General features: G+C 70.2%; 80 protein-coding genes, 1 tRNA gene, 1 rRNA gene and 1 pseudogene (1 of these 83 running past the window's edge). 53 read left to right on the top strand and 30 right to left on the bottom strand.

Features of this window, described 5'->3' with window-relative positions; all coding sequences use genetic code 11:
• The 5 genes from NOSIN_RS22235 to rpmH form a co-directional block, all read right to left on the bottom strand.
• Positions 1-418, bottom strand: the 5' portion of a protein-coding gene (locus NOSIN_RS22235; protein ID WP_077692599.1) for a Jag family protein. 71 nt of this gene lie to the left of the window's left edge; the window shows 418 of its 489 coding nt (coding positions 1-418); it begins with the start codon at positions 416-418; its stop codon lies beyond the left edge, outside the window.
• A 146-nt stretch (positions 419-564) separates the two neighbouring features.
• Complete coding sequence (gene yidC / locus NOSIN_RS22230) at positions 565-1,509, bottom strand: membrane protein insertase YidC (protein WP_077692598.1); 945 nt, start codon at positions 1,507-1,509, stop codon at positions 565-567.
• 28 nt (positions 1,510-1,537) lie between these two features.
• Positions 1,538-1,852 carry a membrane protein insertion efficiency factor YidD gene (gene yidD, locus NOSIN_RS22225; protein WP_077693717.1) on the bottom strand — a complete coding sequence of 105 codons (315 nt, stop codon included), beginning with the start codon at positions 1,850-1,852 and terminating at the stop codon, positions 1,538-1,540.
• Complete coding sequence (gene rnpA, locus NOSIN_RS22220) at positions 1,849-2,319, bottom strand: ribonuclease P protein component (protein ID WP_077692597.1); 471 nt, start codon at positions 2,317-2,319, stop codon at positions 1,849-1,851. The genes yidD and rnpA overlap by 4 nt, the downstream gene beginning before the upstream one ends.
• Before the next feature lie 95 nt (positions 2,320-2,414).
• Complete coding sequence (gene rpmH / locus NOSIN_RS22215) at positions 2,415-2,558, bottom strand: 50S ribosomal protein L34 (RefSeq protein WP_077692596.1); 144 nt, start codon at positions 2,556-2,558, stop codon at positions 2,415-2,417.
• Between the two features lie 886 nt (positions 2,559-3,444).
• On the opposite strand from rpmH, the gene dnaA reads away from it, so the two are divergent.
• The 9 genes from dnaA to NOSIN_RS22170 all read left to right on the top strand — a co-directional run bounded on the left by dnaA (position 3,445) and on the right by NOSIN_RS22170 (position 16,889).
• Complete coding sequence (dnaA, locus tag NOSIN_RS22210) at positions 3,445-5,325, top strand: chromosomal replication initiator protein DnaA (protein ID WP_236743488.1); 1,881 nt, start codon at positions 3,445-3,447, stop codon at positions 5,323-5,325.
• Positions 5,326-6,481: 1,156 nt separating this feature from the next.
• On the top strand, positions 6,482-7,621 hold the full coding sequence (gene dnaN, locus NOSIN_RS22205; RefSeq protein ID WP_077692594.1) for a DNA polymerase III subunit beta: 1,140 nt from the start codon (positions 6,482-6,484) through the stop codon (positions 7,619-7,621).
• A gap of 92 nt (positions 7,622-7,713) precedes the next feature.
• A complete protein-coding gene (gene gnd / locus NOSIN_RS22200) occupies positions 7,714-8,607 on the top strand; it encodes a phosphogluconate dehydrogenase (NAD(+)-dependent, decarboxylating) (RefSeq protein ID WP_077692593.1) in 894 nt (297 codons plus the stop codon).
• Between the two features lie 106 nt (positions 8,608-8,713).
• The gene (gene recF, locus NOSIN_RS22195) at positions 8,714-9,847 is read left to right on the top strand and encodes a DNA replication/repair protein RecF (protein WP_077692592.1); all 1,134 of its coding nucleotides are present in this window, start codon (positions 8,714-8,716) and stop codon (positions 9,845-9,847) included.
• Positions 9,848-9,920: 73 nt separating this feature from the next.
• Positions 9,921-10,412, top strand: coding sequence for a DUF721 domain-containing protein (locus NOSIN_RS27345; RefSeq protein WP_171986624.1), 492 nt, complete (start codon positions 9,921-9,923; stop codon positions 10,410-10,412).
• Between the two features lie 477 nt (positions 10,413-10,889).
• A complete protein-coding gene (gene gyrB / locus NOSIN_RS22185; protein ID WP_077692591.1) occupies positions 10,890-12,827 on the top strand; it encodes a DNA topoisomerase (ATP-hydrolyzing) subunit B in 1,938 nt (645 codons plus the stop codon).
• A 77-nt stretch (positions 12,828-12,904) separates the two neighbouring features.
• The gene (gene gyrA / locus NOSIN_RS22180; protein ID WP_077692590.1) at positions 12,905-15,499 is read left to right on the top strand and encodes a DNA gyrase subunit A; all 2,595 of its coding nucleotides are present in this window, start codon (positions 12,905-12,907) and stop codon (positions 15,497-15,499) included.
• 108 nt (positions 15,500-15,607) lie between these two features.
• Positions 15,608-16,618, top strand: coding sequence for a DUF3566 domain-containing protein (locus NOSIN_RS27900; protein ID WP_236743413.1), 1,011 nt, complete (start codon positions 15,608-15,610; stop codon positions 16,616-16,618).
• A gap of 197 nt (positions 16,619-16,815) precedes the next feature.
• Positions 16,816-16,889: transfer RNA gene (locus tag NOSIN_RS22170), tRNA-Ile, on the top strand.
• Positions 16,890-17,157: 268 nt separating this feature from the next.
• On the opposite strand, the gene NOSIN_RS22160 is transcribed toward NOSIN_RS22170, so the two are convergent.
• A complete protein-coding gene (locus NOSIN_RS22160) occupies positions 17,158-18,111 on the bottom strand; it encodes a DMT family transporter (RefSeq protein ID WP_227015131.1) in 954 nt (317 codons plus the stop codon).
• Positions 18,112-18,183: 72 nt separating this feature from the next.
• Between NOSIN_RS22160 and NOSIN_RS22155 the strand changes: the two genes are divergently transcribed.
• The 4 genes from NOSIN_RS22155 to NOSIN_RS22140 all read left to right on the top strand — a co-directional run bounded on the left by NOSIN_RS22155 (position 18,184) and on the right by NOSIN_RS22140 (position 23,636).
• Complete coding sequence (locus NOSIN_RS22155) at positions 18,184-19,062, top strand: LysR family transcriptional regulator (RefSeq protein ID WP_077692589.1); 879 nt, start codon at positions 18,184-18,186, stop codon at positions 19,060-19,062.
• A 1,626-nt stretch (positions 19,063-20,688) separates the two neighbouring features.
• Positions 20,689-21,387: a response regulator transcription factor gene (locus NOSIN_RS22150; RefSeq protein WP_077692588.1), complete on the top strand. Its 699-nt coding sequence runs from the start codon at positions 20,689-20,691 to the stop codon at positions 21,385-21,387.
• 580 nt (positions 21,388-21,967) lie between these two features.
• Positions 21,968-22,894, top strand: coding sequence for an ABC transporter ATP-binding protein (locus NOSIN_RS22145; protein ID WP_206057639.1), 927 nt, complete (start codon positions 21,968-21,970; stop codon positions 22,892-22,894).
• A 4-nt stretch (positions 22,895-22,898) separates the two neighbouring features.
• The gene (locus tag NOSIN_RS22140) at positions 22,899-23,636 is read left to right on the top strand and encodes an ABC transporter permease (RefSeq protein WP_077692586.1); all 738 of its coding nucleotides are present in this window, start codon (positions 22,899-22,901) and stop codon (positions 23,634-23,636) included.
• A 142-nt stretch (positions 23,637-23,778) separates the two neighbouring features.
• Here NOSIN_RS22140 and NOSIN_RS27895 read toward each other — a convergent pair whose 3' ends face one another.
• On the bottom strand, positions 23,779-25,014 hold the full coding sequence (locus NOSIN_RS27895; RefSeq protein WP_227015129.1) for a M23 family metallopeptidase: 1,236 nt from the start codon (positions 25,012-25,014) through the stop codon (positions 23,779-23,781).
• 550 nt (positions 25,015-25,564) lie between these two features.
• Here NOSIN_RS27895 and NOSIN_RS28270 point away from each other — a divergent pair.
• From NOSIN_RS28270 to NOSIN_RS22085, 11 genes and pseudogenes are all read left to right on the top strand, one after another.
• Positions 25,565-26,950: pseudogene (locus tag NOSIN_RS28270) on the top strand (condensation domain-containing protein); the annotation flags it as partial.
• 72 nt (positions 26,951-27,022) lie between these two features.
• Positions 27,023-41,179 carry an amino acid adenylation domain-containing protein gene (locus tag NOSIN_RS22130; protein ID WP_455430054.1) on the top strand — a complete coding sequence of 4,719 codons (14,157 nt, stop codon included), beginning with the start codon at positions 27,023-27,025 and terminating at the stop codon, positions 41,177-41,179.
• A gap of 61 nt (positions 41,180-41,240) precedes the next feature.
• Positions 41,241-42,518, top strand: a complete 1,278-nt coding sequence (fes, locus tag NOSIN_RS22125; protein ID WP_170293746.1) for an enterochelin esterase — start codon at positions 41,241-41,243, stop codon at positions 42,516-42,518.
• A gap of 315 nt (positions 42,519-42,833) precedes the next feature.
• Positions 42,834-43,955: a 3-isopropylmalate dehydrogenase gene (leuB, locus tag NOSIN_RS22120; protein ID WP_077692583.1), complete on the top strand. Its 1,122-nt coding sequence runs from the start codon at positions 42,834-42,836 to the stop codon at positions 43,953-43,955.
• 57 nt (positions 43,956-44,012) lie between these two features.
• Complete coding sequence (locus tag NOSIN_RS22115) at positions 44,013-45,458, top strand: pyridoxal phosphate-dependent aminotransferase (protein WP_077692582.1); 1,446 nt, start codon at positions 44,013-44,015, stop codon at positions 45,456-45,458.
• A 46-nt stretch (positions 45,459-45,504) separates the two neighbouring features.
• Complete coding sequence (locus NOSIN_RS22110; protein WP_077692581.1) at positions 45,505-46,896, top strand: hypothetical protein; 1,392 nt, start codon at positions 45,505-45,507, stop codon at positions 46,894-46,896.
• A gap of 44 nt (positions 46,897-46,940) precedes the next feature.
• Positions 46,941-48,344, top strand: a complete 1,404-nt coding sequence (leuC, locus tag NOSIN_RS22105) for a 3-isopropylmalate dehydratase large subunit (protein ID WP_077692580.1) — start codon at positions 46,941-46,943, stop codon at positions 48,342-48,344.
• 13 nt (positions 48,345-48,357) lie between these two features.
• Complete coding sequence (gene leuD, locus NOSIN_RS22100; RefSeq protein ID WP_077692579.1) at positions 48,358-48,969, top strand: 3-isopropylmalate dehydratase small subunit; 612 nt, start codon at positions 48,358-48,360, stop codon at positions 48,967-48,969.
• Positions 48,970-49,067: 98 nt separating this feature from the next.
• A complete protein-coding gene (locus tag NOSIN_RS22095) occupies positions 49,068-49,283 on the top strand; it encodes an MbtH family protein (protein WP_077692578.1) in 216 nt (71 codons plus the stop codon).
• Positions 49,284-49,351: 68 nt separating this feature from the next.
• A complete protein-coding gene (locus NOSIN_RS22090) occupies positions 49,352-49,690 on the top strand; it encodes a hypothetical protein (protein ID WP_077692577.1) in 339 nt (112 codons plus the stop codon).
• A gap of 262 nt (positions 49,691-49,952) precedes the next feature.
• Entirely contained in the window at positions 49,953-51,095 is a 1,143-nt protein-coding gene (locus NOSIN_RS22085; RefSeq protein WP_170293747.1) for a S8 family peptidase, read from the top strand.
• Positions 51,096-51,350: 255 nt separating this feature from the next.
• Here the strand turns inward: NOSIN_RS22085 and NOSIN_RS22080 are convergent, their stop codons facing one another.
• Positions 51,351-51,938: a DUF4232 domain-containing protein gene (locus NOSIN_RS22080; protein ID WP_143832975.1), complete on the bottom strand. Its 588-nt coding sequence runs from the start codon at positions 51,936-51,938 to the stop codon at positions 51,351-51,353.
• 381 nt (positions 51,939-52,319) lie between these two features.
• Between NOSIN_RS22080 and NOSIN_RS22075 the strand changes: the two genes are divergently transcribed.
• Together NOSIN_RS22075 and NOSIN_RS22070 are read left to right on the top strand one after the other, a co-directional pair.
• Positions 52,320-52,523 carry a cold-shock protein gene (locus tag NOSIN_RS22075; protein ID WP_077692575.1) on the top strand — a complete coding sequence of 68 codons (204 nt, stop codon included), beginning with the start codon at positions 52,320-52,322 and terminating at the stop codon, positions 52,521-52,523.
• Between the two features lie 249 nt (positions 52,524-52,772).
• Complete coding sequence (locus tag NOSIN_RS22070) at positions 52,773-54,191, top strand: DEAD/DEAH box helicase (RefSeq protein ID WP_077692574.1); 1,419 nt, start codon at positions 52,773-52,775, stop codon at positions 54,189-54,191.
• Between the two features lie 259 nt (positions 54,192-54,450).
• Here the strand turns inward: NOSIN_RS22070 and NOSIN_RS22065 are convergent, their stop codons facing one another.
• From NOSIN_RS22065 to NOSIN_RS22055, 3 genes are read right to left on the bottom strand one after another with little or no spacing between them, the layout of a single operon-like run.
• Entirely contained in the window at positions 54,451-55,863 is a 1,413-nt protein-coding gene (locus NOSIN_RS22065) for an extracellular solute-binding protein (RefSeq protein WP_077692573.1), read from the bottom strand.
• Complete coding sequence (locus tag NOSIN_RS22060) at positions 55,860-58,451, bottom strand: trypsin-like peptidase domain-containing protein (protein ID WP_077692572.1); 2,592 nt, start codon at positions 58,449-58,451, stop codon at positions 55,860-55,862. The genes NOSIN_RS22065 and NOSIN_RS22060 overlap by 4 nt, the downstream gene beginning before the upstream one ends.
• Positions 58,452-58,778 carry a trypco2 family protein gene (locus NOSIN_RS22055; protein ID WP_077692571.1) on the bottom strand — a complete coding sequence of 109 codons (327 nt, stop codon included), beginning with the start codon at positions 58,776-58,778 and terminating at the stop codon, positions 58,452-58,454. It lies immediately after the preceding gene.
• 539 nt (positions 58,779-59,317) lie between these two features.
• Here NOSIN_RS22055 and NOSIN_RS22050 point away from each other — a divergent pair.
• Positions 59,318-60,685, top strand: a complete 1,368-nt coding sequence (locus NOSIN_RS22050) for an MFS transporter (RefSeq protein ID WP_077692570.1) — start codon at positions 59,318-59,320, stop codon at positions 60,683-60,685.
• Between the two features lie 98 nt (positions 60,686-60,783).
• Here the strand turns inward: NOSIN_RS22050 and NOSIN_RS22045 are convergent, their stop codons facing one another.
• Complete coding sequence (locus tag NOSIN_RS22045; protein WP_077692569.1) at positions 60,784-62,598, bottom strand: glycoside hydrolase family 15 protein; 1,815 nt, start codon at positions 62,596-62,598, stop codon at positions 60,784-60,786.
• Between the two features lie 120 nt (positions 62,599-62,718).
• On the bottom strand, positions 62,719-64,506 hold the full coding sequence (locus NOSIN_RS22040) for a thiamine pyrophosphate-requiring protein (protein ID WP_077692568.1): 1,788 nt from the start codon (positions 64,504-64,506) through the stop codon (positions 62,719-62,721).
• Positions 64,507-64,857: 351 nt separating this feature from the next.
• Here NOSIN_RS22040 and NOSIN_RS22035 point away from each other — a divergent pair, with 351 nt between their 5' ends.
• The 5 genes from NOSIN_RS22035 (at position 64,858) to NOSIN_RS22015 (ending at position 71,074) form a co-directional block, all read left to right on the top strand.
• A complete protein-coding gene (locus NOSIN_RS22035; RefSeq protein ID WP_077692567.1) occupies positions 64,858-67,953 on the top strand; it encodes an FAD-binding and (Fe-S)-binding domain-containing protein in 3,096 nt (1,031 codons plus the stop codon).
• Positions 67,950-69,071, top strand: a complete 1,122-nt coding sequence (locus tag NOSIN_RS22030; RefSeq protein WP_077692566.1) for an enolase C-terminal domain-like protein — start codon at positions 67,950-67,952, stop codon at positions 69,069-69,071. The genes NOSIN_RS22035 and NOSIN_RS22030 overlap by 4 nt, the downstream gene beginning before the upstream one ends.
• A gap of 113 nt (positions 69,072-69,184) precedes the next feature.
• Complete coding sequence (locus NOSIN_RS22025) at positions 69,185-69,643, top strand: DUF4383 domain-containing protein (RefSeq protein ID WP_077692565.1); 459 nt, start codon at positions 69,185-69,187, stop codon at positions 69,641-69,643.
• A gap of 98 nt (positions 69,644-69,741) precedes the next feature.
• The gene (locus NOSIN_RS22020) at positions 69,742-70,278 is read left to right on the top strand and encodes a VOC family protein (protein WP_077692564.1); all 537 of its coding nucleotides are present in this window, start codon (positions 69,742-69,744) and stop codon (positions 70,276-70,278) included.
• A complete protein-coding gene (locus NOSIN_RS22015; protein ID WP_143832974.1) occupies positions 70,271-71,074 on the top strand; it encodes a MerR family transcriptional regulator in 804 nt (267 codons plus the stop codon). Before NOSIN_RS22020 ends, NOSIN_RS22015 begins: the two co-directional genes overlap by 8 nt.
• Before the next feature lie 79 nt (positions 71,075-71,153).
• On the opposite strand, the gene NOSIN_RS22010 is transcribed toward NOSIN_RS22015, so the two are convergent.
• Positions 71,154-72,812: a catalase gene (locus tag NOSIN_RS22010; RefSeq protein WP_077692562.1), complete on the bottom strand. Its 1,659-nt coding sequence runs from the start codon at positions 72,810-72,812 to the stop codon at positions 71,154-71,156.
• 355 nt (positions 72,813-73,167) lie between these two features.
• Here NOSIN_RS22010 and fdh point away from each other — a divergent pair, with 355 nt between their 5' ends.
• Genes fdh through nrfD form a run of 3 tightly spaced genes read left to right on the top strand, consistent with a single transcriptional unit; the run spans position 73,168 to position 78,397 of the window.
• Complete coding sequence (gene fdh / locus NOSIN_RS22005; protein ID WP_077692561.1) at positions 73,168-76,422, top strand: formate dehydrogenase; 3,255 nt, start codon at positions 73,168-73,170, stop codon at positions 76,420-76,422.
• Positions 76,423-76,424: 2 nt separating this feature from the next.
• Positions 76,425-77,318, top strand: a complete 894-nt coding sequence (locus tag NOSIN_RS22000) for a 4Fe-4S dicluster domain-containing protein (RefSeq protein ID WP_143832973.1) — start codon at positions 76,425-76,427, stop codon at positions 77,316-77,318.
• Positions 77,318-78,397 (top strand): NrfD/PsrC family molybdoenzyme membrane anchor subunit, encoded by a 1,080-nt coding sequence (gene nrfD, locus NOSIN_RS21995; protein ID WP_077692559.1) that lies wholly within the window; start codon positions 77,318-77,320, stop codon positions 78,395-78,397. The genes NOSIN_RS22000 and nrfD overlap by 1 nt, the downstream gene beginning before the upstream one ends.
• 4 nt (positions 78,398-78,401) lie before the next feature.
• On the opposite strand, the gene NOSIN_RS21990 is transcribed toward nrfD, so the two are convergent.
• Complete coding sequence (locus NOSIN_RS21990; protein WP_077692558.1) at positions 78,402-78,899, bottom strand: phosphoribosyltransferase; 498 nt, start codon at positions 78,897-78,899, stop codon at positions 78,402-78,404.
• Positions 78,900-79,219: 320 nt separating this feature from the next.
• Between NOSIN_RS21990 and pdhA the strand changes: the two genes are divergently transcribed.
• From pdhA to NOSIN_RS21970, 4 genes are all read left to right on the top strand, one after another.
• Complete coding sequence (gene pdhA / locus NOSIN_RS21985; RefSeq protein WP_077692557.1) at positions 79,220-80,305, top strand: pyruvate dehydrogenase (acetyl-transferring) E1 component subunit alpha; 1,086 nt, start codon at positions 79,220-79,222, stop codon at positions 80,303-80,305.
• Between the two features lies 1 nt (position 80,306).
• On the top strand, positions 80,307-81,299 hold the full coding sequence (locus NOSIN_RS21980; RefSeq protein ID WP_077692556.1) for an alpha-ketoacid dehydrogenase subunit beta: 993 nt from the start codon (positions 80,307-80,309) through the stop codon (positions 81,297-81,299).
• Complete coding sequence (locus NOSIN_RS21975) at positions 81,296-82,783, top strand: dihydrolipoamide acetyltransferase family protein (protein WP_077692555.1); 1,488 nt, start codon at positions 81,296-81,298, stop codon at positions 82,781-82,783. Before NOSIN_RS21980 ends, NOSIN_RS21975 begins: the two co-directional genes overlap by 4 nt.
• Positions 82,784-82,871: 88 nt before the next feature.
• On the top strand, positions 82,872-83,231 hold the full coding sequence (locus NOSIN_RS21970) for a VOC family protein (RefSeq protein WP_077692554.1): 360 nt from the start codon (positions 82,872-82,874) through the stop codon (positions 83,229-83,231).
• Between the two features lie 15 nt (positions 83,232-83,246).
• Here the strand turns inward: NOSIN_RS21970 and NOSIN_RS21965 are convergent, their stop codons facing one another.
• Both NOSIN_RS21965 and paaZ read right to left on the bottom strand, forming a co-directional pair.
• Positions 83,247-84,236, bottom strand: a complete 990-nt coding sequence (locus tag NOSIN_RS21965; protein WP_077692553.1) for an MBL fold metallo-hydrolase — start codon at positions 84,234-84,236, stop codon at positions 83,247-83,249.
• Between the two features lie 231 nt (positions 84,237-84,467).
• Positions 84,468-86,501: a phenylacetic acid degradation bifunctional protein PaaZ gene (paaZ, locus tag NOSIN_RS21960; protein WP_077692552.1), complete on the bottom strand. Its 2,034-nt coding sequence runs from the start codon at positions 86,499-86,501 to the stop codon at positions 84,468-84,470.
• 267 nt (positions 86,502-86,768) lie between these two features.
• On the opposite strand from paaZ, the gene NOSIN_RS21955 reads away from it, so the two are divergent.
• Both NOSIN_RS21955 and NOSIN_RS21950 read left to right on the top strand, forming a co-directional pair.
• Positions 86,769-87,386: an RNA polymerase sigma factor gene (locus NOSIN_RS21955; RefSeq protein WP_077692551.1), complete on the top strand. Its 618-nt coding sequence runs from the start codon at positions 86,769-86,771 to the stop codon at positions 87,384-87,386.
• Complete coding sequence (locus NOSIN_RS21950) at positions 87,383-88,489, top strand: CU044_5270 family protein (protein ID WP_077692550.1); 1,107 nt, start codon at positions 87,383-87,385, stop codon at positions 88,487-88,489. The genes NOSIN_RS21955 and NOSIN_RS21950 overlap by 4 nt, the downstream gene beginning before the upstream one ends.
• 114 nt (positions 88,490-88,603) lie before the next feature.
• Here the strand turns inward: NOSIN_RS21950 and NOSIN_RS21945 are convergent, their stop codons facing one another.
• Positions 88,604-89,122 carry a YbaK/EbsC family protein gene (locus NOSIN_RS21945; protein ID WP_077692549.1) on the bottom strand — a complete coding sequence of 173 codons (519 nt, stop codon included), beginning with the start codon at positions 89,120-89,122 and terminating at the stop codon, positions 88,604-88,606.
• An 87-nt stretch (positions 89,123-89,209) separates the two neighbouring features.
• On the bottom strand, positions 89,210-90,178 hold the full coding sequence (locus tag NOSIN_RS21940) for an ADP-ribosylglycohydrolase family protein (RefSeq protein ID WP_077692548.1): 969 nt from the start codon (positions 90,176-90,178) through the stop codon (positions 89,210-89,212).
• Between the two features lie 121 nt (positions 90,179-90,299).
• On the opposite strand from NOSIN_RS21940, the gene NOSIN_RS21935 reads away from it, so the two are divergent.
• Positions 90,300-92,123 carry a PASTA domain-containing protein gene (locus NOSIN_RS21935; protein ID WP_077692547.1) on the top strand — a complete coding sequence of 608 codons (1,824 nt, stop codon included), beginning with the start codon at positions 90,300-90,302 and terminating at the stop codon, positions 92,121-92,123.
• A 196-nt stretch (positions 92,124-92,319) separates the two neighbouring features.
• Here NOSIN_RS21935 and NOSIN_RS21930 read toward each other — a convergent pair whose 3' ends face one another.
• Positions 92,320-92,511 carry a hypothetical protein gene (locus NOSIN_RS21930; protein WP_077692546.1) on the bottom strand — a complete coding sequence of 64 codons (192 nt, stop codon included), beginning with the start codon at positions 92,509-92,511 and terminating at the stop codon, positions 92,320-92,322.
• A gap of 215 nt (positions 92,512-92,726) precedes the next feature.
• On the opposite strand from NOSIN_RS21930, the gene NOSIN_RS21925 reads away from it, so the two are divergent.
• The 7 genes from NOSIN_RS21925 to NOSIN_RS21895 all read left to right on the top strand — a co-directional run bounded on the left by NOSIN_RS21925 (position 92,727) and on the right by NOSIN_RS21895 (position 99,076).
• Positions 92,727-93,137, top strand: coding sequence for a YkvA family protein (locus NOSIN_RS21925; protein ID WP_077692545.1), 411 nt, complete (start codon positions 92,727-92,729; stop codon positions 93,135-93,137).
• Positions 93,138-93,333: 196 nt separating this feature from the next.
• Complete coding sequence (locus NOSIN_RS21920; protein WP_077692544.1) at positions 93,334-94,509, top strand: substrate-binding domain-containing protein; 1,176 nt, start codon at positions 93,334-93,336, stop codon at positions 94,507-94,509.
• A gap of 2 nt (positions 94,510-94,511) precedes the next feature.
• On the top strand, positions 94,512-95,342 hold the full coding sequence (locus tag NOSIN_RS21915; protein WP_227015266.1) for an ABC transporter ATP-binding protein: 831 nt from the start codon (positions 94,512-94,514) through the stop codon (positions 95,340-95,342).
• Complete coding sequence (locus NOSIN_RS21910) at positions 95,339-96,124, top strand: ABC transporter ATP-binding protein (protein ID WP_077692543.1); 786 nt, start codon at positions 95,339-95,341, stop codon at positions 96,122-96,124. Before NOSIN_RS21915 ends, NOSIN_RS21910 begins: the two co-directional genes overlap by 4 nt.
• Positions 96,121-97,020 carry a branched-chain amino acid ABC transporter permease gene (locus tag NOSIN_RS21905; protein WP_077692542.1) on the top strand — a complete coding sequence of 300 codons (900 nt, stop codon included), beginning with the start codon at positions 96,121-96,123 and terminating at the stop codon, positions 97,018-97,020. The genes NOSIN_RS21910 and NOSIN_RS21905 overlap by 4 nt, the downstream gene beginning before the upstream one ends.
• Complete coding sequence (locus NOSIN_RS21900; protein WP_143833070.1) at positions 97,020-98,156, top strand: branched-chain amino acid ABC transporter permease; 1,137 nt, start codon at positions 97,020-97,022, stop codon at positions 98,154-98,156. Before NOSIN_RS21905 ends, NOSIN_RS21900 begins: the two co-directional genes overlap by 1 nt.
• Positions 98,153-99,076: an alpha/beta fold hydrolase gene (locus NOSIN_RS21895; RefSeq protein ID WP_077692540.1), complete on the top strand. Its 924-nt coding sequence runs from the start codon at positions 98,153-98,155 to the stop codon at positions 99,074-99,076. Before NOSIN_RS21900 ends, NOSIN_RS21895 begins: the two co-directional genes overlap by 4 nt.
• Here the strand turns inward: NOSIN_RS21895 and NOSIN_RS21890 are convergent.
• Both NOSIN_RS21890 and NOSIN_RS21885 read right to left on the bottom strand, forming a co-directional pair.
• A complete protein-coding gene (locus tag NOSIN_RS21890; protein WP_077692539.1) occupies positions 99,002-101,062 on the bottom strand; it encodes a helix-turn-helix domain-containing protein in 2,061 nt (686 codons plus the stop codon). The two genes, NOSIN_RS21895 and NOSIN_RS21890, sit on opposite strands and share 75 nt — an antisense overlap.
• Complete coding sequence (locus tag NOSIN_RS21885; RefSeq protein ID WP_077692538.1) at positions 101,047-101,880, bottom strand: 3-hydroxybutyrate dehydrogenase; 834 nt, start codon at positions 101,878-101,880, stop codon at positions 101,047-101,049. The genes NOSIN_RS21890 and NOSIN_RS21885 overlap by 16 nt, the downstream gene beginning before the upstream one ends.
• A 236-nt stretch (positions 101,881-102,116) precedes the next feature.
• On the opposite strand from NOSIN_RS21885, the gene NOSIN_RS21880 reads away from it, so the two are divergent.
• Entirely contained in the window at positions 102,117-103,427 is a 1,311-nt protein-coding gene (locus NOSIN_RS21880) for an extracellular catalytic domain type 1 short-chain-length polyhydroxyalkanoate depolymerase (protein WP_077692537.1), read from the top strand.
• A 174-nt stretch (positions 103,428-103,601) separates the two neighbouring features.
• Here the strand turns inward: NOSIN_RS21880 and NOSIN_RS21875 are convergent, their stop codons facing one another.
• The 5 genes from NOSIN_RS21875 to sigK form a co-directional block, all read right to left on the bottom strand.
• Complete coding sequence (locus tag NOSIN_RS21875; RefSeq protein ID WP_077692536.1) at positions 103,602-103,850, bottom strand: hypothetical protein; 249 nt, start codon at positions 103,848-103,850, stop codon at positions 103,602-103,604.
• Between the two features lie 214 nt (positions 103,851-104,064).
• Positions 104,065-104,559 carry a MarR family winged helix-turn-helix transcriptional regulator gene (locus NOSIN_RS21870; RefSeq protein WP_179809993.1) on the bottom strand — a complete coding sequence of 165 codons (495 nt, stop codon included), beginning with the start codon at positions 104,557-104,559 and terminating at the stop codon, positions 104,065-104,067.
• A 227-nt stretch (positions 104,560-104,786) separates the two neighbouring features.
• The gene (locus NOSIN_RS21865) at positions 104,787-106,427 is read right to left on the bottom strand and encodes an AMP-binding protein (protein ID WP_077692535.1); all 1,641 of its coding nucleotides are present in this window, start codon (positions 106,425-106,427) and stop codon (positions 104,787-104,789) included.
• Between the two features lie 297 nt (positions 106,428-106,724).
• A complete protein-coding gene (locus NOSIN_RS21860; RefSeq protein ID WP_077692534.1) occupies positions 106,725-107,465 on the bottom strand; it encodes an anti-sigma factor in 741 nt (246 codons plus the stop codon).
• Entirely contained in the window at positions 107,462-108,073 is a 612-nt protein-coding gene (gene sigK / locus NOSIN_RS21855; RefSeq protein ID WP_077692533.1) for an ECF RNA polymerase sigma factor SigK, read from the bottom strand. Before sigK ends, NOSIN_RS21860 begins: the two co-directional genes overlap by 4 nt.
• A gap of 133 nt (positions 108,074-108,206) precedes the next feature.
• Here sigK and NOSIN_RS21850 point away from each other — a divergent pair, with 133 nt between their 5' ends.
• Both NOSIN_RS21850 and NOSIN_RS21845 read left to right on the top strand, forming a co-directional pair.
• Positions 108,207-109,826 carry a molybdopterin-dependent oxidoreductase gene (locus NOSIN_RS21850; protein WP_077692532.1) on the top strand — a complete coding sequence of 540 codons (1,620 nt, stop codon included), beginning with the start codon at positions 108,207-108,209 and terminating at the stop codon, positions 109,824-109,826.
• An 80-nt stretch (positions 109,827-109,906) separates the two neighbouring features.
• On the top strand, positions 109,907-110,233 hold the full coding sequence (locus NOSIN_RS21845; protein WP_077692531.1) for a hypothetical protein: 327 nt from the start codon (positions 109,907-109,909) through the stop codon (positions 110,231-110,233).
• Positions 110,234-110,363: 130 nt separating this feature from the next.
• Here NOSIN_RS21845 and NOSIN_RS21840 read toward each other — a convergent pair whose 3' ends face one another.
• The 3 genes from NOSIN_RS21840 to NOSIN_RS21830 form a co-directional block, all read right to left on the bottom strand.
• Positions 110,364-111,035: a hypothetical protein gene (locus tag NOSIN_RS21840; RefSeq protein ID WP_077692530.1), complete on the bottom strand. Its 672-nt coding sequence runs from the start codon at positions 111,033-111,035 to the stop codon at positions 110,364-110,366.
• Between the two features lie 191 nt (positions 111,036-111,226).
• Positions 111,227-111,715 (bottom strand): DUF6114 domain-containing protein, encoded by a 489-nt coding sequence (locus NOSIN_RS21835; protein WP_170293748.1) that lies wholly within the window; start codon positions 111,713-111,715, stop codon positions 111,227-111,229.
• 14 nt (positions 111,716-111,729) lie between these two features.
• On the bottom strand, positions 111,730-112,380 hold the full coding sequence (locus NOSIN_RS21830) for a DUF6230 family protein (protein WP_077692528.1): 651 nt from the start codon (positions 112,378-112,380) through the stop codon (positions 111,730-111,732).
• Positions 112,381-113,722: 1,342 nt separating this feature from the next.
• Between NOSIN_RS21830 and NOSIN_RS21825 the strand changes: the two genes are divergently transcribed.
• Positions 113,723-115,254: ribosomal RNA gene (locus NOSIN_RS21825) — 16S ribosomal RNA — on the top strand.
• Positions 115,255-115,343: the final 89 nt, after the last annotated feature.

The following is a 115,343-nucleotide window of genomic DNA, read 5'->3' as shown; positions in this document are numbered from 1 at the left end:
CGGCCACCGCGTCGTGCACGACCTTGCGCTCGAACGGGGTCATCGGCTCCAGCGGGTGGATCTCGCCGGTCTCCTTGACCTTGTTGGCGGCCTCGGTCCCGATCTGGAAGAGCACCTTGCGGCGTCCCTCGCGGTAGCCGCCGATGTCCAGCATCAGGCGGCTGCGCTCACCGGTCGCCCGGTGCACGGCCAGGCGGGTCAGCTCCTGGAGCGCCTCCAGGACCTCGCCCTGTTCGCCGATCAGCTCGTCGAGGGTGGCGCCGACGACGGAGACCAGCGCACGGTCGCCCTCGACGTCCATGTCGATGTCACCGTCGAAGTCCGCGATGTCGAGGAGTCCCTCGATGTAGTCCGCGGCGATGTCGCCCTCGTTCTCCAGGGCCTCGATGTCGACTCCGGCCTCAGGCGCCTCAGCCACCGCTACTCCACCGCTTTCTTCCTCGCTACTTGCCACAGCGATCCCGTCTCCTCATCCTTCACGCCCTGGCCGTTCGTACGCCTCAGGGGCATTGTCGCCTGCGCACTCGAACATCTCCGCAGCCGGGGTCAAGCGGGGGGCGGGGCCTACTGGGAACCGCCACCGGTGCGCTTGGAACGCGGCTGCTTCTTCGGCTGCTTGCGTTCGATCTTAGGCTGTTCCTTCGGCTCGGGCGTGGATTCCGCCGCCTTCTTTCGGCTGAGCATGCCCTTGGCGGAACCGTTGGAGGAGCCGTTGCCCGCGGCCTTGTCGCCCTCCTGGCCGGGGGCCGGCTGCCTCCGGTAGAGGAAGTGCTGCTGCCCCATGGTCCAGACGTTGGAGGTGACCCAGTAGAGCAGCACACCGACCGGCATCATGAGACCGAAGAGCCCGAAGAGGGGCGCCATGTACATCATGATCTTCTGGGTCTGCATCATGGGGTTGTCGGGCATCTGCGAGACGCTGCGCTTCATGCTCTGGCGCATGGTGAGGAACGTCGTCGTACCCATGACCACACAGGCGAAGGCGATGATGACCTTGGCCATGATCGGGTCGTTGGAACCGAGCGCGGCGAGCTCCTCGGGGGAGCTGTTGAACTGGGCCGCGATGGGCGCCGCGAAGATCAGCGCCGCACGCGCGCTCTCCACCAGTTCCTCGGTGAAGCCGTAGCGCGCGTTGCCCTCGGCCACGCTGCGCAGCACGCTGAAGAGCGCGAAGAAGACCGGCATCTGCAGGAGGAGCGGAAGACAACCCATGATCGGGTTGGTGCCGCTCTCCTGGTAGAGCTTCATGGACTCCCGCTGCAAGCGCTCCTTGTCGTGCTTGTAGCGCTCCCGGAGCTTCGCGATCTTGGGCTGGATGTCCTGCATCTTGCGCTGCGTGTTCATCTGTTTGACGAACAGCGGCACCAGCAGGAGCCGCATCAGCACGGTGAGCAGGACGATCGACAGGCCCCAGGCCCAGCCGCTGTCGGTGTCAAGGCCGATGAAGGTCAGACCCGCGTGGATCTGGACCAAGATCCAGCCGACGATGTTGTAAAGCCAGTCCAGCACCGGCCAACTCCTATTTGCTTCGGTTCAGCTACTGGTCCCCGGGAGTGGTTCCGGTGTGCCCGGCTCCGCCCGCAGACTCCTCGGACTCCTCGTTCCGGTTCCCCCTGCGCGGCGGAACCGGATCAAGCCCTCCAGGATTGAAGGGATGGCAACGGGCGATGCGGCGGATACCCAGCCACAGCCCGTACAGGGCCCCGTGCACGCGTAGCGCCTCCACGGCGTACGCACTGCACGAGGGATAGAAACGGCAGACCGGGGGGAAGAGCGGGCTGATGAGGCGTTGGTAGCCGCGGATCGGCAGGATCAACACGCGCGCGAGAACCGTCGGTCTGTGCTCGGTCATCGGCCCCACCGTTCTCCGCCCTCGTCCGGGCGGCGGTTCCCTGCTGCTTCGCTCCTCGCCGGGTCCGCCGGAGGCCGTGGTCGACCACGGCCGGGCCGACGGCGCGACGATGTCCCACGGGGTCGCATCGCTGCGGCGATCGCGCTGTCGAGTTGAGCCGCCAGCTCCTCGTACCGCGCGTCGGCGGCGGAGGGTCTGGCGCGCACTACCAGCAGGCTACCGTTTGGCAGAACGGCCAACCGGGGCCGCATCAGGTGGCGCAGCCTGCGCTGCACGCGCTTGCGCACCACCGCTCCCCCGACCGCCTTGCTCACCACGAAACCGACCCGGGGCGGGTCGGCGTCCACGGCGGTGGAGCGCGGCGCGAGGTAGACGACGCCCAGGGCGTCCCGGGACGAACGCCGCCCCGAGCGCATGACGGAGCCGAACTCGGCGCTGTGGCGCATCCGGTTTCTCGGCGACAGCATCGGCTCTTCCTCCGGACGTCGGTGCTTCTTCCCACGAAAAAGGGACCGGCCGGCGATAGGCCGGACCGGTCCGAAGAACTTGGGCTGAGCGTGACCTAGTGGTTCACGGTCAGCACCGCGCGCCCCTTGCGGCGCCGCGAGGCGATGATGGCGCGACCGGCGCGCGTACGCATGCGCAGCCGGAAGCCGTGGACCTTCGCGCGACGCCGGTTGTTCGGCTGGTACGTACGCTTGCTCACTACTGGCTCCAGGGGCGTGTCAGGAAAGTACTACGACAGACCCCCAGGATATGCGGGGCCTCAAGGTGCATGAGCCGTGGCCGCGTCACCGTGGCATACGGACGCAGGCAGATCATTCGGCATAAGCATAAAGAAGATACGGGCTGGCCTGGTCGGGGTCAAATCGGGCCTGTGTACGGCTGTGTCCGACCCGGTCCGTGCCCGGTTCCCCGCCGAAGGCGCACCGCCTCCCGGCCGAGGCCGGACGCGCTCCCGACCCCTGGCCCGCTCCTGGCCCCGCTCCTGTCCGGACCGGGGCGGGCGGCCCCGGTCCGGACCGCGGCGGGCCACCCGAAGCATCCGCCCGGTGGTGGAGTCCTGTGGACAACGCGCTGTCCACAGGTGTGCGAGATTTCCCCATCCCCCGGTGTCTGTGGATAACCTCAGCCTGTGGATAACTTGTCCCTCGCGCCTCCCACCACACCCACGATTCCGTAGGCAGACTCCGTACACACCTTCTGAACTGCACATTGTGGATAACTCTGCGCTGTGCCCGGAGATCTGCCATCCTGTGGACAACCCTGTGGAAAACCTGTGGACAACCTCCGGAAGCTGTGGATACCGGGAGGTAGTCAAAGGCTTGGCGTCTTCCATCGCAGTGAAGTTATCCACAGGTCCACAGCACCCGGCAACGCCTGCTCCGCCCCGGTTCACCGCCTCGGCACCACCGTGGGGGGAGGACAATGGGAAGTCGCCCTCCGCGGTCCCCGCGAGCGCGCGAACGACCACACGCCCCGGGCTCCGCCGCAGCCCCACACCGCCCGCCCACTCCGCACTCCGCAGATCCGCACCGAAGGGACAGCACCCATGGCAGGTCACCTTGGCTGATGCACAGGTCAACCTCGCAATGGTCTGGTCCAGCGTGCTGGACGGGATCGACAACGACTCCCTCCCCGCACACCAGCGCGCGTGGCTGCCGCAGACCCGTCCGCTGGGCCTGATCGAGGACACCGCGCTGATCGCGGCGCCCAACGAGTTCACCAAGAAGGTGCTGGAGACACGCCTGTACCCGGCGATCAGCAAGGCGCTGTCCGCGCACCTGGGCCGGGACATCCGGGTCGCGGTGACGGTCGACCCCACCGCCGTGCCGACCCCGCCGCCCACCCCCGCGCCCCCCTCCGCCTACGGGCACCAGGCCCCGCGCGGAGTGGAGGACCACGCGTCGTCCGCCTTCTCCCCCGCCACACCGGGCACCACCCCCCCGCCCGCGAGGTCCTCCGGGACGCCTCGGGGACGGTCCGGGGCCCGGGGCCAGCACGCGCGCCCGGCCGACCAGCCCGTGGCGGAGGACAGCGCCCCGGAGGGCCAGGCCGACCTGCTCGGCCCCCACCCCCCGGAGGCCCCCTCCGGCACCGAGGAGGAGCCGCACACGGTCCGCGACGCGCCCGCCCCGTGGGTCCAGCAGACCTTCGCCTCTCCCCAGGAGACCCCCACCTCACCGCCGCTGTGGGAGCAGCCCGGGGAACCGGCCTCCTGGCAGCAGCGGGCCCGGACCGCCCCGGAGTGGGACCGGCCCAACCGCTGGGAGACCCCTCGGGAGACGGCGTCCGAGCCGGCCGCCGGACCGGACGAGCCGTCGGAGGAGGCCGCGCCCGCGGAGTCCTCCGAGCCCGACGAGCCGCGCGGGAGGAGCCAGACCGCCTCGGACTCCCCCTCCGTGCCACCCGGGCGCTCGCGGGAGGCCCCTCCCGGTGAGCACGCGCGCCTGAACCCGAAGTACACCTTCGACACCTTCGTCATAGGCTCCAGCAACCGGTTCGCGCACGCGGCGTCGGTGGCGGCGGCCGAGGCCCCGGCCAAGGCCTACAACCCGCTGTTCATCCACGGCGGCTCCGGGCTGGGGAAGACCCACCTGCTGCACGCCATCGGGCACTACACGCACCGCCTCTACGAGGGGTCGCGGGTGCGGTACGTCAGCTCCGAGGAGTTCACCAACGAGTTCATCAACTCGATCCGGGACGGCAAGGCGGACGGGTTCCGCCGCCGCTACCGGGACGTCGACGTGCTCCTGGTGGACGACATCCAGTTCCTGGAGAACAAGGAGCAGACGCAGGAGGAGTTCTTCCACACCTTCAACACGCTGCACAACTCCGACAAGCAGATCGTCATCTCCAGCGACCGGCCTCCCCGGCAGCTGACCACGCTGGAGGACAGGATGCGCAGCCGGTTCGAGTGGGGCCTGCTCACCGACGTGCAGCCGCCCGAGCTGGAGACCCGGATCGCCATCCTGCGCAAGAAGGCGGCGCAGGAGGGCCTGGCGGCCCCGCCGGAGGTCCTGGAGTTCATAGCGAGCAGGATCTCCACCAACATCCGGGAGCTGGAGGGCGCGCTGATCCGCGTGACCGCGTTCGCCAGCCTGAACCGGCAGTCGGTGGACCTGGACCTGGCCAACCAGGTGCTGCGGGACCTGGTGCCCAGCGCCGAGGTACCCGAGGTCACGGCGGGGTCGATCATGTCCCAGACCGCCGCCTACTTCGGCCTGACGGTCGAGGACCTGTGCGGGACCTCCCGCTCCCGGGTGCTGGTGACCGCCCGTCAGATCGCCATGTACCTGTGCCGCGAGCTGACCGAGCTGTCCCTGCCCAAGATCGGGCAGCAGTTCGGCCGCGACCACACCACGGTGATGCACGCCGACCGCAAGGTCCGCGCGCTGATGGCCGAGCGCCGGTCCATCTACAACCAGGTCCACGAGCTCACCAGCCGGATCAAGGACCAGCCGATGGCCTGATCCTCAGGTCGCGCACGGGCCGGGGCGGCCTCCCACCACGGGGAGGCCGCCCCTTCCTTCCCTTCCCTCCGGCCGCCGCCGGGTCCCCGCCGGCGGCCGGGCCCGCGTGTCTCCGTGGCGACGTGTGGACGTGTCGACAGGCGGACACGTCCACAGGACGACACGCCCGTTGTCCACAGGAGATCCCGGCCCCGAACCGGGTTATCCACAGGCTTGTGTGCATGAACGTCCGCACCCGGAGGGGTTCGCCGCCCTTGTGGCCGTCCGGGGCCGTTCGTGCCCGGCACGCCCCGAATCCCCTGGTTTCCCAGGGTTCCGGAGCCGTGTTGCCCTTCCCACATCCTCTGCCCTGACCAGGCCCGCGAGACCGTGTCAACGATCGGTGCACAGAACTCGGGAGGTGCCTGTGGACAAACCTGTGCACAGTTCTTTTGCCCGGGTTCGGGCGGTCTGGGGAGGCACCCCGAAAAAAATTTGGCGTCTTCTCGCCAAAGTTATCCACAGGAGAGGGGTCAAATCTGTGGACGACTCTGTGGACAACCTGTGGATAAGTGCCTCAAGGCTGTGGGTAACTTACCCCGGGCCTGTGGACGGGACACCCCGTCATCCGATGACCAAACCACGGTCTGCTGTGGACAACCTGGGGAAAACCTGTGGATGAAGCTGTGGACGGCGTGTGGACAACCTGAGGGCGCCTTCGTCCGTCCACAGACAGGCCAAGTTACGCACAGGGTTACGCACAGGGCCTGTGGACAAAAATTCGCGGTCTGACCTGCGGGAACGGTAGTTATCCACATTATCCACAGGCCCTACTACTACGGCGCACCTTCATTAACCAAGATGTGGCTTCACAACAGCTCCGCGGAAAACCTGTGGATAAAGCTCCGAGTCCGGTGCGACGACAGCCCGGTGCTGAGCTGTCAGCGGCAGCGGGGGAATCCGGGTAACGTGTGGTCTCGCCCCTGTTCTCCGCCGTCCGGATCCGGACGGCGACCCCTGCGGGATCCGAGACGGCTCCTGTGGCACCGTCGGTGCCGGAGCGACGATGCTTCGTCCACAGCCCTGTTGAGGGAGCCCTCGGCAGGCCCACAGATCCACGAGCTGCAACGTTGAGGCTTCGACCGGCATCCCGGTCGTGCGGAAAGTGAGTCGGAAAGTGAAGTTCCGGGTCGAACGCGACGTACTGGCCGAGGCGGTCGCCTGGACCGCTCGCACACTCCCGACACGCCCCTCGGTTCCGGTGCTCGTCGGCATCCTGCTGGAGGCCGGGGAGTTCGACGGCCGGCAGCAGCTGCGCCTGTCCGGCTTCGACTACGAGGTCTCCGCCCAGGCCGCGGTGGACGTCGACGTCGAGGAGCCGGGCAAGGTCCTGGTCACCGGCAAGCTCCTGGCCGAGATCACCCGCAACCTCCCCGCACAGCCTGTGGAGATCTCCACCGAGGGCCCCAAGGTCGTCGTCACCGGCGGCAGCGCGAAGTTCACCCTGACCACCATGCCGGTGGAGGACTACCCCACGCTCCCGGAGATGCCCGGTGTGAGCGGGACCGTCGGCAGCGACGCCTTCGCCGCCGCGGTCAGCCAGGTGGCCGTGGCCGCCGGCCGCGACGACACCCTGCCGATGCTCACCGGCGTGCGCGTCGAGATCGAGGGTGAGACGATCACGCTCGCCTCCACCGACCGCTACCGCCTGGCCGTGCGCGAGCTCACCTGGAAGCCGGAGAACCCCGACCTGTCCGCGGTCGCGCTGGTCCCGGCCAAGACCCTCCACGACACCGCCAAGTCGCTCACCTCGGGCGCCGAGGTCTCGATCGCCCTCTCCACCGGCGACACCGGTGAGGGCATGATCGGCTTCGAGGGCGGAGGCCGCCGCACCACCACCCGCCTGCTGGACGGCGAGTTCCCCAAGTACCGGACGCTGCTTCCGGACACCTTCAACTCCGTCGCCGAGGTCAGCCGCAGCGAGTTCGTCGAGGCCGTCAAGCGCGTCTCGCTGGTCGCCGAGCGCAACACCCCGCTGCGCCTGTCCTTCGGCCAGGGCCAGCTGGTCCTGGAGGCCGGTACCGGCGAGGAGGCCCAGGCGGTCGAGGCCCTGGAGGCCGACCTGGACGGCGACGACATCCAGATCGCCTTCAACTCCGGTTTCCTGCTGGACGGGCTCGGAGCCATCGGCACCGACGTGGCCCGGATGAACTTCACCAGCTCGACCAGGCCGTCGATCCTCACCGGCAAGCCCGCGGAGGAGGGCTCCTCCCCCGAGTACCGCTACCTGATCATGCCGGTGCGTCAGCCGGGCTGATCGGCCTCCGGTTCGATTGACTGGCACCTGCCGGTTCCGGTCCGCGACCCGGGCCGACCGGCGTCCATCCACAGGCGGCGAAGGGGAGCATCATGCAGCTCGGAATGATCGGACTCGGCAAGATGGGCGGCAACATGGCCGCCCGCCTGAGGGACAAGGGCCACGAGGTCGTCGGCTACGACGCCTTCTCCGAGGAGCGCGACGTCGACACCCTGGCCGCACTGGTCGACCGCCTGGCCGCGCCCAGGGTGGTCTGGGTCATGGTCCCCGCGGGTGACCCCACGGCCTCGACCATCGCGGAGCTGGGCGACCTGCTGGCGGAGGGCGACCTCGTCATCGAGGGCGGCAACTCCCACTACGCGGACGACCGCGCCCGCGCCGAGGAGCTGTCGGCCAAGGGGATCGGCTACGTCGACGCCGGTGTCAGCGGCGGCGTCTGGGGCCGCTCGAACGGCTACGGCATCATGGTCGGGGGCTCGGCCGAGGACGTCGAGCGCGCCCGTCCCGTCTTCGACTCCCTGGTCCCCGACGAGGGCGGCGGCTTCGTCCACGCCGGCCGGGTCGGTGCGGGGCACTTCGTCAAGATGGTCCACAACGGCATCGAGTACGGCATGATGCAGGCCTTCGGCGAGGGCTACGAGCTCATGGTCGCCTCCGGCCTGGTGGACAACGTCCCCGGCACGTTCGAGAGCTGGCGCGAGGGCACCGTGGTGCGCTCCTGGCTGCTCGACCTGCTCTCGCGGGCCCTGGAGGAGGACCCGGAGCTGTCCCGGCTGCGCGGCTACGCCGAGGACTCCGGCGAGGGCCGCTGGACCGTCCAGGCCGCCGTGGACCACGCGGTCCCGGCGCCGGCGATCACCGCCTCGCTCTACGCCCGGTTCGCCTCCCGCCAGGACGACAGCCCGGCCATGAAGGTCGTGGCGGCCCTGCGCAACCAGTTCGGCGGACACGCCGTGACCAAGGCCGAGGACTCCGGCGACGCCTGAGGCGCGTCCTCCGCACCCGACCCCCTCGGGGACGAGACTGGACGGTCCGTCCCCGGGACCCCCTTCCCCCGCCCGTTTCCGCGCCACCGCCCAGGAGGAAGGCCGGATGTACGTATCCCACCTGCAACTGGCCGACTTCCGGTCCTACGGCGAGGTCCTGCTGGAGCTGGCCCCCGGAGTGAGCGTGTTCGTCGGCGCCAACGGCCAGGGCAAGACCAACCTGGTCGAGGCGATCGGCTACGTGGCCACCCTCGGCAGCCACCGGGTCTCCTCCGACACCCCGCTGGTCCGGCAGGGCGCGCCGCGCGCGATCGTCCGTGCCAAGGTGGTGCGCGACGAGCGGTCCATGGTGGTGGACCTGGAGCTCAACCCCGGCCGCGCCAACCGCGCCCGGATCAACCAGGCGCCCGCCGGGCGTCCGCGCGAGGTCCTGGGGATCCTGCGCACCGTGCTGTTCGCACCGGAGGACCTCTCCCTGGTCAAGGGCGACCCCGGTGAGCGGCGCCGCTTCCTGGACGACCTGCTGGTGGCGCGCGCCCCCCGGATGGCGGGCGTGCGGTCGGACTACGACCGGGTGCTCAAGCAGCGCAACGCCCTGCTCAAGTCGGCCTCCGCCCAGATGTTCAAACAGCGTTCGGCGCCCGACCTGAGCACGCTGGAGGTGTGGGGCGACCACCTGGCCGAGACGGGCGCCGAGCTGCTGGCCGCGCGGCTGGAGCTGGTGGAGGCGCTGCGCCCGAGGATCGCCGAGGCCTACGCGGGACTGACCGACTCCGGCGGCCCGGCCGTCCCCCACTACCGGAGCGGGGCGGTACCGGAGGGGGAGCGGCTGCCGGCCGGCCGGCCACAGCTCGTGGAGACCCTGCGCACCGCCATGGCCGAGGCGCGGGACCGCGAGCTCCAGCGCGGGATCAGCCTGGTGGGGCCGCACCGCGACGACCTGCACCTGCAGTTGGGCGACCTGCCCGCCAGGGGCTACGCGAGCCAGGGCGAGTCCTGGTCGTACGCGCTCTCGCTCAAGCTGGCCGCCTTCGACCTGCTGCGGTCCGACGGCGACGACCCGGTGCTGATCCTGGACGACGTGTTCGCCGAACTCGACAGCGAGCGCCGCCGGAGGCTGGCCGAACGGGTGCGCGACGCCGAGCAGGTCCTGGTGACCGCCGCCGTCCCCGAGGACATCCCCAAGGAGCTCGCCGGTGCGCGGTTCGACGTGCACGAGGGGGGCGTCGAGGGTGAGTGAGCGCCATCCACACCCTGTGGACCGCGGCCTGGCTCCCGGCTCCGCGAGCCCCGGCGGATTTCCTCCACAGCCTGTGGACGGAGGGCGCCGCTCCCCCGCCCCCGAACCCCCGGCCCCGTCCGTCCCCCCGGCTCCCTCTCCACCGGCCGGGGCGGACCTCGCCCGCCAGGCGCTGGCGCGCGCCCGGGCCGAGGCCAAGGACCGGGGCGCGGTGCCGCGCGGCGCGCCCCGGGCACGGCGGCGCGGCCGGCTGCGGTCGCGCAACGAGCCCCAGATGTTCGGCGACGCCGTGCGTACGTGGCTGATCGAGCACGGCTGGCAGGAGCAGGTGGCCGTCGGCGGCGTGTTCGGCCGCTGGGCCGACATCGTGGGCGAGTTCAACGCCGAGCACCTCCGTCCGGAGAGTTACTCGGAGGGCGAACTGGTCGTGGTGGCCGACTCACCGACGATGGCGGCCCACGCGCGAGCGATGATGCGGGACCTGATACGCCGTCTGAACGAGGAGCTGGGCGACGGAACGGTGGTCGCCATCAAGGTCCGCGGGCCCGGTTTCCGGCGCCGCTGAGGCCCTCCCGGCCGGATGAGGGCGCCGGGCCGCCCCGTGCCCTCCCTCCACAGCCTGTGGATATCCCCAGGTGAGCCCCCGTTCCCCCCGGCGGGAGGCGCTTCGCGGTGCGGATGCCGGCCGCCGCGGGAGCGCGTTCGACCCGCTGGTCGCCACAACGCCACTCAACCGGCCCGGGACTTGCGCGGAGGGCGTCCCGCGTGTAGGGATTCGTCTCCCGCCCTGAACGTTCGTTGTGATGCGGCACAGGGCCGCCAATGCCACTTTGTCGTATGGCGCGGGGTATCATGGAGGCGGTTCTTCAGACGCCTGTAGCCGGTGCCACGCCCCCAGAAGAGGGTGGGCGGACGGCCCCTGCGGCGAAGGTGATCCCCCAGGTGTCGTGGTACGACGACCAGCCTGGTCACCGGGCCGTGGACCGACCGTCGTTCGTTCGGCCGCGGACGGCAGGCGTCCCCAGCAGGAGGGTGTACCCACTTGGCCTACGACGCTCGATCAATCACGGTTCTGGAGGGGCTTGAAGCAGTCCGCAAGCGCCCAGGAATGTATATCGGTTCCACCGGGGAGCGCGGCCTGCACCACCTGGTCTACGAGGTGGTCGACAACTCGGTCGACGAGGCGCTCGCGGGTCACGCGAGCGCCATCGAGGTGACGCTGTTGGCCGACGGCGGTGTGCGCGTGGCCGACAACGGCCGTGGCATCCCCATCGACATGCACCCCGTCGAGAAACGCCCCGCCGTCGAGGTCGTCCTCACCACGCTGCACGCGGGCGGCAAGTTCGACGGCAAGTCCTACGCGGTCTCGGGCGGTCTGCACGGCGTCGGCGTCTCCGTCGTCAACGCGCTGTCCAAGTCCCTGGACGTGGAGATCCGCCTCAACGGCTACGTGTGGCGCCAGCACTACGAGATGACCCGGCCCACCGGCGACCTGGTCAGGGGTGAGGAGACCGACGAGACCGGTACCCAGCTCACCTTCTGGCCGGACGGGGACATCTTCGAGACGACGACGTTCACGTTCGAGACGCTCGCCCGCCGCATGCAGGAGATGGCCTTCCTCAACAAGGGGCTGTCCATCACCATCCGCGACGAACGGCCCGACCACACCGACGGCGGGCCGACGGTCAACACCTTCCACTACGAGGACGGGCTGTCCGACTTCGTCAAGCACATCAACGCCAAGAAGGAGCCGGCGCACGCGTCGATCATCTCCTTCGAGGAGGACGGCGAAGGCATCTCGCTCGAGGTCGCGATGCAGTGGAACCAGTCCTACACCTCGTCCGTGCACACCTTCGCCAACACCATCAACACGGCTGAGGGCGGCACCCACGAGGAGGGCTTCCGCTCCGCGCTGACCACCCTGGTCAACCGGTACGCGCGCGACCAGAGGCTGTTGCGGGAGAAGGAGGACAACCTCACCGGCGACGACATCCGTGAGGGCCTGACCGCGATCATCTCGGTCAAGCTGGCCGACCCCCAGTTCGAGGGCCAGACCAAGGCCAAGCTGGGCAACACCGAGGCCAAGTCCTTCGTCCAGAAGATCACCAACGAGCACCTGCGCGACTGGTTCGAGCGCAACCCCGGCGAGGCCAAGGACATCGTGTCCAAGGCCAGCCAGGCGGCGCGTGCCCGCATGGCGGCCCGCCAGGCGCGCGACCTCACCCGGCGCAAGACCCTGCTGGAGTCCACCTCACTCCCCGGCAAGCTGTCCGACTGCCAGTCGACCAACCCGGAGGAGAGCGAGGTCTACATCGTCGAGGGCGACTCGGCGGGTGGCTCGGCCAAGGGTGGTCGCAATCCGCACAACCAGGCCATCCTGCCCATCCGGGGCAAGATCCTGAACGTCGAGAAGTCCCGGATCGACCGCATCCTCAAGAACGCGGAGGTCCAGGCGATCATCACCGCCCTGGGCACCGGGATCCACGAGGACTTCGACATCGACAAGCTGCGGTACCACAAGATCATCCTGATGGCCGACGCCGACGTCGACGGCCAGCACATCTGCACCCTGCTGCTCACCCTGCTGTTCCGCTTCATGAAGCCGCTGGTCGAGGCGGGCAACGTGTACCTGGCCCAGCCGCCGCTGTACAAGATCAAGTGGGACCAGCGCGGCGGCGACGCGGACTACGCCTTCTCCGACCCCGAGCGCGACCGCATCATCGAGGCCGGGGTCGCCGCGGGCAAGAGGGACCCGCGCCCGCGCGACATGGTGCAGCGGTTCAAGGGTCTGGGTGAGATGAACGCCAACGAACTGTGGGACACCACGATGGACCCCGACCGGCGGGTGCTCCTCCAGGTCAGCCTGGAGGACGCGGCCCAGGCCGACGAGATGTTCAGCGTGCTCATGGGCGAGGACGTCGAGTCCCGGCGCTCCTTCATCCAGCGCAACGCCAAGGACGTCCGCTTCCTGGACATCTAGCGGGACCCCGCGTCCGGGGAGGGATCCCCGGACGGTGAACCACGTTCAAACAAGCTTCGTAGAAGGGATCGACATCCGTGACGGATGCGAACAACCCGGACGTCCCTGAGGGACCTGAAGGACCTGAGGGAACGGACTCCGCCGTGGAGGCCCCCGTGCGGACGACCGACCGGGTCGAGCGGGTCGACATCCAGGTCGAGATGCAGCGCAGCTATCTCGACTACGCGATGTCGGTCATCGTCGGACGTGCCCTGCCCGACGTGCGCGACGGCCTCAAGCCGGTCCACCAGCGTGTGCTGTACGCGATGTACGACGGCGGGTACCGGCCCGACCGCGGACACTTCAAGTGCGCCCGCGTCGTCGGCGACGTGATGGGCAACTACCACCCGCACGGCGACAGCGCCATCTACGACACCCTGGTGCGCCTCGCCCAGTGGTGGTCCATGCGGATGCCCCTGGTCGACCCCAACGGCAACTTCGGCTCCCCGGGCAACGACCCGGCCGCCGCCATGCGGTACACCGAGTGCAAGCTCGCGCCGCTGGCCATGGAGATGCTCCGGGACATCGACAAGGAGACCGTCGACTTCCGGCCCAACTACGACGGCCGCTCCTCCGAGCCCGTCGTGCTGCCCGCCCGCTTCCCGAACCTGCTGGTCAACGGCTCCTCGGGCATCGCGGTCGGCATGGCCACGAACATCCCGCCGCACAACCTGCGCGAGGTCGCCGACGGGGTCAACTGGTTCCTGGACCACCCCGAGACCGAGGACGACGAGCTGCTGGACCAGCTCATCGCCCGGGTCAAGGGCCCGGACTTCCCGACCCGCGGGCTCATCGTCGGCAAGACGGGCATCGAGGAGGCGTACCGGACCGGGCGCGGCTCCATCACCATGCGCGCCGTGGTCGAGGTCGAGGAGGACAGCCGGGGCCGCCAGATCCTGGTCATCACCGAGCTGCCCTACCAGGTCAACCCGGACAACCTCGCGCTCAAGATCGCCGACCTGGTCAAGGACGGCAAGATCACCGGCATCGCCGACGTGCGCGACGAGAGCAGCGGCCGTACCGGCCAGCGGCTGGTCATCGTGCTCAAGCGCGACGCCGTCGCCAAGGTCGTGCTGAACAACCTCTACAAGCACACCCAGCTCCAGGAGACCTTCGGCGCGAACATGCTCGCGCTGGTCGACGGTGTGCCGCGCACCCTGCGCCTGGACCAGATGATCCGGTACTGGGTCAAGCACCAGATCGAGGTCATCGTCCGCCGGACGCGCTACCTGCTGCGCAAGGCCGAGGAGCGGGCGCACATCCTGAGCGCCCTGCTCCGCGCGATGGACCGCATCGACGAGGTCATCAGCCTCATCCGGTCCAGCGCCTCGGCCGACGCGGCGCGCACCGGCCTGATGGGCCTGCTGGAGATCGACGACATCCAGGCCCGCGCCATCCTCGACATGCAGCTGCGCAAGCTCGCCGCGCTGGAGCGCAACGCCCTGACCGGCGAGTACGACGAGCTCATGGCCCAGATCGAGGACTACAACGACATCCTCGCCTCGGAGGTCCGCCAGCGGGACATCATCCGCCACGAGCTCGGCGAGATCGTGGAGAAGTACGGCGACGAGCGGCGCACGCACATCATCCCCTTCGAGGGCGACATGCGCATGGAGGACTTCATCGCCGAGGAGGACGTGGTCGTCACGATCTCCCGCGGTGGATACGCCAAGCGCACGCGCATCGACAACTACCGCGCCCAGAAGCGCGGGGGCAAGGGCGTGCGCGGTGCCCAGCTCAAGCAGGACGACATCATCCAGCACTTCTTCGTGACCACCACCCACAACTGGATCCTGTGCTTCACCAACCAGGGCCGGGTGTACCGCACGAAGGCGTACGAGCTGCCGGAGGCCGCCCGCGACGCACGCGGACAGCACGTGGCGAACCTGCTCCCGTTCCAGCCGGGCGAGGAGATCGCGCAGATCATGGCGCTGCGCGACTACGAGGCCGCCCCGTACCTGGTGCTCGCCACCCGTGAGGGCCTGGTCAAGAAGTCCCGCCTGGAGGACTTCGACTCCGCGCGGGCGGCGGGCATCATCGCGATCAACCTGCGCGAGGACGACGAACTGATCGCCGCCCGGCTGGTCTTCCCCGACGACGACCTGCTGCTGATCTCCAGCGACGCCCAGGCGATCCGGTTCCCCGCCTCCGACGAGTCGCTGCGTCCCATGGGCCGTGCCACCAGCGGTGTGATCGGCATGCGGTTCCTGGAGGGCGACTACCTCCTGAGCATGGACGTCATCCGGCCCGGAGACGGGTCCACGGACGTCCTGGTCGCCACGGAGAACGGCTACGCCAAGCGCACCCCCTCCGAGCAGTACCCGGTGCAGAACCGGGGCGGCAAGGGCGTGCTGACGGCCAAGGTGGTGGAGGCCCGGGGCAAGCTGGTCGGTGCCATGATGGTCGACCCCGAGGTGGACGAGATCTTCGCGATCACCTCCGCGGGCGGGGTCATCCGCACCGGCGCCTCCGAGGTCAAGCAGTCCGGCCGCACCACCATGGGCGTGCGACTGATGAACCTGGACAAGGGCAACAAGATCGTCGCCGTGGCGCGCAACGCCGAGGCCGCCGAGGAGGAGGCCGTCGAGACGGCCGACGTCCCGGTCGCCGGGGAAGGCAACCCGCAGGCCTAGACTTCGCGTTAGGCCCCATAAGGTCCGCGGGGTTCGCTACTGGTGAACCCCGCGGACCCGGTAGTGCCAATCACCCGTTCTCAACGAAAGCCCAGCGGTAACGTTTCTATGTCTGACAACCAGCGGAACACCACCACGAACGAATCCGACCCGGACACGGCGGGGGCCGTCGGGAGCGGGGACGTGGAGACGGCCGAGAAGGACACGGTAGAGGCGGGGGCCACCGTGACCACCGAGGTCGACGATGCGTCCGACCAGAAGGGCACCACCGAGGCCGAGAAGGCCTCCACCGAGTCCGAGAAGGACTCCGGTGGGGCCGGGCAGGCCTCCGGCGAGGAGAGCACCACCGAGTCCGCGAAGGCTTCCACGGAGTCCGGCAGGGCCGCTACCGGGTCTGAGAAGGACCTCGGCGGGGTCGAGAAGGACTCCACCGGATCCGGGAAGGACTCCGACGAGGCCGGGAAGGCCGCTACCGGGTCTGAGAAGGGCTCCGGTAAGGCCGCGAAGGCCTCCAGCGGGTCCGGGAAGGGCTTCGGCAAGGTCGTGAAGGCCTTCGGCGGGTCCGGGAAGGACTCCGGTGGGGAGAGCGTCGCCGGCGAGGCGGACAAGAAGTCCTCGGTGCCCGTCGGATCGGCCGTGGCGGAGGACCGCGCCGAAGCGGGGGGAACGCCAGTGTCCGAATCGAAGTCCGCGGTGCCTGAGAGCTCGAGCGGCCCGAGCGCTGTGAAAGCGAGTCTGTCCAGCCGGAAGGCGCACCTGACGGTCTCCCGGGTGGAGCCCTGGTCGGTGATGAAGTTCAGCTTCGTCGTCTCCCTGGTGTGCTTCATCATCCTGTTCGTGGCGGTCGCGGTGATCTACGCGACGCTGTCGATGCTGGGCGTGTTCGACCAGCTGACCAGCATGATGAACGCGCTCCTGGAGGGCGACGGCTCCGAGGACGAACTGGGCCTCAACCCGGCCGCCTGGTTCTCTCCGGGGCGCGTGCTGGGCTACACCGGTGTGGTCGGCGCGCTGAACATCGTGCTGATCACCGCGCTGTCCACGGTGGGGGCGATGCTGTACAACCTGGTCGCCGACCTGGTCGGCGGTGTCGACGTGACGCTGTCCGAGGCCGAGTAGGACCCGTCGTGGGGCCCGGTCCGGAGACACCCTCCGGGCCGGGCCCCACGTGTTGGCGATCCCGTCCCGAGCACTGCCGCACAGAGGTAAAATGGGAGGTGAAGAGGGACGCGTCGACCGCGTCCCGCCTCGTGTCCGCATCCGGATGACCGGTTCGCCCCGGTCCTGCGAATGCGGTAGAGTTCCACTCGGAACGAGGGCGTATAGCTCAGTCGGTTAGAGCGCATCCCTGATAAGGATGAGGCCCCAGGTTCAAGTCCTGGTACGCCCACACAGTTTGTGCAGTCCAGAGCCTTGTTCTCCACCGGAGAGCAGGGTTTTTTCTGTGCCCGCGCCCCGGCCGCGTCGATCTGGCGCCGAGTCGACAACAGGCCGAGTCGACAACAGATCGAATCGCTATGTCGACTCGACTCCAGCCGATGCTCCCCAGCCGGAAGAGGCACACCCAGAAGTTCCAGGAGCTCCGCGGTGACCACCCGGTAGGTCCCGCCATACGGAGCAGCCGACAGGGGGGACTCACCGCGCCCGGCAAGCTCGTACTAGCACTTACGCTTTCGAAGAAGCAGGCCGTTTGCTGTGGCGACACCGGCGACCACGACCGCTGCCCCCACCGACTGCAGGACCGTGGGATGCTCACCCAGGATCAGCGCGGACAGGCCGAGCGCGAGGATCGGCTGGATCAACAGCAACCCGCCGGTCGTCGTCAACGGCAACAGGACGCTGCCGTGGTGGATGAACAGCCAGGCGGCCACCTGGCCTAGTACTGCCAGGAGCGCGAGCAGTGTCCACGACTGGGCTGAGATCCCAGCCGGCTGGATGCCGCCAGAGATCGGCGAGACCATGGCGGCGGCGACCGTGGCGGAGGCCGACGCCCATGTCAGTGGTTGAACGAACAGACCCGGGTCGCGTCGTGCCGATCCGCGGGTGATGAACAGGTACACGCCGTAGCCGCAGCCCGCGATGACACCGAGCAGCACACCGGTACCCGTGTCCGGACCCCGAAGCGAAGCGTTCCACAGCCCGCCGACCAGGCTGATTCCCAAGAGCATCAGCGGGAGAGTGATGACGAAGCGCGTCGTGACCCTCTCCCGATCGATGAGGAAGGCCAGTGCGGGCAGAACCAGGACTTGTATGTTGATCAGGACGGTGCTGATCCCCGCGCCGACGTAGTAGATCGAGGCGGTCCAGGCGGCGTAGTCGATGCCCAGCGCAGCTCCAGCGGCAAGAGACCACAGCACACCGCCACGTGACAGGGCCCCGACCCGCGACCGTTCCCGAAACGCCAGAGGGACCAGCACGACCACGGCGATCGCGCATCTTGCCACCGCGGTCGTAGCGGCATCGACGCCGGCCAGCTTCACCAGGATCGCCGAAACCGAGAGGCAGAGCGCTCCAGCCAGGACCAGGGACGACGCTACGACGGGGCCGCCTCTTCCCACCGTCCGGTCAGGGCGGGACGCACTGTATGACGAGCGTGGAGCGACAGGAGGCATGAATCGACAGTAGGTTCACACCTGGAGCTAGCACTACTTCATAGTTCTGCTCATTCATGTTAAGCATCCCTTATGACTATGGGGTGGGACCGTCTCCGTGTACTGGATGCCGTAGCCCGGACGGGGTCGGTTACCCGAGCCGCGACGGCACTGCACATGACCGGCCCCGCTGTGTCACAGCAGTTGCGCCGCATCGAGGCCGAGGCGAGGACGAAGATCGTGGCGCCGAAGGGACGCGGTCTTCGCCTTACCGCGAAGGGTGAGGTGCTTGCCGGATACGCCCGGCAAGTGGCCGAGGCCATGCAGCAGGCGGAGAACGATCTCCATCGCGATGAGACCTACGTCGGCCATCTGCGTGTCGCGGCGGTAGCCTCCGTCATTCGAAGCGTGCTCGGTGCCAAGTTGACCGCGTTCCACCGTGAGTATCCCCGCGTACGGGTGTCCGCCGAGGACGGGGAGACCGCCGATCACCTCGACCGCCTCGCGGCCGGTGCCATCGATCTCGTGCTAGCCGAATCCTGGAGCCCCACCCCTCTGCGGTTGCCGGCGGGTGTCCTCGCGCAACGGATCACACGAGAGGCGTTGTTCATGGCGGTTCCGGGCGACCACCCTCTGCGGTCCCACGGTTCTCTTAGCATTCGCGACCTGGCCGGAGAGCGCTGGGCGACCTGTGCCCGGGGTTCGGACGCACATAACGCACTCGAACAGGTCGCGCGCCGACATGGCGTCGAGCTCGACGTGTCGTTCTGTGTCGCAGACCATCTGACCCAGCTCGCGTTGGTTCGAGAGGGTCTGGCCGTCGCGTGCGTGCCGGTCCCGGCTGGCGACAGCGATTCGAGAGTCGCCTACCTGCCACTCGATACCGAACTGCACCGCGACATCCTGCTTCTGGAGAGAGCTCAGACCGCCTCGTTGGCCCTCCAGGCCCTCAAAACGTACTTGGTGAACTGATCCGGTAGGGACAGGTGAGGGGCTTCCATCGAGTAACAGACGTTCTCGGTCAGGCGGTTCGCCCACACGGTTCGTGCAGTCCAGAGCCCTGTTCTCCACCGGAGAGCAGGGCTTTTTCTGTGCCCGCGCCCCTACCGCGTCGATCTGGCGCCGAGTCGACAACGAGCCGAGTCGACAACAGGCCGAGTCGACAACAGGCCGAGTCGCCATGTCGACCCGGCTCCGTCCGGTACTCCCCCGGCCGGCAGAGGCGCGCCCAGCGGTTCCGGGGCCCCGGTACAGGGCCCGCCATGGCGGAGCGCCGGCAGGGGAACCCGCCGCGACTGGCGAGCCTGGCACGAAGGACCGGGGCCAGGCCAGCGAGTACCACCGGCCCCGCCGGGCGCGGAGGTCGGGGGACCGTGTCCGAGTGGGGGGCGCAGGCCGATGGCGGCCTCGGCGTCGAGCGGTCCCACGTTCGCGAGCACGGCGGGGACCGTGTCCGAGTCAGGGCAGGCACGGTTGTCCTTCGGGGCCGCGCGGCCAGACGCCGCAATGGCCGCGAAGCCCGTACCTGCTCGCGTACCCGGCCGGGGTCTTCCCGGATCGGACCGTCCACGCCAAGACGGAACCTGCAAGAGCCCCGTTCGGCGGGGCGCATAGCACGCCTGGGGCGTTTCGCCGCCTGAATGGATGCCATCGGTGTGGCCGGTTCCGGCCATCTGGGATCCGGTTCCGTTGTGTACGCAGTAGGTGCCGAATCGCCTTCTGATCGGAGCCCGGATATCGCCGGTGACCGAACCGGCCCCGAGACCAGCACGAACGGTCCGGGTGCTCTCCGCCCACCGGCTTGGGGGACCGGGTCCCAGCGGCATGGTTCCACCTCTTCCGCCCAAACGGGTGCTTTGGTGGAAATAATGGACATAGCTGGCATATGACGCATGCTTAAACCATGTCGCATCGCCGATTATGGACCTTCGGCGGTGGGCGTGGTCGGCTTTGACCAGCAGTTCTATCCGGTCCTCAGGACTTATTTCCTGCAACACGCGTAACAACAGTGCGCAATGAAACGCATTGCTACTGGCCAGATACACTAAGTGTTTCTTTTGGTGGGGGTGTAAATCCCGTGCGCGCAAAGATACACTTTCCTCGCCCGGGGCGACCATCAGTGTGAAGGGAGAGAAGGCGACCTATCGAGCTCGGTAAGGCCAACACCAGAGCTGATGCCTCCATGACGTTATGGAATAACCTGCAAGACTCCTGCTGTTCACCGAAGAAGTCGAACCGGGTCCGGTGCGCAAAATGGATGACGCCTGAGCCCGCTTTCTGTCATCGATTTATCCAGGCGGTATTACTGAGCATGCTGATCCTGTCCTACCTGGATTTTGTGAGGCGCTGCCGTAGGAACAGACACGGTCGTTCGACGCCTCGACAACCACTTTCCGGGTGGGGGCGACAGGCCTTTCGGCCATGTCCCGAGGGTCCTGCGATGCCAGGGAGAAGAAGGCTCTGACGTGCTCGAAGAGTACTGATGTGCCTGCCGGCCACCTCTCCGGCCGTGCTGGAACAGCGGCGTCGCCCAAGTCTTCCGGCTTACCCCATATTTCGATCGTGAGTGAATGCAATAGAATTTAATGGAGTTCTTCAATGACCAGGCCGATCTCTCTGTCCGGGCGCCGGTGTGGAGGGGTGCTCATAGCGCTCCATATCGGCAATGAAGTGATTCGCCAAGGCTTCGTTGCGATGTTGAGCTCAGCTCCGACTCGATACGAAATCGCGCCGTGCGAATCGCTCGACGGCTGGCCTTCGCGATGTCCGGAAAACCTGCCGAGGGTCGTCATACTGGCCTGCGACGGCGATCGGACGAATGATATCGAGGATATAGCTAAGCGGTTCGGTGGTTTTGGTTCGAAGGTGCTCCTTCTGCTCACGCGAAGTGACGGGAGTTTATTCGACAGTGCGGCCAGGGTGCCCACGGACGGATTCCTGGTCCTGGATCAGTTGACCACGGAAGTGCTCGACGAATCCCTGCAGAAGGTGATCAGCGGTGACGTGGTCATTCCGCCGTCGATCGCCGGACACCTGCTGGCCCAGATGCGGGACGGGCAGGGTCAGCCACGCATGATGCTGCCCGAACTCACGCCGAGGGAGGAACAGGCTCTACAGCTCTTGGTCGGCGGACTGAGCAACAAGCAGATCGCCACACGGCTCCGGATCTCCCAGCACGGCGCGAAACGCCTGGTCGCCAATCTGCTGGCCAAGCTCAACTGCAAAAACAGGACCATGGCCGTAGCCACGGCGCTGCAGTACAAGCTTGTGGAACAGGACGCCACGAAAGATGCCTGAGTTCCATCGAGCGGGAAACCCGGGAAAGCTCCTCCGGGGCCTTCGGGCATGCGCGCCACCCTCGCGGGGGGAGGCGGTGGCCTCCGACCGGAGAACGGTCCGGCCGCTTCCGCCGCCAGGCGGGCCCCCGGTGTCCGGTGACAGAGCACCGCACCCTCCCCGACCGGCGATCCCACCCGTGACAGGGCGACCGTTCACCGGTGCCCCCACCTGCGGACTCGTGGATGTGCTTCGACGAGGGCGCTGTCCGCACCGCCACGTACCGAGGCACGGTCGGCGCCGCCGGGTGTCCCGGCCGGCCTATGCGCGTGTTCCCCCGGGCACCCGGTGACGCGCCCCGGACCGCGCCGCCCGCTGACGCGGCGACCGGCCGGGGATCCCGGATCGGTCCACGGGAGTCCGGGGCCTCGACCACTCCGGCGGTCCGGGGCGTCCGCGGGCCGCCGCCGGTGAGCGGATGAATCTCCGCGTTCCTCGGAAACGACACGGGAGTCAATGGAAACAACACCGATCCAGTACATAAGCCTGGGCCATATATCCGGCTGAACGGGAAGATATTTTGCTTTATATCAAAGACATAGTGAAGACCTACAAGCGCGGGGTCCGAGCCAATGACGGCGTCACCATACAGGTGGGGGCCGGTGAAGTAGTCGGTCTCCTGGGGCACAACGGTGCCGGAAAGACGACGCTTATCAACCAGGTGGCCGGACTCACCGTACCGACGTCCGGCACCATCCGCGTCGACGGATGCGACCCTGTGGCGGAACCGTCGAAGGTCCGCCGAATGATCGCGGTGATGCCTCAGTCACACGCACCGCTGACCGGCGTGACGCCACGGCAGGTCATCAAATCAATGGCCCGGATCCGTGGAATGAGCAAAAGCGCCGCCAACACCCGTACCGAAGAACTGATCGAGGCCTTGGATCTCGGCGAGTGGGCCGACACCACGGGAGAGCGGCTCTCCGGGGGCGTCCGAAGGCTGACGGCGTTCGGTATGGCCGCGGCGTCGCCTGGACAGGTCGTGATGCTCGACGAACCGACCAACGACGTGGACCCCGCTCGCAGGAGGCTCTTGTGGGAGCAGATCCGGGGTCTGGCGAACCGGGGGTGTGCCGTACTCCTGGTCACACACAACGTGGTCGAGGCCGAGCGGAGCGTGGACCGCATCGTCGTGCTGGACTCCGGAAAGGTGATGGCGGAGGGGACGGCGGCACAGCTTCGCTCCCGTGCGGCCGGCGACCTCCGACTGGAGTTGACGGCCGCGGACATCGACGGCCTCCCCTCCCTTCCCGAGCACATCGCGACCGCGGGCCCTCCGCTGCGCGCCTCCCGGCGGCTGACGATCGCCCTTGAATCCAGCGCGGCCGCCGATGCGCTCACGTGGGCGCAGCGGCTACGAGCCTCACAGGACATCGACGAGTTCTCTCTCGTACCGGTCGGCCTGGAGGACGTGTATCTGGACCTCGTGGGCGGGGAGTCCACGTCCAACGGGGAAGAAGAGGGATAACGCGATGCGCTACTGGATGTCTAGCTATGGCCTGCTGCTCGGCTGGGCCGGGCTGCGGGGGCGCGCGACCCTGGCGTTGAACCTGGTGATCCAGACCTGCCTCGCGGTGGGGATCGTCGTCGGATTCGCGTTCCTCGTGCCCAACCTGGACGATGCCACGGCACTGTACCTCTCGACGGGGGCGCCGGTGCTCGGGCTCATCACCGTCGGGATGGTGATCGGGCCGCAGGAGGTCGCTTCCGCGAAACAGGAGGGCATCTTCGAGTTCAACCGGTCGCTACCCGTGCCCCGGAGCGCGCTCATCGCGTCCGACGCCACGATCGCCCTGGTGACCGCCCTTCCGGGGATGCTGGCCGCGCTCGTGGTCGCATGGCTGCGATTCGACCTGGACCTGCAGATCAGCCCTCTGGTCGTTCCCGCGATCCTCCTGACCGCGGCCGCCGCGATCGGTATCGGCTATGGCATCGGATACGGACTGGCCCCGCCGATCGCCCGGATGGTGTCCCAGCTCGTGGTGTTCGTCGCGCTGATGTTCTCCCCGATCGTCTTCCCGATCTCCCGGCTGCCCGACTGGTTCGCCTCCGTCCACCTGGTGCTGCCGTTCCAGTACATGGCCGAGAGCGTGCGCGATACGCTCAGCGTTCCGCCCGACGGCGTCCGGCTCCTGCCCTTCGCCGTCCTCGCGGCCTGGTCCCTCGCCGGATTCCTGGTCGCCTACCGGATGATGGCCCGAAGGACGTGAGGCAGAACGGCGTCCGAGGCCCGGCCACGGCGGCCGGGACGCCGAAGGCAGGCGCTCCGGGCCGATGAGGTGGGAGCCTTCGGCGGGCGCGGGTTCCCTCCCGTGCCCGCCGGAGGCTCCTCTCCTGCCGCCGCGGCCGTGGCTACAGCGGCTCCACCACCGCGCGCTCCCCCGGGACGGCCAGATCCCTGACGTGGTTCCGCGCCAACCCGGAGGGCCACTCACGGAAGCGGCGGAACCGCATGGGTACGCCCCTGGCGGCGGACAGGTCCGCGCTGTCCATGGCCTGCATGTGCACGTGCGGCTGGGTCGAGTTCCCCGAGTTTCCGCAGTCCGCGATGTGCTGGCCCTCCACGATCCTCTCGCCGACGGACACCCGGACGCTGCCGGCCCGGAAATGCACCAGAGCGATGAAGACACCGCTCTCCGCGAGGGACATCACCACGTGGTTTCCGGCGATGGCTCCCACACCCCGGCGCACCCGTGCGCCCTGGCTCAGCGCGTACGGAACCAGCGCGGCCTGCGACCGGCGCGCCTCGTGGTCGGGCTCGGCGTCATGCACCGCCACAACGGTCCCGTCGCCGGGCGCCAGGACGGGTCGGCCGAAGGCGAAGAAGAGCTCGGGCGGTTCGGTGGCGAGGAAGGTCCGCCAGCTACGGCTGCCGGCCGTCCTGTGCCTGTCGTCCACACCGACGAAGTCGATGGCGTAGCGGCCGCCGAACATATCGGTCCCATGGCTCGGAACACGCCGGGCCGGGCTGTTCTCAACGCGCCACAGCCCCCTGAAGGGAAATGAGACATCGATTCCGTGGTCCCCGGAACTCTGCGGGGGTGAATCTCCAACCATGGAGCCAACATACGACACCCCTCCGGCGATGGCGGTCGCGCTGACTCCTATGGTCCGGGCGATGAAAACGCGTCGGGGGGTTTCAGATTTCCCGTTCTCGTTCCCAGCGGATGATTCGCCATCCGTTTTCCCGCTGTCGGCGCGGTCTTCGTCCGCTGTACCGCGTGCCGGGCCGCTGCCTGGTGAGGCCTCCGGCGCGGTGGCGCCGCCGGCGGGACGGGCGGTGCCCCGCAGCAGCAGAGGGCGGGCCGCCTCTCCCAGGAGCAGGAGGACGAGGAGGTACGGCAACAGGGCCAGCCAGAGGAGGCCCGGCCACCCGAGAGCGCGTACGACCAGGAAGGGCGCGTCGGCGGGACCGGCGACCATCGCGCCGACGGTGACGGCCCCAAGCAGCCACACCAGCACTGTTCCGGTACGCCGCCACGCGCTGCCCGGCCGGGACACGTCCTTGACCAGCCGCCTGTGCAAGTACAGGTGAGCGGCGGCCACGACGGCCAGGATCAGGGCCGTGTTCATCAGTAGAAGGGCCATGTCAGCGCACTCCTGTCATGCGGGTGCCGGTAGGAGGGGCGCTCTCGTCGGCCGGTGGACCCGAAGGCGCGCCGTCCGCCGTCACGACGGCGCCGACCCGTGCCGGAAGCGCGGCCGCGCCAGCCGACCGCGTGCGACCCGTCCCGGAGTCTGGCACCCATCGCGCCGTGGCGCCACCCGTGCGGGCCGGGCCGGCGGCGGCGCCGATCGACCCCGCGGGAGTACCCGCCCCGGCCGCCTCCCCGGTGGACGTCCCCGGGCCGCCGAGCCCGGCGGGGCCGCGGCGGCGGTCCACAGGGGGCCGGTGAGCTGCTGCGGGGAGGGTGGCGCCCCAAAGACCGCCTGGAAGGGGTAGCCGCCTGGTTAGGGCGATAGCACGCCAATCGGGTATTTCGGTGCGATCCCACGCGAATTAGTCTTCAAGGCACACGCCTGGCGGAGCGGCATGGCGCGGACGGATAAAGGCTTGCTGTGGCGCGCGAATGGTTCTGATATCGACGAGGCAGCCGATGGTGCAAATCATCGTCCATGATTCAAGAGGACTGCATCCTTGAACTCTCTTCACGGCCCAGCGGAAAACCCCCTTCCCCCTTCAGGAAGCGGTCGGGTCGAGAACTCGTACCCGATGGCGCCCACCCAGCGAGGAATCCTGTTCCAATCCCTGCACGGGGAGAAGTCCGGGCTCTACCATGCGCAGATCCTGCTTGAGATCGTCCAGGACCTGGACGTCGAGGCGTTCCGCGGGAGCTGGGCACAGGTGGCGAAGCACCACGCGGCACTGCGGACGGGCTTTCGCGAGGTGTCGAGTGACGAACCGGTGCAGGTGGTCCGGGAGAGCGTCGACGTCCCCCTCGAGTACGAGGACTGGCGGACCCTGGGCGGTGAGCAGCGGTCTTCCCAGCGTGAGGACCGTCTGAGGCAGGACCACGAGTACGGATTCCCCGTAACCGAGGCGCCCCTGTGGCGGCTCCGCCTCATCAGGCTGGAGGAAGCGCGGTACGAGCTCCTCTGGAGCCTCCACTACGCCCTGATGGACGGGCGCAGCCAGGCGAGGGTTCTCCGCGAGGTCGAGCGGTTCTATGAGTGCCTCGTCACGCGGCGAACGGTCGATGAGCCGCCAGAGACGCCGTTCCAGCACTACATCGACTGGTGGAACCGCCAGGACACCGGCCGGGCCGAGGAGTTCTGGCGTGATGAGCTGCGGTCCGTTTCGTCCGCGAGCCCCCTCCCCGTCGAACTGAGGCCCTCCGCGGCCGAGGCGGTCGCGGAGGACGCTCCCCGCGTCGTGTACGACCAGGCCCGCCTGGTCCTGGACGAGCGGGAGACCGAGGACCTGCGAGCCGTCGGTGAGGAGCACGGCCTGGAGCTCCCGACTCTGGTACGGGGGGCCTGGGCCTTCCTGCTGAGCAGGTACCAAGGCTCGGAGGAGGTGGTCGCGGGGGTCACCGCCCCCGGCCGGTCCGCCGACCTGTCCGGCATCGAGGACATGGTGGGGACCTTCATCAACACGCTGCCGCTGCGTGTCGGCGTACCCGCGTCGATGGCCTGGCCGGCGTGGATGCGGGACCTGCAGCACCGGTACACCCGGGTCTGCGAGTACGAGTACAGCCCGCTGCTGATGATCCAGCGGTGGAGCGGGATCGAGTCGGGCGAGTCGCTCTTCGAGACAGTGGTGACGGTCGAGGAGCAGGAGGAGGACCCCGGGCCCCGCGCCCTCCGGATGGACCGGGTCTGGGAGGAGAGCCATGCCGGCTATCCCCTGAGCATCGTGGCGACCCCCGGGGAAAGCCTGACGCTCACGATCCACTACGACACCGCGCGTTTCTCGGTGCGAACGGTCGAACGCCTGGTCGGGCACCTCCGCCAGGTCCTCACGGAGTTCGTGCGCAAACCGCGGGCCTGCCTGGGGGAGCTGACCCTCCTGACCCCCGGCGAGTTCTCCCAGCTCGTCCACGAGTGGAACGACACGGACACGCCGTACTCGCAGGAGCTCTGCATCCACGACCTGGTGGAGAGGCAGGCCGAGGAGACCCCCGATGCCCTGGCCCTGCTCTTCGAGGACGAGCGCTGGACCTATCGCGAGGTCGACGAGCGAGCCAACCAGATCGCGCACCTTCTGAAGCACATCGGGCTCAGGCGCGGAGACCAGGTCGCGATCCTCACGGAGCGCTCCGCGGAGATGGTCCCCGCGCTGCTGGGGATCCTGAAGGCCGGGGCGACATACGTCCCCCTGGACGCCAACGCGCCCGTCAAGCGGTGGCACTGGATCATCGACTCGCTCAAGATCACGTGTGTCCTGACGGAGACCGCCCTGGTGCCGCACCTGTCGGCCGCCGACCCCCTCCCGGACCTCGCCCACATCGTGTGCCTGGACCCGGGGACCGGTGACGGGGACTCCGAGTCCGAGCACCCGTACACCGTCCATCCGTCGAACGAGATCGCGGGCATGCCCCGGAGCGGCCTCCCGGCGCAGGGCGGTCCGCAGGACATCGCCTACATCATCTTCACATCCGGCTCCACGGGAACTCCCAAGGGTGTGACGGTCGCGCACTTCCCCGCGGTGAACCTGATCGAATGGGTCAACAACACGTTCTCGGTGAACTCTGAGGACCGCATCCTGTTCGTCACGTCGCTCACCTTCGACCTGTCGGTGTACGACGTCTTCGGGATCCTCGCCGCCGGAGGATCGATCCGGATCGCCTCCGGCCGGGACATCCAGGAGCCGGCGAACCTGCTGGCCTACATCTCGAACGAGCCCATCACGTTCTGGGACTCGGCGCCGGCCGCCCTGATGCAGCTCGTTCCCTTCCTGCCCACGGACGACGACGGCGAGGTCGAGACCGTCTCCCACTCCGTCCGCCTGGTCTTCATGAGCGGCGACTGGATCCCGCTCCAGTCGCCGGGCCTCATGAGGGCGGCTTTCCCGAACGTCGAGGTCATCGGCCTCGGCGGTGCCACAGAGGCGACGGTGTGGTCGAACTACTTCCCCGTCGGGGAGGTGGACCCCTCCTGGCCGAGTATCCCGTACGGGAAGCCCATCCAGAATTCGTACTACTACGTTCTCGACGAGAGCCTGCGACCCTGCCCCATCGGCGTACCCGGTGACCTCTACATCAGCGGTGTGTGCCTGAGCTCGTGCTACGCCAACGAACCGGAGCTGACGGCGAGCAAGTACGTTCCCTCGCCCTTCAGCACCGTCCCCGGGGACCGCCTCTACAAGACGGGCGACATGGCGCGGTGGCGTCCCGACGGGAACCTGGAGTTCCTCGGGCGCACCGACTCCCAGGTCAAGATCCGTGGGTACCGCATCGAGCTCGGCGAGATCGACAGCGTCCTGAGCGAGCATCCCGCAGTCCGGGACTCGGCGACGATCGTCCGGGAGGACAGGCCGGGCGACCGGACCCTGGCGTCGTACGTCGTCCCACACCCTCAGCTCGCCCAGGAGATCGTCCAGGAGCACGGGGGCGCGCTGGCGGACAAGCGCGTCGACCAGTGGCGCGAGGTCTACGACGCCTTCGACCCGAGTGTGGCGGAGCGTTCCGAGGACGGCCACGACTTCTCGGGCTGGAACAGCAGCTACACCGGTCGGCCCATCCCCCCGGAGGAGATGCGGGCGTGGCAGGAAGAGACCGTGGCCCTGGTCCGCGACCACGACCCGGATACGGTCCTGGAGATCGGCTGCGGTACCGGCCTGCTGCTGTTCCCACTGGCTCCCGACTGCCGCCGGTACTACGGGACGGACCTGTCCTCCTCGGTCCTGGAGTCCATCAGCCGCCGCCTCGACTCCCGCCCCGAACTGCGGGAGACCGTCGTCCTGAGCCAGGGAGAGGCCGTCGACGCCGGCGATCTGCGACTGGAGCCGGTCGACACCGTCATCATCAACTCGGTGGTCCAGTACTTCCCCGGTGTGGACTACCTCGTACGTGTCCTCGAGGGGGCGCTGGCCCGGGTCGCCGACGGCGGCCGGATCATCGTCGGCGATGTCCGCAGCCTCCCGCTCCTTGAGGCCTTCCACGCCAGTGTCGAGGCGCACCGCGTGCCTGACTCCATGACACGTGAACAGCTCTGGCAGCGTGTCCGGCACCGCGTACGGCAGGAGGAGGAACTGGCCCTCGACCCCGAGTTCTTCCGGGACTGGGCCGTCAGCACCGGCGTCGTCTCCCGGGTCGAGGTCCGTCCCAAGGACGGCCGCCACCTCAACGAGATGTCGATGTTCCGCTACCAGGTGGTGCTCCACGTCGGGGACGCTCCCCAGGACGGTGCCGACCGTCCGGGACCGGGAGTTCGGGAGCTCGACTGGACCGCGGAGGGGCTGACCCTCTCCAAGCTGAGCGAGACGCTGCACGCGGACCGGCCGGGCCGGCTCCGGCTGCGCGGTGTCGCCAACGCACGCGTGGAGGAGGCGGTCCGGACCCTTCGCTGGCTGAAGGGGGAATCCGGCCTGGAGACGGTCGGGGCCTGGCGCGCACAGGACCAGCCCTCGGATGGCGTGGACCCCGAGGAGGTCAGGGAGTGCGCCGAGCGGGCCGGCTACCAGGCCGCATTCGACTGGAGCCGTCACGGCCCGGACGGCGGATACACCGTTCTGCTGACGCGGGACGGGGCCGAGCCGGGTGCCGACGAAGAGCAGCTCCTCGCCCCGGCCGCGTTCGACGGACAGGCGGTCCAGGAATGGTCGGACTACGCCAACCAGCCGCTCAAATCCGAGGTCCAGGACCTCCTGCTGCCCCGGCTCCACACATACCTGGCTGAACGGCTGCCCGGCTACATGGTGCCGTCCGACATCGTGGCACTCGACGCTCTGCCCGTCACCTCCAGCGGCAAGCTCGACCGCCGTGCGCTGCTGCTCCCCCAGGATCCCGCGTCGGTGGGGGACACCGTCCGCGTTCCCCCGCGCAACACCACTGAGGCGCTGCTCGTCTCGGTGTGGGAGCAGATCCTGGGCCGCTCTCCCATCGGCGTCCTCCACGACTTCTTCGAGCTCGGCGGGCACTCGCTGCTCGCCGCCCAGTTGGCGACCCGGATCCGGCAGGTGTTCTCGCTGGAGGTGCCTGTCCGCCTCTTCTTCGAACTGCCCACGATCGCCGAGGTCGCGCGCGAGCTACAGCGGCGGCAGGAGGAGTCGCAGCCGCTGGAGCTGCGTCCGGTGGTTCCGGTCCCCCGCGACGAGGCGCCGCCCGCCAGCTTCGACCAGCAGCGGCTCTACTTCATCGACCGGCTGAGCCCCGGTACCACGTCCTACACCGTCAACTGGCTCATCCCGCTTCCGGCATCCGTCGATACGGAGGTGGTCCGGGACGGGCTGGACGAGATGGTTCGGCGCCACGAATCGCTGCGCACGACCTTCCATGAGGAGGACGGCCGGGTCTGGCAGGTCATCGCGGACGACCGGCCGGTCGCGCTGCCGACGACCGACCTGTCCATGCTCTCGGAGGAGCAGTGCGAGCAGCAGGCGCAGGAGGAGATCCGCCGGTGGTGGGACCAGCCCTTCGACGTGGGCGCGGGCCCCTTGCTGCGGGCCCTCCTCGTCAAGCTGTCGGGCACTGAGCAGGTCCTGGCGCTCAGCGCCCACCATACGGTGTTCGACGGCTACTCGATCGGCCTCTTCTGCCAGGAGTTCCTACAGATCTGCAGGGCCCTGGCCGACGGCTCGCCCTCCCCGCTGCCGGAACCGGAGGTGCAGTACGCCGACTACGCGGTATGGCAGCAGACCTGGCTGGAGCGGGACAGGCTCGCGTTCCACCTGGACTACTGGAAGGAGCAGCTCGCCGACGCACCGGAGCTGCTTGCGCTTCCCACCGACACTCCCCGCCCGGACGCGCTGAGCTTCAAGGGCGACTTCCTGAGGCGCCGTCTGCCCGCCGAAACGACCCGGCGGGTCGCGCATCTGAGCCGTGAGTACCAGGTGACGGACTACATCACCATGCTCAGCGGCTTCGCGGTCCTCCTCTCCCGCTACAGCGGGCAGGACGTCGTCGTCATCGGTGTGCCGATCGCGAACCGGAACCGCGCCGGCCTCGAATCCATGATCGGGTTCTTGGTCAACACGGTCGCCCTTCGCGTGGACCTGCGGGACAACCCCCGCTTCGAGGACGTGCTGTTGCAGGTCCGCAAACAGCTGTTCGACGCTCAGAGCCACCAGGAAGTCCCCTTCGAACGGCTCGTCGAGGCACTGCGGCCCACGCGCAGCCTCGGGCACAACCCGGTCTTCCAGGTGATGTTCGCCGACGAGAGCCTTCCCTTCCTGGAGCACGAGTCAGCCCTGATCCAGCCCAAGCCGTGGATGCACAGCCTGGTCGAGCAGGGGATGAGCGTCGGCGTGTCCCGCTTCGACCTCACCTGCATGATCCAGGCCTCACCCGAGGGGATGCGCTTCGGGTTCGAGTACAGCACCGACCTGTTCGGGGAACAGACGGTCGCGCGCATGGCCGACCATTTCCGAGTACTCCTGGAATCCGCGCTGGCGGACCCCGGACAGCGGGTCCAGCATCTGCCGATGGTCGAGGAAGCCGAGTGCGGGAGGGCCGCCGAGACGGGACTCGGGGCCTTCAACGCGGTGGCCGCCGATCCGGTGTCTTTGCCGGAGCTGTTCGGGGAGCAGGTGCGCCGTTGTCCTGACCGGGTGGCTGTCGTGTCGGGTGAGCACCAGTTGAGCTATGCGGCTCTGGATCGTTGGTCCAATCGTCTTGCCCGTCTTCTGCGGGATCGGGGTGTGGGTCGGGGGAGCCTGGTCGGCCTGTGTGTGCCGCGTTCTGTGGAGATGGTCGTCGGGCTGTTGGGCATCCTCAAGGCGGGCGGGGCCTATGTTCCGCTCGATCCGTCCTATCCGCGTGAGCGGTTGGCGTTCATGGTCTCCGATGCGGGGCTGGGTGCTGTGGTGGCTCGGCGTTCGGCTTTGGAGGCGTTGCCGGAGGCGGATGCGCCGGTGATGGTGGTGGAGGATCTCTGGTCGGAGCTGGAGGGCTGGCCCGACACTCCGCCCGAGACGGGTGTGGGCGGTCAGGATCTCGCCTATGTCATGTACACCTCCGGCTCCACCGGCCAGCCGAAGGGCGTGGCCGTGACCCACGCCGATGTGGCGTCGCTGGCACTGGACGGCCGGTTCGCTCAGGGGCATGAGCGCGTGCTGCTGCATTCGCCGCAGGCGTTCGACGCGTCGACCTATGAGCTGTGGGTTCCGCTGCTGTCCGGCGGCCTGACCGTGGCGGCTCCACCGGAGACGGTGACGCCGGCTCTGCTGCGCGACTCCGTGGCAACGCACGGGATCTCGGCTATGTGGTTGACCGCGGCGCTGTTCCACCTGTTCGCCCAGGAGGACCCGGGATGCCTCGCCGGCCTCGGCGAGGTGTGGACCGGTGGAGACGCCGTGCAGGCGGACGCGGTGGCGCGGGTGCGCGCGGCCTGCCCCGAGCTCGTGGTGGTGGACGGCTACGGACCGACGGAGACGACGACGTTCGCCACCGCGTACCGGATGGAGCCGCGGGCGGAGGTCCCCGCGGCGGTGCCGATCGGTCGGCCGCTGGACAACACGCAGGTGCTCGTGCTGGACGGTTCCCTGCGGCCTGTGCCCGCCGGTGTCGTGGGTGAGCTCTATATCGGTGGTGCGGGGCTCGCTCGTGGTTATCTGCACCGGCCGGACCTGACCGCTGAGAGCTTCATCGCCAACCCCTTCGGTAGGGGTGCTGGTGACCGTCTGTACAGGACGGGTGATCTGGCCCGGTTCCTTCCCGACGGCAACATCGAGCTGCTGGGCCGGGTCGACGACCAGGTCAAGATCCGTGGCTTCCGGGTCGAGCTGGGCGAGATCGAGGCCGTGCTGGCCCAGCACCCGGACATCCGGAACACGGCGGTGCTCGTGCACACCGACGGTGCGGCCAAGCGCCTGGTGGCCTTCATCACCAGCAGGGAGCCGGTGGACTCCGAGGAACTGCGGTCCTTCCTGGGGCAGCGGTTGCCGGACTACATGGTTCCGGGTGTCGTCGTTCCTCTGGAGGAGTTGCCGCTCACCGCCAACGGCAAGGTGGACCGCAAGGCGTTGGCGGCGCTGCCCTGGCAGGAGCACGCCGTGGGCGGGCAGGAGCACGTGGCTCCGCGTACGCCGGTGGAGGAGAAGCTGGCGCGGATCTGGCAGGACGTCCTGGCGCTGAGCCGGCCGGTGGGTGTGCACGACAGCTTCTTCTCGCTGGGCGGGGACTCGATCCTGAGCCTGCAGGTGATCTTCCGCGCCAAGCAGCACGGTCTGTACTTCACCGTCAAACAGCTCTTCCAGCACCAGACGATCGCTGAGCTGGCTCCGGTCACCGAGCAGCGCGAGGGTTCGCAGGTGTTGGCCGAGCAGGGCACGGTCACCGGTCCGGTCGAACTCACCCCGATCCAGCGCTGGTTCCTCGCCCAGGACCTCGCTCGCCCCGACCACGTCAACCAGTCCCTGCTGATGGAGGTCGGGGCGGACCTGACTGGTGGTCAGTGGCAGCAGGTGGTGCGGGCCCTGCTCGAACAGCACGACGGGCTGCGCACCCGCTTTTGGAGCAGTGACGGGCAGTGGCGGGCCGAGGTGGCGGACATACCCGACGCCCTGCCCTGGCAGGAGCACGACCTGTCCTCGTACCCGGCCGGTGAGCGTGAGGACCGGATGCTGGAGATCGCCGGCCAGGTCCAGTCCAGCATGGACGTCTCCGCTGCTCCCCTGTTCAGGTCGGTCCTGTTCACCGGGGTATCGGATTCCAACGAGACAGCCGGCCACAAGAATCGACTGCTGCTGGTGGCTCACCACCTCGTGGTCGATGTGGTGTCCTGGCGCGTCCTCCTCGAAGATCTGGACACCGTCACCAGGCAGCTGCGCCAGGGCCAGGAACCCGCCCTCCCCACGAAGACGAGCTCCTGGCAGCAGTGGGCCCACCGGCTGCACGAGGAGAGCCGAAGTACCGCTACCGCCCAGGAACTGCCCTACTGGAGCGAGCAGTCAGCACCGGCCGGTGCCCTTCCCACGGACGGGCCCACCGAGCACAACACCATCGGTCGCAGCCGTGTCCACGAGGCCGTGCTCAGCGCCGACCAGGCGCGTGCGCTCCTGCAGGACGTGCCCGCGGCTTTCAACACCCAGGTCAACGACGCGCTGTTGACCGCGGTGGCCAGCGCGATCGGCGCCTGGACCCGTGACGACCACGTCCGTATCGACCTGGAGGGGCACGGCCGCGAGGACCTCTTCGACGACATCGACGTGTCCCGGACCGTGGGCTGGTTCACCACCATCTCACCGGTGCGCCTGCCGGTTCCCGACGCGGACCAGCTCGGGGAAGGGCTCAAGCGGACCAAGGAACTCCTGCGCGGGCGGCCCCGCCAGGGCATCGGATACGGCCTGCTCGCCCACGGTCCGGACCGTGGTGGTGCCGAGCTGGGTCCTGTGGCCCAGGTCAGTTTCAACTACCTCGGTCAGTTCGACGCCACCGCGTCCGGCGGCTTCGCCGCCCACTCCGGCAAGGCCGGCCCGGACTGGGATCCGGCCAACCAGCGCCCCTACCTGATCGACATCGTCAGCCACGTCCAGGACGGCCGGCTGCACATGCGGTGGACCTACAACTCCACTGCCTTCCACCAGGACACAGTCAGGGGAGTCGCGGAACACACCCTGGAGGTGTTGACCCGGCTCACCCGCGAAGCCCGCGATCCCGACGCGGTGGTCTACAGCCCCTCGGACTTCCCGGCCGCCGGGTTGGACCAGGAACAGGTCAACGACCTGGTCGCACAGGTGCGGACGCTGCCCGAGTGGCGGTCCGCGGCGGGTCCCCGCCCGTTGGAGGACTGCTACCCGCAGACCCCCATCCAGCAGGGCCTGTGGTTCCAGAGCCAGCTCTCCCAGGGCGAGGGGGTCTACCACGTCCAGATGATCCTGCGCATCGACCAGGAACTGGACACCGACGCCTTCCGCCAAGCCTGGGCACAGGTCATGCGCCGCCACCCCATCATGCGCACCGGGTTCCGTACGGCCGCGGACGACCGGGCCCTGCAGTTGGTCTGGGCCGATGTGCCGGTGCCGTTGCGGACGCAGGACTGGCGTTCGCAGACCTGCCAGGAGCAGCAGGAGGGCCTGGACGCCTATCTGGAGCGGGACCGGGCCGAGGGCTTCGACCCCCAGGACGTGCCGCAGTGGCGCATGCTGCTGGCCCGCACCGGCGACGCCGGTTACCAACTGGTGTGGAGCGCCCACCACGCGATTCTGGACGGGTGGAGCATCAGCCTCATCCTCAACGAGGCCGTGCAGTGGTACGGGGCCTTCGTGCGGGGCCGCCACCTGGAGAAGGCGCCCTCGCGTTCCTACCGTGACTATGTTTCCTGGCTTGGCCGGCAGGACATCGAGCAGGCCGAGCGGTACTGGCGCGGGGCCCTCAAGGGTGTGGAGCAGGCCACGCCCCTCAGTACCGGGGCGCGTCCTGAGGCCGGTGCGGGTGGTCCTGTTCCGCCCGCGTCGGTCACCGCCCATCTCAGCGAGGACGAGACGGCGCGGGTGCAGGATTTCGCGCAGCGTCACCGTTTGACGCTCAACACCGTTCTACAGGGGTGCTGGGCTTTGCTGCTTTCGCGTTATTCGGGTACTGACGATGTGGTTTTCGGGACGGTGGTCTCGGGGCGGCCTTCCGAGATGGAGGGTGTCGAGGGCACGGTCGGTCTGTTCATCAACACGCTTCCTTTGCGGGTGGGTGTTCCCGAGCGGGACGTCGTACTGGAGTGGCTGCGCGGTCTGCAGGAGCGGGGTATGCAGATGCGTCAGTACGAGTACTCTCCGCTGAGTGAGGTCCAGCGGTGGAGCGGGCTTCCCGCTGATGCCTCGTTGTTCGAGACCCTCTTCGTCTTCGAGAACTACCCGGAGGACGAGAGCGATGAGGGCTCGCTGCGCTTCGCGGACGTGAGCTCGCGGGAGCAGACGCATTATCCGCTCAACGCCGTGATCACCCTCGAAGAGCGTCTCGGCATCAACCTCTTCTACGACAGCCGGCGCTTCGACGTTCGGACGGTCGACGCGATGCTCGCCCACATGCGGCAGATCTGCAACGAGCTCGTGGCCTCACCGCACAAACCCCTCGCCCAGGTGTCCATGCTCACCGAGGGCGAGCGCACCCAGGCCCTGGAAGAGTGGAGTGCCGACACCGTTTCCGAGGACGGGGCCACCTATCTGCACGAACTCGTCGAGGAGCGGGTACGGGACACCCCGGACGCGGTCGCGGTGGTTCACGAGGACGGACACCTGTCCTACAGCGAGCTCAACCGCCGTGCCAACCAACTGGCGCACTGGCTGCAACGCAACGGAGTCGGCCCCGAGGTCCTGGTCGGGCTGTGCCTGGACCGCTCGCTGGAGTCCGTCGTCGGGCTGCTGGGCATCCTCAAGGCGGGCGGGGCCTACGTGCCCCTGGACCCGCGTATCCCCGCCGACCGGATGGCGTTCGTCCTCGACGATGCGCAGGTGCGCCTGTTCCTCACGCAGTCACACCTGCTGCCGGGGTTGCCCACCGGGGATCTGAAGACCCTCTGCCTGGATTCGGAGTGGTCCACCGTGGCCTCCGAGTCCGCGGAGAAGCCGTCGACGGCCCTCACGCAGGAGAACCTCGCCTACATCATCTACACGTCGGGGTCGACCGGCCGGCCGAAGGGGGTGATGGTCGCCCACCGGTGCATCCGGCACGTCGTGCCGTGGATCAGCCGGTACCCGTGCTTCGACAGGCCGCAGAACGTCCTACAGGTCGCCTCGCTGAGCTTCGACTTCTCGGTCTGGGAGATTCTCCTGCCGCTCGTGACGGGCGGAGTACTGCACATTCCGCACAGTGACACGCGCATGATCGGCACCGACCTCCACGATGTGCTGGACGAGCGGGCCATCGAGATCCTGAGCTTCACCCCGGGCGCTCTGGCCACCCTGCCCACAGCACCCCTGCCGAACCTGAGGACGCTGGTCGTCGGTGGTGAGGCGTACTCGGCGGACCTCATCCGGACGTGGGCGCCCGGCCGTGACTTCTTCAACGTCTACGGACCGACCGAGACGACGGTCTTCGCCACCGGAACGCACACCGACGAGCACCTGGACACCATCCACATCGGACGTCCGATCACCAACGTGCGGACCTATGTCCTCGACTCCCGTATGCAGCCCGTACCGGTCGGCGTGCCCGGCGAGCTCTACATCGGAGGTGTCGGCGTGACCCGGGGCTACATGAACCGCCCCGACCTCACCGCCGAGTCCTTCGTCGCCGATCCGTTCGGCGGCGAGCCGGGAAGCCGCCTCTACAAGAGCGGGGACATCGTCAGGCACCTTCCCGACGGCAACATCGAGTTCGTCGGACGCGTCGACGGCCAGGTGAAGATCCGGGGCTTCAGGATGGAGCTCGGGGAGATCCAGACGGTGCTCGACCAGCATCCTCTGGTCCAGAGCTGCGCCGTGCTCGCACAACCGGACGGATCGGGCAAGCGGCTGGTCGCCTATGTGGTGCTTGAGGGAGAGTCGGCCGACACCACCGAAGGGCTCCGGTCCCACCTGAGGGAACAACTGCCGGCGTACATGGTCCCCTCGGCCTTCGTCTACCTCGACGAGCTCCCCCTCACGGGCAACGGCAAGCTGAACCGGCGGATGCTCCCCCTGCCCGAGGAGGACTCGGGGCCCGCGCTCTCCGAGGGCGCGCTGCCGCGGACCAAGACCGAGGCGCTGTTGGCCACGGTCTGGGAGGAGGTCCTGGAGCGCGGTCCCATCGGTGTCTCCGACGACTTCTTCGGCCTGGGCGGACACTCGTTGGTCGCGGTGAAGGTCGCGGCCCGAGTCCAGCAGGCGTTCGGGATCGATCTGCCGGTCCGTGTCCTGTTCGAGCGGCCGACCGTCGCCGGAGTCGCCGCAGAACTGGACCGCCTGATGCGGGAGCGGGACCCGCATGAGACCGTGCCCCTGGTGCGGGTGGCGCGCGATGAACCCGTTCCTGCGACGTTCGACCAGCAGCGGGTCTGGTACATGGAACGCCTGCATCCGAACAGTGCCCTGTACACGGTGGGCTGGCTGCTCCACCGGGCCTCCGCCGTCGATTCCGCGCGACTCAGGATGGCGCTGGAGGTGCTGATCGCGCGGCACGAGACACTGCGGACCACCTTCCGGGAGGACGGCGGACGGGTGTGGCAGGACATCGCCGACACCGGGCCCGTCATCCTGTCCGAGGCGGACCTGTCGGCGGAGCCCGCGGAGCGGCATCCGGAGTCGGTGAAGGCGCTCACCCGCGAACTGTGGACCCGGCCCTTCGATCTCGCTGAGGGCCCGTTGCTCCGCACGTTGCTCATCCGTCTGTCCGACACCGAGGCGCTCCTGGCGTTCAGCGGTCACCACGCGATCGTCGACGGTTTCTCGGTCCGGGTCCTCAACGAGGAGCTGCTGCGGGTCTACGACGCGCTCGGGAGCGACGATCCGGTCCTGCCCGCTCCGCTGGCCGTGCAGTACGCCGACTACGCGGTGTGGCAACAGCAGTGGCTCCGGGAGGAGCACCTGCGGACGCACCTGCGGTTCTGGAAGGAGCACCTGGCGGAGGCGCCCGCCCTGCTGTCACTGCCCACCGACCACCCCCGGCCCGCGGTACAGGACTACCGGGGAGCCAACCACACGTGCTCGCTGCCGTCGGATCTCAACGACCGGCTCAAGCAGGTCAGCAGTGAGAACCGGACGACGCACTTCATCACGGTGCTGAGCGCCTTCGCGGTCCTCCTCTCACGCCACAGCGGGCAGGACAAGGTGACGATCGGCATCCCGGTCGCCAACCGCACCCGGGTCGAGACCGAGCCGCTGATCGGATTCCTGGTGAACACGGTGGCCCTGTGCGTGGACCTGCAGGGCGACCCGACCTTCTCGGAGGTGCTCCAGCAGGTCCGGTGGAACCTCCTGGAGGCGCAGAGCCATCAGGAGGTGCCGTTCGAGCGGATCGTCGAGGAGCTGAGGCCCGAGCGCAGCCTGAGCTACAACCCGGTGTTCCAGGTGATGTTCACCGGACTGGACAAGCTCTTCGAGGAGGCTCCCGAGGAGTCGGAGCAGCCGGAGTGGATCCATGACGTCACGGACACGGGTATCGGCGTCTCGAAGTTCGACCTCGGCCTCAGCATCCAGCAGAGGGACGGGGAGCTGCAGTTCAACTTCGAGTACAGCACCGGCCTCTTCGAGCGGGACACCATCGCCCGCATGGGCGGGCACCTGCGGAACCTCATCGCGGAGGCACTGGCCGAGCCCGGGACACCCATCACGCGGCTCGGCATCCTCTCGGCGGCGGAGCGGGCGGAGATCGTGGAGGAGCGCAACGCCACGCATGATCAGGACGCCCTGCGGCCCGTGTGCCTCCACCACCTCTTCGAGGAGCAGGTTCGCGAGTCCCCCGACCGCATCGCGCTGTCCTTCGAGGACCAGCAGCTGAGCTACGCGGAACTGGACGGCCGCGCCAACCGGCTGGCGCGCACACTGCGGGATCACGGTGTGGGACCGGAGACACACGTCGGTGTCTGCATGTACCGCTCACTCGACCTCGTGATCAGCCTCCTCGCGGTGCTCAAGGCAGGCGGCGCCTATGTGCCCCTGGACCCCGACCACCCGTCGGAGCGACTCGCGTTCATCGCTGAGGACGCCCGGATCCAGGTCGCCCTGGTACACCCGGACACGGTGGATCGCGCCGGTGCCCTGGCCGAACGGGGTGCCCGGCTCATCGAGCTCGGCGGCGGCGACACCTCGTGGCTGGACGCGAGTCCCGAACCCTTGGACGCGGACGTACACCCGGACAACCTTGCCTACGTGATCTACACGTCCGGTTCCACGGGCCGGCCCAAGGGCGCGATGCTGTCCCACCGCGGCATCTGCAACCGCCTGATCTGGATGCAGGAGACCTACGGCCTACAGGACCACGACCGCGTGCTACAGAAGACCCCCTACGGCTTCGATGTGTCGGTCTGGGAGTTCTTCTGGCCCGTCATCGCCGGCGCGCGGCTTCACGTCGCACGGCCCGAGGGGCACCGGGATCCCGCCTATCTGGCCGAGCTGATCGACCGGCAGGCCATCAGCGTCCTCCACTTCGTTCCCTCGATGCTGCAGGCCTTCCTCCAGCACCCGGGTGCGACCGGGCTCTGCAAGGACGTCCGGGACGTGATCTGCAGTGGTGAGGCCCTTCCCCCCGACGTCCAGGAGCGGTTCCAGCGGTCGCTGCCGAACACACGGTTGCACAACCTCTACGGGCCCACGGAGGCCTCGGTCGACGTCAGCTTCTGGGAGTGCAGGAACATCCCCGGAGCGAGTACCGTGCCCATCGGCCGCCCGGTGGCCAATACGAGGCTGTACATCCTGGACGAGGCGATGGAGCCGGTCCCCGACGGTGTCATCGGTGAGCTGTACATCGGCGGCGTCCAACTGGCCCGCGGCTACATGGGGCGCCCGGATCTGACCGCCGACCGGTTCGTGGCCGACCCCTTCGGCCTAGGCCGCCTCTACGCCACGGGCGACCTGGCCAGATACCGGACCGATGGCAGCATCGAGTACGCGGGGCGCAAGGACCACCAGATCAAGATCCGCGGATACCGGATCGAGATCGAGGAGATCGAGGCCGTACTGGCCGAGCACCAGGCCGTCCGGTCGTGCTTGGTCGTCGTGCACGAGGCCGGCTCCACCGACAAGCGGCTGATCGCGTTCCACACGGCGAAGGCGGGCCACGAGGCGACCCAGGACGAGCTGAGGGCCCATCTCCTCGATCGGCTTCCCGAGTACATGGTGCCCGCGCACTTCGTTCCACTGGAAGAGTTCCCGCTGAGTCCGAACGGCAAAGTGGACCGCAAGGCCCTGCCCTCCTTGTCGGACATCGTGCAGCAGGTGCGGGACGGCGCGGCCCACGTCGCTCCCCGAACCGAGACCGAAAAATCTCTTTCGGAGATCTGGTCGGCCCTCCTCGAACTGGACCAGGTGGGGGTCCACGACGACTTCTTCGCCCTTGGCGGGCACTCGCTCCTCGTGGCCTCGATGTCGACCGAAGTCCAGAACCGGTGGGGCATAGCACTCATGCTTCCGACGGTGTTCCAGAACAGGACGATCGAAGCGCTCGCGAATGTCATCGACCACAGTGCCGACGACGGCGAAGGCGAAGAGGCGGACGCTGCGGAGCTTTTCGACCTGTTCTGACCGACACGCACTGTGCCGGCCGTGCACCCATCGTATCCACCAGGTAGTAGGAGGAATGTCAATGCTCGATCAGGAGACTTCTGTCGCGAGTCCACGGATCTCCCGGGTGGCGACCGACATCGAGAACGGTGTAGAGGGTGCCGTAGACGGTCTATGGAAAGAGGTCGCCGAATCGGGCGCACCGCTGATGGAGCAGGTCGGCGACGACGATTCACATACCCTGGTCACGTTTCTCTGGCGGGATCCGGGAGATACTGAGAACGTGCTCGTGTTCTTTTTCAGCGCACCGAGCAACGACGACTTCAGTGAATACCGGATGGCCAACCTGCCGGGTACGGACATCTGGTACAAGTCCTATCTCCTGCCCTCGGACCTGCGGACGACATATCTTTTCTCGGTCAACGACCCGCTCGTTCCGTTCAATTCCTACGCCGAGGTCCTGGAGAGCCTCTCCCGGTACCGGACGGATCCGCTGAACCCACGTGACTACACGCTTCAGGGAAACCCGAGCGAGTTCAAGGTCTCAGTGCTCGAACTGCCCGGTGCCCCGAAGCAGCCGTGGAACATCTCACGGCGCGGGGTGCCGAAGGGCAGGATCCACATGCACTCCATGCACAGCTCGATCCTGCGGACGCAGCACCACATCGCTGTCCACACTCCGCCCGGATACGACCCCGAGGGGGACGACTATGACGTGTTCCTTCTTTTCGACGGGTGGTCCTACTACAATTTCGCCTCCATCACGACCGTGCTGGACAACTTGCTGTACACCGGCCGGATCCCCCCCTACGTCCTCGTCATGCACACCAACGAGGACCAGGACGTCCGTGCTCGTGAACTCCCCTGCCACAGCCCGTTCGTCGATTTCCTGAACGAAGAGCTCATGCCGTGGGTACACGAGAACTACCACGTCACGCCGGATCCCTCGCGCACGGTCGTGGGCGGCTCCTGCTTCGGCGGCCTGGCAGCGGCGTACGCCGCATTCGAATCTCCTGACCGTTTCGGAAAGGTCATATCCCAGTCGGGTTCGTTCTGGTGGCCGGGAAAAGGGATTCCAGATGTCGAGGACGAGTGGATGACCCAGCAGTTCAGGGCGGCCCCCAGGCTGCCGATCCGTTTCTCGATGACCATCGGGAGTATGGAGAAGGCCATCATGGAGTACGACCCGATGACAACGCACCGGAATGCGCGAGACGTTCTCCGGGAAAAGGGATACGAAGTCGACTATTCCGAGTACACGGGTGGTCACGACATGGTCTGCTGGCGCGGCTCCATCGTCGATCAACTGCTCTCCTTCCACCCCGGACCGAAGGACTCCGGGACGAAGCAGCGCGCCTAGGGCATGTGCGGCGAGTACCCACCCTGCTGCGCGTCGCCCCGGCGGCACCCCCGCTGCGTTCTCCTCGGTCGGCAGCCGGACCAGGACGCCTTCTTCCTCGGCCCCGCGAGGCCACCGCTGGATACACCAGCCCGTCTGTCTCCCACCAACCCCCAACGGCCGCGCTTCGCGCGCTGCGCTCGCCAGACGGCGGGCGGTACCCACCACACACGCCCCGGCACCGCTTCTGAGCGGTGTACCCGCGGACCCAGGCCGGTCGGCGGTGAAGACGTCCACGACGAGTGCGCCCGTCCACGAACGAAAGGCTCCAACCCGATGAGCGATGCCACGATCACAGTGCTGCAGGGAGACGGTGTCGGGCCCGAAGTGACCGAGCAGGCCCTCCGGGCGCTGCGGGCCGTGGAGGACGTGTACGGCCACTCCTTCGCGGTCCACCAGGGCCTCGTGGGGCTGGACGCCATCGCGGCCGAGGGGGCCGCCATCTCGGACGCCACGTTCGAGATGTGCGCGAGGAGCGACGCCGTCCTCTTCGGCGCGGTCGGTGGCCTGCCCGCCGGAGGAGGCCCGGACGGCGGCCCCCGGCCGGAACAGGCGCTCTTCCGTCTCCGCAAGGAGTTCGACTTCTTCGCGAACCTTCGTCCGGTCCGGTCCAGCGAACCGATGTACGGCGCCTCGCCGGTGAAACCGGAGTACCTCAAGGGCACGGACATGATCTTCGTTCGGGAGCTGTCGGCCGGCCTCTACTACGGGCGCCTGGAGTCCGTCCCGGGCAAACCCAGCGAGATCCGCCGTACGGGGCGGGGCACAGAGGCCGTCGACACCCTCCTCTACACCGAGCAGGAGATCGAGCGCGTCGTACGTGCGGCGTTCGAGATCGCGGAGCGGCGCGACCGCAAGGTGACCTCGGTGGACAAGGCCAACGTGCTCAGCTCCTCGGTCCTGTGGCGGGAGGTCGTGGAGCAGGTGTCCCACGACCATCCCGCGGTGGACCACGAGCACATGCTCGTCGATACCTGTGCCATGGAGCTGATCAGGGATCCCGCGCGTTTCGACGTCGTGGTCACCGAGAACCTGTTCGGCGACATCCTCACCGACGAGGCGTCGATGCTCACGGGCTCGATCGGCATGCTCCCGTCCGCGAGCCTGGGCACGCGGCGTGTCGAGGGGGGCCTGTTCGGACTGTACGAGCCCGTACACGGCTCCGCTCCCGACATCGCCGGCCAGGACAGGGCCAATCCCGTCGGTGCGGTCCTGTCCGCCGCCCTGCTGCTGCGCCATTCCCTGGGCCTCGAACGGGAGGCCGCCGCCGTCGAGGCCGCCGTCGAGGAGGTCGTCCGCCTGGGATACCGGACGGCGGACGTCCACGAGAGCGGGTGCACGGTGGTCGGAACCCGTGAGATGGGCGGACTGATCCGCGAAACGCTGGTTCGGGGCTGAACCGGCGCCACCCCATACGCGCTTTTGGACGAACTGCCTGCCGGAGGTTTCCCACCGATGATGCCGCACGACTCTTCCTCAACGGCCGAAGCCGGGATCGAGGAGCAGCACCTGCTCGTCGAACGGGCCCGGAAGGAGATACTGCAGCGCCACAGAACGGGTCCGCGGACCGACGCGGAGCCGCCCATCCGGGTCATGGCACGCATCGTCCAGGACCTGGAGCGGGAATGCGTCGAACGCGGCCTCGATCCCGCGGCCGTTCGGCGGGGGGTCGTCAACCGGACGATCGGCGACATCGACGTGCGCCGCATCACCGAGTGGGAGGGAGAACCGGGCGGACCCACGGATTTCCGGTCACTGGCGGAGGAACTCGGAATCGCGCTGCCCGGAGAGGACCTGAACGGGTACATCGCACCGGGTGATGGGTACCGGTGGCTCCGCGAGCAGATGATGCACGCGGAGCGACGGCTCCTCGCCACCGGATACGACCCGCGCGTGTACGACATCCACAGTGTCGGGAATCCCGTGCTGCGCGGCCTGCTGGCCGAGGACATGCGGCAGTGGGGAATGTCGGTCTCGGGACGGCACGTCGCGCTCGGGCTGGGGGCGGCGGACTGCATCGACAAGGTCCTGCGCGGTATCGCCCACCTTGCCCGGCTCGATGCGCGGGCTCCTGGTGCGGTCCTCTTCTCCGCCCCCGGATTCAACGTCCCCGAGTTGCAGGCGGCGTCCTACGGCTATCGGCTGCATTCGGCCCGGACCAGGCCCGAGGACGACTTCAAGATGACGGCACCGCTGCTTTCTCAGAGCCTCGAAGAGAACCCGGACATCTCCGTCGTCTACCTCATAGTGACGAACAACCCGACGACGTTCGCTTACTCGCCCGATGAGCTCTCGTCCTTGCAGGAGGTTCTGCGTCGCTTTGCCGGGGAAGGACGCAGGATCCACCTTGTCGCCGATCTCGCCTATGTCGGGACGGGGCCGCCGGAAGAGGACCGGGCACGCATGCGGAGTCTGACGTCGGCGACCGATCTCGCCGACCGGACGGTCTATGTGGGCAGCTGGTCGAAAACGCACACGCTGACCGGGGACAGGTTCGGCTGGGTTGTTTTCGGTGACGCCGGGTTCGCCGCGGACATGGGCGTGAGCTGGACGAACAGTGTGGGATCACTCCCCGGGGAGTGGCAGTTGCGTTTCATGGCCTACCACACCCTGTTCCGGGACCGCCCCGAGTTGATCGACAAGATCCGCGGCCTCTACCGGTTGCGCCGGTCCCGGCTGCGCCGGCAGTTGGAGACGTTCGACAAAGAGCACGGTCTTTTCGACCACCTCTACCTCGACAACGATACGACCATCTACAACTGGAGCAGGCTCAGGCCGGGGGTGGACTGCTTCTCCGTATTCGAGAAGACCGGGATCGCTGGAATACCCGGTTCGACATTCGGTTATTCAGACGACTATATCCGATTTTCGATCGGGATCCTGCCCGTCGTTAATGGTTAGCGGCGGGCCGTGATGCCGAGTGGTTTCTCTTCCACAAGGAGATGTTATGCAGAAGGGTACGACCAGCCCCGAGGGATCCTTGGCGGCGAAGGACGGGTCCATCGATGTTCCGATGAACTTCAACTGGAACAACGAGGAGGACCCCCTCGCCCCACTCGTGACGGACATTCCCGGTGAACCGCCCGCCTTGCGGGCCGCCGGCACGGAGATCGTCTCGGAGTGCCTCAGGGACGGCCTCCAGGGAATATCCGGATATCCGTCGGTCGACGAGATGATCCAGTACCTGTCCCTGCTCGTCGCGTTCGGGGGCAAGTACGCCTGCGTCGGGATCTACCCCGGCAAGGGAGGCCTCCTCGACACGAGGATGAAGGAGCTGCTCGCGCGGATGAGGGAGGAAGTCCCCTCCGTCGTGCCCTCGGTGCTCTCCATGTGCTCGGAGGAGTCACTCAAGTGGACCCTGGAGTGCAAGGAGATCCACCCGGACCTCGAAGCGGTCGTGTTCATGGGCAGCGCACCGTCCCGAAGGCTCGCGCAGGGCTGGGACATGGGCTTCATCCTGAACAGGCTGGACACGTTCGTCAGGAAGACCGTGGACATGGGCGTCCCCGTCATCGCGGGGACCGAGCACACCACGCAGACCTCCCCCGAGGATGTCAGAGCCATCGTTCGGGCACAGGTCGAGGGCGGCGCGTACTGCATCGCCCTGGCCGACACGGTCGGGACCATCCGTCCGCTCGGCACCTACCGCCTCGTGCGCTTCGTCCGTGAGGAGCTCCGGGCCCTGGGCGCGTCCGACGTGAAGCTGGACTGGCACGGTCACCGCGACACCGGCAACGCGCTGGGCAACGCGATGATGGCGACGGCGGCCGGCATCGACCGCGTCCACGTCGTTTCGCGCGGCGTCGGCGAGCGCTCCGGGAACGCATCGCTGGAGGAGGTCGTGCTGAACCTCTCCGCCATCGAGGCGGAGGCCGGCCTCTCACCCCGGTGGGAGATGTCGCGGCTGATCGAACTGATCTCGTTCTACGAGGACATGGTCGGGGTCGCGGCCCCCGAGCACGGGGTACTCGGAAAGCGCTACAGCCACACGTCCTCGGGCATTCACACCGACGCGATCCTCAAGGCCCACGGAATGGCCGACAGAGCTCGCGACGAGGGGAACCCCGTGTTGGAGGGCAAGCTGCGGGAGATGGCCTGCACCGTGTACTCGGCCGTCAACCCGGCCTCCGTCGGCGGTACCCCGTCCGTGAGCGTCAGCCCGTGGAGCGGTCAGAGCACCGTGCGCCTCGCCCACATGAACCACGGAGGCGATCCCCGGCAGCTCACCCCGGAGGCCGTCGAGAGGACCCTCGCCCTCGCGAACCGCCTGGGCCGTGAGCTGACCCGGGAGGAGTTGGAAGAGAGCTGTGCGGGGGCGGCGGCCCCCCACGGAGCCTGAAAGGTCACTGGACGTTGGGACAGGCTTATTTGGAGGACTCTACGATGCCCCGAACGATGTTCGAGAAGATCTGGGACACGCACGTCGTGCGTGACGAGCCCGGAGAAGTGCCGATGCTCTACATCGACCGGCACCTCACCCACGAGGCGACTTCGCCGCAGGCCTTCGCAGGGCTGAGGACGCGCGGCCTCCAGGTCCACCGGCCCGAGACGGTCGTGGCCGTGATCGACCACAACGTCCCCACGATGCCGGGACGCAGACTCGTCGACGTCGTGGACGACCAGAGTGCCGTATGCATTCAGACGATGGAGGAGAACGCGCGGGACTTCGGGGTCGCGCTCCTCGACATGGACAGCGAGGACCAGGGGATCGTGCACGTGGTGGGTCCCGAACTGGGCCTGTCGCTGCCCGGCATGACGGTCGTGTGCGGCGACTCCCACACCTCCACCCACGGTGCCCTCGGGATCTTCGCGGTCGGTATCGGCACCAGCGAAGTGGAGCACGTCCTGGCCACGCAGTGCCTGCTCCAGCAGAAGCCCAAGACGATGAACATTCGGATCGACGGGACGCCGGTGTCCGGCGTGAGCGCGAAGGACATCGCCCTGTTCGTGATCCGCACGCTCGGAACCGACGTCGGCACCCACCACGTCATCGAGTTCAGCGGGTCGGCCGTCGCCTCCTTGACGATCGAGGGGCGTATGACGCTGTGCAACATGGCGATCGAGGCCGGGGCGAGGGCGGGCATGGTCGCACCGGACGACGTCACGATCGACTACGTGCGCGGGCGGCGCTTCGCACCCGCCGGCGACCTCTTCGAACGCGCGGTGGAGCAGTGGAAGTCCCTTGCCACCGATCCGGGTGCCCGCTTCGACTCGGAGTACCGGCTGGACGTTGACGGCCTGGTGCCGCAGGTCACCTGGGGAACCACCCCCGGGATGGCGGGCGACATCACCGGGACGGTGCCGGACCCGGCCGCCGAGAGCGACCCGGTGGCCCGCGCCGGTATCGAGCAGGCCCTGGAGTACATGGGCCTGGAACCGGGACAGCGCTTCCAGGACGTCGGGGTCGACACCGTCTTCATCGGCTCCTGCACCAATTCGCGCGTGGAGGACCTCCGCATAGCGGCGGATCACGTCGTCGGCAGGCGGGTCGCCGCCGGTGTGCGCGCCATCGTCGTCCCCGGATCGATGAGTGTTCGCCGGCAGGCCGAGGAGGAGGGACTGGCGGATATCTTCCGCCGGGCGGGCTTCGAGTGGCGCGAGCCCGGGTGCAGCATGTGCATCGCCATGAACGGTGACCACCTCTCGGCGGGCGAGCGGTGTGCCTCGACCAGCAACCGTAATTTCGAGGGACGGCAGGGGCGCGGGGGCAGGACCCACCTGGTCAGTCCGGCCACTGCTGCCGCGACCGCCGTGACAGGCCGCCTCGCCGACGTCCGCCGCATCTAGGGAAAGGGCACCCGTGCAGAAGTTCATCACCCATGTCGGTACCGCTGTGCCACTTGAGCGGTCCGACGTGAACACAGACGACATCATTCCTGCGCGTTTTCTCAAATCGATCCGCCGCACCGGGTTCGGTGAGCACCTCTTCGCCAACTGGCGGTACACCGGAGGTGGGCGCGAACTCAATCCCGAGTTCGTGCTGAACAAGCCAGAATACAAGGACGCGAGCATTCTCGTGTCGAACGATAACTTCGGGTGCGGCTCTTCCCGGGAGCACGCGCCGTGGGCGCTGAGGGAATACGGATTTGTCTGTATCATCGCTTCGAGCTTTGCGGACATCTTCTACAACAACTGCTTCAACAGCAATATCCTCCCGATCGTGCTGGCGTCGTCCGAGGTGGGAGAGCTCCTGGGCTCCATCGCTCCGGGCCCCGTCAAGCTCAGTGTCGACCTGCCGGCCCAGACGGTGACGACCTCGGACGGGCGCGAATACCGGTTCGAGATCGACGCGTTCCACAAGTACGTGGCCATGGAGGGCCTGGACAACGTCAGTTGGTCCCTCTCGCATATGGAGGACATCCTCGCCTACGAGGACTCCCGCAGGCAGGAAGCGCCCTGGCTCTTTCCCTGAAGGCCGAGAACCGGTCACCCCGCCTTCCGTCCGGGCCCTTCGGTGCCGTGGACGTGAGAAGGATGGATTCTCCCGAAACCAGAGACTGGAGAACGGAAATGGCAGAAAACGAGATGAAGGTCCTCGTCAACGAGGAGGAGCAGTACTCCCTGTGGCCGTCCTACCTGGATATTCCGGCGGGATGGGAGGACACGGGGGTCGGTGGTTCACGGGAGGACTGCCTCGCCTACGTGAAGGAGGTCTGGACCGACATGCGGCCCCGGAGCCTGCGCGAGCAGATGGCCGGAGCGGCGGGTCAGGCCTCCGGCAAGTAGCCGGTCCACCGGGTGACACCGCACGCGGTCACCGCAGAGATGTCTGTAGAAGTCATGAGGAGACAGTCATGGAAGAACTCGTCGAACGCCTCTCCGTGGAAGGGCGGAAAGTCGTCGTCGGCGGCCCCTCCCCCTCTGTGGAGGAGCTTCAGCGGCGCATCACCGAACTGGGTTACGTCTTCATCAAGTTCTCCGACTCGCGCGGGGGAACCGACCTGGGCGTGCGCGTCGACGAGAGCGCCACGGACACCGGTGGGGCGGACTTCGCGGCCGGCACCGGGACGGTGCACATCGAAGGGACGCTGACGCTGGACTACGTCGAGGTCCGCTGCGTGGCCGACATCGATCTGGCCTCGCTCGATGGGACCGGCCACCTGGTGGCACGCGCCGAGGCGCTCGTCGAGTAGCCGCGTGCGCCTCGGGCCGCTCAGCGGTGACCGCGGAACCCCTCCCGGACTCCGACGGTGATCTCACGGCCCGGGCCCGACCGAGGACAGGACTTACGGCGATCCGCGACGGGGACGACGGGCCCCGTCGCGGTACCGCCGCCGTGCCGTGGAGAGTCCGGCCCCGCTCCGCGGCGGGCACCACCGGGTCGCACCGCGAGGAGGAAGAATGAGAGCAGTTTCGTCGGCCGTTCGACGTACGAAGGTTGTCACGGCCCTTGCCATGGGCACCGCGCTCGGCGTCGGCGCACTGGCCGCCCCGGGACACGCCCAGGAGACCGCGGCCATCGCCAACGCGGAGAGCGCAGACGCGGTGGGCGGCAGTTACATAGTGGAGTTCGAGGAGGGGAGCGAGCCCGACGTCGCCAGCGCGTACGGGGCGCGAGTGGTCAAGGAGTACGACAGCGCCCTGAACGGTGTGCTGGTCGAGGCCACGGAGGAGCAGGCGCGGCGGATCGCGGCAGACCCGTCCGTGCGGTTGGTGGAGCAGAACACCGTCGTGCGCATGAACTCGCGCAGGGTGACGCAGTCGGGACCGCCCTCCTGCGGGCTGGACAGGATCGATCAGCCGTCGCTTCCACTCGACGGCTCCTACGGCTATCCCGCCCACGCCGGCGCCGGCGTGGACGTCTACATGGTCGACACGGGCATCGACTACGACCATCCCGACCTCCGGCCGCGCGTCGTCCCCGGCTTCGACGCCTTCGGCGGGGACGGCAGTGACGGCCACGGCCACGGCACCCACATGGCCGGAGTCGTGGGCGGTACCGAACACGGGGTGGCCAAGAGGGCCAACCTGATCTCGGTGAAGGTGGTCGACGCCGAGGGCGGCGGCACCGTCGACGGACTACTGGAGGGGATCGACTGGATCACCGAGCGCGCCTCCGGGCCGTCGGTGGTCAATTTCGTCATCGGCCTTCCGCCCAGTGACGTGGTCGACGACGCGGTACGCAGGTCCATCGCCTCAGGGGTCGTCTACTCGGTGGAGGGGGGCGCCGTCTCGAACGACGTGGCCGACGCCTCCCCGGCGCGGGTGGCCGAGGCCATCACCGTCGGTGCGTCCGACTGCGGGGACCAGGTCGCGTCGTTCAGCAGCTATGGGCGGGGACTGGACCTGTACGCCCCCGGTGTGGACATCACGTCCACGTGGCCGGGCGGAGGTACGCACACGATGTCCGGAACCTCGGTCGCGGCGGCGCACGTCTCCGGTGTGGCGGCGCTCTACCTCGGCCAGCACCGGCGGGCCAGCCCCGAGCGGGTGGGCAGGGCGCTGGACCGCTCGGCCGTGGTCGGCGCACTCACCGGTGTACCGACCGCCGCCACACCCAACAAGCTGCTTCAGCAGGCGCACTGGAGGCGCCGATGACGGCGTAGTCCCTCCCCGGGGTTCCAGCAGGCGGACGACCGCTGACGAGGCCCCGGAGCCAGGTCCTGGTAGGTCCACCCGGTTCGTGTGGACGAGAGCCCTGCCCTCCGCCGGAGGGCAGGGCCTCTTCCGTGCCGGCGCCTCCGGTCGTGTCGATCTGGCGCCAAGGCGCCGAGTCGACAACGGGCCGAGTCGCCATGTCGACGTCGCCGCCACCCGCCGGCCGGTCCCGGCCGGCGGGTGGTCAGGGACCCGTCACCCCGACGGCTCGATCCTGTACCTGGGCACAGCCACCTCGGGGTTGGCGCAGGCGGTGTCCCCGCCTCCGGTGGGGACGTGGACCGGGGCCTCGGCGACGTAGAGGGACACCTCGACGCCCGTCACGGGCGTGGGCTCGCACACCTGCGGGTCGTAGTTGCCCGGGTTGGGCTGGGCCACGGTCAGGAGCACGGCCCCCTCCGGCTCCACGGTGAACGATCCCCCCTCGCCCTCGCGCTCGGCCCAGGCGCCGACGCGCTCGCCTCCTGCGTCCACCCAGTTCAGGCCGACGTACCGGTAGAGGGTGCACGACTCCTGCGCGGGCGTCTCCCCCTCTCCGGTCCGCGTCATGGTGAACTCGATGTGGGCGGTGCCCGCGGCGGCTCCCCGCCCGCTCTCGACGATCGCGAAGTCAGACACGGCGCAGTCGCGTACGGACCCCTGGGCGGCGGCGGGCGGGGCTGCGGCGACGACGGCGGGCACGGCGATCATCGCGGCGGCGATGGCCGCGCCCCCGGCGCGGGCGCGGCGGGCGGTCTGCTCCTCGAAGGTGCGGGCATCGTTGCCGTGCCACGTCATGTTCATCGGATCCCCCTCTTCCACGGCGACCGTCTACTCAGTGCGGTCGATCGGTGACTGGGAGCGGGCCGGTTGGAAGATAGGACGCCTGCCTCGGGGAAGGCGTTGGCCGGGAGACGCCGCGGGTCCGGTCCGGGGGCGGGAGTGCGGGGGAGCGGCCGGACCAGGACGGGTGTCCTCCGACACATCCCGGTGATCTGCCCCCCGTGGGGAGAATCCTGTGATAAGTTCGATCGAGTTGCAGTTGTGGTTCCCGCTTGACTTTTGTGTCGGTCGACTTCGTGGTCGGACCTTCTCCATCGTTATCACCACTCGGGAAATCATCGCAGTGGCGTTGGGGAATCCGCACAGGGCGGACTTCTCCATACAGATGTGAGGAAAGTCATTATGACTACTGGCACCGTCAAGTGGTTCAACAGCGAAAAGGGCTTCGGCTTCATCGAGCAGGACGGCGGCGGCGCCGACGTCTTCGCCCACTACTCCAACATCGAGTCCTCCGGTTACCGTGAGCTCTCCGAGGGTCAGGCCGTGCAGTTCCAGGCCACCCAGGGACCCAAGGGTCTCCAGGCCGAGAACATCTCGGTGATCTAGGGAGCTCCGGCTCCGTCGGACGGGGGACCGCTCTTCGTGAGCCGGACCCCCGTCCGGTTCTTTGCTTTTCTTCTTTGCTTTCTGGCTTGGTCTCTGGCCGTCGTCCGTCTCGACTGGCACCAGCCTTCCGCGACCCGCCGCGTTTGCGCATGCGGGCCGTGGACCACCGTCTTCTTGGTGCGTCACACGCGTCCTCAGAGCCCGTACAGGGCTCGCCACGCGTCGGGCGTTGCCCGCGAAAGGTCTTACATGCGTGCACCCAGCGGTTCCCGAAAAGGGCATAGCCGTGAAACGCACTCCGGTCGCCCAGGCGCCGGTCGCCCCGGCAACCGCCGTGGCCCCTCCTCCCGGCCCTCCAGGCCGGCCTCCTCCCACCAGGAGTTCGCTCCCCCGGTGTCCACCACCCCGGGCCTGCCCCCGGTCAGCAGCTTCTCCGAGCTGGACCTGCCCGAGCGGCTGCTCGAGGTACTACAGCGCCAGGGACTGACCTCCCCCTCGGCCATCCAGGCCGAGACCCTTCCGAACTCGCTCGCGGGACGCGACGTCCTGGGACGCAGCCAGACCGGTTCGGGAAAGACACTGGCCTTCGGCCTGCCCCTGCTCACACGCCTGGAGGGGCGGACCGCCCAGCCGGGGAGCCCGCTTGCGCTGGTGCTCGCACCGACGCGTGAGCTCGCCCAGCAGGTCACCGAGGCCCTCACCCCCTACGCGCGTTCGGTCAGGGCCCGCGTGACGACCGTGGTCGGCGGCATGTCCCTGTCCCGCCAGGCCCAGTCCCTGCGACGGGGCACCGAGCTGGTCGTGGCCACCCCGGGACGCCTGCGCGACCTGGTGGAGCGCGGCGACTGCCGTCTGGACCAGGTGGGCACCACCGTGCTGGACGAGGCCGACCAGATGACCGACATGGGGTTCATGCCCCAGGTCACCGCGATCCTCCAGCAGATCCCCTCGGACGGGCAGCGCATGCTCTTCTCCGCGACGCTGGACCGCAACGTCGACACCCTGGTCCGGCGCTTCCTCCACGACCCGGTCGTCCACTCCGTGGACCCCTCGGAGGGTGCGGTCTCCACCATGGAGCACCACATCTTCCACGTGACCCCCGCTGAGAAGCGCGACACCGTGACGCACATCGCGGCTCGGGACGGCCAGGTGCTCATGTTCCTGGACACCAAGCGTGCCGTGGACTCCATGGCCAAGCACCTGCTGGCCAACGGCGTGAGGGCCGCCATCCTGCACGGCGGACGGTCGCAGCCGCAGCGCACGCGCACCCTCCAGCAGTTCAAGGACGGGACGGTCACCGCGCTGATCGCGACCAACGTGGCCGCTCGCGGCATCCACGTGGACGGTCTCGACCTGGTGGTCAACATCGACCCGCCCGCGGACCACAAGGACTACCTGCACCGGGGCGGGCGCACGGCCCGTGCCGGCGCCTCGGGCAACGTGGTCACGCTCGTCCTGCCCCACGAGCGTCGGGGGATGGTGCGGATGATGGACCACGCCCGCATCGACGCGCACACCGTGCGTGTCAGCGCCGAGGACCCCGAGCTCGCACGGGTGACGGGCGCGCGTACGCCCACGGGCATCCCGGCCACGCTCCCCGCCGAGCCCAGGGAGCGCACCCGCTCCTTCGGCGCTCCCACACGGGGCAGGCGCCGCCCGCGCCGCTAGAGGTACTCGGCCGTGAGGCCGCGTGAGAGAACGCGGCCCGTCGGCACCCGGGGGCCGGGACACGACACGTCGTGTCCCGGCCCCCTTCTCCGTTCCCGGTGGAACCGGAACGCGGGCGTCGGCGCGCGGCTCCGGCGGCCCCGCGGGCGGTGCCCGTACGCGAGCCGGCCCGGCGGCATGTCTCCCCGTGGCCCTGTCGCCTCGTGGTCCCGTCGATTCATGGCCCTGTCGACTCCGCGCCTCCCCGGACCCGGCGCGGTCAGCCGCACGTGCTGACCCTCCCGGCGAGGGCGGCGTTGAGCTCGCACACCATGTCCTCGGGGTGCGGGTCGGTCGAGCCCGGACGGATCTGCGTGTCCACGTGGTCCCGCAGCACCTCGCTCACGTACGGGTAGTAGGGGGTGCGCGGCCGCAGCAGCCCCTCGCCGACGGCGTCGCGCAACTCCTCCCAGTACCGGACGTCCCTCTCGTCGGCGCCGTGCAGCCGGTAGCCGCTGCCGCGCGCGGGGAGCAGCCCGGCCTTCCGGAACTCCGACTGGGCGTCCGGCCCGGTCATGCCCGCGACCAGGCTCCAGGCCTCGTCCTCGTACGGTGACTCCTCGGTGACCGCCAGGCTGTTGCCGCCGAGCACGGCCGCGGGCAGCCGGAGCACCCCGAAGGCCGGGTCGCCGTCCTCGGCCTCCCCTCCCCAACCGACCCAGCGCAGTCCCTCCCGGAGCGTCTCGGCGCTCTCGGAGTCGGCCTGGAGCTGGGGGACGACGCGGGGCCAGTGGCGCATGAACACCACCCCGCCGCCGCGGAACCGGTTCAGGCTCTCCGTCTCGGTCTCCTCCAACGCCGCGCGCGGGATGACGCCCCCGGCGTCCGGGTCCAGTCCCGTCTCCAGCACCTCCAGGCCCTGGAACTCCCCGCACGCCCCAATGGACGTGGCACAGCCGCCCCCGCCCTCCCCGGCCGCCGCCTCGTCCGCCCCGTGGAAGGTCCCCCGGCTGTCCGCCTCCAGGCCGGGATGCCCGCCGAGGACGAACTCCAGGGCGTTGACGGTCAGGCCCTCGTAGTCGGCGAACTGGCCCGTGTACCCGTGGTCCAGGCCGTGCTCGTCGCGCACCTCGCCCGCGAGTTCGAGCAGGCCGCGCCAGCCGTCCTCCTCGATCCGGGCGGTGACCTCCTCGGGGCCGACCAGGTCGGCGCGGTAGTAGAGCAGGCCCACGTCCATGTGGAACGGCACCGCCCGAGCCCCGCCCTCGTAGCACACCGCGTCCTGGGCGCGGCCCAGGAACCCGTCCCACGCCAGCGGGCCGTCGCTCCCGGTGGCCGCCTCCGCCAGCCACCTCCGTTCGGCGAACTCCGGCACCCACTGGTTGTCGAGGAGGAGGACGTCGTAGGCCGCCGGGTCGGACTGCATCGCCACGACCATCTGCGAGCGCTGGTCGTCGGCCCGGGGCGAGAGCCACCGGACGTCGACCTCCCACCCCTCGTTCTCCTCCTCCCAGCGCTCGATGAGCCGCGTGTACACCCCGCCCTCGCCGGACTCCCCAGTGGCGGTGACGTCCACGGGGAGGGCGACGCGCAGGACCCGCTCATCCCGCTCACCCCGTGCGTCGCAGGCGACGGACCCCAGCAGCAGGCACGACAGGACCGCGCAGGCGAGGGACCGCGTGCGGGCCCTCACGGGGTCGCCGCCCTGGTCCCGGCCACGATGCCGTAGACGACCTGTTCGAGTTCGTCGGCACGGGGGTGGTGGCACTCGGCCCCCGCGCTCGCCAGCCGGCTGAGCAGCCCGTCTCCACCGCACCCCTCGTCGCCCACGGACACCATGTGCACCCGTACGCGCTCGTCGAGGTCCTCCAGCACGGCGGCCACGTCGTCCGCCCGTGCTCCGCCGCCCGGCTCGGGAAGGGCGACGCCGTCGGTGAGGACGACGAGCGCGCAGGCGCCGGGCTCCCCCGGCCGGTCGGCGCAGGACTCCAGCTCCTCGGCTCCGTCCAGGACCGCGTCGGCCAGCGGGGTGGCCGGGAACTCGGCGGTCAGCGCGTCGATCTCCTCGCGCGCCGACTCCTCCCGGCGCGCGTCCATGCCCGGCTCCGGTGGCAGGACGCGCTCCTGGCCGGTGACGTCGTTGCCCGGGCCGCCCTCGGGAAAGGCCCAGACTCCCACGGTGTCCTGCTCCCCCAGGAGGTCGACGGCGGTCCGTGCCAGCTTCTGCGCGGTCTCCAGCCGGGTGCCCCCCGTGCCGGGTCCGTTCATGGAGTCGGAGCGGTCGACGGCGATCAGGACCTCGACCGGGGTACGGGAGCGCTCCTGCTGTCGGAGGCTGGACTCCAGCCGCTCCCGCCACTCCTCCTCGTCCCTGTCCGAGGTGAGGTGTGTGACCTCCATCGCGGACCGTGCCCCCTCTCCGCCGATCATGTCGCCCTCCACCGTCCGGTAGCCGTGGAAGGCCTCCGTGCTCCCGGGCCGTCCCATCCAGTTCCCGAACGCCTCCACCTCCTCCCCCACCCCGTCGTCGCCGCCCCAGTCCAGCCGTACGAACGGGTGGTCCAGGCCGGGTACCTCGGAGAAGTAGACCGGGACCAGGCGCTCGTCCGGTTCCCGGCCCGTCGGCCCGCACCCGGGGCCGAGTGCCCTGCCCCCGTTGTAGGCGCTGATCGCGTACTCGGTGCTGAACACCCCCACGGTGGCGGGATCCGCGTCCCCGCCGCGCAGGGCGCAGAGCAGGCCGAGGTTGCCCTCGGCGTCGAGTCCGGCCGAGGTCGCACGGGCCTCCGCGACCTGGATCTCCTCGGAGCCCCCGTCCCCGTAGGCGGAGTACAGGGCCCCGGTCTGGATCAGCGCCGAGGTCGAGGCCTCCGGTGAGGGACGGGCCAGGAGGAGCCCGGCCTCCGTGGCCGCGGCCGTGCAGACGACGAGGTCCGAACGCGCTCCGCCCGGGTCGGTCCCGGAGCAGGCCGGGATACCGCTCGCGGACTCGGGCAGTCCCAGCACCAGGGGCGTGAGCCTGGTGGCGCCCTCCTCCTCGGTCTCCAGCCCGGGCGCGTCCCCCGGGTCCCCGCGCAGCAGGGCGACGTCCGCGCCGGAGTCCGGCAGCCAGACGTGCGGACGCGGTCCCGCGCGCAGGTCGTTCCACCCGTCGCGCAGCAGTTCGCGTGTCACCGCGGCCCCGCCCGCCGCGGTGACGCTGACGCGCACGGGCACACAGCCGTCCTCGTCCCGCGCGCCCTGGCGGGCGGCGAAGTCCTCGGCGGCCCGCTGCACGGCGGCGTGCTGGTCCGGGGTGGTGAGCACGGTGAGCTCGGTGGGCGGCGCGCAGCCGGAGGACAGTCCCGGGAAGCCGTTCGCCTCCCACCAGTACAGGCCGCCCGGGACGAGGACGAGCAGCGCGGCGGCGGTGGCGGCCAGGATCCGGGCCGGCCGCCCGGTGCCCCGTCCGCCCTCTCCGGGCGCCGCCGCGGGGCCGCCCTCCACGGCGGGGGCGGCACCCGCCCTCCCCCGCTCGTGTGCGCCCCTCCCGCCGAGGCCTCCCGCCAGTCTCCGGACGGCCCCTCCCAAGGTGTGCGCGCACCCGGACAGGGAGGCGCGCAGCGCGTAGTGGAAACGCAGGACCGCGGTGTGCGCCCTCTCGCGGTACGAGGGGTCGTCCGCCGTCTCGACCAGCAGCGGCGCCCCGGTGTCCTCCTCCACCAGGCGCACGAACTCCGGTTGTTCGGCGCACCACGAGGAGCGGCGGGCGTGCAGGTAGCCGGTGGTCCGGTTGTGGACGAGGACCACGCCCACCAACAGGTCACCGGTGAACACGGCGGTGCCGGAGAACCCCTCCCAGGGGACGTCCCTGACGTACTCCCGCTGGATGTTGAGCCTGAGCTCCCCGTTGCGGAGGCCCTCCGCCGGCTTCAGGCTTCCCTGGAGGTGTTTCAGCTCCGGGTCGTCGCCGCTCAGCGCGAGATCGGGGTATCCGAGCGCCTCGTACCGCTGCGGGCCGGTCCCGGCGAACGCGCCCCAGCGCACCCTGAGCCTGGGCGGTGGCTGCTCCTTCTCCAGCCGCAGCAGTGCGACGTCCCTCTCGCGGTCCTCCCAGCAGACCTCGCACGCCAGGAAGCGCCCGTCCCGGTCGACGCCCAGGCGCACCCTGACACGGTCGTGGCCGTCGAGCACATGGGCGGAGGTGAGGACGAGCGTGGGGCCGACGAGATAGCCGGTCCCGCCCCCGCTCCTCCCCCCGCGCGTCGTGACGCGGACGTCCGCGACGAACCTCGTGTCCACCTAGTCGTCCGGGGTCCCGTCGTCCTCCGGGACGGGCCTGTTCCGGGAGGCGATCGACAGGTTCCTCCCGTCCGGCCTGGTGACGGCGAGTTTCAGCGTGATCCTGTGCGTGTCCTTGCTGCCGACCTTGCCGTCGGCGCCCACGGAGACCACGCCGAAGTTCACACCGCTCTTCCCGGAACCCTCCTTGTGCACCTCCAGCAGGAGTTCGACCTCGGCCTCGACGATCTCGATGCCGATCTCGTGTCCCTCTCCCTCCCTCCTCGCGTCGTCGAGTTCCTCACGCAGTCGTTCGATGGCCTGGGCTAGTCCGATGCTGGGGGACACCTGATGACTCCTGGAGTCTCGTGGGGCGGAGTCGGCGAGAGCAGGGCCTTGTGGTTTCGGTCACACGGTCATGGACAGTTTCCCATGCCGACCTGTCTTTAACGGATGTTTTCCGCTGTATCCATTTGATCTCGGACGCACGGGGAGGCCCCGGCGCTCCCGCGGGCGGTGCCCGTTCGCGGGCCGGCTCGGCGGCATGTCGACTCATGGCCCTGTCGACGCGTCGCCCCGTCGACGCGTGGACATGTCGCCCGATCCGGTTCCGGCCACGGCTGGTCAGGGATCACGGGGCGCCGCCGACACCTCGAATCCGACCGACCGTTCGGTCAGGACACGGCTTCCGAGCTGCGAAAAACGCGACCCGGTCTAGAAAGTGCACTGGGTCACATGGCATGGTGTCCTGAGGCTCGGGCCGATGTCCCGTATTCCCCTCTTGTGGTGTGCAAGGGGACGAGAGTGGCCACGCCGTCGTGGTCACCACGGTCATGAGCCTGCGAGCGGATCCCGACCCCCGTCGGCAGAGAACATACGGAGCACCAATGGCAACTTCCGACCCAACGGCCTCAGGGCCGGTCGGCGCTATCGAGACCCGGGAGCGGCGCCGCGTCCTCGCGGGCACCATGGTCGGCACCACCATCGAGTGGTACGACTTCTTCATCTACGCCCAGGCCGCGGGCCTGGTACTCGCACCCCTGTACCTGGCACCCCTGTCCGACACCAGTCCGGCGATGGCCCAGATCCTGTCCTTCGCGACCATCGGCATCTCCTTCCTCTTCCGCCCCCTCGGCGCGATCGTCGCCGGTGCCCTCGGTGACAGGTTCGGCCGCAAGCGGGTGCTCGTCGCCACCCTCGTCCTGATGGGCCTCGCCACCTGCCTGATCGGTGTGCTGCCCACCTACGCCCAGATCGGCGTGGCCGCCCCCGTCCTCCTGATCCTCCTGCGCATCCTCCAGGGCTTCTCCGCGGGCGGTGAGTGGGGCGGCGCCGCACTGATGTCGGTGGAGCACGCGCCGGTCGGCAAGCGCGGCTTCTTCGGCGCCTACCCGCAGATCGGCGTCCCCTGCGGCATGATCATCGCGACCTTCGTCGTCTGGGTGATCACCGCCGTCATCGGTCCGGAGGCGTTCAGGGAGTGGGGATGGCGCATCCCCTTCCTCCTGTCCTTCCTGCTGATCATCATCGGCCACCTCATCCGCAAGTCCGTGGAGGAGTCCCCGGTCTTCAGGAAGATGCAGGAGCGCAAGGCCCAGGCCTCCGCGCCCCTGGGGCAGCTCTTCAGGAGGAACAGCCGGGAGGTCATCCTCTCCGCGCTGATCTTCATCGCCAACAACGCGGCCGGATACCTCGTCATCGCCTACCTGGCGACCTACGCCTCCCGGCCGGTCGAGGCGTTCGGCCTCGGCATGGACCGCGGTCCCGTACTCCTGGCGACCACCCTCGCCTCGTTCGGCTGGCTCGTCTCCACGCTGTACGGCGGCATCCTGAGTGACAGGATCGGCCGGGTGAGGACCTTCCAGCTCGGCTACGTGCTGCTGGCCGCCTGGTCCGTGCCGATGTGGTTCATGGTCGACACCGGCAACATCTACATGTACTTCACGGGCCTCTTCGTCTTCACGCTGACCCTCGGCCTGAGCTACGGCCCCCAGTCGGCCCTGTACGCGGAGATGTTCCCGGCCGAGGTCCGCTACTCCGGCGTGTCCATCGGCTACGCCATCGGCGCGATCCTCGGCGGCGCCTTCGCGCCCATGATCGCCGAACTCCTGCTCACCGAGACCGGGAACTCGTGGTCGATCGGCGTCTACATCATCGTGGCCGCCGCGGTCTCCTTCCTCGGAGTCTCGCTGGTCAAGGAGCCCAAGGGCGTGGACCTGAACGTGGAGGACGTCGAACCGACCCCCTCCAAGTAGGGCGAACGGACGAGGGGGCGACAGGTCGGTTTCCCGACCTGTCGCCCCCTCGCCTTGTCACCTCGTCGCCCTGTCGACTCGTCGACTCCGGGCGGAGGTCACCCGCCCCGGGAGTTCGCCCGGCGCTGTGCCGGGCCGTTGCGGCCCCGCTCCAGCTCGAAGGCGCTGTTGACCAGGGCGATGTGGGACAGCGCCTGCGGGAAGTTCCCGACCAGCCTCCCCGCGTCCGTGTCGTACTCCTCGGCCAGCAGCCCCAGGTCGTTGCGCAGGCTCAGCAGGTGCTCGAAGATGCCCCTGCCCTCGTCGACACGACCCTGCATGACGAGGTTGTCGACGAGCCAGAACGTGCAGGGCAGGAACACGCCCTCGCCGGGGGGAAGTCCGTCCACCTGCTCGGTCGCCTCGGTCATGGAGTAGCGCTCGACCAGGCCGCCGCGGCACAGTTCCCGCTGGACGGCGTCCACGGTTCCCCGCATGCGCTCGTCGGTGGCCGGGAGGAAACCGACGCTGCTGGCCATCAGGAGCGAGGCGTCCAGGGCCGAGGAGCCGTAGTACTGGGTGAAGGCCCGGCGCTCGGGGTCGTATCCGTTCGAGCACACGTCCTCGAAGATGTCGTCGCGCAGGCGCCGCCACTTCTCCGCCGGTCCCTCCAGGCCGAACCTCTCGACCCCGCTGATGGCGCGGTCCACGGCGGTCCAGGCCATGATCTTGGAGTGGGTGAAGTGCCGCCTGGGCCCGCGCATCTCCCAGATCCCGTTGTCGGGTTCGCGCCAGTGCGACTCCAGGAAGTCCATCAGGTGGCGCTGGAGCTCCCAGGCCTGTTCCTGCGGCGGAATCCCGTGGTCCCGGGCCTGGTGGAAGACGTCCATCACCTCGCCGTAGACGTCGAGCTGCCACTGCTGGGCGGCCTCGTTGCCGGTCCGGACGGGGCGGGAGCCCTCGTAGCCGGACAGCCAGTCCAGCTCCAGCTCGGGCAGCCTGCGCTCCCCCTCGATCCCGTACATGATCCGCATCTGCGCGGGCTCCCCCGCGACCGCGCGCAGCAGCCACTCGCGCCATTCGACGGCCGCCTGCGTGTAGCCGGACTCCAGCAGCGTGAGCAGAGTCAGCGTCGCGTCGCGCAGCCAGCAGTAGCGGTAGTCCCAGTTGCGCACGCCGCCGAGCTGCTCCGGCAGCGAGGTGGTGGCCGCGGCGACGATGCCTCCGCCTGGCGAGTGCGTCAGGGCCTTGAGGGTGATCAGCGACCGGACGACCGCGTCGCGGTACTCACCCTCATAGGTGCACTCGGAGGCCCACTTCCGCCAGAACCCGTCCGTGCGCTCGATGAGCGCGTCGGCGTCGACCGGCTCCGGGGCCGCGGCCCGGGCCGGGGTCCAGATGAGGACGAAGTCCGTGCTCTCACCCGCGGCGACCGTGAACTCCGCGACCGGGCTGTCCGTGGCCCCGACGTCGAACTCCACGTCGGAGTCCAGGTAGCAGCTGTCCGGGCCGGCGACGAGGTGCAGCCGCCGCCCCTCCTTGCGCACCCACGGGACGATCGATCCGTAGTCGAAGCGCATCAGGGCCTCGGAGCGCATGCGCACACGCCCCTCCACCCCCTCGACCCGGCGGATCAGGCAGGTCCGGTGCGCGTCGACGGGCATGCAGTCCACGACCCGGACCACACCGTCCTCGGACCGGAACTCGGTCTCCAGCACCAGGCTGTCGGGGCGGTACCGCCGAGCCGACATCCGGTGTTCCCCCGCCGGGGCCATGGACCAGCGGCCGTTGCCCGCGTCGCCGAGCAGGGCGGCGAAGCAGGCGCCGGAGTCGAACCGGGGCAGGCACAGCCAGTCCACGTCTCCGTTGCTGCCGATCAGGGCCGACGTCTTCATGTCGCCCAAAAACGCGTAGTCCTCGATGGGAAGGGTCAACTCTCCGCCTTCCGTTCACAGATGGGGTGTATACGGTTCCCGCCCCTCCCCGCCGTCTCCTGGTGGTGCGGGAACGGGTGGACCGGCGCCGTACCGGACCCGCACCGCCCATGGCTGCTGTCACCGTCCGCCGGGAAGGAAGTCCTGTGCCTTGGACTTGACCCCCTGCTTGACCACTTCCCACGCCTCCGGGTCGCCCTTGGCCAGGGCCTTGGCCACGCTCTCCATCTGTTCCAGCGTCGCGTGCGGCGGGATCGGCGGGATGGCCGGATCCGTGACGAACTCGATCACGCAGGGGCGGTCCGCGGCCAGCGCCCGTTCCCACGCCCCCTTGATGTCCTTGGGGTCGTCGACCTTGATTCCCAGCATCCCGATGCTCTCGGCGAACCCGGCGTAGGGGAAGTCGGGTATGCGCTGTGAGGGGATGAACTGGGGCGCGTCGCCCATGGCTCGCAGTTCCCAGGTCACCTGGTTGAGGTCGCCGTTGTTGAGCACGGCGATGATGACCTGGGGGTTGTCCCACTCCTTCGCGTAGTGGCCGATGGTGATCAGCTCGTTGAGGCCGCTCATCTGCATGGCCCCGTCGCCGACGAACGCGATCACCGGCTTGTCGGGGTGGGCGAACTTGGCCCCCGTCGCGTAGGGCGCGCCGGGGCACATCGTGGCCAGGGTCCCCGACAGGGATCCGCGCATGCCCTTGCGGAACTTCAGGTGCCGCGCGTACCAGTTGGCCACCGAGCCGGAGTCCGCCGTCACGATCACGTCGTCGGGCAGCATCGGAGAGAGCTCGTGGAAGACGCGCTCGGGGTTGACCGGATCGGCGTCCACGTACGCGCGCCGCTCCATGACCTCGTCCCAGCGCCGGATGTTGTCCTCGATCTTCTCCCGCCAGGAGCGGTCGGTCTTGCGCTCGACGAGTGGCAACAGCATTCGCAGCGTCTCCGCGGCGTCGCCGACCAGGTTGCACTCGAACGGATACCGCATGCCGACCATGGTCGGGTCGATGTCGATCTGGACGGCGCGTGCCTGGCCGAACTCGGGCATGAACTGGGTGTAGGGAAAGCTGGAGCCGACGACGAGCAGGGTGTCGCAGTCCTGCATCAGCTCGTAGGAGGGACGGGTGCCCAGCAGCCCGATCGCACCGGTCACGAAGGGCAGGTCGTCGGGCAGCGCATCCTTGCCCAGCAGGGCCTTGGCCACCCCGGCGCCGAGCTTGTCGGCCATCTCGACGACCTCGTCCGCAGCTCCCCTGGCACCCTGGCCGATCAGCATCGCGACGCGCTCACCCGAGTTGAGGACCTCGGCTGCCTTGTCCAAGCCCTCGGCGGACGGGGTCGACTGCGGGGCGGGCATACCGAGGCTGGAGGGCACCATCTTGAACTCGTGTTCGGGCGGCGAGTACTCCAGCTCCTGGACGTCGGCCGGGACGATGATCGCCGTGACCGTGCGCCTGCTCGCAGCGGTCCGGATCGCCCGGTCCAGCACGTTGGGCAACTGCTCTGGGACGGTGACCATCTGGAGGTAGTCGCTGGCCACGTCCTTGTAGAGGGACATCAGGTCGACTTCCTGCTGGTAGGAGCCGCCCATCGCGCTGCGCGCGGTCTGCCCGATGATCGCCACGACCGGTACGTGGTCGAGCTTGGCGTCGTAGAGGCCGTTCAGCAGGTGGATGGCGCCGGGCCCCGATGTGGCCGCGCACACGCCCACACGTCCGGAGAACTTCGCGTACCCCGTCGCCTCGAAGGCTGCCAGCTCCTCGTGCCGGGACTGGATGAAGCGCGGATTGTTGTCGGCCCGGTCCCACGCCGCGAGCAGACCGTTGATGCCGTCGCCCGCGTAGGAGAAGACGCGGTCGACCCCCCACTCCCTCAGACGCTTCAGCATGTAGTCGGACACCAGTTCCGCCATGACCGTTCCCCTCTCGGCATCGACACCGTGTTCGGCACCGCGCTCGCGGTGCCCCGCCCGCCCTCTTTCGCGCGGGCCTTTCGCGCGGGCGCACCCCGCACCGTGTCCTCCGACCGTGGGAGTGCTCCGTTGGCGCGACTACCCCGACTACCGCTCCCCCATTCACCTGATTCACCTGGTGTGACGTCGGGCCTCCGATCCGTCACCACGTGTGGGAGCGGCGGCGTTTGTACGGGTGCGGGGCCGGTTAGTGGCGTGTGTGCGGTCCACCGTCCTCCCGGCCGGGGGCCGCGACTCTCGCGCTCGCACGTGCGACGGACCCGTATCACGTCGACGGAACGGACGACTGACATGGCCGTGGACCTGCCCGCACCCTCTCCCCGACGGGGCATCACACCGACCTCCGTCGACACCGACGCGCTGTTGCGTGACCTCACCGAGCGGGTGGACGGGGAGATCCGCTTCGACCGGGGCTCGCTCGCCACCTACTCGACCGCCGCCTCCAACTACCGGCAGGTCCCCATCGGGGTCGTCGTGCCGAGGACGGTCGACGCCGGGGCCGAGGCGGTGGCGGTGTGCCGAGAGCACGGCGCGCCCGTGCTCTCCAGGGGCGGCGGCACGAGCCTGGCCGGGCAGTGCAGCAACGTCGCGGTCGTGATCGACTGGTCCAAGTACTGCACGCGGGTCCTCAGCGTCGACCCCGAGGCGAGGACCGCCGTCGTGGAGCCGGGCATCGTGCTGGACGCCCTGAACGCGCACACGAACCAGGTGCGGGACAAGCTGCTCTTCGGACCGGAGCCCTCCACCCACAGCCGCTGCACGATCGGCGGGATGATCGGCAACGACTCCTGCGGCTCCAGCGCGCAGGCCTACGGCAGGACCGTGGACAACGTGGTCCGCCTGGAGGTGCTGACCTACGACGGGTGCCGGATGTGGGTGGGCCCCACGTCGGACGAGGAGTACGAGCGCATCGTCGCCGAGGGCGGGCGCCGTGCCGAGATCTACCGGGGCCTGCGCCAGGTGCGGGACCGCCACGCCACGGCCGTCCGGCGCCGGTTCCCCGACATCCCCCGCCGCGTCTCGGGCTACAACCTCGACTCCCTGCTGCCCGAGAACGGGTTCGACCTGGCCGCGGCGCTCGTCGGGTCCGAGGGCACCCTGGTGACGGTCCTGCGGGCCGAGGTGCGCCTGGTCGACGCGCCCGAGGCCATGGCGATGGCGGTGTGCGGCTACTCCGACGTCTTCGCCGCCGCGGACGCCGTTCCCACGGTCCTGGAACACGATCCCCACATCCTGGAGGGGCTGGACGACAAACTGATCGCCTACGAGAGGCGCAAGAACCTGCACCCCACGGCGGTGAGCCAGATGCCCGAGGGCGCGGGGTGGCTGATGGTGCAGTTCGGCGGCGCCGACCGGGAGGAGGCGAGCCGCCGGGCCCAGGACTTCGCCGACGCCATGCAGGCATCCGGCGACGTGCTGGACGCCAGGGTCTTCGACGACCCCGACCGCCTGGCGGAGATGTGGAAGGTGCGCGAGGCCGGGCTGGGCGCCACGGCCCGGGTCCCGGCCGAGCCCGACACCTGGGAGGGCTGGGAGGACTCCGCGGTGCCGCCGGCGCGCTTCGGCGACTACCTGCGCGACCTGCACGCTCTGATGGAGGAGTTCGGCTACGCGGACCGCTCCTCGATGTACGGGCACTTCGGGCACGGCTGCCTGCACACGCGCATCCCCTTCGACCTGGTCACCCCCACCGGGATAGCCGACTTCCGCCGGTTCGTCGAGCGCGCCGCCGACCTGGTGGTCTCCTACGGCGGCTCGCTCTCGGGCGAGCACGGCGACGGCCAGTCGCGCGCCGAGCTGTGGCCGAAGATGTTCGGCCCCGAGCTGATGCCCGCCTTCGCCGAGTTCAAGAGGATCTTCGACCCGGACGACCGGATGAACCCCGGCAAGCTCATATCACCGGACGGCCGCGGCCCCGACCGGCTCGACGAGAACCTGCGGCTCGGCGCCGACTACCAACCCGAGCAGACCGACACCTACTTCGGCTACCCGCACGACGACGCCGACTTCTCCAGGGCCGTACTGCGCTGCGTGGGGGTGGGCGAGTGCCGCAGCGACAGCGGCGGTGTCATGTGCCCCAGCTACCGGGTGACGCGGGAGGAGGAGCACTCCACCCGAGGGCGCTCCCGGCTCCTCTTCGAGATGCTCGAAGGGGACGTGGTCGAGGAGGGCTGGCGCTCGGAGGAGGTCGACGAGGCCCTGGACCTGTGCCTTGCCTGCAAGGGGTGCAAGACCGACTGCCCCGTCAACGTCGACATGGCCACCTACAAGGCCGAGTTCCTGGCCCACCACCACGCGGGGAGGATCCGTCCCGCCGCGCACTACAGCCTGGGATGGCTCCCCCTCTGGGCCCGGGCCGCCTCCCTCGCACCCGGGCTGGTGAACGCGCTGAGCTCCGTCCGGTTCCTCACCCGCCCGGGCAAGCGGCTCGGCGGGGTGGCCCAGGAGCGCCCGGTGCCCCCGTTCGCCCCGGTCCGCTTCAGCGACTCCATGCGCAGGCGCGGCTCGAAGGAGGGCGAGCGCGGCGAGGTGATCCTGTGGCCGGACACCTTCACCGACAACTTCCACCCGGCGGTCGGCGCGGCGGCGGTCCGGGTCCTGGAGGACGCGGGCTTCCACGTCAGGGTGCCGTCACAGACCCTGTGCTGCGGGCTCACCTGGATCTCCACCGGCCAACTGGGCGTGGCGCGCCGGGTGCTGGAGCGCACCGTCGCGGCGCTGCGCGACGACATCCGCGCGGGCACCCCCGTCGTCGGCCTGGAGCCCTCGTGCGCCGCCGTCTTCCGCGCGGACGCGCCCGAGCTCTTCCCGCACGACAAGGACGTCGCGAGGCTGCGTTCCCAGTTCTTCACGCTCTCGGAGTTCCTCAACCGGTACGCGCCTGACTGGGAGCCTCCCCGGCTGGGCCGTACCGCCGTCACCCAGCGGCACTGCCACCAGCACGCGGTCCTGGGCTTCGACGAGGACAGGAAGCTGCTGGGGCGCACGGGCGCCGACGTGGACCTCCTCGACGTCGGCTGCTGCGGCCTGGCGGGCAACTTCGGCTTCGAGGAGGGCCACTACGAGGTGTCCATGGCCGTAGCCGAGTCGGGGCTGCTGCCCGCCGTGCGCGGGGCCGACCCCGGCGCCCTCCTGCTGGCCGACGGGTTCAGCTGCCGAACCCAGATCGAGCAGGCCGACACCGGCCGCGGGGCCGTCCACCTCGCCGAGGCCCTGGACCTCGCCATGCGGGACGCCCTGCCGTCCCACCACCCGGAGCGGGCCGCGACCCGCTTCGCCGCCCCGCGCAAGGTGCCCCCCTATGACGTGAACGAGATCCAGGAGGGGGCGGAGCGCGCGGGACGGCGCTCCAGCGGCGGCTCCTCCGCGGGGAGGGGGCGCTCATGAACGGGGTGGGGGAGGTGTCCGACCCGGTCGTCACGAGTGTGGACGCGGCCGTCTACACCGTTCCCACCGACCGGCCCGCGGCGGACGGCACGATCACCTGGGACTCCACCACGATGGTGCTCGTCCGGGTGGGCGGAGGCGGCCGCGAGGGACTGGGGTGGACCTACGGCCCCGCCGCCTGCGCCGCCGTCGTCCGGGACCTGCTCGCCGAGCAGGTCGGGGGCCGACCCGTGCTGGACGTGCCGGCCGCGCTGGAGGCCATGGTCCGCGCCGTGCGCAACGCGGGCAGGCCGGGCGCGGTCGGCTACGCCGTCTCGGCGGTCGAGACCGCGCTGTGGGACCTCAAGGCACGCCTGCTCGGCCTGCCCCTGTACCGGCTGCTCGGCGCCGCGCACCAGAGCGCGCCGCTGTACGGCAGCGGCGGCCTGACCAGCTACCCCGACGACGTGATGCGCGAGCAGTTGGCGCACTGGGTGCACGAGCAGGGCTTCGGGCGGGTCAAGGTCAAGGTCGGGGAGTCGTGGGGCACGCGGGAGGAGCGCGACGTGGAGCGGCTCCGCCTGGCCCGCGAGGCGATCGGCCCCGAGGCCGAGCTCTTCACCGACGCCAACGGCGGTTACACGGCCAAGCAGGCGATCCGGCTGGCCGGACCGATGAGCGAGCTGGACGTGCGCTGGCTGGAGGAGCCGGTCTCCTCCGACGACCTCGACGGTCTCCGGCGGATCCGGGACGCGGTCCCGGCGGACGTGACGGCCGGGGAGTACGGCTTCGACCTGCCCTACTTCCAGCGGATGTGCGCGGCCGGGGCGGTGGACTGCCTCCAGATCGACATCACCCGCTGCGGCGGCGTCCTGGAGTTGCAGCGCGCGGCGACCGTGGCGGCCGCGCACGGCCTGGAGGTGTCGTCGCACTGCGCGCCCTACCTGCACCGCCACGCGGCACTGGCCCTGCCCAACCTGCGCCACCTGGAGTGGTTCCACGACCACGTACGCGTGGAGACCCTCTTCTTCGACGGCGCCGACCCGCCCCGGGAGGGGTCCCTGTGGCCGGATCCCGACCGTCCGGGCCACGGACTCACCCTCCGGGAGGCCGACGCCGAGCGCTACCGCACCGGCTGACCCCGTTATCGGAGCAGCGATAGGTGTGTCGCACATCACTACGGGTAGGGGTTTGTCACGCTCTTGTTGTTACAGGGGCGGAAGAGTTGGACGTGACCACGGTGGAGGTAACCATGTCCAAGGGAATGCCGACCCAGGGTGAGACCAGGGTGCCCGGGAAGCCGATCCGCGTCGCCGCGCTCGTCTACGGCGTCGTCTTCCTGCTGGTGGGCCTGCTGGGGTTCATCCCCGGAGTGACCACGAACTACGGCCAGATGCAGTTCGCCGGGCACGAGTCCGAGGCCTTCCTGCTCGGGATCTTCCAGGTGTCGATCCTGCACAACCTGCTCCACCTGGTCCTCGGCGCGGCGGGGGTGGCGATGGCGCGCACCGCCTCGGCGGCGAAGGCCTTCCTCGTCGGCGGCGGGTTCCTCTACCTGCTGCTGTGGTTCTACGGCCTGCTGGTCGACAACGAGGACCCGACGAACATCGTGCCGCTCAACGACGCCGACAACTGGCTGCACCTGGTCCTCGCGCTGACCATGGTCGGGCTCGGGTTCATCCTCGCGCCCTCCCGCGAAGCGAGGCGCTAGGGGTAGTAGGCCGCGACGTCGGCCGCGACGCGGGGGTTGGGCGGGGTCCACGGATCCGGCTTGACCCTCACGTCGCGTGAGGCCGGAGGGTGGGGTGCATGAGCGACTACTACGACGCCTTCGAGACGAGTCCCGTACCCCCTCCCGGCCCGGACGCGGTTCCGCCGGAGCCGTTCCGCGGCATCTACGGGATGCCCGCGTTCGCGACCATCCCCACGAATGACATGGCGGCGTCGGTGGACTTCTGGACTCGTGGGCTCGGGTTCTTCGAGCTGTTCGGCATCCCCGGCAGGCTCGTGCACCTGCGCCGGTGGGCGTTCCAGGACGTACTCCTCGTCTCGGCGGCGGACGCTTCGGAGCGGGCACCGGCGATGGGCCTCAGCTTCGCGTGCGTGCTCAGCCAGGTCGACTCCCTCGTCGAGTCCTGCCGCGCGCTGCGCCCGAAATCGGTCGACGGTCCGCGGGACACTCCCTGGAACACCCGCGACGTGGAGGTGACCACCCCCGAGAACGCACGGATCGTCCTCACCGCGGCGAAGCCCCTCGACCCGGCCAGCCAGGAGGCGCGCAACCTCGAGGCCATCGGGATCACCCCGCCGGACGCCGGCCGCGGCGACAATGGGGAACATGCCTGATGCCGCGGACACCGACGGCCTGACCGTCGGCCAGGTCTCGAAGCGCCTGGGCGTGACGGTCCGCGCGCTGCACCACTGGGACGAGGTCGGCCTGGCGCGACCGTCGCTGCGCACGGCCGCCGGATACCGGCTCTACACCGCCGGTGACCTGGAACGCCTACACCGCGTCGTCGTCTACCGTGAGCTCGGTCTCGGACTGGACAGGATCCGGGACGTCCTGGAGGACCCGGCCGCGGACGTGCCCGGCGCGCTGCGCGCGCAGCGCGCCCAGGTCGACGAACGGATCGACCGCCTCCAGAGGCTCGGGGCCGGACTGGACCGGATGATCGACGCCCAGGAGCACGGCCTGCTGCTGACCACCGAGCAGCAGGCCGCGGTCTTCGGCCCCCAGTGGAACCCGGACTGGCCCGCCCGGGCACGTCAGCTCTACGGGGGCACGACGCAGTGGACGCAGTACGCCGAACGCTCGGCCTCACGCGGCCCGGAGGAGTGGCGGGCCGTCGCCGAGGCCGTCGCCTGCCTCGAACGCGCCCTCGGGGACGCGATGGACGCCGGCGTCGAACCCGGTAGCCCGGAAGCGAACCGGCTCGTCGAGCGGCACCGCGAGGTCTTCGCCTCGTACTTTCCCCTCACCAGACGGATGCAGGTCTGTCTCGGCCGCATGTACGAGGCCGATCCGGGGTTCGCCGCCCACTACGACGGCATCCGCGCCGGCCTCGCCGCGTGGTTCCGCCGCATCGTCGACGCCGACGCGCGTGCCCACGGCATCGACCCCGACACCGCGTCCTGGCGGTAGAGCGCGGATCCGGAGGGCGGGGACACACGGAACGGGCCCCGGAGGACCGGGACCCGTTCCGCGTTCCCGCCAGGGGGACCTAGCGCTCGACCCTGTGGCGATGGTTGGGCACGCAGTGGGTCATCGTCAGCCCCGACACGTCGCGCGGGCCGTTCCTGCCCAGGTTGGCCAGGCGCTGGCGGTCCTCGTCGGTCAGGGTCTGGCTCTGGAGCGGATCCAGGTGCGCCACGTCCTCCGGACCGATGCCGAGCCTCTTGCCGACGCGCAGCCCCAGGTCGTCCTCGACCAGGAGGAGGTGCCAGACCATCCGCTCCTGGACCGGCCGGTCGCACTGGGCGAACAGCGTCGCGAAGTTGTGCACGAGGTCGTCGCGCTCCCACTGCTCCATCAGGAGGTAGCGCTGACCCGCCTGCTTGTAGTCGTTGGTGCGCACGATGCGCTTGCGGGTGAGCCTCCCCCGGATCTCCGGGCCCTGCTCGTCGTGCGTGGGGTACTGCCCCTCGCGCAGGCCGCCGTGGATGGACGGCTCGTAGTTGACGTGCGGGTTCTCCCCGCCGGTGTCCTGGTAGTAGGTCATCAGGCCGTCGCGCTGGTTGGTGCGCACGTTCGTGTTCTTGGCCTGGTTCACCGGCAGCTGCAGGTAGTTGGGCCCCACCCGGTAGCGCTGGGTGTCGCTGTAGGAGAAGGTGCGCCCGACCAGCATCTTGTCGTCGGAGAAGTCCAGGCCGTCCACGAGCACGCCGGTGCCGAAGGAGATCTGCTCGTTCTCGGCGAAGTTGTCCGACACGTTGCGGTCGAGCACGATCCGCCCCACGGGCTTGGGCGGGAAGTCCTGCTCCGGCCAGGTCTTGGTGTCGTCCAGCGGGTCGAAGTCGAGTTCGAGGTGCTCGTCGTCGCTCATCATCTGCACGAGCAGCTCCCACTCGGGGTAGTCACCCCGGTTGATGGCCTCGTGCAGGTCCTTGGTCGCGTGCCCGGTCTCGTCCGCCTGGACGTTGGCGGCGTCGGCCTCGGTCATGCTCCGCACGCCCTGCTTGGGCATCCACGTGTACTTGACCAGGACCGTCTCGCCCACGTCGTTGACCCACTTGTAGGTGTTGACGCCGAAGCCCTGCTGGTGCCGGTAGTCCGACGGGATGCCGCGCGGGCTGAACAGGTTGACCAGCATGTGCATGGACTCGGGGGTCTGCGACATGAAGTCGAAGATGCGGTTCGGCTCCTGGTGGAAGGTCACCGGGTCCGGCTTGAGGGCGTGGATCACGTCCGGGAACTTGATGGCGTCGCGGATGAAGAACACCGCGAGGTTGTTGCCCACCAGGTCCCAGTTGCCCTCCTCGGTGTAGAACTTGATGGCGAACCCGCGCGGGTCGCGGTTGGCCTCGGAGGAGTCGCGGCCGCCGATGACCGTGGAGAAGCGCAGCGCGATGTCGGTGCGCCTGCCCCGCTCCTGGAAGAGCTTGGCCCGCGTGTAGCGGCTGATCGGCTCGTCGCCCCACTTGCCGTAGGCCTCGAAGTAGCCGAACGCGGTCGCGCCGCGAGCGTGCACCACCCGCTCGGGGATGCGCTCCCGGTCGAAGTGGCTGATCTTCTCCAGGAACTGGTAGTTCTCCAGCGTGGCGGGCCCCCGCTCGCCGACCGTGCGCTGGTTCTGGTTGTCGTAGACCTGGTGTCCCTGCCGGTTCGTGAGTACTTCGCGGTCGTCTCCGGACGCGGATCCCTGGCTGGATACGTCGGTCATGTGACTGGTCCCCCACCGAGTCGTCATGTTCTTCCTCGGGTTCCCCTGCCCATCGCCGAGGCCGGGAACGCACGGAGGGGGAAGTTCTTACCAAGTGAAGGGAGTACGGGGACCGTCGTCCCGTACGAGATGTCCGAAGAGGCGCGTTCGCCCCTCCCGACCTCGTCGGATCCGGTGTTTCACGTGAAACCTCACCGCCCCGGCACGGTGGCACGGAACGCCCATGGATCCACCACGAGCGGCGTGTCCCCACGCGCGCGGGCACCCTTCCGGCGGATGGTGGACACCTGCTGTCCACGCCCTCGCGTGGACGTGGAACGACGTCGACGGCCCAGGGGCCGGTTCGGGGGCGAGCATGGGTGTACGCACGTGGATCGAGTCGTGGCCGGTGTACCGGCAGCTCACCGGCGAGGACCGGATGGGTCTCGGAGCCGCCGCGAAGTCCGAGCGGTCGGAGAGCCTGCGGGCCCGCACCGAGGACGCCGACAGGGTCGTGCGGTCGGTCTGCCCCTACTGCGCGGTGGGCTGCTCCCAGAACGTCTACGTCAAGGACGAGAAGGTCGTCCAGATCGAGGGCGACCCCGACTCCCCGATCAGCCGCGGCCGCCTGTGCCCCAAGGGGGCGGCCAGCCTCCAGCTCACCACCGGGTCCGGCCGTGAGGAGAAGGTCCTCTACCGCCGCCCGTACGGCGCCGACTGGGAGGAACTCGACCTCGACACCGCCATGGGCATGGTCGCCGAACGGGTGGTCCGCACCCGCGACGAGACGTGGGAGCAGGAGTACGGGGGGCGCAGGGTGGCCCGCACGCTGGGGATCGCCAGCCTGGGCGGAGCCACGCTGGACAACGAGGAGAACTACCTCATCAAGAAGCTCCTGACCTCGCTCGGCGTCGTCCAGGTGGAGAACCAGGCCCGGGTGTGCCACAGCTCCACCGTCGCCGGGCTGGGGACGAGCTTCGGCCGGGGCGGGGCGACCATGTTCCTCCAGGACCTGCAGAACTCCGACTGCATCGTCATCGAGGGTTCCAACTTCGCCGAGGCCCACCCGGTCGGCTTCCAGTGGGTCATGGAGGCCAAGGCGCGCGGCGCGGTGGTCATCCACGTCGATCCCCGGTTCAGCCGCACCAGCGCCCTCGCCGACCTGCACGTGCCCATCCGCGCGGGCACCGACATCGCCTTCCTCGGCGCGATCATCAACCACGTCCTCACCGAGGAGAAGTACTTCCGCGACTACGTGCTCGCCTTCACCAACGCCGCGACGATCGTCGGTGAGGACTTCCAGGACACCGAGGACCTGGACGGCCTGTTCTCCGGCTTCTCGGAGAGGGACAAGAGCTACGACGCCGGCACCTGGGGCTACGAGGGCGCTGAGGTGGCCGCCGCGTCCGGCAACCGCGACCAGCTGCACAGGGAGCGGCTGGAGGAGACCCTCGACACCAGCCGCGCCGGTCGGCCCGAACAGCAGGGCTCGGGCGGCGCGGTGATCCGGAACAAGCCGCGGGAGGACCCGACGCTCACCGACCCGCGCTGCGTGTTCCAGATCCTCGGGCGCCACTACTCGCGCTATACGCCCGAGATGGTCGAGGAGGTCTGCGGCATCCCGCGGGAGACCTTCCTCCAGGTGTGCGACCACCTCACCGGCAACTCGGGCCGGGACCGCACCAGCGCCTTCTGCTACGCCGTGGGCTGGACCCAGCACACCGTCGGCTCGCAGTACATCCGGGCCGCCTCCATCCTCCAGCTCCTGCTGGGCAACATCGGCCGTCCGGGCGGAGGCATCCAGGCACTGCGCGGACACGCCAGCATCCAGGGCTCCAGCGACGTGCCGACGCTGTTCGACCTGCTCCCGGGCTACCTGCCGATGCCCCACGCCCACGAGGAGACGTCCCTGGAGAACTACGTCCTGGCCGTCGGCAACCCGCGCAAGGGCTTCTGGGACGGGATGCGGGCCTACACCGTCAGCCTGCTCAAGGCATGGTGGGGCGAGAGCGCGACGGCCGAGAACGACTACTGCTTCGACCGGATCCCGAAGCTCACGGGGTCCCACAGTCACTACGACACCGTGATGGCCCAGATCGCCGGGGACTGCAAGGGCTACTTCCTCATGGGGGAGAACCCCGCCGTGGGCTCGGCCAACAGCCGGGCCCAGCGCATGGGCATGGCCGAACTGGACTGGCTGGTCGTGCGCGACTTCTCGCTGATCGAGAGCGCCACCTGGTGGAAGGACGGGCCGGAGATCGAGTCCGGGGAGAAGCGGACCGAGGACATCGGCACCGAGGTGTTCTTCTTCCCCGCCGCGGCGCACACCGAGAAGTCGGGCACCTTCACCAACACCAACCGGCTGCTCCAGTGGCACGACCGGGCCGTGCTTCCCAGCGGTGACCGACGCAGCGATCTCTGGTTCATGTACCACCTGGGCCGGATCATCCGCGAGAGGCTCGCCGGCTCCGACGACCCCAAGGACCGCGCGGTCCTGGACTTGACGTGGGACTACCCGCTGGAGGAGGACGGCGAGCCCGACGCGGCCGCGGTCCTGCGGGAGATCAACGGCCACGACGCCGAGGGTCGTCCGCTCACCGCCTACACGGAGCTGCGCGACGACGGGTCCACGTCCTGCGGATGCTGGATCTACTGCGGCGTCTTCAAGGACGGGGTGAACCAGGCGGCGCGCAAGAAGCCCCACACGGAACAGGACTGGATCGCCGCCGAGTGGGCGTGGTCCTGGCCGGACAACCGGCGCATCCTCTACAACCGCGCGTCCGCGGACGAGAACGGCGAGCCGTGGAGTCCGGGCAAGAGCCTCGTCTGGTGGGACGCCGAGCAGGGCAGCTGGGTCGGGCACGACACACCCGACTTCGAGAACCACAAGGCGCCCGACCACCAGCCCCCGGAGGACGCCGAGGGGGTGGCGGCGCTGAGCGGGCGGGACGCCTTCATCATGCAGGCCGACGGCAGGGGGTGGCTGTACGCGCCCGCCGGGCTGAACGACGGGCCGATGCCCACCCACTACGAGCCGCAGGACACCCCGTTCGCGAACCCGCTCTACGGGCACCAGCGCAACCCGACGCGTCTGACGTATCCGCACGAGTACAACCGGTACCACCCCGCACCCGGCACCCCGGGGGCGGACGTCTTCCCGTACGTGGTGACCACCTACCGGCTCACCGAGCACTTCACCGCGGGCGGGATGAGCCGGTGGACGCCCTACCTCTCCGAACTACAGCCGGAGTTCTTCTGCGAGGTGGGACCGGAGCTGGCGGCCGAGCGCGGGCTGGAGCACGGCGGCTGGGCCACCATCGTCACGGCACGCAACGCCATCGAGGCCCGGGTCATGGTCACGGACCGCATGAGGCCCCTGAGGGTGCAGGGAAGGGTGGTCCACCAGATCGGGGTGCCCTACCACTGGGGGCCGAACGGGTACTCGACGGGGGACGCGGCCAACGAGCTGATGTCCATCTCCCTGGACCCCAACGTGCACATCCAGGAGGTCAAGGCGCTCACCGCCGACATCGTCGCGGGACGGCGCCCGCGCGGCGCCGAGCGCAGGGAGTTCGTGCGCGCCTACCAGGAGCGCGCCGGGATCACCGAGCAGACCGGAACGGAGGTGTGAGCGTGGACGGGGAGAACCGGGAGAGGACCGGGGGCGGCGGGCCGGAGCGCGTCGGCTTCTTCACCGACACCAGCGTGTGCATCGGGTGCAAGGCCTGCGAGGTCGCCTGCAAGGAATGGAACATGGTTCCCGAGGACGGCCTGAACTTCACGGCGATGTCGTTCGACAACAGTGGGGGACTGGGCGCCGACACGTGGCGCCATGTGGCCTTCGTCGAACAGCGTGAGCCCCTCGGCTTCCAGGAGCCCGGTGTCGGGCGGCCCGGAGCCGTCGACCTGGGGATGCCGTCCTTCGAGCTGCCCGGCGCCGCCTCCGGCGCCGACGAACGGGGCGAGTTCCGCTGGCTGATGTCCTCGGACGTGTGCAAGCACTGCACCAGCGCCGCCTGCCTGGACGTGTGCCCGACCGGCGCGCTGTTTCGCACCGAGTTCGACACGGTGGTGGTGCAGGAGGACATCTGCAACGGCTGCGGGTACTGCGTTCCCGCCTGCCCCTACGGGGTCATCGACCGGCGTGGGGACGACGGCCGGGCCTGGAAGTGCACCCTGTGCTACGACCGGCTCGGCGACGGGCTGGAACCCGCCTGCGCCAAGGCGTGCCCCACGGACTCGATCCAGTTCGGCGACCTCGACGAGCTCCGCGAGCGCGCCGAGAAGCGCGTGGAGGACCTCCACGAGGCCGGGGTGTCCTCCGCCCGCCTGTACGGCGAGGATCCGTCGGACGGGGTGGACGGCGCGGGCGCGTTCTTCCTGCTGCTGGACGAGCCCGAGGTCTACGGGCTGCCGCCGGACCCGGTGGTGACCACCCGGGACCTGCCGTCGATGTGGAGGCACGCCGGTGTCGCGGCCGCCGCGCTGCTGGTCGGAGTGGCCGCGACCTTCGCGGGGAGGCGCTGATGAACACGTCGGACGTGACCAAGGAGGGCATCCGCGGAGAGCGCCCCGGACGGGAGGCGATCACGGGGGCCGCCGACGTCGTCGGTGAGGAGCAGCGGCGCCGGCGCGGCGGCCGCGGGAGGCGCGGGGAGGCCACACGGGTGCCCGACGCCGAGTTCCGCTCCTACTACGGCAAGCCGATCATCAACCAGATCGTGTGGGAGGCCCCCGACGTCGGCGGGTACCTGTTCCTGGGCGGGCTGGCCGGTGCCTCGTCGGTGCTCGCCGCCGGTGCCGAGCTGACCGGACGCCCGGACCTGGCCCGGCCGCTGAAGTACGCCGCCCTGGGCGCGATCTCCGGTTCCACGGCCGCGCTCATCCACGACCTGGGACGGCCCGAGCGCTTCCTCAACATGCTGCGGGTGTTCAAGCCGACCTCGCCGATGAGCGTCGGATCGTGGACCCTGATGGCCTACGGCCCCCTCGCCGGGGTCGCCGCGGTGACCTCCGCCACCGGGTGGTTCCCCCGGATCGGCCGCGCGGCCACTCTCGGCGCCGCGGCGGTGGGGCCGCTGGTCGCCACCTACACGGCACCGCTGGTCTGCGACACCGCCGTGCCCTCCTGGCACGACGGCTACCGGTACATGCCGTTCGTGTTCGCCGCCTCCGCCGTCTCCGCGGCGGGCGGGATGGGCCTGGCCACCGCTCCCCTGGCGCAGAGCGGGCCCGCGCGCCGCGCGGCCGTGGGCGGCGCCCTGGTGGAGACGGCGGTCTCCAGCGCCATGGAGTACCGGATGGGCCTGTCCGGCGAGCCCTACCGCCGGGGCCGTGCGGGGGCGTTCGTCCGCACCGCCAAGGCGCTCACCCTGGCCGGGGCCGCCGGCGCGGTGCTCGGCCGCCGGAGCCGCACGGCCTCCGCGCTGAGCGGCGCGGCCCTGCTCGCCGGGTCGGCCTGCACCCGCCTGGGGGTCTTCCACGCCGGGAAGCAGTCCGCCGCCGATCCCAAGTACACGGTGGTACCGCAGCGCCGCCGGCTGGCCGAACGGGAGGCGGAGGGGGAGGCCGCCTCCGCTCCCCCGGCGCGGGGGCCGGGGGACTGAGGGGTCAGGCGTCGCGGACCTGGTCCGGGCGGGAGACCACGGGCGGCTCCACCGACCAGGGGAAGTTGATCCACCGGTCGGTGTGCTTCCAGACGTACTCGCACCTGACCAGTGACCGCGGCTTCTCGTAGATCACGGCGCTGCGTACCTCGGCGACGTGCTCGGCGCAGAAGTCGTGGACGAGCTTGAGGGTTTTCCCTGTGTCGGCGACGTCGTCGGCGACGAGGACCTTCTTGCTGCTGAGGTCGACCAGGTTGGGGACCGGGGGCAGCATGACGGGCATGTCGAGCGTGGTGCCGACCCCGGTGTAGAACTCCACGTTCATGACGTGCAGGTTCTTGACGTCCAGCGCGTACCCCAGGCCACCGGCGACGAAGAGGCCGCCGCGCGCGATGGACAGGATCATGTCGGGTTCGAACCCGTCGTCGGCGATGGTGCGGGCCAGGTCGCGGATCGCGGTGCCGAAGAGCTCGTAGCTCAGGTTCTCGCGCTCGTCGCTCACGGGTTTCCCCTCTTTCCCGGTGGTGTGGTGCGCACCGCGGGGAGGCTCCGCCGGAGGCGGCGCGGTACCGATCCACCTTAGCGACGGCCGCCGTGGCCTGCGTCGTCCTCCGGGCCCGGCTCCGCACGCGGACCGGGGAGGGACGCTCGGCCACTTGTCCACGCGGGCGGGTGTTCTGGGTCACACACGTAGACGGATGGCCAGAAAAGAGCCGCAAAAACTCGACGTTTTCTTGAATTTTGCGCTGTTGTGGCGAACAGATGGCAATAAATACCACCATGTGTCTGAACACATCTCTCTGACACAGGAGGTTGGAAGCCATGGCTGACGACCGGGACCTTCTCCCCTCCGAGCAACCGGTGCGGCTGCTCGACGAGACCGGGAGCCCGGTGGCCGGGGCCTCCCTGCCGTTCCCGGACCGGGACCGGCTGCTCGCCGCGTACACCTCCCTGGTGATCGGCCGCCGGGTCAACGACCAGGCCGGCGCCCTCGTACGCCAGGGCCGCCTGGCCGTCTACCCCTCCTCACACGGGCAGGAGGCCTGCCAGACGGGCGCGGCCCTGGCCCTGGCGGAGGGGGACTGGCTGTTTCCGACCTACCGCGACACCGCCGCCGTGATCGCGCGCGGCGTGGACCCGGTGGAGGTCCTCACCCTGCTCAAGGGCGACTGGCACGCGGGCTACGACCCCTACGCGCACAGGGTGGCGCCGCAGGCGACGCCGCTGGCCACCCAACTGCTGCACGCGGTGGGCGTCGCGCACGCCGCCCGCCTGCGGGGCGAGGACACGGTGGTCATGGCGCTGTGCGGCGACGGGGCCACCAGCGAGGGCGACTTCCACGAGGCGCTGAACTTCGCGGCCGTGTTCCGGGCCCCGGTGGTGTTCTTCGTGCAGAACAACGAGTACGCCATCTCCGTGCCACTGGCCCGGCAGAGCGCCGCCCCGTCGCTGGCGCACAAGGGCGTCGGCTACGGGATGAACGCCGAGCGGGTGGACGGCAACGACACCCCCGCCGTGCTCGCCGTGCTGGACCGCGCGGTGGCCGCCGCCCGGACCGGTGAGGGCCCCCAGCTGGTGGAGGCGCACACCTACCGGATGCAGGCGCACACCAACGCCGACGACGCGAGCCGGTACCGCAGCAAGGAGGAGGTCGACCCCTGGGAGGCACGTGACCCGCTGCTGCGCATGGAGGCCTACCTCAAGCGCAAGCGCCTGCTCACCAAGGCCCGGAAGGCCGAGATCACCGAGAGGGCGGAGGCCGTGGCCACCGCCATGCGCGAGGGCGTCTCGAAGGACGTCGACCCCGACCCCGCGGAGCTGTTCGCGCACGTGTTCGCCACCCCCACGCCGCAGTTGGACGAACAGGCCGCCTTCCTGGCCGACGAACTGAGCAGAGAGGGCAACTGACATGGCGACCGACCCCACCAAGCTCTCCATGGCGCAGGCCCTCAACCGCGCCCTGCGCGACGCCATGGCCGAGGACGAGGCGGTGTACGTGTTCGGTGAGGACGTCGGGCCCCTCGGCGGCGTCTTCCGCGTCACCGACGGCCTCACCGCCGAGTTCGGCGAGGACCGCTGCTTCGACACCCCGCTCGCGGAGTCCGGCATCGTCGGCATGGCCGTCGGCATGGCGATGAACGGCATGCGCCCCGTCGTGGAGATGCAGTTCGACGCGTTCGCCTACCCGGCCTTCGAGCAGATCGTCAGCCACGTGGCCAAGACCCGCAACCGCACCCGCGGCCGGGTCGGGCTGCCCATGGTCATCCGCGTCCCCTACGCGGGCGGGATCGGCGGTGTCGAGCACCACTGCGACTCCTCCGAGGCCTACTACGCGCACACGCCGGGCCTGACCGTGGTCGCCCCGTCCACGCCCGCCGACGCCTACTTCCTGCTGCGCGACGCGATCGCCTCCGACGACCCGGTCGTCTTCATGGAGCCCAAGAAGCTGTACTGGGGCAAGGACGAGGTCGACCTGTCGACCCCCGAGCCGCCCATCGGCAGGGCCGTGGTGCGCCGTCCCGGCACCGACGCCACCCTCATCGCCTACGGGCCGTCGGTGCCCACCGCGCTGGAGGCCGCCGAGGCCGCCGCGCAGGAGGGCCGCAGCCTCCAGGTGGTGGACGCGCGCTCCCTCGTCCCCTTCGACGACGCCACCGTGTGCGAGGCGGTGCGCTCCACCGGACGCGCGGTCGTGGTCGCCGAGGCCAGCGGGTACGCCAGCGTCGCCTCGGAGATCGTCGCGCGGGTGACCGAGCGCTGCTTCCACTCCCTGGCCGCGCCGGTGCGCCGCGTCACCGGCTTCGACATTCCCTTCCCGCCGCCGAAGCTGGAGCGCTTCCAGCTGCCGGGCGTGGACCGGATCCTGGACGCCGTCGACGACCTTCAGTGGGAGGACCAGTGACGACGCGGACCTTCGACCTCCCCGACCTGGGGGAGGGACTCACCGAGGCCGAGGTGGTGCGGTGGCTCGTCGCCGTCGGCGACACCGTGGCCGTGGACCAGCCGGTCGTGGAGGTGGAGACCGCCAAGTCGATCGTGGAGGTCCCCTCCCCGTTCGCCGGCACGGTCAGCACACTGCACGGCGAGGAGGGCCAGGTCCTGGAGGTGGGCGGCCCCCTGATCAGCGTGGCCGACGGCTCCGCCGACGAGCCCGCCGCCGTGGCGGGGAGCGACGCCGGGTCTGAGGCCCCGGCCGGATCCGGCCCCGCCGCACCGGTGTCGGCGGAGGAGCGCTACCGCGAGGAGGAGCGCGCCGGGTCAGGGTCGGGGAACGTGCTGATCGGCTACGGCACACCCGAGGCGCAGGCCTCGGGACGCCGCCGCCGTCCGCGCAACCGCCCGCCCGCGCGCCCGGCCCAGCCGGCTCAGCCCGTCCAGTCCGACGGGCCCGGGACTACGCCCGCTTCGGCTTCGGCGCCCGTGTCCGGGAACGGCGCACCGGCCCCCGCCGCCACGCGTCCCCCTCTGGTCACCTCGCCGCTGGTCCGGCAGATGGCGCGCGAGGCCGGACTGCGGATCTCCGAGGTCCCCGGAAGCGGTCCGGGCGGGCTCATCACCCGGCGCGACGTGCGCGCCGCCATCGATGCCGCGCGGTCTTCGGCCACGCGGTCCCCGGCCGCGCCCGCCGACGAACCCTCCGTGGAGCACACGCCGGCCGCGCCGGCTCCCGTTCCGGCGGGTGCCGTGGACGCGCGCACGGGGCTGGCCGAGTCCCGGCGCGAGCCCATGAACGGATTCCGCAGGAGCGTCGCCGCTTCGCTGTCCCGCAGCCGCAGGGAGATCCCCGAGGCGACCGTCTGGGTTGACGTGGACGCGACCGAACTGGTCCGCCTGCGCCGGTCCCAGCCGTCCGGGCCCGGACTGCTGTCCTACGTGGCCCGGTTCGTGCTCGCCGGCCTGCGCGCCCATCCCGAGCTCAACGGGCTGGTGGACACCGAGCGCGGCGAGCTGGTGCAGTACGACGGCGTGAACCTGGGCCTGGCCGTGCAGAGCGACCGGGGCCTGGTCGCCCCGGCCGTCATGGGCGCGCACCGGCTCACCACGCTGGAACTCGACGCGGAGATCAGGCGGGTCACCGCCGCGGCCCGGGAGGGCAGGATGTCCCCGGCCGAGATGACCGGCGGCACCTTCACCCTCAACAACTACGGGTCGCTGCGGGTGGACGGCAGCGCCGCCATCATCAACCACCCGCAGGTGGCGATCCTCGGCCTGGGCCGGATCATGGACCGCCCCTGGGTGGTGGACGGCGAGCTGACCGTCCGCAAGATCACGCAACTGTCGTTCGCCTTCGACCACCGCGTGTGCGACGGCGGTGCCGCCGCGGGCTTCATGCGCGTGGTCGCCGACGCGATGGAGGACCCGGCCGCGGCCATCGCCCGCATGTAGGCGCGGCCGTGAACGAGCGCCCCGGGGAGTCGGCACCCCGGGGCGCTCTCTCGCCCGGGTCCACCGGCCTCGGCCAGGCTCGGGCGCCATGACCGTGGGAACCATGGACCAATGGGTCGTCAACGCCGCCGAGCCCTACCTCCTCGCCCGATTCTGGGCCTTCGTGCTGGGCGGTGAGCCGGTGGCGAGGCCCGATGGGTGGGCCCACGTGGAGGGCGCCGAGGGGAGGCCCCGGCTGTCCTTCCAGCCCGACCCCGAGCCGAAGGGCGGGCGCAACCGCATCCACCTGGACGTGCGCGTGGACGACATCGCCGCGGCCGCCGACGCGGCCGTCGCCGGGGGAGCCCGTCGGAGAGGCGGTCCGGTCACCGACGAGCAGGGGACCTTCCAGGTGCTGTCCGACCCCGAGGGCAACGAGTTCTGCCTGGTGGCGCCGGCCGCCCGCTGACGGCGGGCGGCCCGCCTACTCCTCGCCCTCCCGGGCCTCGGCGTCGGAGATCCAGCCGCGCAGCATGAGGTCCAGCACCTCCATGAACCGGTCGGTCCGCCGTCGGCCGAGCACGAAGGGGTTGTCCCCACCGGGATCGTCGCGGACCTGTTCGGCGCGCGCGAGCCCGTCGTCGACGGGGTGGTTGACCAGTTCCACGTCCACCCCGGCCCTGCGCATCCGGGTGCGGAACGAGCGGACGGACGCCAGGTAGGTGTGCAGTTCCGCGAGCGTCCCGGCCGGTCGGGTGCCTCCCCACAGCATGGCCGTATGGCTCTCGGAGCCCGTCCGTACGGGGAGGATGGGCGAGACGGTGCCCGCGGTGTGGCCGGGGGTGGCGTACAGGCGGAGGGTCGTGTCGCCGAGGGTGAGGCGTTGGCCGTCCGTGATCTCCAGATCCCGGGTGGGGGCGTGCTCCGGCCGGGTGCGTTCGACGAGGTCCCAGTCGGCCGGCGACATCAGTACGCGTGCCCCGTAGCGGTCGGCGAGGTACTGCGCCCCGCCGAAGTGGTCGTAGTGGCCGTGTGTGACGACGACGTACTTGATCGCCTCCGGATCGGCTCCCAGTTCGCGCAGCCCCGGGACGATCACGTTCTCGGCGTCCTCGGGGGACCTGAGCGCGTCGATCAGCACGATCCCGTCGTCGGTGAGGACCGCCATGGCGTGCACGAATCCCACGCTCAGCATGGCCAGGTCGTCGAACAGCCTCACCGGGGCCGGGGCGGCCAGTTCGGGAGGAGCGGTGCCGGGGGTCAGCGCCCGGACGAGGTTCCGAAGGACCGGGTCCTCCCCTGCCAGCCTGCCCGCACGGTCGTAGTAGCACTGGCCGTCCGTCGCGGCGGCCGCGGGCGGCGGGGTGAGGCCGACCGCCCCGGCGCCGGCCGCGAGCCCGACGACGGCGAGCCGGGCGAAGCGGCGCCGGGAGAGGTCGTCGCTGCTGTCCTCACGGGGGGACGGTGGTTTCACGGTGGTCCTCCTGCTGGTCACCGGGGAAGGAATGGTGGCGGGGGGAGCCGGAACGGTCTCTCGCTCCCACCGCCGTACGATGCCGCCCGCCCGTCTCCGGTTCGGTCCCGCAGGGTTGGTCCGCCCGCCCGGCCGCCGCCGGGCCGGGGCACCCGGAAACGACGCGGCGCCCTGTCGCCACGGTGGTGTGGCGACAGGACGCCTTGTCGACAGACCGACTCGTCTACCTGTCTACTCCCCGCCCTTGGCGACCAGGGTGAGCACGTCGTAGGTGGCCACGGCCTCGCCGTCCTGGTCGGTGACCAGGGCGTCCCAGCGCACCTCGCCGTAGTCGGCGTTCGTGCGCGGCGTGATCTGCTTGGCGGTCAGCGTCACCCGGATGGTGGCGTCCTCCTTCACGGGGGTGAGGAAGCGCAGGTTGTCCACGCCGAAGTTGGCCAGCACCGGGCCCGGCGCCGGGTCCACGAACAGGCCCGCCGCCAGCGACACCACCAGGTAGCCGTGCGCCACGATCCCGCCGAACAGGGGGTTGGCGGCGGCGGCCTCCTCGTCGGTGTGCGCGTAGAAGGTGTCACCGGTGAACTCGGCGAAGTGGTCGATGTCGGCGCGGGTGACGGTGCGCTCCGCCGACCGGATCGTGTCGCCGATCCGCAGTTGCGACAGGTCCTTGCGGAACGGGTGAACGTCGTCCACGGTGCGCTTCGACCCCGTGGTCCAGTGGCCGGTGATCGCGGTGGCCATGTCCGGTGACGCCTGCACGGCGGTGCGCTGCATGTGGTGCTTGACGCCGCGCACGCCGCCCATCTCCTCGCCGCCGCCGGCGCGGCCGGGACCGCCGTGCACCAGGACGGGCAGCGGTGAGCCGTGGCCGGTGGACTCCTTGGCGTCGTCCCGGTTGAGCACCAGGACGCGCCCGTGCCAGGGCGCGACGCCCAGGACGACCTCGCGGGCCACGTCCGGGTCGTTGGTGACCACCGAGCCCACCAGGCTGCCGCTGCCGCGCGCGGCCAGTTCCACGGCCTCGGCGACGCCGTCGTAGGTGATCACGGTGCTGACCGGTCCGAAGGCCTCCACCTCGTGCGGCTCCCGGGCGCCGGGCTCGGCGCGCAGCAGGATCGGGGACATGAACGCGCCGGCCTCGGCGTCGGCGCCGACGACCTCCACGTCCTCGGGGTCGCCGTGGACGATCTCGCTGGAGGCGCGCAGCGCCTTGACCGCCTTGCGGACCTCCTCGCGCTGGCCGAGCGAGACCAGGGCGCCCATGCGCGCGTCCGGGTGGTCCGCCGCGCCCACGACCACCTTGGACAACCGGTCGGTCAGGGCCCCGACGACGGCGTCGGCCATCGACTCGGGCACGATCACCCGGCGGATGGCGGTGCACTTCTGTCCGGCCTTGACGGTCATCTCGGTGACGACCTGCTTGACGAACAGGTCGAACTCGGGGTCCTGCTCGGACACGTCGGGACCGAGGATCGAGCAGTTGAGGGAGTCGGCCTCGACGTTGAGCTGCACGCCGCCGCTGACCACGTTCGGGTGGTTGCGCAGGATGGCGCCGGTGGCGGCGGAGCCGGTGAAGCCCACGACGTCCTGCGGGCCCAGGTTGTCGAGCAGTCCCCTGTGGCTGCCGACGAGGAGCTGGAGGGAGCCCTCCGGCAACAGCCCGGACTCGACCATCCGCCGCACGACCGCGGCGGTGAGGTAGGCGGTCTGCCCGGCGGGCTTGACGATGCTCGGCATCCCGGCGAGGAAGGCGGGGGCGAGCTTCTCCAGCATGCCCCACACCGGGAAGTTGAACGCGTTGATCTGCACGGCCACGCCCGGACGGGACGTGTACACGTGCTGGCCGACGAACGTGCCCTGCCTGCCGAGCTGCTCCAGGGGCCCGTCGAGGATGACGGTGGAGTTGGGCAGCTCGCGGCGGCCCTTGCTGGAGAAGCTGAAGAGCGTGCCGAACCCGCCGTCCACGTCCACGGCGGTGTCGCGCCTGGTCGCACCGGTCCGGTGGGAGAGCGCGTAGAACTCCTCCTTGTACTCCATCAGGTGCTTGGCGACCTCCTTGAGGAGGTTCGCGCGCTGGTGGAAGGTGAGCGCGCGCAGCGCGGGACCGCCGACGCGGCGCGCGTGGTCCACCATCCCGGCGACGTCGGGGCCGTTGGCCGAGATGCGGGCGACGGTCTCGCCGGTGTTCGCGTCGGCCAGGGGCGAGCCCTCGTCCGCGGGGGTGAACCACGCCCCCCGCGCGTAGCTCTGCAGTGTTTCGGACACCTGACGGTCCTCTCCTCGGGCTGTGCTCTCTTGCTCGAACAGTATTACAGACCGATCGGTCAGTAAATAGTGCGGGAAGGAGCGCACCGCGTCCCAACTGGTGTTTCCCCGTCCCCGGCGCGAAGCCGGGAGGGTCCGCGGCCCGGTACCGGCACGGGTACCGCCCCGCGGACCCCCTCCGTGTGACCTGCGAGAAAAACGGACCGATGCTGTAACAAGCAGGACCCGCCGGACAGAAGGAGGGTGAGACCGCACGGAAGGAAGCCGATGAACAGTGACACGGACCCGGGATCGACGGACACGGATCCGGAGGGATCGTTGAAGGGGGAGTTCACCAGGTTCTTCGAGCGGCACTACGACGACGTCTACCGCTACGCCGTGCGCCGTATGGGCGCGGACTGCGCGGACGACGTCGCCGCCGAGACCTTCGGCGTCGCCTGGCGCAGGTACGACCGCCTGCCCAAGGACCAGCCCCTCCCCTGGCTCTACGGGGTGGCGCGCAACGTCGTCCGCGCCCGGCGGCGCCATGACAGGCGGCACGGCGAGGTGCTGGTCCACGAGGGCGGAGACCGGGGCCCGAAGGCTCCGGACACCGTCCACCAGGTGGAGGAGCGCGACACCGCTCTGCGCGCCCTGGACCGGCTCAGCGCCACGGACCGCGAGCTGGTGATGCTCCTGGCCTGGGAGGGGCTGGAGCTGCGCGACGCGGCCCGGGTCCTGGGCTGCACCACGGCCACCGCGCGCGTGCGCCTGCACCGGGCGCGCCGCCGGATCGAGCGCTTCCTGGACTCCTCTCCCCCGGAGCCCCCGCTTCCGGCCGGCGCCCGCCCGGCGGAGGCCCGCAGGAGTCCCGCACACGTCCGAGTCACCGTGGAGAAGAAGTGAACCGTACCCGCACCGGCCCCGGCGACGACATCGGCGCCATGCGCGAACTGCTCGCCGCACACGACCCCGCCGCCTCCGTCCACGCGAGCCCCGCGGCCAGGGAGCTCTCCCGCGTCGAGGTGATCGCCTCGGGCCACCACCGGCGCGGAGTCCGCGGCCTGCTCCCGGGGCGGCCCCTGCTCCGACCCGTCCTGAGCGCCGCCGCCGCGCTCGCCGCCGTGGCCGTGGTCGTCCCCCTCGGCTGGAACGCCGCCCAGCCCGCGTACGCCGGACCGCCCCCCACGCCCCTGGAGGCCCCCATGACCGAGTTGTCCGAGGGGCGCGAGCACCTCCTCGCCCTGGCGGAGACCGCCGGGGAACAGCCCCCGCCGCCGAGGAACGGGGACGTCGCCTACGTGCGCACCGTGCGGTGGACCCTCACCTACTCCCAGGACGCCGACACCGGCGAGGAGGGCTGGGGGATCGTCCCGACGAACGAGCAGGTGTGGCGCACCCCCCACGAGTCCGGGCGCAGCGTCTCGACCCCGAGCATGCCCGAGCACCTGGGCGGCGACCGCGACCCGGTCCGGTGGCTCTTCGACCAGGGGACCGAGGAGTTCGAGTGGGGCGGCGGCGAGGGGGGGAACGGCATGTTCTTCACCTGGAGGCCCGGTGACCTGTCCGCCGACCCCGGACGGCTGGCGGACCAGCTCGTCGGGGGCGGCGGCCACACCGCCGCCGTGTCGGCGGACCCCTCCACCGCGGTCGCACTCGTGTACGCCCTCCAGCAGTTGTACGAGGAGGCCCCGGTCGACCCCGGTGTGCAGGCCGCCGCGCTGCGGGCCCTGGCCGGACACGACGACGTGCTGTACGCGGGCACGGCCAGGGACCGCGAGGGCCGTGAGGGCGAGCTGTTCCTGGTCGAGGAGGACGCCGGGGACGGCTACGTCCTGGAGCGGCGGATCATGTTCGACCCCGACACGGGCATGCCGCTCTACCACGAGACGGTCGCCGTGGAGTCGGACTCCGTGCCGGACGTGGACCTGCCGCAGGTGAACCAGTACACGGTCCTGGTCGAGTCCGCGTGGGTGCCGGAGGTCGGGGACACCCCCTCACAGGACTGACGGGGACGACTCGTCGCCATGCCGGCGTCCGCACCGGCGTGGCGACGGGTCCGCTGATCGACGTGTCGACACTTGTCGGGGGGCGTGCCCCGGCCTCCCGGCGCACCGGCGCCACTACCTGGTCAGTGCCAGGACCTCGGCGCCCGGGAGGTCGGCGAGCAGCTTGCCGGGCACCAGGAGCTTGGAGCGGCGCACCCCGCTGCCCACGACCACATCGCCCCCGGCGGCGACGGCCTCGTCCACCAGGACCGGCCATCCCTCCGGCAGGCCGAACGGCGTGATGCCGCCGTACTCCATGCCGGTCAGCCCGGTGGCCTCGTCCATGGGGGCGAACGAGGCCTTGCGGGCGCCCAGGTGGCGGCGGACGGTCCCGTTGACGTCGGCGCGCCGGGTGGCCGGCACCATGCACGCCGCGTAGGACACCTCGCCGCCGCGCTTGGCGGCGACCACCACGCAGTTCGCGCTGGTCTCCATGGGCATCCCGTACCGCTCGCAGAACTCCGCCGTGTCCGCGAGCTCCGGGTCGATCTCCGCCACCCGCACGTCGTCGCGTCCCCGCACCGCGGCCAGGACCGTGTCGGCCAGCAGCTCCGGGTGCTGGTCCGCCCGTACCCAGTTCAGTTCACCGGACATGGCATACCTCGATGTCGTCGAGAAGGTCGGTCGGAAGTCGTCGAAAGCCCTCCCCGCGCAAGGCTCCGAGGAGGGGACAGGGCCAGGCTAGCGCTTCCCCGCCCGTCGCCCCGCGACACCGAGCGCCAGCTCGGAGAGCCCGTCGGCCCGGTATCCGGGCCAGCCGTGCACCGCGTCCAGGTACTCCCGGGGGATCGCGCTCGCACCCCACCGCGCGCCCAGCAGCGCCCCGGCGATGGCCGCCACGGTGTCGGTGTCGTCGCCCGCCCGCACGGCGGCCCGCAGCGCGGTCGTGAAGTCGCCGCGCACGACGGCCGACCACGCCGCCTGCAAGGCCCTCACCACGAACCCGTTCGGGCTGAAGGCGTGCGGCGGCCGCTCCTCGGCCTCGTCCAGCCACGCCGCCCACACTCCGCGCCGGTCCCGCGGCAGCAGGTCTAGGCCCGCGCGTACTCCGGACAGGTCGGCGTGCGCGACCGCGTACCGGATCCCCTCGCACCACAGCACGCACGCCTCGGAGGCCAGCGGGTCGCCGTGGGTGAGACGGCTGTAGCGGTCGGCGGCCACGGCCAGGCCCCGGGGGTCGTCCGGGTAGGCCAGCGCCAGCGGGCCCGTGCGCATGAGCGACCCGTTCCCCGCGCTCGGCACCCCGTCGGCGAAGCGGTCCGCCGCCGCACGCTCCATCACCTTGGCGACCTCGGGCCGCCCGAGGGCGTGCCCGGAGCGGCGCATCACCCACGCGGTCTGGTTGCCGATGTCGGAGGCGCCGTCGTTCGCCCAGCGCAGGAAGGCGTCGGCGGTCCGGCGCAGGGCCTCCGCCGACACGGGGTCGCCGTGGTCTCGCAGGGCCCGGGCGATGCACACCGCCATCTGGGTGTCGTCGGAGTACTCCCCCGGCTCGTAGGGGCCGAGCCCGCCCCCGGCCATCTCCGGCACCCGGTCCTCGGCCAGCCTCGGCCCGAACTCGTAGGGCACGCCGAGGGCGTCGCCGCACGCGGAGCCGAGCAGGACTCCGACCACGCGGTCGTCCGTCGTTCCGGGAAGGGGAAGGTTCACAGGGGCCTCGCAACGTTTCGGTACCGGGGGTGCTGCGAGTTGACCTTATCGGGCATTCCCTGTCCGCATTCGGCCTGATAGCGGGCGATATGTCAGGACTTGGGGACATAGAATTCCTCGCATGGAGACCCCCGCTCCCGACCCCCTCTTCGGTATCACGCTGCACGAGCGCTACATCCTCGGCAAACGTCTCCGCAGCGGTGCCTCGGGAACCGTCCACGTCGCGCACGACCTCAGCGCCGACCAGACCGTCACGGTCACCGTCATGTACCCGTGGCTGGTGCACGACCACGGCGCCGTGCACGCGTTCCTGGAACGCGCCCAGACCCTGGAGGAGCTCTCCCACCCGGGGCTCGCGCGGACCCTCGGCCGAGGGCGCGACGGCGACCACGTGTACGCGGTCACCGAGTACCTGCAGGGGGAGACCCTCGCCCACGCGCTGGGCGAGGGAGGCCTCCGCTACCCGCCGCACGTGGCCCTGACCATCGTGGCCGGGATGCTCACCGCCCTCGACGTCGCCCACGGGGCGGGGACCGTGCACGGTGAACTGGACCTGGACAAGGTCGTGGTGGACGGCGAGGGCGGGGTGCGGGTCACCGGCTTCCCCCTGCTCTTCGACGCCGCGGAGGACGCCGGTCCGGAGACCCACACCGACGTGCACGCCGTCGGGCGGCTCCTGTACACACTGATCACCGGTGTGTCCGTCGCACCGGACGTCCACTCTCTGCGGCTCTCGTCCGTCGTCCCAGAGTCGCCGTCGGACCTGGACATGCTGGTCGCCAACGCCACCGACCCCAACCCGCGCTACCGCCCACGCGACGCGGGCCAGTACCTCACCGTCGTCGAACAGGTGCTGCGGTCGCTCTCCGGCTCCCCGGCCGACCTCGCCGCCGACGACACCAGGCCGATCCCGATCATCACCGACGTACCGGAGGAGCACCGGGCGGACCGGGGCGCACCCGTCCCACTGTGGCGGCGCGTCCCCGTGCTCGTCGGCGCGGGCCTGCTGGTCCTGGTGCTGTTCGCGGCCGGCTGGGCGCTGGTCCCGGACGACAGCGTCGAACTGCCCGACGTCGTGGGCACCTCCACCGAGGAGGCCGAGGAGCGACTGGCCGCGCTCGACCTGGAGCTGGCCGTGCGGTTCGACGAGGCCTACAGCGACACCGTCGACCCCGGGTCGGTCGCCGAGAGCACGCCCTCCGCGGGGAGCACGGTGGAGCGGGGCGCCGAGGTCCTGCTGTGGGTCTCCGCGGGTCCGCAGTTCGCCGAGATCCCCGACGTGGTCGGCGGAACCGAGGGCGAGGCGCGCGACGCGCTGCGCCGGACCGGCTTCACCGACATCGAGATCGTCCAGGAGCACTCCGCCGAGGAGGCGCCGGGCACCGTGCTGTCCACGGAGCCAGGGGTGGGCGAGGAGGGGGACCGCGAGGAACCCGTCGTCCTCCACGTGAGCGAGGGCGTCATCGTCCCCACCCTGGTCGGCATGGCACAGGAGGACGCCGTCGCCGCGCTGGCCGGGCTCGGCCTGGCCGTGGAGGTCGCCGAGGAGCACCACGACACCGCGCCCGTGGGCGAGGTGAGCGGACAGACCCCCGAACCCGGCACGATCCTGCCGGAGGAGGGCACCGTCGCCGTCACCGTGTCCACCGGCCCCGCACCGGAGGAGCCCGAGGAGGAAGAGGAGGAGTCCGAGGAGGCCTCCCCCTCCGAGGACGACGGCGGACGGGGAGACCGGGGCGACCACGGCAACGGCGGCGGCCGCGGTGACCGGGAGAACTCCGGCGACGCCTGCGACGCACCGGAGTGGAACCAGGACACCGTCTACGAGGAGGGCGACCAGGTCCGGTACCAGGGCCGCGCGTACGAGGCGCGATGGTGGATCCAGGGCTTCCCGCCGGGCGGCAGCGAGGAGTGGAACCCGTGGAAGGACAAGGGCTCCTGCTGATCCCGGCCCTCGACGGACGTCGGGGCCGGGGGGAGCCGGGGGACCTCCCGGAGCCTTCGTGAGCGGCCGGACGGCCGCGGCGCCCGCGTCCGGTCCGGCCACGCCACCAGGGCCGGGAGGACGGCGACGGCGTCGTCGACCAGGCCGGTCGTCCGTGAGAGCCCCATGGGATCACCCCGCGAACGCGGGGACCGCCTCACCGGGTCGTGCGCGCCTCCCGGTCCTCCTGGTACAGGCGGCCCGCGTAGGCTGCCCACACCACCAGGACGACACCGGCCACGGCGTAGCCGGCGAGGCCGGACCACGCGAAGGGAAGATACGCGCCGAGCAGGACGGACCCGCTGGTCAGGAGGGCGAGAACGATATGGGCGAGCCTCTTCTTGTCCACTGCCCCATCACCTGTCCGAATCCCTGTGGGGGTCTGCCGACGCGGAAAGCCGGCCGCACCGGCGGCCGTACCCGTTCCGAGCCCTTCGACGCGCCCGGCACCGCCGGGACTCCGCCGGCCGCCACCGGCGACGCGGCGGACCGGTGCTCCCACCACGGCACCGGATGCGCCGGGGAGCGGAAGCCGGTGGCGAGTGACGTCCGTGGGACCGCCTGATGGACCTCTGGGTCGGCGTCCTCGCGGGCGCCGTGGGCGGGCTGGTGCTGCTGTGGCTGCTCGCGCTGGCCGCCGTCGCCCTCGCCCGGCCCCGGGGCAACCTGCTCGCCGAGGCCGTGCGGCTCCTTCCCGACCTGCTGCGGCTCGTGTCCCGGCTGGCCCGCGACCGGGCACTGCCGCGCGGGGTCCGCGTGCGGCTGTGGCTGCTTCTGGCCTACCTCGCCCTGCCTGTCGACCTGGTGCCCGACTTCGTCCCCGTCCTCGGCTACGCCGACGACGCGATCATCGTCGCCCTCGTCCTGCGCTCGGTCGTGCGCAACGCCGGGGAACAGGCGCTGGAGCGCCACTGGCCCGGCACCCCGGACGGTCTGGCGGCCGTGCGCCGCCTCGCCGGACGCTCCGCGGACTGACGTGGCCGGAGCCGGACGGAGCACTTCCAGCCCCGTCCTGACAGCGCATGTGGGTCCCCCGTACACCGATTCGGGACCGAATGTATGTGCTCGCTACATGTGAAACGGGTCACCCCGGTTCTACCTTCGGGTTGGCACCCCATCCCCCAGCTCGGGCGGTTGTGTCGGACAGACGGGTGCCGACTGGAGGAGAGAAATGCGCAAGACCCCCCTGACCGCCGCCTTCTGCGCGGTCGTCCTCGCCGTGTCCGCCTGCGGAAGCCCCGGTGAGGCCGCCGGGGGAGGCGAGGACGCGCCCATCAAGGTCGGCATCGTCTACTCCGCCACCGGTCCCCTCGCCAGCTACGGCGAGCAGTACAAGCAGGGATTCGAGGCCGGGCTCGACCACGCCACCGACGGCACCATGGAGATCGACGGCCGCCCCGTCGAGGTCGAGTTCATGGACGACGCCGGAGACCCGACCAAGGCCGTCTCCGCCACCCGCGAGCTCATCGGCACCGGCCACGACATCATCGCCGGGTCCACCGCCTCCGGCATCGCCGTCCAGGTCGCCCCGCTCGCCGAGCAGAACGACGTCCTCTTCGTCTCCGGGCCCGCGGCCACCGACGCCATCAGCGGGATCAACGACCACACCTTCCGCTCCGGCCGCCAGACCTACCAGGACATCCTCACTGCGAGCACCTTCATGGAGGACCCCGAGGGGGCGGAGGTCCTGGTGTTCGCCCAGCAGAACGCCTTCGGACAGGACAACGTCTCCGCCGTCACCGAGGTCCTCGAAGCGGAGGGCGCCAGCGTCGACAGCGTCCTGGCCCCGCCGGACACCACCGACCTCACCCCCTTCGCCGAGCAGGTCAGCCAGGCCGAGCCCGACCTGGTCTTTGTCGCGTGGGCGGGTGAGACCGCCTCCGCCATGTGGCGGTCCCTGGACCAGCAGGGCATCCTCGACTCCACCGAGGTCGTCACCGGCCTGGACATCAAGCCGTCCTACCCGATCTTCGGAGAGGCGGGCGGAAGCATCTCCTTCCTCTCCCACTACTTCGACGGCGCCTCCGACACCGAGCTCGCCCAGGTCATGAAGGAGTCCGTCGAGGCCGGGGGCGGCACCGTCGACCTCTTCACCCCCGACGGCTTCACCGCGGCCCAGATGATCGTGCACGCCGCCGGCGCCGGAGACGACGTCCAGGACCGCATCGGCGCTCTGGAGGGCTGGACCTTCGACGGGGTCAAGGGCGAGCTCACCATCAGGGCCGAGGACCACGCCCTCGTCCAGCCCATGTACCAGGTCGAGCTGGTCGGCGAGGGCGAGGACGCCCACCCCGAGCTGGTCGCGGAGATCCCCGCCGCGGACGTCGAGCCCGCGGTCGCGGAGTAGGCATGGCACCCGAACCCACGGACACCACCGGGACCGCGGAGGCGGCCACCGCCGTCCCCGGCCCGTCCGGCACGGGCGCCCCCGGCGCCGTCCCGGGCCTGGCCCTGGAGCACCTGAGCTGGTCGGTCGGCGGCGCCGTCATCGTCGACGACGTCACCATGCGCGTGGACGAGGGCGAGTTCGTCGCCCTCATCGGCCCCAACGGCGCGGGCAAGACCTCCCTGTTCAACCTGGTCTCCGGACTGACCAGGCCCACGGGCGGCAGCGTCCGCCTCGCCGGTACCGACGTCACCCGGTACGCGCCCCACCGCCGCGCGCGGCTCGGCATGGGACGCACCTTCCAGACCTCCAGCGTCTTCGGCGACCTCACCGTGGGCGCCAACGTCGGCCTGGCCGTCCAGGCCCGCACGGGCGAGTCCCGCCGCTTCTGGCGCAGGGCCACCCCCGACGGCGGCGCGGAGGCCACCGCCGTCCTGGACCTGGTCCGTGTCTCCCACCGGACGGACGCCCTCGCCGGCGACCTGTCCCACGGCGACAAGCGCAAGCTCGAACTCGCCCTCCTCCTGGCCCGCCGCCCCCGCCTGATCCTCCTGGACGAGCCCATGGCCGGGGTCAGCGCCGGGGAGATCGGCGAGCTCACCACCGTCATCCGGGACGTGCACCGCGAACAGGGCTGCACCGTCCTCATGGTCGAACACCACATGGAGGTGCTCCTCGACATGGCCGACCGCCTGGCCGTGATGCACCACGGCGCCCTGCTGGCCTTCACCGACCCGGACTCGGCCATGGCCGACCCCGACGTGCAGGCCGCCTACCTCGGGGACGGGGCGTGAGCGCCGGAGGGCCGCTGCTGGACGCGGCCGACCTCCAGGTGTGGATCGAGGGCTCGCACATCCTCCAGGGGGTGTCCTTCTCCATGCCGGGCCGAGGCGTCACCGCGCTCCTGGGCCGCAACGGCGTCGGCAAGACCACCACCGTCAAGGCCCTGCTCGGACTGGTGCCGCGCACCGGCCGGGTGGACTTCGACGGCGCGGACATCACCGCCCACCCCACCCACGCCATCGTCGCCCGGGGCATCGGCTACGTGCCCGAGGACCGCGGGGTCTTCTCCGCCCTCACCGTCGCCGAGAACCTGCGCATCGCCGAACGCCGTCCCGGCAGGCACCGCTACGACCTCGTCCACGAGCTGTTCCCCGAGATCGGGAAGCGGGCCGACCAGCCCGCGGGCACCCTCTCCGGAGGCCAGCAGCAGATGCTCGCCATCGGCCGGGCCCTGCTCAACGACAACAAGCTCCTCATCGTGGACGAGCCCACCAAGGGCCTCGCGCCCCGCGTCGTCCGCGAGGTCGCCGACGCCGTCGCCCGCGCCGCGAAGCAGGTGCCGGTCCTGCTCGTGGAGCAGAACCTGTCCCTGGTCCGCCGGGTCGCCGACCGGACCGTGGTGCTCGACGCGGGCCGCGTGGTCCACACCGGGCCCGCCCTGGAACTGCTCGACGACGCCGACCGCGTCCGCGAACTCCTCGGCGTGGCCCGCACGGCCGCCGGGCCCGGGGGCACGGACAGCGCCCCCTCCACCTCCACCGCCGAGACCGCCGAAGGGAGGCGGCCCGCGTGAGCACCGTCATCCTCCTCGCCATCACCGGGCTCGGCCTGGGCGCCCTCTACTTCCTCATCGCCTCCGGGCTCTCGCTGATCTTCGGCCTGATGGACGTGCTCAACTTCGCGCACGGCGCCTTCCTGGCCATCGGCGCCTACGGAACCTGGTGGGCCGCCGAGTACCTGCCCGGAGCCGGGCCCGCCGGGTTCGGCTTCCTGCTCGCCGTCGCCTTCGGCGTGGCCGCGGGCACCCTGGCCGCCACCCTGGTCGAACTCTGCGTCATCCGCCCTCTCTACGGCAGGCACCGCGAACAGATCCTCGCCACGGTCGGCCTGAGCCTGGCCGTCCCCGCGCTCATCCAGGCGGTCTGGGGCGCCGACCCGCTCACCTTCCCCAAGCCCGAACTGGTGAGCGGCGCCGCCTCCGTCCTCGGCGTGCACATCCCCAGGGACCGCTTCCTGCTCATCCTGGCCGCCGTCGCCGTGTTCGCGGCCCTGTGGCTGTTCAACTCGCGTACCCGCTACGGGCTCATCGTCCGCGCGGGCGTGCAGGACCGGGCCATGGTCACCGCCCTCGGCATCGACGTGCGCAGGGCCTTCACGCTGGTGTTCGCCATCGGCGGTGCCGCCGCGGCCCTGGCCGGTGCGCTGAGCGGCCTGTACTTCGGCGTGGTCACCCCCACCCAGGGGCTGTCCCTGCTGATCTTCGCGTTCATCGTCGTGGTGATCGGCGGGACCACCTCGCTCACCGGCTGCGCGATCGCCTCCGTCACGGTCGGCCTCATCCAGCAGTTCGCCAACTACTACACCGTCGCCGGGCTCGGCGACATCGCCGTGGTCATCGTCCTGGCCCTCGTGCTACTCACCAGGCAGGGCGGTCTGACCGCGAAGAAGTCCGCGGAGAGGGTGGCATGATGACCGACACCGACGTGGCCGCCCAGGCCCCCGGCGCCAGTACTCCCGGCGGTGGCACCGCGCCGCCGGCCGCGGGCGGCGCCCGCCGGCGCCGACGCCCGCCCGCGTGGGCGGGCCCGGTCGCCGTCCTGGCGGTGGCGCTGTCCCTGCCCTTCTCCACCCTGTACGTCCCCGGACTGTTCGAGGGCGCCCTCAACAGCCCGTCCACCCTGCACCTGATCGCCTTCTGCCTGGTCCTCGGCGGACTGGCCACCAGCTACGACCTGCTCTACGGCCGGGTGGGACTGCTCTCCTTCGGGCACTCCCTCTACTTCGCCTGCGGCGCCTACACCGCCGCGCTGCTCATGCGGGTGGTCGAACTCCCGCTCCTGTGGTCGGCGCTGATCGCCGTCGCCGGCGGAACCCTGCTGTCCCTGGTCCTCGGCGCCGTCTCACTGCGCGTCAACGGCATAGCCCTGGCCATGGTCACCCTCGCCTTCGCCCAGGCCGGGTCCATCCTCATCTCCCGCGACCCCGGCCGCCTGACCGGTGGCGAGGAGGGCCTGTCCCTCAACACCGCCATGGTCCCGGACGCGTTCGTGGGCGTGGTCAACACCGTCAACCTGTACTGGGTGGCCGTCGCCTACGCCGCGGTCTCCGTCTGCGTCGTCTGGTGGCTGACCACCTCCCCGGTCGGCCGCGTCTGGCAGGGCATCCGCGCCAACGAGCAGCGCGTCGCCGTCCTCGGCGTCAACCCCTACCCCTACAAGCTCACGGCCTTCACCGTCGGAGGCGGCCTGGCCTCCCTGGGCGGCGTCGTCTACCTGCTGGTCGTCGGCGGTGTCACCCCCACCATCACCACCGCCGAGTTCACCCTCACCCTGCTGGTCATGGTGGCCCTGGGCGGCGCCGGCACCCGCTGGGGACCGCTGCTGGGCGCCGCCCTGTACACCTACGCCGACCACCGCCTCCTCCAATTGGGCGGCTCCGAGGCCTTCACCGCGCTGCCCGCGTGGATCGCCGCACCGCTGTCCCAGCCCCTGTTCATCCTCGGCACGCTGTTCGTGCTGATGGTGTTCTTCTTCCCGGGCGGACTCGTCGCCCTCCCCGGGCGCGTCCGCGCGGCCCTGCGTGACAGGAAGGACGCACGGAAATGACCGACACCACCTGGACCGACGGGGACGAGTACACCGTCCCCGTCCCCGGGGCCGACCCGGCCGCCCACGGAGGCGGCCTGGCCGTCACCCGCTGGGGCGGGGGCCCCGGCACACCGGTCCTGGCCGTCCACGGCATCACCGCCAACGGCCACTCCTTCGCCCGCCTCGCCGCCGAGCTGTCCGGGCTCGGCGGTCCGCCGCTGATCGCGCCGGACCTGCGCGGACGCGGACGCAGCGCACACCTGGCCGGACCGCGCGGCCTGGCCGCCCACGCCGACGACATGGCCGCCGTGCTCGACGCCCACGGGATCGGTGACACCGTCCTGGTCGGCCACTCCATGGGCGCGTTCGTCGCCTGCCTGGCCGCCGTCCGCCACCCCGACCGGGTGTCCGGGGTGCTGCTGGTCGACGGCGGGCACGGACTGCCCGCCCCTCCCGGGACCGACATCGACGCCGTGCTCGGCCCCGCCATGGCCCGCCTGCGCATGACCTTCGAGGGGCCCGACCACTACCGGGACTTCTGGCGGCGCCACCCCGCCTTCGAGGGGCGATGGAACACCTGGGTGGACCACTACGTCCTGCGCGACCTCACGGGGGAGCCGCCCGCCATGCGCTCCGCCTGCGACGAGGAGGCCGTGCGCGCGGACGGGGAGCAGGTCCTCGCCGACCCCGACGCGCTCGGCGCCGTGCACCGGCTGCCCTGCCCCGCCCGCCTGCTGTGGACGGCGCGCGGCCTCATGGACGAGAGCCCGGGACTGTACACGCGCGAACGCCTGGCCGGACTCCCCGAGGACCTGGTCACCGTCGAACTCCCCGACGACAACCACTACAGCCCGCTGTTCTCCTCAACCGCCGTCCTGGTCGCCCAGCAGGTCCACGCCCTTGTCCAGCAGTCCGTGCAGGTGCAGGGCGAGCTGTAGCTCCAGCGCCCGGCCGGGGCGCTGCCAGTCCGCACCGATAAGCTGACCGATCCGCTCCAGGCGCTGCGCCACCGTGTTCACGTGGATGTGCAGCTCCTCCTTGGCGCGCGACAGGTTGCCCCCCGCCGCGAAGTAGGCCCGCAACGTCTCCACCAGGAGCGTGCCCCGCCTGGCGTCGTACTCCAGCAGCGGGCCCAGGGTCGCCGAAACGAACCCCGGCACGTCCCGGTCCTGGCTCAGCAGCAGCCCCGAGAACCCCAGGTCCTCGGTGGCGGCCACGCCGCCCTCCCGGCCCAGGGCCCGCAGCGTCTGCAGGCACCGGGACGCCTCGGCGAACGCGTCCCGAAACGACGCCGGGCCGTCCGTCGGGCCGGCCAGCCCCGCCGTCACCGGGCCGTTCGCCGCTGCCGACAGCTCGTCGGCCACCCGGCGCCCCACCGCCGACGGGTCGGTTCCGGGCAGCGCCAGCACCAGGCGGCCCGACCGGCTGCCGGCCAGTCCCCCGGTGGTCTCCGCGACATGGGTCGCCGCCGAGCGCAGCCGCCCCGGGTCCGCGCCCGGGGCCTCCGCGACCACCAGCACGTGCGGGCCGTCCAGGTCCGCGCGCAGCAGCGACGCCCGCTGCCGTAGCGACACCGGGTCGCGCGCGGGTACCTCCAGCAGTTCGTCCAGGAGGTCACCGCGCACCCGGAGCTCGGTCTCGCTCACCGAACGCCGGATGAGCAGCAGCAGAGCCGTCACCATCGCGGCCCGCTCCAGCACCCGCTGGTCGGTCGAGTCCAGCTCCACCCCGCGCAGCACCAGCGTGCCCAGGGGCTCGGTTCCGGCCGCCGCCGACGCCACCCACGCCCGGCCCGCCCGCACGGCGCGGCCGCTGGCCAGCGACGAGCGCACCGCCTCGGACAGGCCGCCGTCCCCGGAGTCCCACGGCGCGCCTCCCCGGGAGGCCCCCTCCACCACGCCCTCCGGGCCGGCGGTCACCGACTCGTCCGAGGTCACGTCGTGGATCAGCACCGTGCCGCCCAGCACCTCGGCCACCGCGGCCGCCACCTCGCGCACCCCGCCGCCGCGCAGCACCAGGTCGGTCAGCCGGTCGTGCGCCGCCGCCGAGCGCTCCACCGACGCCGTGTGCCGCTGCAACCGCTCGTTGACGGTGTGCAGCTCGTCCAGGGCGCGCCGCGTGTCGTCGATGAGGTTCGCGCTGTCGATCGCGATGGCCGCGTGCGCCGCCAGCGACGACAGGAGGGCGACCTCCGAGTGCGCGAAGGGGCGCTCGCGCCGGTTCGCCGCGAACAGCACGCCCACGTCGCGCCCGTTCATCTTCAGCGGCACGCCCAGGATCGCCACCAGGCCCTCCTCGCGCACCGCGTGGTCGATGTTCTCCGAGTGCACGAACCTCGGGTCGGCGAAGTAGTTGGCCGTCACGTAAGGCAGCGCCGTGGTGGCCACCAGCCCGCCCAAGCCCCGGCCCGGCGCCAGCCGCAGCCGCTGGAAGGACGCCGACACCGACCCGGACGTCACCCGCATGTAGGTGCCGCCCGCCTCCGGGTCGCTCAGCGTCAGGTACGCGATGTCGGTGCCCAGGAGGTTGCGGGCCCGCTCCACGATCGCCTGTAGCACCTGGTCCAGGCTGCGCATCCCCGCCAGGTCGTTGGCCGTCTCGAACAGTGCGCCCAGCTCCGACTCGCGGCGCCGCCGGTCGCGCATCACCGACCGCACCCGCAGCGCCGTCAGCTTCGCGGCCTCCAGGGCGGCGACCACCTCCGGATCCTCCCCGCGCGCCCGTGCGCGCAGCACCGGCCGCTCGTACTCCACGGCCGGGGCGTCGCGCAGCAGCAGGTCCAGGAAGAACGCCTGGCCGTCGGAGCCGGTGGGACCCTCCCCGCCCCCACCGCCGGGGCCGGTGACGGTGGGACCGGGTTCGGCGGGACCCGGGGCGTCGGGGTCGGGGGTGCCGGAAGTGGTGGTGTTCAGCTCGCGCTCCATGCTCCGTCCACGGGCAGGGAGGCGCCGTTGACGAACGACGCGTCCCCACCGCACAGGTAGGCGACCAGCTCGGCGACCTCGGAGGGTTCGATCAGTCGCTTGAGCGGACTCCTGGCCAACAGGACCTCCGAGACCACGCGGTCCTCCGGGATGCCGTGCGCCAACGCCTGGGCGGCGATCTGCTTCTCCACCAGCGGGGTGCGCACGTATCCGGGGTTCACACAGTTGGAGGTCACCCCGTGTGCGGCGCCCTCCAGGGCGACCACCTTCGAGAAGCCCTCCAGGCCGTGCTTGGCGGTCACGTAGGCCGACTTGTAGGCCGAGGCGCGCAACCCGTGCACCGAGGAGATGTTGACGACGCGGCCCCACCCCTGTTCGTACATGTGGGGCAGGGCGCCGCGCACCACGCGGAACGGCGACTCGACCATGAGACGAAGGATGAGGGAGAAACGCTCGGGAGGGAAGTCCTGGACGGGGGCGACCGTCTGGACACCCGCGTTGTTGACCACGATGTCCGCGCCCCGGGCGGCCTCCTCGGCCGCGTCCAGGTCGGTCAGGTCCAGCCGCACCGCCTCGCCGACGCCCCGGTCGGCCAGCTCGTCCAGGGCCTCCCCGTCGAGGTCGACCAGCCGGACGTCGGCACCGGCGTCCGCCAGGCGCAGGGCACAGGCCCTGCCGATGCCGCTGGCCGCCCCGGTCACCAGGGCGGTCCTCCCCGTGAGGTCGACCCGGGTGGTGTGGGTGGCCGCCGCGGCTTCGCGGCCGGGGGACTGGGTGGCCTGCCGCGCCGTGCCCGACAGGAACTCGTGCGTCGTCATGGCAGCAAACTAGGTGCGCCTTCCCCGCCGGGGGATAGGGGTGGTGAACACACCCCGTGCCGGAGACATGTGGTCGGCGCCCATGGGTTCCGGTCGGGTTGTGGACTTCCCACTGGTTGCGGGCCTGTGACCGTGGTCTCCCGTACATGTCGCGCCCGTCACGGCGTGGCTAGGCTCCCAGCCACGGTGCACCGAACCCCGCCCACCGTTCGGAGATCCCCTCGGAGGTAGCCCCCATGGATTCCGCAGTGCCCTCCACCCACCGTCCTCCACCGCTCCCGTCCCCCGGGCGGGGACGGGCCGCCCTCTCCCTCACCGCCGCCCTGGCCACCGTCGCCGTCGCGGTCGCCGCCCTGCTCATCGCCCCGGCCCCGCGCGCCTCGGCCGCCACACTCACCCAGGTCTCCTCGTTCGGCACCAACCCCGGCAACCTGTCGATGTACGCCTACGTGCCCGACGGGCTGCCCGCCGACGCGCCCCTGGTCGTGCTGCTGCACGGCTGCGCACAGGACGCCGCCGCCTACCACGGCCACTCCGGCTGGGCGGAGCACGCCGACGAGCACGGCTTCGCCCTCGTCTACCCCGAGCAGAAGTCCGCCAACAACTCCACGAGCTGCTTCAACTGGTTCGAGCGCGGCGACACAGCACGCGACTCCGGTGAGGCACGCTCGGTCCGCTCCATGGTCGAGCACGCCGTGTCCTCCCACGGACTGGACGCCGACCGGGTGTACGTCTCCGGGCTCTCCGCCGGAGGCGCCATGGCCGGGGAACTCCTCGCCGCCTACCCCGACCTGTTCGCCGGGGGCGGCATCGTCGCGGGGATCCCCGTGGGCTGTGCGAGCAGCATGATCGACGCCTTCAGCTGTATGAACCCGGGTAAGACGAGGACCGCGCAGCAGTGGGGCGACGCCGTGCGCGCCAAGAACCCCGGCTGGAGCGGCCCCTGGCCGCGCGTCGCCGTCTGGCACGGCACCTCCGACACCACGGTGGCCCCCGCCAACGGCGAGGCCGGTGTGAGCCAGTGGACCAACGTGCACGGGCTGTCCGGCGGCCCCGACGCCACCGAGCAGTTGACCGGGTCCACCAGCGCCGCCTACTACGGCGGTGACGCCGACAGCGCGTCCGTCGCCCACTACACCGTCTCCGGCATGGGCCACGGCACCCCCGTCGACCCGTCCGAGGGGTGCGGCACGGCGGGCGCCTACTTCCTCGACACCGTCTGCTCGACCGGGTACACGGTCGACTTCTGGGGCCTCGGGGACGGGGGCGGCGATCCCGGTACGGACCCGACGGACCCGCCGACCGAGGAGCCCACGGATCCGCCGACGGAGGAGCCCACGGATCCGCCGACGGAGGAGCCCGAGCCCGGCGTGTGCGTGACCGACGACAACTACGGCCACGTGTCGGCGGGCCGGGCGGTCCACCGCCTCGGGCGGACCTACGCCGTCGGCTCCGACGACCCGCTCGGCCTGTGGAACGTCTTCGTCACCACGTCGGTGACCGAGACCTCGCCGGGCTACTGGGAGCACACACCCGGAGGCTGCTAGGGCGGTTTCCCCGAGGCTCCGCTTCGCCTCGTGCCCGGACGCCGGGGGTACGGGAACCCCCGGCGTCCACGGTGCGCCCGTGAGGTAGGGGCGGGCGCGCCCGCGGGATCCTCCGGGACCCCGTCGGCGCCCTCGCCACCCCGGCGGCGCAGGACCGAGTCCACCGGACGGAACCTAGGCCCCGCCCGTCCGGAGGCCGTCACCGCCGCGCGCCAGGCGCCCGAAGTGGCCCACGGCCGCACCGAGCGCGAAGTGCGCGGCCTGGTGCTCCGTCATCGGGACCACGCCGGCCGGGACGGTCACCCGGAAGGGGAACTCCTCGTCCGGCCGGATCCGGAAGTCGTCTATCACTCCCTGGGACAGGAGCATGGTCAGGGCCTCGCGGACTCGGCCACTGCGGTTGTCTGACGCCCAGATCGACATGTCCCCAACCCTAGCTCCGCCCGGCCCGGCTCTCGGGGAAACGGGGACAGGGGCGGCGGACACCGGCGGTTCCGGGGCCTCGACGGCCGGGGGCGGGCCGCGACCGCGGCCCGCCCACCCTCCGGAGACGGGCACGACCCCCGTGGCGCCCGTCTCCACCGCCGACCGCCGCCGGCGTCCCCCGACGGACGGCGGTGGCGGAGCCCGTCCTGCCTCAGCCGTCCTCGTGCAGCCGGGCCTCGCCCGCGAGCACGTTCGCGGTCAGGCGGCGCAGCGCCAGCCTCGTGGCCTCGAACTCCTCCTCGGGAAGATCGATGACCCTGCCGATCGCCTCCGGAATGCCCTCGGCCCTCTCCCTCAGCCGCCTGCCCTCGTCGGTGAGGACGACGCGGACGGAGCGCTCGTCCCGCGGGTCACGGCCCCGGTGCAGCAGCCCTCGGACCTCCAGCCGTTTGAGCAGCGGAGTGAGGGTGCCGTAGTCCAGTTGGAGCACGGACCCGAAGTCCTTGACCCAGCACTCACCGCGCTCCCACAGGAGCATCATCACCAGGTACTGGGGATAGGTCAGCCCCAGGGGCTCGAGCAGGGGCCGGTAGAGGTTGACGACCGCACGCGACGCGGCGTAGAGCGCGAAGCACATCTGCTCGTCGACGGCGGGAAGAGGGAAGTCGCCCGCGGGGGCGGGGGATCGGTCGGGCATCGTCACCATGGTAGTTACCTCATGCCCGATATTCAAAGCTCGCAATTACTTTGCGCGCAACGAATATTGGTACGGAGTCCCGATGAAGGTCCCGGCGGGCGTCCGTGCAGGTCGGAAAAGGCGTCGGCGCCGAGACCGCCTCCTTCCCCAACGCCTATGCATCGGGAGGAAAGGGAAGGAGGGGTTCGTGTCCAGCTCAGCCGTACGGATTCTGGTCCGCCGGAACCCTCTCGGATCTACTGGCGCGGCTCCTGGTACGGCAGCAGGCGCTTGACCACCTTGCCCGTGGCGTTGCGCGGCAGCTCGCCCAGCACCACCACGTCGCGCGGCACCGAGAACCGGCCGAGCACGTCGCGCACGTGAGCCCGCACCCCGTCCGGATCCACGCTCCCGCCCTCGTGGGGCACCACGAAGGCCGCGAACCGCTGCCCGAACTCCTCGTCGGGCACACCCGCCACCACGACCTCCCGCACCTCGGGAAGCGTCACGATCGCCTCCTCCACCGGCCGGGGGAACACGTTCTCTCCACCCGAGACGATCATGTCGTCGTCCCGGCCCGCCACGTGCAGCAGCCCGTCCGCGTCCATGTGGCCCCGGTCTCCGGTCTCCATCAGCCCGTCCGCGAACCTCTTGCTCCGCCCGTTCGTGTAGCCGTCGAAGAGCATGTCGTTGCCGACGTGGATCGACCCCTCGGTTCCCGGCGGGACCTCCGCGCCCTCCCCGTCCAGGACCGCGATCCGCGTTCCCAGCGGCGGCCGGCCGGCCGTGGTGGGAGACGTGCGCATGTCCTCGGGCGTGGCGATCGTCGCCCACGACACCTCGGTCGACCCGTACAGGTTGTAGAGCACGTCCCCGAACCCGTCCATGAAGTCCGTGATCAGCTTCGGGCTCATCGCCGAGCCGCTGCACGCCACGACCCGCAGCGACGAGGTGTCGTACCGCTCGCGCGTCTCCCGGGGCAGGTCCATGATCCGCCGCAGCATCACCGGCACCGCGAACAGCGCCGTGCACCGCTCCTCCTGCACCGTCCGCAGCACGTCCTCGGGATCGAACACCCGGCGCGTCACCAGGGTCGCCCGCATCGACATGCCCAACTGCACGCCCGCCAGTCCCCACGTGTGGAAGATCGGCGCCGAGACCAGGATGCGGTCCGAGGAGCGCAGCGGGATGCGGGACAGCACCGAAGCCGCGTCCTGCGGCCCCTTCGGGGTCGGCCGCCGCGCGCCCTTGGGCGCGCCCGTCGTCCCCGACGTCAGCACGATCAACCGGCCCGGGCTCTCCGGCGGCGGCGGATCGTCCTCCGCGCCCTCCTCCGCCCGCCACGGCACCCGCGGCCCCTCCGCCGGCGGCTCGCCCCAGGCGGTCACCCGGACCACCTCCGGCGGCAGTTCCGAGCACAGCTCGCCGAACTCGGCGTCCGCGATGACCAGCGACACCCCGTTGTCCGCCGCCGCCGCGGCCAACTGGTGCGCCGACAGCCCGGTGTTCAGCAGCACGGTGTCCGCGCCGAGGCGGCCGCAGGCCACCATCGCCTGCACGAAACCGCTGTGGTTGCGGCACAGCACGCCCACCCGCGCGTCCGGCCCCACCCCCAGGCGGTGCAGGTCCCGGGCCAGCGCGCGGCCACGCAGGTTCATCTCGTGGAAGGTCACGGGCCCCCGCTCGTCGATGACCGACACGGCGTCGGGCACGCGCTCGTCCGCGGCGGCGTAACCGCCGGCGATCGTGGCGCCCCACGTGCGCAGGGCACGGAGCTGGCGAACGATCCTGTCGGGGCGCCCGGGGCCGAGCACGCCGGCGCGGACCAGGACCCGCACCGTCCTGAGGGCCTGGAACAGTCGTGGGGTTGCGGACGGTCCTTCGGCGTTGGTCGCCATGGTGTCTCCGGGAGCGGACGGGACGGGCGAAGCCTTCCGCGCCTGCCGGGGAGCCTTCGCCTCGTGACTCCCCGGAAGTACTGCGACCGTAAGCGAGGAACCCGCGCCGTTTCTCCGTCCCCGGGTGAGTCCCCACCCGCGCGTAGTTGTCACTCCGGTACGAAGCCACGGGCCGTGCCAGGACCGGCCCACGACGGACCGGTGTGCGCCGGGCCCGGACCACGTGGCCGGACGGCCCATGCCTGCCCGGCCACGTGGCCGGGCAGGGCCTTACCAGGGCGTATCGGCCGCGCCGGGTCACATGTCGATCGACATCGCCTCCCCGCTCGGCTCCGAGGCGCCCTCCTCCGGCTCCAGCGACACACGCAGCTCCTCGGGGCTCCCCATGTCCTTGGCCATCCCCGAGTACCGGCCGCCCGCCGAGGGTTCGAGCATCCCCGCCGGACGCACGTCGCCCTCGTCGGCCCACCACATCTGGTAGGCCATCCCCCGCGGCGCGGACGGCAGACCCTCCACCACCAGCATCGCCGCGTCCATCTCGTAGGAGGCGAAGACCGTCGCCCGCGCGTCTCCGAGCGGGGCCTCCACCATGTTCGTGTCGGAGGCGGCGAGCAGCTCCTCCATCTCCGCCGCGTGCCGGGACTCGGAGTCCATCCGCTGGCTCACCGACACCAGGGATCCCGCGAGTACCACCGCGACCAGCGCGCACGCCGCGGCCACCATCCACGGCAGCCACCGGGACCGGAGCGGCAGGCGTCGCACCACCCCGGTACGCGGGCGGCCGCCCCGCTCCGACGCGTCGGCCGGCGGCAGTTGACGGGTCCGCAGGGCGGCCCCGCGGACCGCCTCCCACACCTCGGGCCGCGGTTCCCGCGTCTCGGCCCCGGCCAGGCGCACCGCCGTCTCCCGGAAGTCCGCCAGGTCGCGCCGGCAGTCCTCGCACTCCGCCAGGTGCTGCTCGGCGGCCTCCGCCTCCGCCGGGTCCAGGGCGTTGACCGCGTACCCGGCGGTCAGCCCGTGCACACCCGCCTCGCTCATACGCCCACCCCCAGGCAGTCGCGCAACCTGATCAGACCGTCGCGCAGTCTTCCCTTGACCGTGGTCAGAGGGACCTTCAGCAGGTCGGCCGCCTGCCGCTGCGTGTATCCCGTGTAGTACGTGAGCCGGACCGCCTCGCGCTGGGTCTCGGTGAGCCCGCGCAGGCACCGGCGTACCTTCTCCCGCTCCAGACGGTGCTCGACCTGGTCGGGAACGGAGTCCCGCGGAGTCGCCTCGGACTCCAGGCGCCCCGCGGCGGCGAGCCTGGTCGACGCCGCCTGCTCCGAGCGCACCCGGTCCACCGCACGCCGGTGCGCGATGGTCAGGACCCACGCCGACACGCTTCCCCGTGACCGGTCGTAGCGGGCGCAGGTCCGCCAGACCTCCAGGAACACCTCCTGGCAGACCTCCTCGGCCTGCGCCTCGTTCAGCATGACCCGGCGGGCGATGCCGAACACCGGACCGGACAGCCGCCGGTAGACCCCCTCGAACGCGGCCAGGTCACCGACGGCGGCCTGTTGGAGGAGCCGCGCCAGGGGTTCGTCCCGCGCGCCTCCGCCGCCGGGAGGTTCGGCCTCCCCGTGCTCCCACTCGGCCGTCCGCTTCATCGGCCACCACCTCTTCCGTGCCTGCACAGGCATTCGGCGCCGTCGCCGGTCCGGTGACTCCAGCTTGGCGGACTTTACACACTCGTTACCATTCTGGCTGTCGCCCCACCCGGCTCCGCACCGAACCGGGGGCATGTCCGACACCAGTCGCAGCACCCGCCGGGGACCGGCCGCCGTCGCCGGGCTCGTAGCCGCCGCGTCCGCGCTGGCCGTGGCCGAGGCCGCCGCCGTGGCGCTGTCGCGCCCCACCAGTACACCCCTGCTGGCCGTCGGGGACACGGTCGTCGACCTCACGCCGCTGCCCGTGAAGCAGTTCGCCGTCGACACCTTCGGGACGGCGGACAAGCCCGCCCTGCTCATCGGGACCGCGGTGCTCCTGGCCCTGGCGGCGGCCCTGGTCGGAGCGGCCGCAGGACGCAGGAGGACCGTCGGCCTGGTCGGGATCGCCGCCTTCGCGGCCGTGGGACTGGCCTCCGTGCTCACCCGGCCCGGGAGCGGGCCGCTCGACGCGCTGCCCACCCTCGCGGGCGCCGCCGCCTGTGCCGGGGTCCTCCTCTGGCTGCTCGGCGCCGCGTCCGAACGCGGCGGGAGTCCACGTGCCGCGGACGGCGCCGCCCCCTCCCCCACCCCGTCCACCGGCGACCGGGAGGACGCGCCCGCCGGGTTCGACCGGCGCCGGTTCGCCCTGCTGGCCGGCGCCGCGGCCGCGGCCTCCGCCGGCACGGGGATCGGTGCCCGGCTCCTGACCGCCTCGGCGCCCGCCGCGGGCCTCACCCCCGGCAACGCGGTACTCCCGCGACCGGGCGACCGGGCCGCACCGCTCCCCGACGGCGCCGACCTGGAGCTGGACGGGCTCGCACCCTTCTTCACACCCAACGCCGACTTCTACCGGATCGACACCGCCCTGTCGGTGCCGCGCGTCGACGCCTCCACGTGGTCCCTGCGCGTCCACGGCCTGGGGGTCGGCCGGGAACGGGTCATCACCTACGCCGAACTGCTGGACCGTCCCGACCTCCGGGAACGCGACATCACCCTGGCCTGCGTGTCCAACCCGGTCGGCGGCTCCTACATCGGCAACGCGCGCTGGATCGGCGTGCCGCTGGCCTCCCTCCTCGCCGAGAGCGGCGTCCGCTCCCCCGCCGACGGCGGACCGGCCGACCAGCTCGTCTCGCGGTCCCAGGACGGGATGGCGATCGGCACGCCCGTTGCCGACGTCATGGACGGGCGGGAGGCCATGCTCGCGGTCGGCATGAACGGGCGCCCGCTGCCCTACGAGCACGGGTTCCCCGTCCGCATGGTCGTCCCGGGCCTGTACGGATACGTGTCCGCCTGCAAGTGGATCACCGAGATCGAGCTGACCACGTTCGACGCCTTCGACGCCTACTGGGTGCCCCGGGGCTGGTCCGCGCGCGGGCCGGTCAAGACCCAGTCGCGCGTGGACACCCCCCGCGACGGAGCGGACCTCGGCCGGGGACGGACCACCGTCGCCGGAGTGGCCTGGGCCCAGCACACCGGTGTCGACCGGGTGGAGGTGAGCGTCGACGGCGGGCCGTGGACCGAGGCGAGGCTCGCGGAGGAGGACACCGTCGACACCTGGCGGCAGTGGGTCCTCGACTGGGACGCCGGGCCCGGAGAGCACCGGATCGCCGTCCGCGCGACCGACCGTGACGGACACACCCAGACCTCCGACCAGGCCCCGCCCGCCCCTGACGGGGCGACCGGCCACCACACCGTCACCGTGACCGTGGCCTGACCTGGCCGCACCACAGACCCCCGGGCCCGAACGGACCCGGACGACCCATCGCGACAGCGATGACAAGGAGAAGAGAGCACATGCGCACGATTCCCTCGAACCAGCTCAGCCGACTCCTCGCGGGCGGGGCCGTCAGCCTCGTCGCGGTCTTCGGCCTGGCCGCGTGCAACGACGGCGCCTCCGAGGGCGACACCGTGGAGAGCGAGGAGATGTCCGAGGAGCCGATGGACGAGGAGATGTCCGGCGGTTCCACGGACGAGGAGATGTCGGAGGAGTCCATGGACGACGGGATGTCCGAGGAGCCGATGGACGAGGAGCCCATGGACGAGGAGATGTCCGAGGAGATGTCCGAGGAGTCCATGGAGGGTGAGGACATGTCGGAGGAGCCCATGGAGGACGGGAACTGACGCCTGGTCCGCGAGGGGACCGCCGGTGTGCGGCGGCCCCCTCTGACATGACGACCGTGTCCGGGCCGCGGGGACGATCACGCACGCGGCCCCGCGGCCCGGAGGAACGGAACTGCTCCCCGGCCGGGCCCTATCCGGTCACGGTGATCGGCGAGGACGGGTCGTCGGCGTTGGTCACCTCGTAGGTCGCCTGGAAGGGCGCCTCGGTCGCGTCGGTCGGGCAGCCGAAACCGCCCGTCACCTCGACCGGGGCCGCGGTGTCGAAGGCCAGCGTCGAGGCCGGGTCGCCGTTGGTCCACGTGCCGCCGATACCGACCGGACCGTTGGGACTGACCGTCGCGGTGCACGAGGACAGGCCGCTGGTGGTCACCACGATGCCCCCGGCGGGGATCACCATGGTGCCGACCGACGGAGAACCGTGCTGCATGGTCATCTCCCACACCGGGTCGTTCACGGCGACCGTCGCGTACACGAACGGCACGTTGGTCGAGCAGTCCGTGAAGTCCGGGGCGTTGATCGTGGAGGAGACCGCGCCGGCGGAGTTGTGGTTGTCGGGAGCCGCGGGCACGAGGTTGTTGCCGTTGCCCGGGGAGGTGGACGAGGCCTGGCAGGTCACCACGACGCTGCCTGCGGTGAAGGTGGCACTGCCGCTCAGCGCGGCCTCGAAGGCCGCGCCGGCGGGCGCCACGGTGGTCGGACCCTGCTGGGCGGCGGCACTGCCGCCCCAGGTCAGCGCCAGGACGCCGGCCGCGGCGGCGGCGAGGAGGACGCGAGCGGGGGCTATCGGTCGCGGAACCGACATGAGTACTCCTTGTGTGTAACGGCCGGTGGGCACACGAGTGCGCCGACCGGGCGGGATACAGAGGTACGCGCCGACTCGGTAGACGTGGTTTTCCTGGTGGACGACCGGGAACACGCGGGTCCGGGTTCGCTCCCGCGTGCCCCCGGAAGATCGGTGGGGCACGGTTCGGACGGTCTGCGCTCCGCGGGGACTCACCCCTCGGGGCGGGGAACGGCCGGGGACGGGAGGACCGGTGCGTCCGGCCCCTCGCCGCCCTCCGCGTCCGTTTCCCCGGGCGCTTCCCTCCGTGCCTGGTCGTGTGGGCGCCGCCTCCCACGCCGCCGCCTCCCACGCGGCGGCCGGGACACGGGACGCCAGGAGAAGGCCAGGCCGCCGCCGACCAGTGCCAGCAGCGTGCCGATCACCAGGCCGCCCAGGTTGGAGAGGATGAGCGCGCCCAGGCCGAGGAACCCGGCCAGCGAACCGGTGATGACGTGCTGGTTCGGGGTGAACCAGGTGACCAGGCCGAGGACGACGAGCATGCCGCCGAACATCAGCGAGGACACTCCGCCGATCCCGGTCTGGATCATCAGTTCCACCGGCATCGCGACGAACGACACCATGACGGCACCGGAGAGGATCATCAGGAGCCCTCCTGCGAAGGGGCGGCGCTTGCACCATCGGCGCCACGCCGTCCCCAGGCTCCGCGACGACCTCAGAAGCACTCGCTCTCCCCGAGGCTGATTCCCAGGCTCAGCCCGGAGAGGCGGAAGGTTCCTGCGCTGGCCGCCCTGGCGGTCTGCTCCAGGTCCTCCACGACGATGGTGTCGGACTGCATGCCGAACAGGTCGTTGAACCCCTTGGCCCCCTCGGGTCCCTGGTCGAGCGTGCCCGCGTCGCGGCCGATCTCCATGTTCTTGAACTCGGCGTTGCCGTCCATCTGGGACATGTCGATGACCAGGTTCTCCGCGATGACGGGGGTGCCCTGGTCGCCGGCGGTCAGTTCGAGCGAGATCTTGCCGATGATGGGGAACTCGGTGAGGACCGACTGGCACAGGCCCTCGATCTCCGCGTGCCTGATCCCGGCGACGGCCACGGGAACGGCCTCCTCACGGACGGTCTGGTCCAGCCAGCCGTACTGGACGAAGCCCTCACCGTCCAGTTTGTCGGCGGAGATCTTGAAGTCCTGTCCGGAGACGGTGAAGGAGGCCGCGAGCGCGCCCTGGGCCATGGCGATCAGAATGCCGCCCACGGCGACACTCGCCGGGATGGAGAAGAGCGCGAAGCGTTTCCAGCTGGTGTGGCTCCCAGGAACCTCGGTGGCCTCGACCGGGTCGTCGGCCACGCCGGGGGATGTGGTGTCCATGCAGGTCCTTCCGTGGGTGCATGGCCGCGCTGCGCCTGCCTTCCCCCGAAGGCACGCGGCCTGGTCGTGGTCGTCCCCGTCCAGCGGGGTGCCACCGGACCAGAATCCGTTCCAGTAACGCTGCACATCATGTATCGGCCCCGGAGGAATTTCAAGGGTGTTTCATCAACTTTCTCCGCCTTTCCACATATGTGCTGGTAAACGCACTCCTGATTGGTGAAAAACGCTCTGGCCTGCGACAACACCGCAATAGGCGGGGGTGGGGTGAAGGCGGAGGAAGAAGATCTCCCCATTCACATCCCGGTCCGTGTCCCGAATCGGTCACGGCTTGAACCAGAAGGTCATCCGGGGCGATCCGTTCTTTGTCATTTCGGTGAGTGCCCGTCCGGGGCACCCTCCTCAACGAGGTGAGCCCTTCTCCGGCACGTGGGGAGGAGGTGGCCGCTGATGCTCGTGTGAAGCGGTGCGCGGCGAGCTCCCTACGCGCGGGACGGGGGACGGCGGGACGGCGGGACGGAAGGAGGAAGGGGAGAGGAGGAGGGGCGCCGGCGCGCCCGGTGCGAGCCGTACCCGCGCGGACGCGGGCCCGGGGGTCCCTTGGCGGGCGGGGAACGTGCGCCGTACCCGCACGGGGGCGGGGAGCGTAAGGAGCGAGAGCGCCTGGAGGAGCCTCGGACGGATCGGGAGAGGGAGAGATCGGGAAAGGGAGAGGAGAGACGAGGGGCCTGGAGCCTTCGGCGGGGGGCCTCCGGAGAGTGGGGTTGTGGGGCGGTCCGTCCCGTCGGCGGAAGTGCGCGCGAAGGTGTGAGTGGCGACACAGCGTTTCGGTTTGCTCGGTGTTCCGGGCAGGGGTAGTGTTCACCGAGTCGCCACGGGACGGCGGGGATCCTTCGGGGTCACCCGGAACCGGACCGGTCAGGCGACAGCGTCTTTCTCTCCAAGCCGAACTGGTTCGAGCACTGCTTTCGGGCCGGTAAGCTCGGAGGGCGCCTCCACGGAAACGCGGAAGCGAAACGGGCTTTACCCCGATCAGGAACACACAAACCGCCGGTTTGGCGGAATGCGGAACACCTGATAAAGTGAAGACACAACAAAGCGGAAACGCACAACAGCGCCTTCCACGGAAAAGCGACAGACTCGCAAGGGTCGGGCTTGTACGGGATGAGCGGTTGTTTCTTGAGAACTCAACAGCGCGTGTTTGATTTTCTTTAAGCCATGTTTGTTTTGGCCCCACCACACTTCGGTGTGGAGGGTTCCTTTGATGAACCGGGGCAACCCGGTTGGTCAGGATTACTTCTAGGTTTACCCGCCCAGGCCTCGCGCCGGGCAGGGTTGAGTGACCTTTATGGAGAGTTTGATCCTGGCTCAGGACGAACGCTGGCGGCGTGCTTAACACATGCAAGTCGAGCGGTAAGGCCCTTCGGGGTACACGAGCGGCGAACGGGTGAGTAACACGTGAGCAACCTGCCCCTGACTCCGGGATAAGCGGTGGAAACGCCGTCTAATACCGGATACGACCCATGGTCTCCTGACCGTGGGTGGAAAGTTTTTCGGTCGGGGATGGGCTCGCGGCCTATCAGCTTGTTGGTGGGGTAACAGCCTACCAAGGCGATTACGGGTAGCCGGCCTGAGAGGGCGACCGGCCACACTGGGACTGAGACACGGCCCAGACTCCTACGGGAGGCAGCAGTGGGGAATATTGCGCAATGGGCGAAAGCCTGACGCAGCGACGCCGCGTGGGGGATGACGGCCTTCGGGTTGTAAACCTCTTTTACCACCAACGCAGGCTCCCGGTTCTCTGGGGGTTGACGGTAGGTGGGGAATAAGGACCGGCTAACTACGTGCCAGCAGCCGCGGTAATACGTAGGGTCCGAGCGTTGTCCGGAATTATTGGGCGTAAAGAGCTCGTAGGCGGCGTGTCGCGTCTGCTGTGAAAGACCGGGGCTTAACCCCGGTTCTGCAGTGGATACGGGCATGCTAGAGGTAGGTAGGGGAGACTGGAATTCCTGGTGTAGCGGTGAAATGCGCAGATATCAGGAGGAACACCGGTGGCGAAGGCGGGTCTCTGGGCCTTACCTGACGCTGAGGAGCGAAAGCATGGGGAGCGAACAGGATTAGATACCCTGGTAGTCCATGCCGTAAACGTTGGGCGCTAGGTGTGGGGACTTTCCACGGTTTCCGCGCCGTAGCTAACGCATTAAGCGCCCCGCCTGGGGAGTACGGCCGCAAGGCTAAAACTCAAAGGAATTGACGGGGGCCCGCACAAGCGGCGGAGCATGTTGCTTAATTCGACGCAACGCGAAGAACCTTACCAAGGTTTGACATCACCCGTGGACCTGCAGAGATGTGGGGTCATTTAGTTGGCGGGTGACAGGTGGTGCATGGCTGTCGTCAGCTCGTGTCGTGAGATGTTGGGTTAAGTCCCGCAACGAGCGCAACCCTTATTCCATGTTGCCAGCACGTAATGGTGGGGACTCATGGGAGACTGCCGGGGTCAACTCGGAGGAAGGTGGGGATGACGTCAAGTCATCATGCCCCTTATGTCTTGGGCTGCAAACATGCTACAATGGCCGGTACAATGGGCGTGCGATGCCGCAAGGTGGAGCGAATCCCTAAAAGCCGGTCTCAGTTCGGATTGGGGTCTGCAACTCGACCCCATGAAGGTGGAGTCGCTAGTAATCGCGGATCAGCAACGCCGCGGTGAATACGTTCCCGGGCCTTGTACACACCGCCCGTCACGTCATGAAAGTCGGCAACACCCGAAACTTGCGGCCTAACCCTTCGGGGAGGGAGTGAGTGAAGGTGGGGCTGGCGATTGGGACGAAGTCGTAACAAGGTAGCCGTACCGGAAGGTGCGGCTGGATCACCTCCTTTCTAAGGAGTCTTTTGCAGGCCGACTGTTTCCTATGGTCGGCCGGACTCAAAAGTGGACCCGTCACCCTCTGGGGTGCTCGGGAGTGGCT

Origin of the sequence: Nocardiopsis sinuspersici, from assembly GCF_001998325.1 — a bacterium.
In the GTDB taxonomy this organism is placed as follows: Bacteria; Actinomycetota; Actinomycetes; order Streptosporangiales; family Streptosporangiaceae; genus Nocardiopsis; species Nocardiopsis sinuspersici.
Note: the sequence above shows the minus strand (reverse complement) of the source record. Positions and strands in the feature narration are given on the sequence as shown.

Excerpts from the sequence above, each read along its gene's own strand:
- yidD (WP_077693717.1), bottom strand. The coding sequence starts at position 1,852 with ATGACCGAGCACAGACCGACGGTTCTCGCGCGCGTGTTGATCCTGCCG.
- rnpA (WP_077692597.1), bottom strand. The coding sequence starts at position 2,319 with ATGCTGTCGCCGAGAAACCGGATGCGCCACAGCGCCGAGTTCGGCTCC.
- dnaA (WP_236743488.1), top strand. The coding sequence starts at position 3,445 with ATGGTCTGGTCCAGCGTGCTGGACGGGATCGACAACGACTCCCTCCCC.
- gnd (WP_077692593.1), top strand. The coding sequence starts at position 7,714 with ATGCAGCTCGGAATGATCGGACTCGGCAAGATGGGCGGCAACATGGCC.
- recF (WP_077692592.1), top strand. The coding sequence starts at position 8,714 with ATGTACGTATCCCACCTGCAACTGGCCGACTTCCGGTCCTACGGCGAG.
- NOSIN_RS27900 (WP_236743413.1), top strand. The coding sequence starts at position 15,608 with ATGTCTGACAACCAGCGGAACACCACCACGAACGAATCCGACCCGGAC.
- NOSIN_RS22160 (WP_227015131.1), bottom strand. The coding sequence starts at position 18,111 with ATGCCTCCTGTCGCTCCACGCTCGTCATACAGTGCGTCCCGCCCTGAC.
- NOSIN_RS22155 (WP_077692589.1), top strand. The coding sequence starts at position 18,184 with ATGACTATGGGGTGGGACCGTCTCCGTGTACTGGATGCCGTAGCCCGG.
- NOSIN_RS22150 (WP_077692588.1), top strand. The coding sequence starts at position 20,689 with ATGACCAGGCCGATCTCTCTGTCCGGGCGCCGGTGTGGAGGGGTGCTC.
- NOSIN_RS22140 (WP_077692586.1), top strand. The coding sequence starts at position 22,899 with ATGCGCTACTGGATGTCTAGCTATGGCCTGCTGCTCGGCTGGGCCGGG.
- NOSIN_RS27895 (WP_227015129.1), bottom strand. The coding sequence starts at position 25,014 with ATGGCCCTTCTACTGATGAACACGGCCCTGATCCTGGCCGTCGTGGCC.
- fes (WP_170293746.1), top strand. The coding sequence starts at position 41,241 with ATGCTCGATCAGGAGACTTCTGTCGCGAGTCCACGGATCTCCCGGGTG.
- leuB (WP_077692583.1), top strand. The coding sequence starts at position 42,834 with ATGAGCGATGCCACGATCACAGTGCTGCAGGGAGACGGTGTCGGGCCC.
- NOSIN_RS22115 (WP_077692582.1), top strand. The coding sequence starts at position 44,013 with ATGATGCCGCACGACTCTTCCTCAACGGCCGAAGCCGGGATCGAGGAG.
- NOSIN_RS22110 (WP_077692581.1), top strand. The coding sequence starts at position 45,505 with ATGCAGAAGGGTACGACCAGCCCCGAGGGATCCTTGGCGGCGAAGGAC.
- leuC (WP_077692580.1), top strand. The coding sequence starts at position 46,941 with ATGCCCCGAACGATGTTCGAGAAGATCTGGGACACGCACGTCGTGCGT.
- NOSIN_RS22095 (WP_077692578.1), top strand. The coding sequence starts at position 49,068 with ATGGCAGAAAACGAGATGAAGGTCCTCGTCAACGAGGAGGAGCAGTAC.
- NOSIN_RS22090 (WP_077692577.1), top strand. The coding sequence starts at position 49,352 with ATGGAAGAACTCGTCGAACGCCTCTCCGTGGAAGGGCGGAAAGTCGTC.
- NOSIN_RS22085 (WP_170293747.1), top strand. The coding sequence starts at position 49,953 with ATGGGCACCGCGCTCGGCGTCGGCGCACTGGCCGCCCCGGGACACGCC.
- NOSIN_RS22080 (WP_143832975.1), bottom strand. The coding sequence starts at position 51,938 with ATGAACATGACGTGGCACGGCAACGATGCCCGCACCTTCGAGGAGCAG.
- NOSIN_RS22075 (WP_077692575.1), top strand. The coding sequence starts at position 52,320 with ATGACTACTGGCACCGTCAAGTGGTTCAACAGCGAAAAGGGCTTCGGC.
- NOSIN_RS22070 (WP_077692574.1), top strand. The coding sequence starts at position 52,773 with ATGCGTGCACCCAGCGGTTCCCGAAAAGGGCATAGCCGTGAAACGCAC.
- NOSIN_RS22050 (WP_077692570.1), top strand. The coding sequence starts at position 59,318 with ATGGCAACTTCCGACCCAACGGCCTCAGGGCCGGTCGGCGCTATCGAG.
- NOSIN_RS22040 (WP_077692568.1), bottom strand. The coding sequence starts at position 64,506 with ATGGCGGAACTGGTGTCCGACTACATGCTGAAGCGTCTGAGGGAGTGG.
- NOSIN_RS22035 (WP_077692567.1), top strand. The coding sequence starts at position 64,858 with ATGGCCGTGGACCTGCCCGCACCCTCTCCCCGACGGGGCATCACACCG.
- NOSIN_RS22030 (WP_077692566.1), top strand. The coding sequence starts at position 67,950 with ATGAACGGGGTGGGGGAGGTGTCCGACCCGGTCGTCACGAGTGTGGAC.
- NOSIN_RS22025 (WP_077692565.1), top strand. The coding sequence starts at position 69,185 with ATGTCCAAGGGAATGCCGACCCAGGGTGAGACCAGGGTGCCCGGGAAG.
- NOSIN_RS22020 (WP_077692564.1), top strand. The coding sequence starts at position 69,742 with ATGAGCGACTACTACGACGCCTTCGAGACGAGTCCCGTACCCCCTCCC.
- NOSIN_RS22015 (WP_143832974.1), top strand. The coding sequence starts at position 70,271 with ATGCCTGATGCCGCGGACACCGACGGCCTGACCGTCGGCCAGGTCTCG.
- NOSIN_RS22010 (WP_077692562.1), bottom strand. The coding sequence starts at position 72,812 with ATGACCGACGTATCCAGCCAGGGATCCGCGTCCGGAGACGACCGCGAA.
- fdh (WP_077692561.1), top strand. The coding sequence starts at position 73,168 with ATGGGTGTACGCACGTGGATCGAGTCGTGGCCGGTGTACCGGCAGCTC.
- nrfD (WP_077692559.1), top strand. The coding sequence starts at position 77,318 with ATGAACACGTCGGACGTGACCAAGGAGGGCATCCGCGGAGAGCGCCCC.
- pdhA (WP_077692557.1), top strand. The coding sequence starts at position 79,220 with ATGGCTGACGACCGGGACCTTCTCCCCTCCGAGCAACCGGTGCGGCTG.
- NOSIN_RS21980 (WP_077692556.1), top strand. The coding sequence starts at position 80,307 with ATGGCGACCGACCCCACCAAGCTCTCCATGGCGCAGGCCCTCAACCGC.
- NOSIN_RS21970 (WP_077692554.1), top strand. The coding sequence starts at position 82,872 with ATGACCGTGGGAACCATGGACCAATGGGTCGTCAACGCCGCCGAGCCC.
- NOSIN_RS21955 (WP_077692551.1), top strand. The coding sequence starts at position 86,769 with ATGAACAGTGACACGGACCCGGGATCGACGGACACGGATCCGGAGGGA.
- NOSIN_RS21945 (WP_077692549.1), bottom strand. The coding sequence starts at position 89,122 with ATGTCCGGTGAACTGAACTGGGTACGGGCGGACCAGCACCCGGAGCTG.
- NOSIN_RS21935 (WP_077692547.1), top strand. The coding sequence starts at position 90,300 with ATGGAGACCCCCGCTCCCGACCCCCTCTTCGGTATCACGCTGCACGAG.
- NOSIN_RS21925 (WP_077692545.1), top strand. The coding sequence starts at position 92,727 with ATGGACCTCTGGGTCGGCGTCCTCGCGGGCGCCGTGGGCGGGCTGGTG.
- NOSIN_RS21920 (WP_077692544.1), top strand. The coding sequence starts at position 93,334 with ATGCGCAAGACCCCCCTGACCGCCGCCTTCTGCGCGGTCGTCCTCGCC.
- NOSIN_RS21915 (WP_227015266.1), top strand. The coding sequence starts at position 94,512 with ATGGCACCCGAACCCACGGACACCACCGGGACCGCGGAGGCGGCCACC.
- NOSIN_RS21900 (WP_143833070.1), top strand. The coding sequence starts at position 97,020 with ATGACCGACACCGACGTGGCCGCCCAGGCCCCCGGCGCCAGTACTCCC.
- NOSIN_RS21895 (WP_077692540.1), top strand. The coding sequence starts at position 98,153 with ATGACCGACACCACCTGGACCGACGGGGACGAGTACACCGTCCCCGTC.
- NOSIN_RS21890 (WP_077692539.1), bottom strand. The coding sequence starts at position 101,062 with ATGGAGCGCGAGCTGAACACCACCACTTCCGGCACCCCCGACCCCGAC.
- NOSIN_RS21885 (WP_077692538.1), bottom strand. The coding sequence starts at position 101,880 with ATGACGACGCACGAGTTCCTGTCGGGCACGGCGCGGCAGGCCACCCAG.
- NOSIN_RS21880 (WP_077692537.1), top strand. The coding sequence starts at position 102,117 with ATGGATTCCGCAGTGCCCTCCACCCACCGTCCTCCACCGCTCCCGTCC.
- NOSIN_RS21875 (WP_077692536.1), bottom strand. The coding sequence starts at position 103,850 with ATGTCGATCTGGGCGTCAGACAACCGCAGTGGCCGAGTCCGCGAGGCC.
- NOSIN_RS21870 (WP_179809993.1), bottom strand. The coding sequence starts at position 104,559 with ATGGTGACGATGCCCGACCGATCCCCCGCCCCCGCGGGCGACTTCCCT.
- NOSIN_RS21865 (WP_077692535.1), bottom strand. The coding sequence starts at position 106,427 with ATGGCGACCAACGCCGAAGGACCGTCCGCAACCCCACGACTGTTCCAG.
- NOSIN_RS21860 (WP_077692534.1), bottom strand. The coding sequence starts at position 107,465 with ATGAGCGAGGCGGGTGTGCACGGGCTGACCGCCGGGTACGCGGTCAAC.
- sigK (WP_077692533.1), bottom strand. The coding sequence starts at position 108,073 with ATGAAGCGGACGGCCGAGTGGGAGCACGGGGAGGCCGAACCTCCCGGC.
- NOSIN_RS21850 (WP_077692532.1), top strand. The coding sequence starts at position 108,207 with ATGTCCGACACCAGTCGCAGCACCCGCCGGGGACCGGCCGCCGTCGCC.
- NOSIN_RS21845 (WP_077692531.1), top strand. The coding sequence starts at position 109,907 with ATGCGCACGATTCCCTCGAACCAGCTCAGCCGACTCCTCGCGGGCGGG.
- NOSIN_RS21840 (WP_077692530.1), bottom strand. The coding sequence starts at position 111,035 with ATGTCGGTTCCGCGACCGATAGCCCCCGCTCGCGTCCTCCTCGCCGCC.
- NOSIN_RS21830 (WP_077692528.1), bottom strand. The coding sequence starts at position 112,380 with ATGGACACCACATCCCCCGGCGTGGCCGACGACCCGGTCGAGGCCACC.